Source organism: Prochlorococcus sp. MIT 1223 (assembly GCF_034092465.1).
In the GTDB taxonomy this organism is placed as follows: domain Bacteria; phylum Cyanobacteriota; class Cyanobacteriia; order PCC-6307; family Cyanobiaceae; genus AG-402-N21.
Window position 1 is genome coordinate 230,687 of the sequence record NZ_CP139303.1, and the last position, 115,343, is coordinate 346,029.

General features: G+C 33.2%; 110 protein-coding genes and 3 tRNA genes (2 of these 113 running past the window's edge). 52 read left to right on the plus strand and 61 right to left on the minus strand.

What is annotated here, in order from left to right; all coding sequences use genetic code 11:
• Positions 1-655, minus strand: partial view of a 1-(5-phosphoribosyl)-5-[(5-phosphoribosylamino)methylideneamino]imidazole-4-carboxamide isomerase gene (gene hisA, locus SOI85_RS01195; protein ID WP_320664409.1) — the 5' portion only. The gene continues 113 nt to the left of window position 1, outside the view; only the first 655 of its 768 coding nucleotides appear in the window; it begins with the start codon at positions 653-655; the stop codon falls past the left edge of the window.
• 99 nt (positions 656-754) lie between these two features.
• On the opposite strand from hisA, the gene SOI85_RS01200 reads away from it, so the two are divergent.
• Positions 755-1,675, plus strand: a complete 921-nt coding sequence (locus SOI85_RS01200; RefSeq protein ID WP_320664410.1) for an NAD-dependent epimerase/dehydratase family protein — start codon at positions 755-757, stop codon at positions 1,673-1,675.
• Here SOI85_RS01200 and SOI85_RS01205 read toward each other — a convergent pair.
• The gene (locus tag SOI85_RS01205) at positions 1,644-2,213 is read right to left on the minus strand and encodes a CDP-alcohol phosphatidyltransferase family protein (protein ID WP_320664411.1); all 570 of its coding nucleotides are present in this window, start codon (positions 2,211-2,213) and stop codon (positions 1,644-1,646) included. The two genes, SOI85_RS01200 and SOI85_RS01205, sit on opposite strands and share 32 nt — an antisense overlap.
• A 259-nt stretch (positions 2,214-2,472) precedes the next feature.
• Between SOI85_RS01205 and SOI85_RS01210 the strand changes: the two genes are divergently transcribed.
• Genes SOI85_RS01210 through SOI85_RS01220 form a run of 3 tightly spaced genes read left to right on the plus strand, consistent with a single transcriptional unit; the run spans position 2,473 to position 4,235 of the window.
• Complete coding sequence (locus SOI85_RS01210) at positions 2,473-3,084, plus strand: PCC domain-containing protein (RefSeq protein ID WP_320664412.1); 612 nt, start codon at positions 2,473-2,475, stop codon at positions 3,082-3,084.
• Positions 3,081-3,293 carry a DUF6737 family protein gene (locus SOI85_RS01215; RefSeq protein ID WP_320664413.1) on the plus strand — a complete coding sequence of 71 codons (213 nt, stop codon included), beginning with the start codon at positions 3,081-3,083 and terminating at the stop codon, positions 3,291-3,293. Before SOI85_RS01210 ends, SOI85_RS01215 begins: the two co-directional genes overlap by 4 nt.
• A 51-nt stretch (positions 3,294-3,344) precedes the next feature.
• Entirely contained in the window at positions 3,345-4,235 is an 891-nt protein-coding gene (locus SOI85_RS01220; protein ID WP_320664414.1) for a GNAT family N-acetyltransferase, read from the plus strand.
• 22 nt (positions 4,236-4,257) lie between these two features.
• Here the strand turns inward: SOI85_RS01220 and SOI85_RS01225 are convergent, their stop codons facing one another.
• From SOI85_RS01225 to nth, 3 genes are all read right to left on the minus strand, one after another.
• The gene (locus tag SOI85_RS01225; protein ID WP_320664415.1) at positions 4,258-4,440 is read right to left on the minus strand and encodes a hypothetical protein; all 183 of its coding nucleotides are present in this window, start codon (positions 4,438-4,440) and stop codon (positions 4,258-4,260) included.
• Positions 4,441-4,472: 32 nt separating this feature from the next.
• Positions 4,473-5,126: an SDR family oxidoreductase gene (locus tag SOI85_RS01230; RefSeq protein ID WP_320664416.1), complete on the minus strand. Its 654-nt coding sequence runs from the start codon at positions 5,124-5,126 to the stop codon at positions 4,473-4,475.
• 80 nt (positions 5,127-5,206) lie between these two features.
• Positions 5,207-5,860 (minus strand): endonuclease III, encoded by a 654-nt coding sequence (gene nth / locus SOI85_RS01235; RefSeq protein WP_320664417.1) that lies wholly within the window; start codon positions 5,858-5,860, stop codon positions 5,207-5,209.
• A gap of 174 nt (positions 5,861-6,034) precedes the next feature.
• Here nth and SOI85_RS01240 point away from each other — a divergent pair, with 174 nt between their 5' ends.
• Positions 6,035-7,093, plus strand: coding sequence for an ABC transporter ATP-binding protein (locus SOI85_RS01240; protein WP_320664418.1), 1,059 nt, complete (start codon positions 6,035-6,037; stop codon positions 7,091-7,093).
• 119 nt (positions 7,094-7,212) lie between these two features.
• The gene (locus SOI85_RS01245) at positions 7,213-7,767 is read left to right on the plus strand and encodes a ferritin (protein ID WP_320664419.1); all 555 of its coding nucleotides are present in this window, start codon (positions 7,213-7,215) and stop codon (positions 7,765-7,767) included.
• 17 nt (positions 7,768-7,784) lie between these two features.
• Here the strand turns inward: SOI85_RS01245 and SOI85_RS01250 are convergent, their stop codons facing one another.
• The 3 genes from SOI85_RS01250 to SOI85_RS01260 form a co-directional block, all read right to left on the minus strand.
• Positions 7,785-8,057 (minus strand): pilus assembly protein, encoded by a 273-nt coding sequence (locus SOI85_RS01250; RefSeq protein WP_320664420.1) that lies wholly within the window; start codon positions 8,055-8,057, stop codon positions 7,785-7,787.
• A gap of 5 nt (positions 8,058-8,062) precedes the next feature.
• Positions 8,063-8,656: a Crp/Fnr family transcriptional regulator gene (locus SOI85_RS01255; protein ID WP_320664421.1), complete on the minus strand. Its 594-nt coding sequence runs from the start codon at positions 8,654-8,656 to the stop codon at positions 8,063-8,065.
• 291 nt (positions 8,657-8,947) lie between these two features.
• Positions 8,948-10,006, minus strand: a complete 1,059-nt coding sequence (locus SOI85_RS01260) for a chlorophyll a/b binding light-harvesting protein (RefSeq protein ID WP_320664422.1) — start codon at positions 10,004-10,006, stop codon at positions 8,948-8,950.
• A 257-nt stretch (positions 10,007-10,263) separates the two neighbouring features.
• Between SOI85_RS01260 and SOI85_RS01265 the strand changes: the two genes are divergently transcribed.
• Positions 10,264-10,995 (plus strand): AhpC/TSA family protein, encoded by a 732-nt coding sequence (locus SOI85_RS01265; protein ID WP_320664423.1) that lies wholly within the window; start codon positions 10,264-10,266, stop codon positions 10,993-10,995.
• Between the two features lie 219 nt (positions 10,996-11,214).
• Here SOI85_RS01265 and SOI85_RS01270 read toward each other — a convergent pair whose 3' ends face one another.
• From SOI85_RS01270 to SOI85_RS01280, 3 genes are all read right to left on the minus strand, one after another.
• Entirely contained in the window at positions 11,215-12,012 is a 798-nt protein-coding gene (locus SOI85_RS01270) for an ABC transporter ATP-binding protein (protein WP_320664424.1), read from the minus strand.
• A 28-nt stretch (positions 12,013-12,040) separates the two neighbouring features.
• Positions 12,041-13,375, minus strand: a complete 1,335-nt coding sequence (locus SOI85_RS01275) for an aromatic ring-hydroxylating dioxygenase subunit alpha (RefSeq protein ID WP_320664425.1) — start codon at positions 13,373-13,375, stop codon at positions 12,041-12,043.
• A 223-nt stretch (positions 13,376-13,598) separates the two neighbouring features.
• Positions 13,599-13,778: a hypothetical protein gene (locus SOI85_RS01280; RefSeq protein WP_320664426.1), complete on the minus strand. Its 180-nt coding sequence runs from the start codon at positions 13,776-13,778 to the stop codon at positions 13,599-13,601.
• Positions 13,779-14,236: 458 nt separating this feature from the next.
• Between SOI85_RS01280 and SOI85_RS01285 the strand changes: the two genes are divergently transcribed.
• The 5 genes from SOI85_RS01285 to SOI85_RS01305 all read left to right on the plus strand — a co-directional run bounded on the left by SOI85_RS01285 (position 14,237) and on the right by SOI85_RS01305 (position 17,837).
• Positions 14,237-14,656: a MaoC/PaaZ C-terminal domain-containing protein gene (locus SOI85_RS01285; RefSeq protein WP_320664427.1), complete on the plus strand. Its 420-nt coding sequence runs from the start codon at positions 14,237-14,239 to the stop codon at positions 14,654-14,656.
• Positions 14,653-15,465: an AAC(3) family N-acetyltransferase gene (locus tag SOI85_RS01290; protein WP_320664428.1), complete on the plus strand. Its 813-nt coding sequence runs from the start codon at positions 14,653-14,655 to the stop codon at positions 15,463-15,465. Before SOI85_RS01285 ends, SOI85_RS01290 begins: the two co-directional genes overlap by 4 nt.
• A 2-nt stretch (positions 15,466-15,467) precedes the next feature.
• On the plus strand, positions 15,468-17,003 hold the full coding sequence (locus SOI85_RS01295) for an amino acid adenylation domain-containing protein (protein ID WP_320664429.1): 1,536 nt from the start codon (positions 15,468-15,470) through the stop codon (positions 17,001-17,003).
• Entirely contained in the window at positions 16,996-17,229 is a 234-nt protein-coding gene (locus SOI85_RS01300; RefSeq protein WP_320664430.1) for a phosphopantetheine-binding protein, read from the plus strand. The genes SOI85_RS01295 and SOI85_RS01300 overlap by 8 nt, the downstream gene beginning before the upstream one ends.
• A 119-nt stretch (positions 17,230-17,348) precedes the next feature.
• Positions 17,349-17,837: a class I SAM-dependent methyltransferase gene (locus SOI85_RS01305; protein ID WP_414477797.1), complete on the plus strand. Its 489-nt coding sequence runs from the start codon at positions 17,349-17,351 to the stop codon at positions 17,835-17,837.
• Positions 17,838-18,136: 299 nt separating this feature from the next.
• On the opposite strand, the gene SOI85_RS01310 is transcribed toward SOI85_RS01305, so the two are convergent.
• The 5 genes from SOI85_RS01310 to SOI85_RS01330 form a co-directional block, all read right to left on the minus strand.
• Positions 18,137-18,213, minus strand: a tRNA-Met gene (locus SOI85_RS01310).
• Between the two features lie 43 nt (positions 18,214-18,256).
• Positions 18,257-19,240, minus strand: coding sequence for an asparaginase (locus SOI85_RS01315; protein ID WP_320664432.1), 984 nt, complete (start codon positions 19,238-19,240; stop codon positions 18,257-18,259).
• Positions 19,241-19,245: 5 nt separating this feature from the next.
• Positions 19,246-19,752, minus strand: a complete 507-nt coding sequence (locus tag SOI85_RS01320; RefSeq protein WP_320664433.1) for a CGLD27 family protein — start codon at positions 19,750-19,752, stop codon at positions 19,246-19,248.
• Between the two features lie 3 nt (positions 19,753-19,755).
• On the minus strand, positions 19,756-20,106 hold the full coding sequence (gene rsfS / locus SOI85_RS01325; RefSeq protein ID WP_320664434.1) for a ribosome silencing factor: 351 nt from the start codon (positions 20,104-20,106) through the stop codon (positions 19,756-19,758).
• Positions 20,099-20,734 (minus strand): DUF3318 domain-containing protein, encoded by a 636-nt coding sequence (locus SOI85_RS01330; protein WP_320664435.1) that lies wholly within the window; start codon positions 20,732-20,734, stop codon positions 20,099-20,101. Before SOI85_RS01330 ends, rsfS begins: the two co-directional genes overlap by 8 nt.
• Positions 20,735-20,853: 119 nt before the next feature.
• On the opposite strand from SOI85_RS01330, the gene carB reads away from it, so the two are divergent.
• Positions 20,854-24,168 (plus strand): carbamoyl-phosphate synthase large subunit, encoded by a 3,315-nt coding sequence (gene carB, locus SOI85_RS01335; protein WP_320664436.1) that lies wholly within the window; start codon positions 20,854-20,856, stop codon positions 24,166-24,168.
• Positions 24,169-24,197: 29 nt separating this feature from the next.
• Here carB and SOI85_RS01340 read toward each other — a convergent pair whose 3' ends face one another.
• Positions 24,198-24,422: a DUF6447 family protein gene (locus SOI85_RS01340; protein WP_320664437.1), complete on the minus strand. Its 225-nt coding sequence runs from the start codon at positions 24,420-24,422 to the stop codon at positions 24,198-24,200.
• Between the two features lie 57 nt (positions 24,423-24,479).
• A complete protein-coding gene (locus tag SOI85_RS01345; RefSeq protein WP_320664438.1) occupies positions 24,480-26,213 on the minus strand; it encodes an ABC transporter ATP-binding protein in 1,734 nt (577 codons plus the stop codon).
• A gap of 18 nt (positions 26,214-26,231) precedes the next feature.
• Between SOI85_RS01345 and SOI85_RS01350 the strand changes: the two genes are divergently transcribed.
• From SOI85_RS01350 to folP, 3 genes are read left to right on the plus strand one after another with little or no spacing between them, the layout of a single operon-like run.
• Entirely contained in the window at positions 26,232-26,444 is a 213-nt protein-coding gene (locus SOI85_RS01350; protein ID WP_414477798.1) for an RNA-binding S4 domain-containing protein, read from the plus strand.
• Between the two features lie 38 nt (positions 26,445-26,482).
• Complete coding sequence (gene tpiA, locus SOI85_RS01355; RefSeq protein WP_320664439.1) at positions 26,483-27,214, plus strand: triose-phosphate isomerase; 732 nt, start codon at positions 26,483-26,485, stop codon at positions 27,212-27,214.
• A 1-nt stretch (position 27,215) separates the two neighbouring features.
• Positions 27,216-28,040, plus strand: coding sequence for a dihydropteroate synthase (gene folP, locus SOI85_RS01360; protein ID WP_320664440.1), 825 nt, complete (start codon positions 27,216-27,218; stop codon positions 28,038-28,040).
• A gap of 3 nt (positions 28,041-28,043) precedes the next feature.
• Here the strand turns inward: folP and SOI85_RS01365 are convergent, their stop codons facing one another.
• On the minus strand, positions 28,044-32,060 hold the full coding sequence (locus tag SOI85_RS01365; protein WP_320664441.1) for a magnesium chelatase subunit H: 4,017 nt from the start codon (positions 32,058-32,060) through the stop codon (positions 28,044-28,046).
• A 103-nt stretch (positions 32,061-32,163) separates the two neighbouring features.
• Here SOI85_RS01365 and dapB point away from each other — a divergent pair, with 103 nt between their 5' ends.
• The 9 genes from dapB to SOI85_RS01410 all read left to right on the plus strand — a co-directional run bounded on the left by dapB (position 32,164) and on the right by SOI85_RS01410 (position 38,396).
• Positions 32,164-33,015, plus strand: a complete 852-nt coding sequence (gene dapB, locus SOI85_RS01370; RefSeq protein ID WP_320665094.1) for a 4-hydroxy-tetrahydrodipicolinate reductase — start codon at positions 32,164-32,166, stop codon at positions 33,013-33,015.
• A 4-nt stretch (positions 33,016-33,019) separates the two neighbouring features.
• A complete protein-coding gene (locus tag SOI85_RS01375) occupies positions 33,020-33,670 on the plus strand; it encodes a hypothetical protein (RefSeq protein WP_320664442.1) in 651 nt (216 codons plus the stop codon).
• A gap of 55 nt (positions 33,671-33,725) precedes the next feature.
• Positions 33,726-34,865: an FAD-dependent monooxygenase gene (locus tag SOI85_RS01380; RefSeq protein WP_320664443.1), complete on the plus strand. Its 1,140-nt coding sequence runs from the start codon at positions 33,726-33,728 to the stop codon at positions 34,863-34,865.
• Between the two features lie 8 nt (positions 34,866-34,873).
• Positions 34,874-35,089: a DUF2949 domain-containing protein gene (locus SOI85_RS01385; RefSeq protein ID WP_320664444.1), complete on the plus strand. Its 216-nt coding sequence runs from the start codon at positions 34,874-34,876 to the stop codon at positions 35,087-35,089.
• 149 nt (positions 35,090-35,238) lie between these two features.
• Positions 35,239-35,808, plus strand: a complete 570-nt coding sequence (locus tag SOI85_RS01390; protein ID WP_320664445.1) for a DUF3038 domain-containing protein — start codon at positions 35,239-35,241, stop codon at positions 35,806-35,808.
• Positions 35,809-35,815: 7 nt separating this feature from the next.
• Positions 35,816-36,418, plus strand: a complete 603-nt coding sequence (locus SOI85_RS01395) for a DUF4335 domain-containing protein (RefSeq protein ID WP_320664446.1) — start codon at positions 35,816-35,818, stop codon at positions 36,416-36,418.
• Positions 36,419-36,637: 219 nt separating this feature from the next.
• Positions 36,638-36,928, plus strand: a complete 291-nt coding sequence (locus SOI85_RS01400) for a hypothetical protein (RefSeq protein WP_320664447.1) — start codon at positions 36,638-36,640, stop codon at positions 36,926-36,928.
• A 651-nt stretch (positions 36,929-37,579) separates the two neighbouring features.
• A complete protein-coding gene (locus SOI85_RS01405; protein ID WP_320664448.1) occupies positions 37,580-38,041 on the plus strand; it encodes a class I SAM-dependent methyltransferase in 462 nt (153 codons plus the stop codon).
• A gap of 49 nt (positions 38,042-38,090) precedes the next feature.
• Positions 38,091-38,396 (plus strand): thioredoxin family protein, encoded by a 306-nt coding sequence (locus SOI85_RS01410; protein ID WP_320664449.1) that lies wholly within the window; start codon positions 38,091-38,093, stop codon positions 38,394-38,396.
• A gap of 31 nt (positions 38,397-38,427) precedes the next feature.
• Here the strand turns inward: SOI85_RS01410 and mfd are convergent, their stop codons facing one another.
• Positions 38,428-41,925: a transcription-repair coupling factor gene (gene mfd / locus SOI85_RS01415; protein ID WP_320664450.1), complete on the minus strand. Its 3,498-nt coding sequence runs from the start codon at positions 41,923-41,925 to the stop codon at positions 38,428-38,430.
• A gap of 51 nt (positions 41,926-41,976) precedes the next feature.
• Positions 41,977-42,708 carry a hypothetical protein gene (locus tag SOI85_RS01420; RefSeq protein WP_320664451.1) on the minus strand — a complete coding sequence of 244 codons (732 nt, stop codon included), beginning with the start codon at positions 42,706-42,708 and terminating at the stop codon, positions 41,977-41,979.
• A 55-nt stretch (positions 42,709-42,763) separates the two neighbouring features.
• Between SOI85_RS01420 and SOI85_RS01425 the strand changes: the two genes are divergently transcribed.
• Positions 42,764-43,486: a TerC family protein gene (locus SOI85_RS01425; protein ID WP_320664452.1), complete on the plus strand. Its 723-nt coding sequence runs from the start codon at positions 42,764-42,766 to the stop codon at positions 43,484-43,486.
• Positions 43,487-43,493: 7 nt separating this feature from the next.
• On the opposite strand, the gene fmt is transcribed toward SOI85_RS01425, so the two are convergent.
• The 9 genes from fmt to SOI85_RS01470 all read right to left on the minus strand — a co-directional run bounded on the left by fmt (position 43,494) and on the right by SOI85_RS01470 (position 52,339).
• Positions 43,494-44,513, minus strand: coding sequence for a methionyl-tRNA formyltransferase (gene fmt, locus SOI85_RS01430; protein WP_320664453.1), 1,020 nt, complete (start codon positions 44,511-44,513; stop codon positions 43,494-43,496).
• The gene (locus SOI85_RS01435; RefSeq protein ID WP_320664454.1) at positions 44,510-45,883 is read right to left on the minus strand and encodes a TldD/PmbA family protein; all 1,374 of its coding nucleotides are present in this window, start codon (positions 45,881-45,883) and stop codon (positions 44,510-44,512) included. Before SOI85_RS01435 ends, fmt begins: the two co-directional genes overlap by 4 nt.
• Positions 45,884-47,287 (minus strand): TldD/PmbA family protein, encoded by a 1,404-nt coding sequence (locus SOI85_RS01440; protein ID WP_320664455.1) that lies wholly within the window; start codon positions 47,285-47,287, stop codon positions 45,884-45,886.
• Between the two features lie 282 nt (positions 47,288-47,569).
• Positions 47,570-48,034, minus strand: a complete 465-nt coding sequence (locus SOI85_RS01445; protein WP_320664456.1) for a DUF2996 domain-containing protein — start codon at positions 48,032-48,034, stop codon at positions 47,570-47,572.
• Between the two features lie 72 nt (positions 48,035-48,106).
• A complete protein-coding gene (locus SOI85_RS01450; protein ID WP_320664457.1) occupies positions 48,107-48,649 on the minus strand; it encodes a hypothetical protein in 543 nt (180 codons plus the stop codon).
• Positions 48,646-49,251: a flavin prenyltransferase UbiX gene (locus tag SOI85_RS01455; protein WP_320664458.1), complete on the minus strand. Its 606-nt coding sequence runs from the start codon at positions 49,249-49,251 to the stop codon at positions 48,646-48,648. The genes SOI85_RS01450 and SOI85_RS01455 overlap by 4 nt, the downstream gene beginning before the upstream one ends.
• Positions 49,251-51,569: an RNB domain-containing ribonuclease gene (locus tag SOI85_RS01460; RefSeq protein ID WP_320664459.1), complete on the minus strand. Its 2,319-nt coding sequence runs from the start codon at positions 51,567-51,569 to the stop codon at positions 49,251-49,253. Before SOI85_RS01460 ends, SOI85_RS01455 begins: the two co-directional genes overlap by 1 nt.
• 104 nt (positions 51,570-51,673) lie before the next feature.
• Positions 51,674-51,973, minus strand: coding sequence for a TMEM165/GDT1 family protein (locus tag SOI85_RS01465; RefSeq protein WP_320664460.1), 300 nt, complete (start codon positions 51,971-51,973; stop codon positions 51,674-51,676).
• A gap of 9 nt (positions 51,974-51,982) precedes the next feature.
• The gene (locus SOI85_RS01470; protein WP_320664461.1) at positions 51,983-52,339 is read right to left on the minus strand and encodes a TMEM165/GDT1 family protein; all 357 of its coding nucleotides are present in this window, start codon (positions 52,337-52,339) and stop codon (positions 51,983-51,985) included.
• A 365-nt stretch (positions 52,340-52,704) separates the two neighbouring features.
• Between SOI85_RS01470 and psb30 the strand changes: the two genes are divergently transcribed.
• On the plus strand, positions 52,705-52,782 hold the full coding sequence (gene psb30, locus SOI85_RS09725) for a photosystem II reaction center protein Ycf12/Psb30 (protein ID WP_414477802.1): 78 nt from the start codon (positions 52,705-52,707) through the stop codon (positions 52,780-52,782).
• A gap of 40 nt (positions 52,783-52,822) precedes the next feature.
• Here the strand turns inward: psb30 and recJ are convergent, their stop codons facing one another.
• A complete protein-coding gene (gene recJ, locus SOI85_RS01475; RefSeq protein WP_320664462.1) occupies positions 52,823-54,736 on the minus strand; it encodes a single-stranded-DNA-specific exonuclease RecJ in 1,914 nt (637 codons plus the stop codon).
• Between the two features lie 26 nt (positions 54,737-54,762).
• Here recJ and SOI85_RS01480 point away from each other — a divergent pair, with 26 nt between their 5' ends.
• Together SOI85_RS01480 and SOI85_RS09730 are read left to right on the plus strand one after the other, a co-directional pair.
• Positions 54,763-55,509: an HAD-IA family hydrolase gene (locus SOI85_RS01480; RefSeq protein WP_320664463.1), complete on the plus strand. Its 747-nt coding sequence runs from the start codon at positions 54,763-54,765 to the stop codon at positions 55,507-55,509.
• Between the two features lie 8 nt (positions 55,510-55,517).
• Positions 55,518-55,856, plus strand: coding sequence for a DUF565 domain-containing protein (locus tag SOI85_RS09730; protein WP_414477799.1), 339 nt, complete (start codon positions 55,518-55,520; stop codon positions 55,854-55,856).
• A gap of 36 nt (positions 55,857-55,892) precedes the next feature.
• On the opposite strand, the gene rpmF is transcribed toward SOI85_RS09730, so the two are convergent.
• Positions 55,893-56,069, minus strand: a complete 177-nt coding sequence (gene rpmF / locus SOI85_RS01485; protein WP_320664464.1) for a 50S ribosomal protein L32 — start codon at positions 56,067-56,069, stop codon at positions 55,893-55,895.
• A 177-nt stretch (positions 56,070-56,246) separates the two neighbouring features.
• On the opposite strand from rpmF, the gene SOI85_RS01490 reads away from it, so the two are divergent.
• Positions 56,247-57,965: an ATP-dependent metallopeptidase FtsH/Yme1/Tma family protein gene (locus SOI85_RS01490; protein ID WP_320664465.1), complete on the plus strand. Its 1,719-nt coding sequence runs from the start codon at positions 56,247-56,249 to the stop codon at positions 57,963-57,965.
• A gap of 802 nt (positions 57,966-58,767) precedes the next feature.
• On the opposite strand, the gene SOI85_RS01495 is transcribed toward SOI85_RS01490, so the two are convergent.
• From SOI85_RS01495 to SOI85_RS01515, 5 genes are all read right to left on the minus strand, one after another.
• A complete protein-coding gene (locus SOI85_RS01495) occupies positions 58,768-59,364 on the minus strand; it encodes a peroxiredoxin (protein WP_320664466.1) in 597 nt (198 codons plus the stop codon).
• A 384-nt stretch (positions 59,365-59,748) separates the two neighbouring features.
• Positions 59,749-59,822 (minus strand) — tRNA-Met (locus tag SOI85_RS01500).
• Between the two features lie 273 nt (positions 59,823-60,095).
• Positions 60,096-60,404 carry a hypothetical protein gene (locus SOI85_RS01505; protein WP_320664467.1) on the minus strand — a complete coding sequence of 103 codons (309 nt, stop codon included), beginning with the start codon at positions 60,402-60,404 and terminating at the stop codon, positions 60,096-60,098.
• Between the two features lie 1,541 nt (positions 60,405-61,945).
• Positions 61,946-62,437, minus strand: coding sequence for a tRNA (cytidine(34)-2'-O)-methyltransferase (locus SOI85_RS01510; protein ID WP_320664468.1), 492 nt, complete (start codon positions 62,435-62,437; stop codon positions 61,946-61,948).
• Positions 62,434-62,973, minus strand: coding sequence for a bifunctional adenosylcobinamide kinase/adenosylcobinamide-phosphate guanylyltransferase (locus SOI85_RS01515; RefSeq protein WP_320664469.1), 540 nt, complete (start codon positions 62,971-62,973; stop codon positions 62,434-62,436). Before SOI85_RS01515 ends, SOI85_RS01510 begins: the two co-directional genes overlap by 4 nt.
• A gap of 136 nt (positions 62,974-63,109) precedes the next feature.
• Here SOI85_RS01515 and SOI85_RS01520 point away from each other — a divergent pair, with 136 nt between their 5' ends.
• The gene (locus SOI85_RS01520) at positions 63,110-63,733 is read left to right on the plus strand and encodes a cofactor assembly of complex C subunit B (protein ID WP_320664470.1); all 624 of its coding nucleotides are present in this window, start codon (positions 63,110-63,112) and stop codon (positions 63,731-63,733) included.
• On the opposite strand, the gene lptC is transcribed toward SOI85_RS01520, so the two are convergent.
• From lptC to rpmG, 5 genes are read right to left on the minus strand one after another with little or no spacing between them, the layout of a single operon-like run.
• Positions 63,730-64,374, minus strand: coding sequence for an LPS export ABC transporter periplasmic protein LptC (lptC, locus tag SOI85_RS01525; protein ID WP_320664471.1), 645 nt, complete (start codon positions 64,372-64,374; stop codon positions 63,730-63,732). The genes SOI85_RS01520 and lptC overlap by 4 nt on opposite strands.
• Positions 64,371-65,918, minus strand: coding sequence for a methionine--tRNA ligase (metG, locus tag SOI85_RS01530; protein ID WP_320664472.1), 1,548 nt, complete (start codon positions 65,916-65,918; stop codon positions 64,371-64,373). Before metG ends, lptC begins: the two co-directional genes overlap by 4 nt.
• Positions 65,919-65,975: 57 nt before the next feature.
• Positions 65,976-67,325: a ribonuclease catalytic domain-containing protein gene (locus SOI85_RS01535; protein ID WP_320664473.1), complete on the minus strand. Its 1,350-nt coding sequence runs from the start codon at positions 67,323-67,325 to the stop codon at positions 65,976-65,978.
• Positions 67,326-67,345: 20 nt separating this feature from the next.
• A complete protein-coding gene (gene rpsR / locus SOI85_RS01540; protein WP_320664474.1) occupies positions 67,346-67,567 on the minus strand; it encodes a 30S ribosomal protein S18 in 222 nt (73 codons plus the stop codon).
• A gap of 24 nt (positions 67,568-67,591) precedes the next feature.
• The gene (gene rpmG / locus SOI85_RS01545) at positions 67,592-67,789 is read right to left on the minus strand and encodes a 50S ribosomal protein L33 (RefSeq protein WP_320664475.1); all 198 of its coding nucleotides are present in this window, start codon (positions 67,787-67,789) and stop codon (positions 67,592-67,594) included.
• A 116-nt stretch (positions 67,790-67,905) separates the two neighbouring features.
• Here rpmG and pheT point away from each other — a divergent pair, with 116 nt between their 5' ends.
• On the plus strand, positions 67,906-70,404 hold the full coding sequence (pheT, locus tag SOI85_RS01550; RefSeq protein ID WP_320664476.1) for a phenylalanine--tRNA ligase subunit beta: 2,499 nt from the start codon (positions 67,906-67,908) through the stop codon (positions 70,402-70,404).
• 567 nt (positions 70,405-70,971) lie between these two features.
• Here the strand turns inward: pheT and SOI85_RS01555 are convergent.
• A complete protein-coding gene (locus tag SOI85_RS01555) occupies positions 70,972-71,988 on the minus strand; it encodes a DnaJ domain-containing protein (RefSeq protein WP_320664477.1) in 1,017 nt (338 codons plus the stop codon).
• A 226-nt stretch (positions 71,989-72,214) separates the two neighbouring features.
• On the opposite strand from SOI85_RS01555, the gene SOI85_RS01560 reads away from it, so the two are divergent.
• Positions 72,215-72,400, plus strand: coding sequence for a hypothetical protein (locus tag SOI85_RS01560; protein WP_320664478.1), 186 nt, complete (start codon positions 72,215-72,217; stop codon positions 72,398-72,400).
• Positions 72,401-72,409: 9 nt separating this feature from the next.
• Here SOI85_RS01560 and SOI85_RS01565 read toward each other — a convergent pair whose 3' ends face one another.
• Complete coding sequence (locus SOI85_RS01565; RefSeq protein ID WP_320664479.1) at positions 72,410-73,258, minus strand: ATP adenylyltransferase; 849 nt, start codon at positions 73,256-73,258, stop codon at positions 72,410-72,412.
• Positions 73,259-73,847: 589 nt separating this feature from the next.
• Between SOI85_RS01565 and SOI85_RS01570 the strand changes: the two genes are divergently transcribed.
• Entirely contained in the window at positions 73,848-74,078 is a 231-nt protein-coding gene (locus tag SOI85_RS01570; protein WP_320664480.1) for a hypothetical protein, read from the plus strand.
• A 27-nt stretch (positions 74,079-74,105) separates the two neighbouring features.
• Here SOI85_RS01570 and metH read toward each other — a convergent pair whose 3' ends face one another.
• Positions 74,106-77,681 carry a methionine synthase gene (metH, locus tag SOI85_RS01575; protein WP_320664481.1) on the minus strand — a complete coding sequence of 1,192 codons (3,576 nt, stop codon included), beginning with the start codon at positions 77,679-77,681 and terminating at the stop codon, positions 74,106-74,108.
• 33 nt (positions 77,682-77,714) lie between these two features.
• A complete protein-coding gene (locus SOI85_RS01580) occupies positions 77,715-78,641 on the minus strand; it encodes a branched-chain amino acid transaminase (protein WP_320664482.1) in 927 nt (308 codons plus the stop codon).
• 77 nt (positions 78,642-78,718) lie between these two features.
• Between SOI85_RS01580 and cobN the strand changes: the two genes are divergently transcribed.
• Entirely contained in the window at positions 78,719-82,468 is a 3,750-nt protein-coding gene (cobN, locus tag SOI85_RS01585; RefSeq protein ID WP_320664483.1) for a cobaltochelatase subunit CobN, read from the plus strand.
• Between the two features lie 5 nt (positions 82,469-82,473).
• Here cobN and SOI85_RS01590 read toward each other — a convergent pair whose 3' ends face one another.
• The 3 genes from SOI85_RS01590 to SOI85_RS01600 form a co-directional block, all read right to left on the minus strand.
• Entirely contained in the window at positions 82,474-83,127 is a 654-nt protein-coding gene (locus SOI85_RS01590; RefSeq protein ID WP_320664484.1) for a PHP domain-containing protein, read from the minus strand.
• Positions 83,128-83,218: 91 nt separating this feature from the next.
• Positions 83,219-85,144 carry an excinuclease ABC subunit UvrC gene (uvrC, locus tag SOI85_RS01595; protein WP_320664485.1) on the minus strand — a complete coding sequence of 642 codons (1,926 nt, stop codon included), beginning with the start codon at positions 85,142-85,144 and terminating at the stop codon, positions 83,219-83,221.
• A 6-nt stretch (positions 85,145-85,150) separates the two neighbouring features.
• Entirely contained in the window at positions 85,151-85,633 is a 483-nt protein-coding gene (locus SOI85_RS01600; protein WP_320664486.1) for a flavin reductase family protein, read from the minus strand.
• 68 nt (positions 85,634-85,701) lie between these two features.
• Between SOI85_RS01600 and coaD the strand changes: the two genes are divergently transcribed.
• Positions 85,702-86,178: a pantetheine-phosphate adenylyltransferase gene (gene coaD / locus SOI85_RS01605; protein WP_320664487.1), complete on the plus strand. Its 477-nt coding sequence runs from the start codon at positions 85,702-85,704 to the stop codon at positions 86,176-86,178.
• A gap of 8 nt (positions 86,179-86,186) precedes the next feature.
• Here coaD and SOI85_RS01610 read toward each other — a convergent pair whose 3' ends face one another.
• From SOI85_RS01610 to dapF, 4 genes are read right to left on the minus strand one after another with little or no spacing between them, the layout of a single operon-like run.
• A complete protein-coding gene (locus SOI85_RS01610) occupies positions 86,187-87,437 on the minus strand; it encodes a D-alanyl-D-alanine carboxypeptidase (protein ID WP_320664488.1) in 1,251 nt (416 codons plus the stop codon).
• A gap of 7 nt (positions 87,438-87,444) precedes the next feature.
• Positions 87,445-88,080 carry a DUF1995 family protein gene (locus SOI85_RS01615; RefSeq protein WP_320664489.1) on the minus strand — a complete coding sequence of 212 codons (636 nt, stop codon included), beginning with the start codon at positions 88,078-88,080 and terminating at the stop codon, positions 87,445-87,447.
• 16 nt (positions 88,081-88,096) lie between these two features.
• Positions 88,097-89,278 carry a cysteine desulfurase family protein gene (locus SOI85_RS01620; protein WP_320664490.1) on the minus strand — a complete coding sequence of 394 codons (1,182 nt, stop codon included), beginning with the start codon at positions 89,276-89,278 and terminating at the stop codon, positions 88,097-88,099.
• Positions 89,279-89,280: 2 nt separating this feature from the next.
• A complete protein-coding gene (dapF, locus tag SOI85_RS01625) occupies positions 89,281-90,144 on the minus strand; it encodes a diaminopimelate epimerase (protein ID WP_320664491.1) in 864 nt (287 codons plus the stop codon).
• 124 nt (positions 90,145-90,268) lie between these two features.
• Here dapF and leuS point away from each other — a divergent pair, with 124 nt between their 5' ends.
• Complete coding sequence (gene leuS, locus SOI85_RS01630) at positions 90,269-92,893, plus strand: leucine--tRNA ligase (RefSeq protein ID WP_320664492.1); 2,625 nt, start codon at positions 90,269-90,271, stop codon at positions 92,891-92,893.
• 3 nt (positions 92,894-92,896) lie between these two features.
• On the opposite strand, the gene SOI85_RS01635 is transcribed toward leuS, so the two are convergent.
• On the minus strand, positions 92,897-94,495 hold the full coding sequence (locus tag SOI85_RS01635; RefSeq protein WP_320664493.1) for a glucose-6-phosphate isomerase: 1,599 nt from the start codon (positions 94,493-94,495) through the stop codon (positions 92,897-92,899).
• A 243-nt stretch (positions 94,496-94,738) separates the two neighbouring features.
• Between SOI85_RS01635 and purN the strand changes: the two genes are divergently transcribed.
• Positions 94,739-95,434: a phosphoribosylglycinamide formyltransferase gene (gene purN, locus SOI85_RS01640; protein WP_320664494.1), complete on the plus strand. Its 696-nt coding sequence runs from the start codon at positions 94,739-94,741 to the stop codon at positions 95,432-95,434.
• On the opposite strand, the gene argC is transcribed toward purN, so the two are convergent.
• On the minus strand, positions 95,415-96,494 hold the full coding sequence (gene argC, locus SOI85_RS01645; RefSeq protein ID WP_320664495.1) for an N-acetyl-gamma-glutamyl-phosphate reductase: 1,080 nt from the start codon (positions 96,492-96,494) through the stop codon (positions 95,415-95,417). The genes purN and argC overlap by 20 nt on opposite strands.
• A gap of 105 nt (positions 96,495-96,599) precedes the next feature.
• On the opposite strand from argC, the gene ribBA reads away from it, so the two are divergent.
• On the plus strand, positions 96,600-98,279 hold the full coding sequence (gene ribBA / locus SOI85_RS01650; protein ID WP_320664496.1) for a bifunctional 3,4-dihydroxy-2-butanone-4-phosphate synthase/GTP cyclohydrolase II: 1,680 nt from the start codon (positions 96,600-96,602) through the stop codon (positions 98,277-98,279).
• Positions 98,280-98,286: 7 nt separating this feature from the next.
• Here the strand turns inward: ribBA and SOI85_RS01655 are convergent, their stop codons facing one another.
• The 4 genes from SOI85_RS01655 to dnaK form a co-directional block, all read right to left on the minus strand.
• Positions 98,287-98,727, minus strand: coding sequence for a peptidylprolyl isomerase (locus SOI85_RS01655; RefSeq protein ID WP_320664497.1), 441 nt, complete (start codon positions 98,725-98,727; stop codon positions 98,287-98,289).
• 103 nt (positions 98,728-98,830) lie between these two features.
• A complete protein-coding gene (locus SOI85_RS01660) occupies positions 98,831-99,241 on the minus strand; it encodes a DUF3110 domain-containing protein (protein ID WP_320664498.1) in 411 nt (136 codons plus the stop codon).
• Positions 99,242-99,285: 44 nt separating this feature from the next.
• Entirely contained in the window at positions 99,286-100,206 is a 921-nt protein-coding gene (locus tag SOI85_RS01665) for a DnaJ domain-containing protein (protein WP_320664499.1), read from the minus strand.
• Positions 100,190-102,181 carry a molecular chaperone DnaK gene (gene dnaK, locus SOI85_RS01670; RefSeq protein ID WP_320664500.1) on the minus strand — a complete coding sequence of 664 codons (1,992 nt, stop codon included), beginning with the start codon at positions 102,179-102,181 and terminating at the stop codon, positions 100,190-100,192. The genes SOI85_RS01665 and dnaK overlap by 17 nt, the downstream gene beginning before the upstream one ends.
• A gap of 149 nt (positions 102,182-102,330) precedes the next feature.
• On the opposite strand from dnaK, the gene pstC reads away from it, so the two are divergent.
• Genes pstC through pstB form a run of 3 tightly spaced genes read left to right on the plus strand, consistent with a single transcriptional unit; the run spans position 102,331 to position 105,053 of the window.
• Complete coding sequence (pstC, locus tag SOI85_RS01675) at positions 102,331-103,281, plus strand: phosphate ABC transporter permease subunit PstC (protein WP_320664501.1); 951 nt, start codon at positions 102,331-102,333, stop codon at positions 103,279-103,281.
• A gap of 33 nt (positions 103,282-103,314) precedes the next feature.
• Positions 103,315-104,205 carry a phosphate ABC transporter permease PstA gene (gene pstA / locus SOI85_RS01680; RefSeq protein WP_320664502.1) on the plus strand — a complete coding sequence of 297 codons (891 nt, stop codon included), beginning with the start codon at positions 103,315-103,317 and terminating at the stop codon, positions 104,203-104,205.
• 38 nt (positions 104,206-104,243) lie between these two features.
• Positions 104,244-105,053, plus strand: a complete 810-nt coding sequence (gene pstB / locus SOI85_RS01685) for a phosphate ABC transporter ATP-binding protein PstB (protein ID WP_320664503.1) — start codon at positions 104,244-104,246, stop codon at positions 105,051-105,053.
• A 53-nt stretch (positions 105,054-105,106) separates the two neighbouring features.
• Here the strand turns inward: pstB and SOI85_RS01690 are convergent.
• Positions 105,107-105,193 (minus strand) — tRNA-Ser (locus SOI85_RS01690).
• Positions 105,194-105,531: 338 nt separating this feature from the next.
• On the opposite strand from SOI85_RS01690, the gene SOI85_RS01695 reads away from it, so the two are divergent.
• From SOI85_RS01695 to psaK, 8 genes are all read left to right on the plus strand, one after another.
• On the plus strand, positions 105,532-106,422 hold the full coding sequence (locus tag SOI85_RS01695) for an inositol monophosphatase family protein (RefSeq protein WP_320664504.1): 891 nt from the start codon (positions 105,532-105,534) through the stop codon (positions 106,420-106,422).
• A gap of 7 nt (positions 106,423-106,429) precedes the next feature.
• Positions 106,430-107,611, plus strand: coding sequence for an ATP phosphoribosyltransferase regulatory subunit (locus SOI85_RS01700; RefSeq protein ID WP_320664505.1), 1,182 nt, complete (start codon positions 106,430-106,432; stop codon positions 107,609-107,611).
• Between the two features lie 114 nt (positions 107,612-107,725).
• Positions 107,726-109,636 (plus strand): molecular chaperone HtpG, encoded by a 1,911-nt coding sequence (gene htpG / locus SOI85_RS01705; protein ID WP_320664506.1) that lies wholly within the window; start codon positions 107,726-107,728, stop codon positions 109,634-109,636.
• A gap of 54 nt (positions 109,637-109,690) precedes the next feature.
• Complete coding sequence (gene rpmB, locus SOI85_RS01710) at positions 109,691-109,927, plus strand: 50S ribosomal protein L28 (protein ID WP_320664507.1); 237 nt, start codon at positions 109,691-109,693, stop codon at positions 109,925-109,927.
• 25 nt (positions 109,928-109,952) lie between these two features.
• Positions 109,953-110,498 (plus strand): peroxiredoxin, encoded by a 546-nt coding sequence (locus SOI85_RS01715; protein WP_320664508.1) that lies wholly within the window; start codon positions 109,953-109,955, stop codon positions 110,496-110,498.
• Between the two features lie 2 nt (positions 110,499-110,500).
• Positions 110,501-110,803, plus strand: a complete 303-nt coding sequence (locus SOI85_RS01720; RefSeq protein WP_320664509.1) for a DUF2499 domain-containing protein — start codon at positions 110,501-110,503, stop codon at positions 110,801-110,803.
• Positions 110,804-110,808: 5 nt separating this feature from the next.
• Positions 110,809-111,135, plus strand: coding sequence for a DUF3593 domain-containing protein (locus tag SOI85_RS01725; RefSeq protein WP_320665095.1), 327 nt, complete (start codon positions 110,809-110,811; stop codon positions 111,133-111,135).
• A gap of 71 nt (positions 111,136-111,206) precedes the next feature.
• Positions 111,207-111,467, plus strand: coding sequence for a photosystem I reaction center subunit PsaK (psaK, locus tag SOI85_RS01730; RefSeq protein WP_320664510.1), 261 nt, complete (start codon positions 111,207-111,209; stop codon positions 111,465-111,467).
• 69 nt (positions 111,468-111,536) lie between these two features.
• Here the strand turns inward: psaK and dxs are convergent, their stop codons facing one another.
• Positions 111,537-113,465: a 1-deoxy-D-xylulose-5-phosphate synthase gene (gene dxs / locus SOI85_RS01735; RefSeq protein WP_320664511.1), complete on the minus strand. Its 1,929-nt coding sequence runs from the start codon at positions 113,463-113,465 to the stop codon at positions 111,537-111,539.
• A 116-nt stretch (positions 113,466-113,581) separates the two neighbouring features.
• Between dxs and ilvA the strand changes: the two genes are divergently transcribed.
• Both ilvA and scpB read left to right on the plus strand, forming a co-directional pair.
• The gene (gene ilvA / locus SOI85_RS01740; protein WP_320664512.1) at positions 113,582-115,123 is read left to right on the plus strand and encodes a threonine ammonia-lyase, biosynthetic; all 1,542 of its coding nucleotides are present in this window, start codon (positions 113,582-113,584) and stop codon (positions 115,121-115,123) included.
• A gap of 67 nt (positions 115,124-115,190) precedes the next feature.
• A protein-coding gene (gene scpB / locus SOI85_RS01745) for an SMC-Scp complex subunit ScpB (protein ID WP_320665096.1) crosses the window boundary here: on the plus strand, positions 115,191-115,343 show its 5' portion. It continues 354 nt past the right edge of the window; 153 of the gene's 507 nt are visible here — the first part of the coding sequence; it begins with the start codon at positions 115,191-115,193; its stop codon lies off the right edge, out of view.

A 115,343-nucleotide genomic window follows, 5' to 3' on the forward strand; every position in this document is an offset into this window, starting at 1 on the left:
CTCCTTTAACCCCTTGCTCTTCTAGGGGTATGAGAGATAGAAGGTCAGCTATAGATCCGATCCCACCTGATGCGATTACAGGCACTTTACTCACTTCAGCTATTGATCTAAGTGATTCAATGTTTGGTCCTTCAAGCGTTCCGTCAGTTGATATGTCAGTACTTATTATTGCCGCTATGTCTTGATTCGAAATTTCCCTAGCCAGATCTGTTGCATTTATTTCGCTTTGAGTTATCCAACCTCTAGTTGCAACTTTTCCATCCTTAGCATCTATCCCTATAATTATCCTGCCGGGATACATGTTGGTCAATTTGATTACCAGATCAGGTTGTTCAATAGCAATAGTTCCAAGAATTACTTTTTCAATTCCATAATTTAAAAGTTGTTTCGCTCTTTCAATGCTTCTTATCCCGCCTCCAATCTGAATTGGGATTTGCAATGATTTAGATATTTCTAAAATTGGTTCATCATTACTAATATTTCCGGTCTTGGCGCCATTAAGATCCACTAGATGTAATCTTTTAGCTCCATTCTTTTGCCAGTAAATGGCTTGAGACTTTGGGTTACTACTGAATTGAGTTACTTTGTGGTAATCGCCTTGATTTAGTCTCACACAATTCCCATCAAGAAGATCTATTGCAGGAATTACTTCCATTTTTATTAAAAGCAGTTACTTAATACATATTGCATCGCAACCATTTGTTTTGGCAGCTATTTACGCGCTTCAATAGAAGAGTTGTCATTTTGAAGACCCTTGAAAATTCTCATTATTGGTGGGACCAGGTTTATTGGAAAATCTCTTGTAAGGAAATTAGCAAGTAAAGGTTACGAAATAACCTTGTTTACAAGAGGCCTTAACCCTGTACCTGATTTTGTTGAGCATATAAAGGGAGATCGACATGTCCAGGATGATCTTCAATCTCTAGCTGGTAGGAATTTTGATGTAATTACAGATTCTTCTGGAAGAACCTTAGAAGACAGTAAAAGGATAATTGAGATAACAGGACATCCTAATTTGAGGTTTATTTATATAAGTTCGGCTGGTGTTTATCAAAAATCGGAAGTACTTCCTCTAAATGAGGAATGCTTAATAGATGAAAATAGTAGACATATCGGTAAGTACTTAACAGAAATTTGGTTGAAGGAGGAAAAGATTCCATATACAAGTTTCAGGCCTACATATATATATGGCCCAGGAAATTATAATCCAATTGAGAAATGGTTCTTTGATAGATTATTGAACAAAAGGCCTATACCTATTCCTGACAATGGTCATACGATAACTCAATTAGGCCATGTTGAGGATTTAACTAGTGCAATAGCAAAATCTCTTGAATCTGATAAAACGCTTAATCAAATATATAATTGTTCTAGCAAACAAGCCGTTACCTTCAAAGGCTTAGTTTATATAGCAGCAAAAGCGTGTGGTGTTATTAAATCTGATATAAATCTAACATCATTTAATTCTTCAATGCTAGATAGTAAATCTCGAAAGGCTTTCCCATTAAGGCTTGAGCATTTTTATACTGATATATCCAAGTTAGAAAAAGACATTGATTGGACGCCAGAATATGACATAAATCAAGGATTTATTGATAGTTATAATAATGATTATCTTCTTAATAGAAATAATGAAATAGATTTTACTTCTGATGAGAAATTGATTGACTCCTAATATATCCTAGGGCTGAAGTAAGAGCTAGTAGTAATGATGGCCAGAATATATACCAACCTATCAAATTTAACTTTAGTTTTATATATATACCTCCAAGTTCTGCTGGCCATAAAAGAAGGATAATGCTAAAAAACTGTAAGAAAGTTTTCACTTTAGCTCCAACAGAGGCTGGCCCACCACTTGGTATATCTGATCTCCATGTAGAAACAACTATTTCTCTAGTTAATAATATCCATACTGACCATAATGGAAGTAAATTAATTTTACATAGCCATATTATCGGAGCTAATAATAGTAATTTATCTGCGAGAGGATCAAGTTTAGAGCCGAAGGAACTTACTGTTCCTGAGAGTCTTGCAATCTTTCCATCTAATATATCTGTTAATCCTCCTATTAATATTAAAGCCCAAGCTAATAACAACTTATTGTAAGTTAGCAAAATAATAATTGGTAGGCCAATAAGACATCTAAATATGGTAAGGAAATTAGCTAATGCACGATACTTACGATTTCTTAATAATAAGTTATTTTCTTTCATATGGTTAATTGTTTAAATTTAGATGGTAATCTTCATAAGAAATAATATATATATATTTTACAGGAAGGCATATTTCCCCATAGGAAATGTGATAATAAAGAAATAAATCAATGAAGAATGACCTATTTTTTACTTTTTGTGCTCCTAGCGTCGTTGGTTAGTATGACCTATATTGTTGGTAGGTTAAATAGTAATTAAATTTATTGAAAATGCTCTTTATTGCTTAATTATATTGTAAAATTTAAAAAAAATATTTTCTATGAGATTAAAAAACATAAGACTTACTAAGTCAACAGATTTACTAATTAGTCTAGAAGAATTATCTAAGAAGGAAAAGTTAGAAGGTTATGTATTAAGTATTGTAGGTGACTTATCAACTGCAACTTTTAAGTGCCCTAACCACGAAGAAATAAAAAAATTATCAGGTCACTTTGAGATAATATCTTTAGGAGGAACAATATCTCCTCATAACACACATCTCCATTTGAGCGTATCAGATGATAAATGTCAGTTATTTGGCGGTCATTTAGAAAAAGGTTCACTAGTATTAAAGGCAGTTGATATATTGGTTGGCTTTTTAGATCTAGATAATGAACACCAAAACAGTCAGTTACCAATTAGTCTAATAAATAGAGTAGAAGTCTATATTTTAGAGGGATGTCCTTGGTCTAAGAGAGCAGTTCGGCTTTTAAAAATGTTAGATATTCCACATAACATTATTACTCTAAAAGATGACGACGAGTTTGAAAAATTAAACAAAAGATCCCATTCTACAACTTTTCCTCAGATCTTTATTGATGGATCTTTTGTTGGTGGATACGACGAACTAGTTAGGTTGAGTAACGAAGGACATTTATCTAATCTAAAATGAATCTAGATAGCTTTACAAAGTCATTTAACGATTATTGGAATAGTAAGCCATTCTGGTGTCAGCCTTGGTCGATAATCCTTTCAGGAATAACCTTAATTGGTTTTACTTGGTTTGTCTTTTCTAGTTATTTCTTCTCAATAATAATTACATTAATTGTCTTAACTTGGTGGATATTATTCTTAATCATAGCCCCTAAGGCTTCTACTTAATAGCGATAAAGTAAACTTATTTATTTTATCTAACCTCTTCTAATTAAATTGATGATAAATTCTTTTAGTATAAGAAATCTTCAATTTGAAGATATACCAATTATTACTAACTGGGCAAAAATAGAAGGATTTGCTCCTGGAGTAGGAGATGTTTTGATTTATAGAAATACAGATCAACAAGGCATCTGGACTGCTTGCCTTGAGGGTAAGCCTATAGGTTGTATTGCAGGGGTAAAGTATAATCCTAACTATGGATTTATAGGCTTATTTATAGTCTTAGAGCAATACCGTGGAAACGGTTTTGGAATTCAACTATGGAAACATGCTATAAATTATCTTAAAGATGTCCCCTTAATTGGTTTAGAGGCAGCTCCTAACAGAATCAACGATTATAAAAAATGGGGATTTGAAATATGTTCTACTACTACAAGGTGGCAATGTGAATGTATTGACGAGCTTGTGGGCCCGAATTTATATACTGATTACGAATTGGAAGGATTTGTTATTCAGCAAGCAAATGATCTTCCTTCAAGTGGGGTTCAAATTTATGATGCAAGTAGAGAAACAACTCCAAGACCTCATTTTTTGTCAGATTGGCTTGACCGTAAAGAAGGAAGCGTTTCAGTTCTATTAGACAAAAATCATATCTGCCATGGATTCGGGAGAATTAGACCTTGTTTGTTAAAGGCTGGAAAAGGTTGGAGAATAGGTCCCTTGCTAGCAGATACTCCTCCTCTTGCAGAAATGCTCCTTCGCAGGTTGATCTCAAGTCATTCTGGAACAATTCTGATTGATACACCGGGATTAAACCCTTATTCAAAATATTTATTAGAAAGCTTAGGCTTTAGTGAAGTTTCTCGTACTTTCAGAATGTACAAGGGTATTCATCCACCAGTATCTAATAACCAGGTATATGGATTGGCTTGCCTTGAACTTGGTTAGAACTTTGTTTTAATAAGTTGTATTAACGTATTTGCTTTTTTTGCTTCTTTAATTCTAACTCAAGTTGTTCTATTAAATTTGTTACTAATGACTGAAACTCTGGTTGGCATCCCCTAAAGGCAGCCTTATGTCTTACTGTTTCATTCCGTGTTCTTAGATCAGTAAGCATTAACTGCAGAGCATCTATTTTTGCATTGGTTTTCATATTTATATAAATTAATTTTTAAAATCATACATCTATATAGCCTTACCTAGAGCTAATTTCTTTTGTTGTGAACTACTTGTTATTTCAATGATCCTTCCAATAGATTTTTTTTCTTTTAAACAGTCTATACAACATCTTGCGACAAGACGTCTAGGAATTGAACCATCCTCTTGATTGTCTTTCTCTGAATAAATAATTCCTTCATTTTGTATATCCTCCTCTCTATCATTAAGTCCTCCTGGTCTTATTATAGTCCAGTTTATATTGCTATTCTCCAGGGCTTTCTCTCCTATCCTTTTCCAAACAAGTATTAATCCAAATAAATTTAAAGGGTGTAACCAACGTCCAGCACAAAGTGAACTAACAAGGATAATTCTTTTAACACCTACCCTTTTGCAACTTTCAACTTGATTAATAACAGCAATTGAATCAATCTTAGCTGGTCCTGTTAGGTCAATGGAAGGTCTAGCCCCAGTTGCAATAAATAATGCTTCAATATCATTTAATGAATCATCTAATTCTTGTTTATTGAATAATGATATATTTAAACGACGGCAACCTTCGAGTGATTTTGGTAAGATTGAGTTAGGTCTAACAATTAAAGTTACTTCATGACCTTTAGCTATAGCTTCTTCTGCAATTCTGTATCCAGTTTTGCCAGATGCCCCACTAATTGCTACCTTCATAATTTCTTAAATAGTATTCATTCTATACCTTGATCATTAAATTAGGCTAGTTAGGATGCAATTTTTTTTCTGGCTATTCTCTAAGCTTTTTTATGTAAAAAAGGTTTACTCCTATTGGGGTAAAGCTCTACACATAGATTACATAAAGTTCCGTCACATCCTTTGGCCGTACAGTATTCACGTCCATAAAATATTATCTGAAGATGTAATTTGTTCCATTTGTCTTTTGGAAAGATTCTCTTTAAATCTTTTTCTGTTTGTTTAACATTAATACCATTCGACATTCCCCATCTTTGTGCAAGTCTATGAATATGTGTGTCAATGGGAAATGTAGGTATACCGAATGATTGTGCCAGTACAACACTAGCTGTTTTATGACCTACGCCAGGTAGCGATTCTAAATCCTTAAAGTTATTAGGTACTTTACTATTAAAATCTTCCTTTAATTTATTAGATAAATTAAACACATTTTTTGCTTTTGTCTTGGACAAACCTAATTGTCGTATAAATTCGTAAATTTTCTTTTCTCCTATCTCAATCATTGCTTCTGGATCAGATGCAATTCTAAATAATGGTTTAGTTAATTCATTTACTTTTTTGTCTGTTGATTGTGCACTTAAGACAACAGCTATTAGTAATGTAAAACTATTCTTATGGTCAAGGGGTATTGGGACCGTCGGATATAGCTCTTCTAGTCTTTTCATAATAACTTCGCTACGTTCTTTTCTGTTCATAAATTAAAACTTGATTAAATATTCTATAGATCTACCTTCTAGTTTTAAAAAGCTTTGTTTGATTATATTAGTATAATTGGTTACACGGTTAATTCTTTTTATCTTGTATTTACACTTTTAAATCAATTTCGTGCCTTTAAAGATAAAATGCTATGACGAGGAGTTTTCAACAAGGTGAAAGAAATTCATTTAGAAATAATTGATTTATGGCATCGACATGTCTCTTCTGATTCAAAAAGTCCCACTTTAAAATCGATTAGTTTAAATATAAACAAAGGTGAACTTATTGGCCTTGTAGGTCCTTCTGGTTGCGGCAAAACTACTCTACTTAGATTAATTGCAGGCTTTGAATCACCTATTAAAGGCAGAATACTGCTTTCTGGGAAGGAAATTTCTAGTAATTCAAGATTAGTACCTCCAGAAAAAAGAGGAATAGGTATGGTTTTCCAAGACTATGCACTATTCCCTCATTTATCTGTATGGAAGAATGTATGTTTTGGCTTAAATAGGAGATCTGATTCAAAAAGAGCAAAATGGCTCCTTGACTTACTTGGCTTGTCAGAACTTATTGATCGCTATCCTCATCAGTTGTCTGGTGGTCAAAAGCAGAGATTGGCTTTGGCTAGAGCACTAGCTCCTGGTACCTCAATAGTTTTACTTGATGAGCCTTTCAATAGTCTTGATCTTCAGGTAAGAATAAGACTGAGAAACGAGTTATCAGATGTTTTGAAAACATGTTCTGCAACAGGTATTTTCGTCACTCATGATTCTCAAGAAGCCCTTGCTATTTGTGATCGAGTAGCAGTAATGAAAGATGGAGAGCTTCACCAATGTGATTCTTCTAAACAATTAAGAAATAATCCACGAACTTCATTTGTTGGAGAATTTGTTTTTCAAAAAAACACAATTCCTATTAAATTTAACGATAATAAATTTTCGACTCCTTTAGGAAAAGTCAGTTTAAATGAATCTAACATTACTAATCCAGATATCCTAATGTTTGATCCAGAAGCCTTGATAATTGATTCCTCTGAAAAGTCAAATTGTATAATTAAATCAATCGAATATTATAATACTTACTCTATAATCACAGTTAAACTATTAAATATCCTTCTGAGAGTTAAAAGTACAGATCTAAATGAATATTCTATTGGCCAGGAATGTTATATAAGGTTTAAGAACAAGCAGCCAGTATTACTTTATCCAGGATCTCATAAATCAGAAATAAATTAATTATATTTATTGAGATTCAATCTCAATCGATACATATTTAACTTTGGCTCGCATATTGATCGATGCCATGTATCATTTATTACAAGCTTCAATTGAATTGCTTCTAGCTTTTAAAATCGATGGATCAAATTACTCGGAAAGCAATTGAATTAAATAAAGGTCCTGCTGGAAGAGCAATTGCTCAACCTATGGAGGAATCCCTGATTCATGCTCTATACGAACACATAACGCTAGAAAGGTCGGCAAGCGCACAATATCTAGCATTATCACTATGGTTTGCTGAAAGAGAATTAAGAGGATTTGCAAAATTCTTTGAAAAAGAATCTCGTGAGGAGATGGAACACGCTTCTTCCTTCTGCAAATACGTTGTAGCTAGGGGACAAACTGTAGTGCTTGATCAATTAGAAAAGCCTAATCAAGATTATGTTTCTATCCAGGACATTATTAGTGAAACATTTCAAATGGAGGTAGACGTAACTACTTCCCTTCAGCAAATATATTCAATGGCTGAAAGATCTAATGATGCCAGAACTACAGTTTTCTTGGATCCAGTTATCGAAGATCAAATTAAGTCTGAGGATTATTTCGCATATTTGATAGGTAAGGTTAAATTCGCAAATGAAAATTCATCTTCTATTTTAATAATAGACAATGAACTAAGTAGTATTAATTAGAGCTACCGAATAAAAAATTAAATCTTGATTAAAGTTCTTCCTATTATTTCATTTAGCAAATCAATAGAAAGACTGTTTCTCATACATTGAGTTTCTAAGATAGTTGCCATTTCTTTAATTGAAACTTTCCTTTTGTTTAAATGAGATAGTTCGTTATTAAGACGTCTAATAAGAGATTGATTCTTGCAATACGTCAAAGAAATCATTATAGATTGTGATCTTAACTTTATATACTCAATCTCTCTACATAAGCCTGAAATTATAGAGTCTGAGTTTGTTATAGGTTTCATTGTATTTACGCTGTCAATGGAGAGGATTCTATAAAGGTTGGAGCCAGGCTTAGTGTTTGCTCACCAGCAGGAGCTATAAGTAAATTCGCAGATCTAAGTCTTGAAATTAATCGAGTCGAAGTTACTCGCGTTGAGCCTATTAACTCTCCTATTCGTTCATGTGTAAGTCTAAATGGAAGTTGACACCAGTTTCCGCATCTTCTGCCAAGCCTATTTACTAATAGGGCAAATAAAGCTTGCAGTCTTTGCTCCGCATTGCCTAAATGTCTTATTCGTAGTAACTGCAAAGTCCATTCGTTTACCGCGTCAAATCCACTAGTTTCATTGATCTCAGCATCACTCCTGAAGCAAAGGGAAGTTAGAGCTTCTACGCATACTCCTTCACTACATAATCTATCGGTTCTTAGTTGATCTCCAGCTTGAAGGAAAGCAAGAGTCATCCCTTCTGTCTCCTCACAGGGGCAATAAACTCTTGCTATGCCTTCAATAACCTCTAGACAAGCATTGCCTGATCGAGCAGAAGGGTCAATCAGTACCGATTGACCAGTTGCCATTCGTACAGCAGAGATTGATGTATCTGGCAGAAAGCGGAAGCTCATTTTTTTATCTACAGAGCCTGTTTACTCAAATCAATTTACACATCAAGCAGGCCTTTTTGCAACCGATTCTCAATAACAATAAGGTTGTTGAGAGTTTTAATCTGAAAAGCACATCGAGATGTAAAAAAAAGTACTTTATGAGGTCATATGCATAAGCTTTTCAAGACTTTATTGATCTGTTCCCTATGCTTTCAATGCTCTTTATGATATTAAAAAATTTAGTTAAGCAATAAAAAAAGCCCCACTAAAGTGGGGCTTTTTATTAGCTAAGAAGTAAATACCTTTAAGTATTTAGTTTCCAGTGATTTTTGCGTTTTCCATATTGTCAAACGCTTTACCAACACGCTTAAAGTCAAATCCCATAGCTCTTAAGGCATGCCAGAGGTGTCCCTGAATGAAGAAGAAGCCAAGATAGAAGTGAACGTTCGCTAGCCAAGCGCGTGCTGTATGAGCATCTGCAGCTAGTGAAGAATCAGTGTCAATAAAATAAGGAGCAAAATCGAACTGAAGCTTTAGAACGTCTCCAAAGAATTCAGTTGGATAAACAGTTGTGTTTGTTGAACTCCAGAAAGCAGCAACGATAGCCATATAGCCAACACCTGCAAGAGAGTAAGAAAGTACCGCTTCTGCAGAAAGTAGGCCTTTACCTTTGAATTCGGTGTACTCACCAAATTGCTTAGTAACTATGTGGAATACGCCACCAATGATTTGGAAAAATGCTAGGAAAGCGTGACCACCCATTACATCTTCCAAATTAGATATTTGAAGAAAATCTGCTTGGTGGTTCCAAACCATTCCTAAGTCTAGGTTGTACGAAACTGTACGAGTAGCTCCTAGAGCAGAATCCCAAATTCCATGATATTGAGCCCATTCAACGAATTGAATGTTTGCAAGACCAAGGAAAATAAGGTGATGACCAAGGATAAAGGTCAATCTGTCTGGATCGTCCCACTCAAAGTCGAATTTCTTAGGGCGACTTCCAGCTGGATAGTTACCTAGATCTCCGTCATATCTTGTGGAGTGAAGGATTCCACCGGCACCTAAGACGCCAGAGAAAATTAAGTGTAATACGGCAATAACTGTGCAGCCATAAGGCTCTGTAATTACACCGTTTTCAATTCCACCTATTCCTAATGTTGCGAGGTGAGGCAAGCAAATCAGGTTCTGATTCCCCATAGGGACAGAAGCGTCGTAACGAGCTAGCTCAAAAAGTGTGAACGCACCTGCCCAGAACATCATCAAGCCAGCATGGGCAGCATGCGCGGCGATAAATTTCCCTGAGCGGTTGGTCGTTCCTGAATTACCCGCGTACCAGTCATAGGTAACGTTGGGGTTCCCGTAGGTCTGCACGAGATAAGAACGTAAAAGGACCCAAAGAGCTTATTTCATAGTTGGTGAAGTGCGAGATACCTTCACATTGCTTATTAAATTTGTAGGTTTTGTACACATTTGAAGGAACATACGATACCTGTAAATCTGTAACAATCGAGACTCTTAAGGGTTTTTGCTGTTTTATGAAGTGTCTCTTGATTCTGAAGATCTCTTTTTTGGTAAATGCTTTGAATTTAATATTGACTAATATTTTTGGCTAAAACATAAAACTTACAATGGATTATTCAAGAATTATAAACAAATATTTACCAGATATAGAGCTTTTTCAAGCTAATAAACCGACGCTATTGATAATTCTTGGCTCTTTTGGAGATTTTGATAGTTTCGAGTATGGACAATTAATTTCTAGGAAACTTGAGGTTCTACAAGAGTTGAATATAAATTTAGTTGCGATTGGGATTGGTAGTCAAGAATCGAAAATCAAATTTTCTAATTTCACGAGATTGCCACATTCATTCCTGTTTAATGTAGAAAATAACTATCTTCACAATGATCTGGGCCTTGAAGATGGATATAAATATGACCTTGGCCCATTCTTTAACTTGATTTTAATGTGTACAGGGTTTAATTCTCCTGGAACTTTGAGAGAGGTACTTAGAGGCTATACAGGCGACAAGTCTTCTGAAGCAATTTTTTTAAAGGAAGAAACCATATCTTTACTACCATTCTTTTCTATAGAGACATCGTTGTTTAATAGATTAAGAAATAACAAATCTCTTCGTCCATTTGAACTAGCATCTCAGCGCCTAATAAATATGGTAGAAGTATTATCGAATTGGAATAAATATGTTCCCATCAATAAGTTTATAGTCCAAAGAGGAGCAACATTACTCTTTAATGAAACCGAGCAACTAGTTTATTCATATATGCCTAAGTCACTCCTCTGTTTTTCTGAGACTATGGATAAACCATTGGAATTTATAGATAGTAACCTTAGAAATAAATAATAAAATGAATTATAAGCAATGCAATTATTGTGCAAGTAAAAATATAAGAGCAGATAGAGCTCTTGGAGGACGTTTTGTTTGTATGGCCTGTGGTAAAATAATTAGTTCAAGATCTGTTAATTATAATTTGAGCACAAAATATTCTGGAAATAATCGAATTATAAAATTTGTTTTAATAGCTTTAGTTATTTTTATATTTATCATAGTGATTTAATAATTTTAATTCGGCATTGATCTCCAGTAACCATTATGTTTAAATAATTTGATATTGGTATCAAATAATTTATTTATTTTATCTGTTGTTAATATACTATTTGAATCACCTTGGTCAATAAGCCTACCTTGTTTAAATAACATAATTCTAGTTGTATCTTTTATTATAGTTTCTAAATTATTTGTAACGACAACTAAGGTTATTCCCTTTTTAATTAATTGTTCAACAATATTAAATAGTCTCAGAACTTCTTTAATATCTAGATTTATTGTAGGTTCGTCTAAAATAAGTATTTTAGGTTTATTGACAACTGCTCTAGCAAGCAAAACTACTCTTTTTTGTCCATCAGATAAATTACTATAATTAGCTGATATAAATTCCTCAGTAAACTCAAATATGTCTGATATATGCTTAATAGCTTTCTCCACGTTTTTGTTTCTATAATGATTTATATTAAATCCAATCGTCCCATAAAGAGCGGAGCATATAACTTCTTCTACTGACATATTGCGATTTATTCTTTTATCTAGTTCTATATTTAAGAAACTAATCTTGCTTCTTAACTCCCATATATTTATATTCTTTTTGCCAAATATTTCTATGGTCGAATAATCATTGAATACTGGATATATCTCTCGACTGATTAACTTTATAAATGTTGATTTCCCAGATCCATTAGGACCTAATATCGTAATAACTTCTTCTTCTTTGAGTTCAATATTTATTTTTGAAAGAATAAGTTTATTATCTTTTACTACGTCTATATTCTTTAGTTTTAGCCAAGTATTATTTGTTACTAGCATTTTATGCCCTCTGGGGATGGCTTTTTATTTAAATTAGCAGGATTATAAAACCAATAGGAATTAAGGCTCTAATCAGTGTATTCATTCTTATGGATCTCATATTTTTTATGGCTAATGATGGATTCTCTGGTGGATACAGCATCCCCATATCTTCATGTATTGAGTTTGTATTTTTAGTTGTTGGGTGAAGTTCCCATGGCTTATCTCTTATAAATGCATTTTGCAACCAGTCCCAGTAATATTGAACCATTTTATCTTCTCCTAATAACTTAACGTTATCTTTTTCTATATAACCCATTTGATGATTGAAGGTTTGTGTTCTTAATATTAGATAATCCTCTTTAAATACTTGGTAAAATAATTTATGTTGTAATTGTCTAAACATAATAATTCTATTCAATAATTTATTCTTTAAGAATTTCCTATAATGTCTAACAATTACCCTCGCTCTATTTTGTGCTAGTGGAATATGGTCTAGCACTTGAACATATCTGGAGGTTTCAGGCGCACCTTTATAAATCATTACCCTTCCAGGAGGTATGAATTTAATTGTTATAAACTCCCCTTTATCTTTATCTTTATGATTGTATTTACTTTGTATCTGGTATTTATCTCTAATTATTTCTTGATCAAAACTAGTTATAACATTTTTACTTACGTCTTTATCAGGTATTGTCTCTCCATGTACCCAGAATATGTGAAGTATATCTAGATGGTTTTCAATTATTCTTACCCAGTCCGCTTTAAAATCTACAGTGACTTCTTCATGTTCATATTCAGAAATATTAAAACCATACGTATCAGGTATAGTTTGTTCAAGCTTTGATTCTATATTGAATTCGTTTATATCTGTTTTAGCTTTACCAGTATAATATATATATATATAACCATCCCTTTCTATACATGGATATTGATATAGATGAATCTTCTTTGCATAGTTATCGTAGTTTGTATCTACAATATGATTACAAGTGATTCTATCAATATTGGTGCAATTACCTTTAGAGGAAAATCTAGCTCCATGATACGGGCAAACAAGCTCACCATCCTTTATTTCGCCTCCAATGAAAGATGAACCTCTATGTGGACATAGATCTTTAATACATTTTATATTTGAATCATTATCTCTATATATAATCAATGGTTCATTAAACATAGAAAAAGAATATAATTTATTTTCATTCAGTGAATAACTGCTTAAAACTGAATACCACCCAAGTAGTGATCCTTCCAGTTGGTTAGAAGGACGAGGTGATGCCTCTTTTTTAACCTTGACTTCGTTATTTTTTTTCAGTTCCGTATTTAAAGTAGCTTTATTAGCAAACTTAAGCTCTTTTATTTTTTTTAAGCCTTCATTGCTCATAGAAAAAGCTTGCTTTAGGAGCAAAGTGTTTTAGATTTGTCAGTCATTCAAACCAACTGGGTATAAATCATAATATTTCCTTCTCCTATAGCTATCTAGCATTACCTGGTTTTTTTATACAAGCCCTTTTATCACAACGTTACCAATGGTATTACAATATGTATTGAACTTGAAGTAATTATATTAAATAGGGGTGACACGGTGTAGAGAATTATTCTTCAAATTAATGCCTTTCTTTGCTTTTTACGTAGTTAGTAGCCTCGTCAATATCATTGCAGAATTTACAGGAGCCCATATAGCACCCAAGGTATCTAAGAAAATCACGTTTACCCCCAGATAAGCTGTACTTATGAATTGTTCCACCTTGTGGCGTAGAAAGAATCAGTTCAGGTAATGGGCTCATTTGGTTTCTTATTTTTCTTTAAAATGCATCTTGGGTTACATGAAGGCAATAGGTAGAATTACTATTTGCTCTATTGCTTTTATTCAATTTTGTTTTTATTCCTTAAGGACATAATTTTCATATGATTTTTAGCTGACGCTGAAGCTGCTTATCATGTTGAAAAATTGTAGGTATCTGCTCGTTGTGAATAGATGAACAAAGGTTAAGCAAATTCATTCTTTAGTGAAAGAAAATGATTGTTTTTTATTTTGAGTTCGATACTTAGGGCAATTTATTAAATAAAAGTAAATTGTCAAATCTTCCTTCAAAAAAACAAAGTAGTATATAAGTGTATAATTTTATTATTGTTTTTCACTTTATGCTTTCATTCTCTAATGTTGTAAGCCCTTCCTGTTTAACTTATACTATGTTTTAGTATATTATTAATTATTATTTTACTTTATCTAAAATTACTCTTAATGTTTTATATTAATGACTTTAATGTTGGCCACACACTTAAACACCATATTGAGATAACAGAAGAGCTTCATAATTCATTTGGTTTAATGTCCGGAGATAATAGTCCTATTCATAATGATTCTGATTTCTCAAAATCTTCTATTTATAAAAAGCCAATTGGTTATGCCTTTTTAATAACAGCTCTTTTATCAAGGATTTATGGCACTGTCTTCCCAGGTGGATCAGAGTTATGTCTTAGCCAGACTTGTAGTTTTAAAAAGGAATATTATGTTGGAGATACCCTAGAGTTTGTACTAAAGGTAATTCATAAGAATGACAGTATGAGAATAGCTACAATTGATAATTTAGTTTTGAATCAAGACCAAGAAATTATTTTTTCTGGTCAAGCCATAATGCAATTAATCCTAGGATGTAAATGAAAATTTTTCTTGATGATGATGATAAATATATTGATATCGATTCGTTCGTGTCATCTCTTCAGCGCTATATAAATCCAGGGGATTTTATATATGTAGAGATGGATCTTATGAGTTTTGGCAGACTATATAATCCTGAAATCTCTAGAGATGAGTTTTTGGAGGCATTTTTTCAAATATTCTATGAATTAATTGGTCCGAAAGGTCATATGAGCTTTCCTTCTTTTTCTTATAGCTGGGGTTGTGATAAAGATTCTAAGATTTTTGATAAGCTAAGTACCCCTGGGAAGGTTGGTGTTTTCCCAGAGTTTATAAGAAACAGATTAAACTCTTTTCGTACCAATGATCCAATGTTTTCTGTTGTTGTTCATGGACCAAAGGCTGAAGAAATTAGTTGTATAACTCCCTCATCATTTGGTCAAGGCTCGTTCTTTCATAAATTACATGGTTTCAACGCTAAGTTAATAAGTTTTGGACTTAATCAATATGATCCTACCTTTGTGCATTACGCAGAACAGTTTTTTGATGAGAATATACGTAAGATTAATTATCGTAAATCTATTAATTTTTCTGGAATCCTTATAGAGAATAATATTTCTAAAGAAGCTGAGCATGAAGCCTTTATGAGGGATCTAAATTCAGGACTAATGTTTAACGATAAAAATCTTAAAAGAGATCTTATGAGCAAAAATAAGTTAAATTCTTTAAAGATAGGTGTAGGTGATATATATATTTCAGATAGCAAGGATGTTTTTGATACTTGCATAGAAGGAATGACTATGGAACCTTATTATTTATGTAAATCAATTTAAAAATGTGGAACTATAACCTTGCTAGTCGGTTTGAATCTGTCGTTAGCGATTACTCTAAAAACAAAGCTATTGTTATTGATAGTATAGACTATACATATGAAGAATTAGATTTACTTAGTAATAAAATAGCAGGATATTTAACTTCTTTGGGAATCTCAAGAGGTAATGTAATTTGCCTTGGTGGAGAGAAGTCATTTAATTTATACTCTATTGTTATTGCTTGCTGGAAGACAGGCACTACCTATTTCTTTGTTGATACAGATTCTCCAATATCAAGAATTAAATTAATGATAGATAGGTGTAATCCAACCTTAATGATGGGTAATGATAACTTTATTAATTTGGTCAAAAATCATTATAAGGAAATAAGGTGCTTGTCTATAAAGAAAAATTATGACGAAATAATCAAATTCTCCAATAATTTTAAGGTGAAGAATATCCCTGGAGATACTATCTCTTATATTATGTTTACTTCTGGTTCGACAGGAGAACCTAATGGAGTAGCCGTCGCTCATAGTAGTATATTGCTTTTTTCAGATTGGGCTAAGAATGAATATTTAATATCTTCAAAAGATATTATCTCTGGTCTTAATCAACTATTTTTTGATAACTCAGTTTTTGACATTTATGTGGCACTACTTAATGGAGCAACGCTAATCCCCGTTAAAAAGTCTTTATTAAATAATCCAAATAAGGTGGTAAAGTTACTAAATGATAGTCGAATAACGATTTGGTTTTCAGTCCCATCATTGATTGTCTTCTATCTTAAATTTGGCTCTATAAAAAAAGACTCCCTTAAGAACCTCAGGTATATTATATTTGGAGGAGAAGGCTTTCCAAAGAGTAAACTATTAGAATTATTTAATATTATTGGTGACAGAGTAATTCTAAGTAATGTTTATGGACCTACAGAAGCAACATGTATCTGTTCAAGCTATTCAATAAATTCAAGTGATTTCGATGATATTGAAATGAATAGGTTGGCTCCTATTGGCACCATAAACTCAAATTTTCGTTATAATATATTAGATAAGGATAAAAATCAGGTACAGGTAGGTCAGGTTGGAGAACTTGTATTATCAGGCCCCCACCTTAGTAAGGGATACTTCAATAATACTTCTAAAACAAATCAACGATTTATACAGAATCCAAATAATAAAAATTATATAGAAATCATGTATTTTACAGGTGATTTAGTTAAATTAGATTCTAAGAATAAATTAATGTATTTTTGTGGAAGAATAGACAATCAAATTAAGTTTATGGGATACCGAATAGAATTAGGAGAAATTGAATCTTGTTTAAATAAAGAGGAAAATATAAATGAGTGTTGCGTTCTTTTTGGAAGAAAGAATAACTTAGAGCAAATTACTAGTTTTATATCTACTGATCTTTCCAGAAATGATGTGCTTCAAATACTTTTAGCTCAGCTTCCAACTTATATGATACCTAGAGATATCTTAACTTTCAAAAATCTGCCGAAAAATCAAAATGGTAAAATTGATAGAATTAAACTAGCAGAAGATTATTATGACTAAAGGCGAAATAAACGAAATCATTTGTTCGGTAGCTAGAATAGAAAAAATTGAGAATGATCAACCATTAATTTCTTCTAGTATACTTGATTCTTTCTCTATATTAATTTTGATATCCAAGTTGGAATTAAAATTTAATATCACAATAGCCTTAGAAGATATAGATATTAGCAATATAGATACAGTAGATAAAATATACGATTTATTAACCTCTATGAATACTGTATAATTATTTCACAATCTTTAAATATTAAAACTTTGAATTCAAAAGAATGGGAGGACAGTTATTCAAGTAACTCGTTTTCAAATAAGAATGAATATCCTTCTGAAGAAATTGTTTCATTTATTATGAGGAGATTTTCAGATGTAAAGGATTTTTCGAATATAGAATGTTTAGACTTGGGATGTGGTTGGGGCAATAATCTTAGGTTTCTGAAAGACAAAGGATTTTCTTATTCAGGTGTTGATTTTTCAAAAACGGCAATTAATCACTGCAAGCTAAATCATAAGAATGTATATTGCAATTCAGTTGAGGATATGCCGTTCCCTAATGAATCTTTTGATGTTGCGTTTGATCGTATGTGTATACAGCATAATGAATTAAGTAAAATACCAAAAATTTTTAGTGAGGTCCACAGAGTATTAAAAAGTTCTGGGGTCTTTTTTTCTATTTTAGTAGAGAAAGCAAATTATAACTATACTACAAGTTACTTAAGTCGAGATCAAATAGAAGAAATAAGCTCCATTTTTTCCTCTATTAATCTAGATTATATAGAGAGATCTTATGAAGGAGGGCATCATATTGTTAGGGCGAATATATTAACAGCCATTAAATAATAATCTCATTATTTAATTTTAGAAGTAAGAAATCAGTTTGCATAAAATAGACTTTATTTATATAAATATTTATGAGAGTGATTTTAATGGAATAGTCTTTTTAATTTGGATGTCGGGTTCTGAGTCCTAAATGAATTAGGGACCCAGGTTGCATCGCAAAAATAGATAGGACAATTAAATAAGAACAAATTCGATCAAGCTATAACTTGAATCATTAGGTTTTTGCTCTTTATATAATTTCCGCGTCTATCTACTAAGGTTCGCATTAAAAAAGCCTGTCATAGACAGGCTTTTTTAATTGGTGGCGGGGGGGAGATTTGAACTCCCGACCTTCGGGTTATGAGCCCGACGAGCTACCAGACTGCTCTACCCCGCGTCGATATAACAAGCATACATGTTAGAGAATCAATCTTGTTTTTTTAGAGAAAGTTTTCTTGAAATCTCAACTCACCATCAACTTCAATTTGAAATTGTTGATTTTGGGGCAAGACAATTTTCTCAACTTCTTCAATTCCTGTTGGAGTTATCCATTCAAGTTGTTTTAGTAAATGCAATGCTACGGCATGTTTAGCCCTTCTAGAGCCGTCTTCAACCTTGATGGCAAGTCCAATTCCCTCTCCTAGTCTTCCCAGGCATTGAATGCCTTCTGAACCTCCTTTGCTTATCACCTGTAAATGCGATCTTTTCATTAATTCATCATCAAATCCTCCTTCTCCAGAAATTAAATTGGTGTTCCTCATAATGGCTCTTGTTATTTGCTCAAATTCAGGTTGAGTTGAACCACACAAATTCGCATAAAGCATAGCCATTTGATTAATTCCTAAGAAGAGTGTTGGTGCTCCACAATTATCATTTGCGCTTATTAATTCATCTGGTGGAATCAATAACATTTCAGCAACTCTTCTTCTTATTTCTAATTGAATTGGGTGACTTTCATCTAGATAATTATCTTGTGGCCAATCCATTTTTTTGCATGTAGCAAGAAATGCTGCATGTTTACCTGAACAATTATGTTCAAGTCTGCTTCTCTTTTGAATAGGAATTGGACATTTTAAAGAGGATACTTTTATATCTGCGTTCCATAGGAGTTTAAAAGCTTCTCTTGCTTGTTCTGGTGTTCCTTTGTGAGATCCACAGGCTATTGCTATTCCTTTTTCACCAGTCTTAAGACTTTCGGATGTCCCGCTTGTAATGAATGGAATTACTTGAAAAGGTTTTAATGCAGACCTTATAAATGTTTCGTATTTGAAATCACCCGCGGACATTAATAGCCTTCCTTTAGAGTCGCATACAGCTGCATGTGCCTTGTGAAATGATTCCTTCATTCCTCCCCTTTTGAGTAAAACTTTAATTGCTGATTTTTTTGAACTAATTTTATTTAGTAGATTATTTTTATCCTTCATTTATATTAAATTTGATGAAAAGAAATTGTTAAGTTTAAGGCTAAACCTATAAAAAATATTGTAAAAATAACTAATAGAGATTGTTTTAAAATGAGTAGAATAGGTTTAATGTCATGTTGCGCTGTGAGAAGATCTTTCTCTCTCATCTCAATAGTCTTTTCCCATATTTGTCCATCATACCAACCAGACTCCTCATATTCTACTCTCTCAGATTTTAGCCTTTTATAAATATAACTCCAGCCAAGTATATGTCTTATTATGATGCCTATAGGTATAACCAATGACCAGACAAGACTAGAAAAAATCAACTTATCTATGTAAGGCCTTAATTGTACACTTCCAGTAGATATTATAAGCATCAGAGGTAATGCCATTAGCCAGCTATATATAATTTTTCTGTAAAAGTAAGTAGTACTAATTAATGGCCAATTGAAGAATAAAGATTCTGATAATTTTTGATATTCTTCAATAGGAATCTGCGCTTTCGGGACTGGGCACATAGAATATTTCATGAATCAAGTTTCCAAGCTAGAATATATTTCTCCATTGCTCCAGAAGCCTTCTAAATCATAGTAATTTCTCTCTTTAAGTTGAAAGACATTTACTATTAAGTCTCCATAGTCAAGCAAAGCCCATTTGGCTTCATTTATTCCTTCTTTTCTTATTGGCTCAATATCAGTTTCTTCTTTTACTCTTTTCTCTACTGAATTAATTATTGCTCTAACTTGTACATCTGATAAGCCATTTGTTATTAATATCCAGTCAGATAAGGTTGATACATTGTCAATTTTGATAAGACTTATGTTTTGAGCCTTCTTGTCTTCACAAGCGTTGGCTGCAATTCTGGCTAGTTCTTTACTATCCATATACATTTTCACTTGTTACAGATGATCTTGATCCTTCTTGCTCAGCCATTTCTGCTCTAGCCTTTTCTGCACTTTTTCTTAATGCTTCTAATCTGTCTTCGAAGAAAGTCCTTTTCTTCTTCTTACGCGATTTTTCAATTAAATCTTTAAGTGCACCACCTAGGCTTTTATACGCATTTGGAACGCTGTAACCAAATCTACATGCAAGATCAATAGCCCTTTCGTCTGCTGAAATGGCATCCTGAAGCCTTTTTTCAGAATTGTTCTTAAGGTACAACCGATATCCTGCAAAACCTGAGAGGCCCAAGGCCATTAAGAGTAATAGACCATCTTGTACCCATAGCTCTCCAATTGCTCCGCCGAGGCCAATAGCCAAAGCAGCCATTTCCCATCCATCTCTTGGAATTGTGTCGTTTTGTATACGACCAACTTCGTGCCAGAAGAGGAGATTTCTATGGTCTTGGGCAAGGAAATCCCATTGTTCTAGATCAACTTGAATTTCGACCTCGTCTCTACCGATCTCTTCAAGGGTTATTAATGGAGGGTCAAGAGCTGCAGCCGCCTCCACGAACACCCAGCTTTGGTTTTCTGGGGGCAGCAGCCCTTTTAGGCGCTGGAGTTCGCTCATAAGAATGATTTCTATACGACAAATCTAGCTAGTGTGTCATTGTAGGTGTTGAAACTATTAGCTGATGAAAATTAGCATCGCTTACAAACTTTATTTAATGGAATTAGGAAGTAAAGCTTATGCCGCGGCGTGAGGATATTAGAAGAATATTAATCTTAGGTTCTGGACCTATTGTCATCGGCCAGGCCTGTGAATTTGATTATTCTGGTACACAGGCCTGTAAGGCATTAAGAAAAGAGGGATATGAGGTTCTCCTGATTAACTCAAATCCTGCATCGATCATGACTGATCCTGATCTTGCAGATAGAACATATATTGAACCTCTTAATCCAGATTTTGTAAGATCAGTAATTGAAAAAGAACGTCCTCAGGCTTTATTGCCAACAATGGGAGGGCAAACCGCACTAAATATTGCGGTTTCATTAGCTGAGGATGGAACACTTTCTAAATATCAAGTTGAACTTATAGGGGCTGATCTGAAATCGATACGCAAAGCAGAGGATAGGAAACTGTTTAAGCAAGCGATGAATAAAATTAATATAAATGTTTGTCCTTCTGGTATAGCTTCTAATTTAAAAGAGGCTAAGCAAGTTGGTAATGAAATATCTAGTTTTCCAAGAATAATTAGACCTGCTTTTACACTTGGAGGAAGTGGAGGTGGAATTGCTTATAACGAAGAGGAATATCTATCTATCTGTAAAGAAGGAATAGAAGCTAGCCCGGTTTCTCAAATTCTCATAGAAAAGTCATTAATTGGCTGGAAAGAATATGAATTAGAAGTTATGCGTGATTTTGCCGATAATGTTGTGATTATCTGCAGTATTGAAAACTTTGACCCAATGGGGGTGCATACAGGAGATTCTATAACTGTCGCCCCAGCACAAACATTAACTGATAGAGAATATCAATTATTACGGGACTATTCAATAAATATAATTAGAGAGATAGGTGTTGCCACTGGTGGTAGCAATATTCAATTTGCCGTAAATCCTGTTGATGGGCAAATAGTAGTAATTGAGATGAACCCTAGAGTAAGTAGATCATCTGCATTGGCTAGCAAAGCGACAGGTTTTCCAATAGCAAAAATTGCCTCTTTATTAGCAGTTGGTTATAACCTTGACGAAATAGTTAATGATATAACTGGCAAAACCCCAGCATGTTTTGAACCGACGATAGATTATGTTGTTACTAAAATTCCTAGATTTGCATTTGAGAAATTCTCAGGTAGTTCTTCGGCTTTAACTACTTCAATGAAGTCTGTTGGTGAAGCTATGGCTATAGGAAGGTCTTTTGAGGAGTCATTTCAGAAAGCTGTTAGATCTTTAGAAATTGGTTATTCAGGATGGGGATGTGATGGAAAAGAACCTAAATTTAATGAAACGGAAATAGATAAACTTTTAAGGATTCCTTCCCCTGACAGAATAATTGCAATACGCTTAGCGATGAAAAATGGTAAAAGTGATAGTGAAATTCATCTTCTTTCTCAAATTGATCAATGGTTTCTCTCTAAGCTAAGAAATATTATAGATCTTGAAGAAAAGTTATTAGTTGGTAAGTCACTAAATGATCTTAACTATGATGATATATTTGAATTAAAGCAATATGGATTCTCCGATAGTCAGATTGCTTGGTGTACTAAGTCAGCAGAGAGTGAAGTTAGACAATATCGCAAGAAACTTAAGATAACTCCAGTCTATAAGACTGTAGATACTTGTGCTGCCGAGTTTCTTTCATCAACACCTTATCATTATTCTACCTATGAGAGGTGTATAAAAGTATTTAATTCTGACTCTTACGAAGATTTAACCTATTCCAACGAAAGAGATTCTATAAATACTAAGAAAGTAATGATATTAGGAGGAGGACCTAATCGGATTGGTCAAGGAATTGAATTTGATTATTGCTGCTGTCATGCCTCTTTTCAAGCACAAGATGAAGGGTACTCAACGATAATGGTTAATAGTAATCCTGAAACAGTATCGACAGATTACGACACTAGTGATGTTCTGTATTTTGAACCAGTTTTTCTAGAGGATATATTAAATATAATTGAGCTAGAAAAGCCAGCTGGGATAATTGTTCAGTTTGGAGGCCAGACTCCATTAAAATTATCGATGAAACTTTATAATTGGCTTAAAAGTGATGAAGGATTAAAAACTAAATCATCCATATGGGGTACTTCTCCAGTTTCTATAGATAGTGCGGAAGATAGGGAACAGTTTAATTATCTTTTAGATAAATTAATTATCCAACAACCTAAAAACGGTATCGCTCGTACTCCTGATGAGGCTATATTTGTAGCCTCTAATATTACGTACCCTCTTGTTGTTAGACCCTCTTATGTTTTAGGTGGTAGGGCTATGGAAATTGTTTATGATGAGAGAGAATTAAATACATATATAAACGAGGCAGTTAATGTTGAACCTGATCACCCAGTTTTGATTGATCAGTATTTAGAGAATGCTGTCGAAGTAGATGTTGATGCTTTATGTGACAGAAAAGGTCGTTTAGTTATAGGCGGTTTAATGGAACATATTGAGCCAGCAGGAATTCACTCTGGAGACTCAGCATGCTGCTTGCCTTCCGTTTCACTTAGCGATGATTCGCTGAAGATTATTCGCAAATGGACGCATCAAATTGCTAATTCATTAAATGTAATTGGCTTGATTAACATTCAATTTGCAGTACAAAAAGATGCTTCTGGAATAGAGAAAGTTTTCATTATTGAAGCTAACCCCAGAGCATCAAGAACAGTTCCTTTTGTCTCCAAGGCAACAGGTATACCCTTGGCCAGAATTGCCACGAGTCTTATGGCAGGCAAAACACTTGATCAGGTTGGCTTTTTGGAGGAACCCGTTCCTCCTTTGCAGGCAATTAAAGAAGCTGTCATGCCTTTTAGACGTTTCCCTGGTTCAGATACAGTTTTAGGTCCAGAGATGAGATCTACGGGAGAAGTTATGGGCACATCGTCAAGCTTTGGAATGGCTTACGCAAAAGCTGAGATAGCGGCTGGAGAAGCCTTGCCTGTTTCAGGAGTTGTTTTCCTGTCCACTCACGATCGAGATAAACCATCATTAATTCCTATAGCAAAACGTTTAGAGGGATTAGGGTTTGGTCTTATTGCTACGTCTGGTACAGCTAAATTCCTTTCAAAAGCTGGTGTCAATATAAAAGCGGTACTTAAAGTACATGAAGGTCGTCCAAATATTGAAGATCTAATTCGTTCACATAAAATTCAATTAGTAATTAACACTCCTATTGGAAGACAAGCCATACACGACGATAAGTATTTGAGAAGAGCAGCCTTAGATTATTCAGTACCGACTGTCACAACGCTTGCTGGAGCAAGAGCTGCTGTAGAAGGTATATCAACGTTGCAATCTCAGACAACTGAAGTCTATGCACTTCAAGATTTATTTAAGAGTACAAAGTAAATAAAACAAATAAATATTAATTTACTTCTTTAAATTGGCTTTATATCTTTTAATTTAATTTTTAGTTGTTCGGCTAGAGATTGTCTTCCGACAACAAGCACTTTAAGAGTATCTTCATGCATTCGTAATTGGGCATCTGCTACCTGCATACCTTTTACAAGCTCTTTGACTTCGTCAGGTAGTGTTTTTAAATCATAATTATGGTCTTCGAATGTTAAAATTGGATCACCTTGCGGTTTAATACTTTCATCCATTTCTATTAGAGTAGTTGATAATAATATAACTTAATTTATTGAATAATTTTTTCAAATTTACTTATTGATAAATTGTTTATTACATAATTCACTATATTTACCAGATAGTTTAATTAAGTCAGAATGTTTTCCAACTTCTAGGATTCTACCTTTATCTATAAATACTATTAAATCGGCTTCTTGAACAGTTGAGAGTCTATGCGCAATAATTATTACTGTCCTTGATTTCATAGCTTGTTTTAAAGCTAACTGGACTTCTTCTTCGGAATCAGCATCTAGAGCACTAGTAGCTTCATCAAGAAGAAGTATAGAAGGATCGCCAACTAATGCTCTTGCTATAGAAATACGCTGTAATTGTCCGCCAGAAAGATTCGTACCTCTTTCTTGTAATACTGTTTGATATCCGTCTTTCATATTTGTAATAAACTCATGAGCATTAGCTATTTTTGCTGAGTTTATAATTTGTTCTTCAGAACAAACTCTACCGAAACTAATAGCCTGATTAATTGATCCAGAAAAAACGGTAGAAACTTGGGGAACAAGGGCTATCTGTCTCCTCAAATGTTTAGTATTTAGTGTAGACATTTCTATGCCATCTATTTTTATAGATCCACTAGTAGGTTTGATAAAACCTAGTAGTAAGGAAAATAATGTGCTTTTCCCAGCGCCAGAAGGTCCTACAAAAGCAATCTTTTTTCCTCTCTCAATTGTTAGAGAAAGAGAATCTATTACTTTTTTATTTAATTTATAAGAAAAACTTACTTCATTAAAATCGATATTACCAATTCGACTAGATATTGATACTTTTGATTTATTATTTATGTTTTCTTCTGCTTCTAGATGTATCTCCTTAAGTCTCCGAAGAGAAGCTTGACCTTGCTGTAATTCATTAAAGTTAGTTGTCAAATGGCTAATTGGATCAATTAACATAAGTAGTGCTGCAAAATAACTACTAAACTGTTCACCATTTAATCCTCCTTGTTGTATTCTTGCGGCTCCTAGCGTTAGGATTGTAAGTATGCCAGCTGCTTCAAGAAAACCTATTACTGGGTGTTGTAAAGCAAGTAATTTAAGAGTTTTGAACCGAGCATTTTTGTGACTTTTCACTTGAGCGTCAAATCTTTCTTGCATCCAATCTTCGACAGCAAATGCTCTAATAAGAGGTAATCCTTGTATTGCTTCGCCAAGTAAACTAGCTAATTCACTAACTCTTTCTTGGCTTCTTTCTGCTGTTAGCATTACTTTTTGCCCAAACTTACTTATAAGTAAGGTCATTATTGGTGCTAGTAATAGCGTTGCCATAGATAACTTCCAATCGAGAAAAATCATATAAACTAGAACAGCAACTAGTTGTAAAAATGATGGTGTTGTATCTTGAATTGTTTTATAAATTACTTCTCCAATACGATCAGCATCTTCTGTTAACCTATAAGTTATATCTCCGCAAGATAATTTCTCTAATGAAACTAATTCTATTTTTTGTAATTTACTAAATAAGCTAGTTCTTAGATTTTGACTTATGGATAGCGCAGGTTTGGCAAAGAGTATGTCCTGTGAAAACTGAGATAATTTCTGAACTAAAAAAACAATTAATGCTAGAAAAATTACTTTAATTACTTGTTCTAGATTTCCTTCTCCGATAGCTGGTATAAGTTTTCCTGCAAGCCACGCAAGTAAGGGCCAGCATAAAACGTATACGAACATTGAAATCCCACCGAGGACTAGTTCATTTATATGAGGCCTCAGCAGTTCGAGGATATATTTGAAATTAAAAACTCTTTGATAAGCCATCCGAATTAGGTATTAATAATGAGAATAGCCTTTTATATTCAGATGAAATTGAATCAATTTCTGAAATTTCAAGGTTTGGTTTCTACTGGAGGAGAAGCTAAACAATTGATTAATTCTGGGTTAATAACTGTTAACGGTATTGTCGAGACTAGGCGTGGACGCAAGTTATGCCCAGGCGATCTCGTAAGTTTTGAAAACCAAGATTACATCCTTGCTCACTCGGACTTATAGAATCGTAGCTTGGTTGCTTGTGTTCACTAGGGGGAATTGTGCGTAAACCAGTAATCGCAGGAAATTGGAAGATGAATATGACATGTTCTCAATCAAGGAACTATCTATCCGACTTCCTTCCTTTAGTAAAAGATATTCCTGCTGACCGCAAAATTGTACTTGCACCACCTTTTACTGCAATTTCGACTGTGGCTAATTTGATTAATGGAAATACTGTTCAGTTATCGAGCCAAAATGTTCATTGGGAAGATAATGGTGCTTTTACTGCTGAAATATCACCCATGATGCTTATAGAACATAATGTCGAATACGCAATAGTTGGACACAGCGAACCTCGCAAGTATTTCAGTGAGAGCGACGAACAGATAAACAGAAGAGCTATCTCTGCTCAGTCTCATGGCTTGATTCCGATTGTATGTGTAGGCGAAAGCTTTGAGCAACGAGAAAGAGGTGAAGCTGAAAGAGTTATAAGAAGACAAGTCGAACAAGGACTTGAAGGTACAGATTTAGAGAGACTAATAGTTGCCTATGAACCTATTTGGGCTATAGGTACTGGAAAAACATGTCAGGCAAAAGAAGCTAACAGAATATGCGGTTTAATTAGAGAATGGGCTGCCTCTAGTCATTTGATAATTCAGTATGGTGGCTCAGTTAAACCTACCAATATTGATGAAATTATGTCTATGAGTGATATTGATGGTGTGCTTGTTGGTGGGGCATCTCTAGACCCAACAGGTTTCGCGAGAATAGCAAATTACAAAGTTGATTAGTATGAATTGGCCAATTTCTTGGCGGAAAAGTACATGCATTATGGGAGTGCTAAACATTACTCCCGATTCATTCAGTGATGGGGGTTTATTTAATGACCCTATAAAAGCAATTGAACGGGCAACTGAGTTAGTAAGTCAAGGAGCTGATGTATTAGATATAGGTGCTCAAAGTACAAGGCCTGGTTCTATAGAGGTCGGTGCAAATATTGAGTTAAGTAGATTAATTCCTGTTTTAATACCTATACGAGACAAATATCCAAATTTAATTATTTCAATTGATACCTTCCTTTCCAAAGTTGCAGATAAAGCTTTAGAAATTGGAGCGAATTGGATCAATGATATAAGTGGAGGAAGACATGATCCAGAAATACTTAACGTAGTTTCAAAATATCAATGCCCATATGTGTTGACTCATAGTAGAGGTAATAGCCAAACTATGAATAATCTAACTGACTATAACGATCTGATAAATGATATATATTCAGAGCTCGAGAATCTTACTTATATAGCCATTGAAAAAGGAATTACTAAAGAAAATATAATTTGGGATCCTGGCTTAGGATTCTCGAAAACAACTGATCAAAATATTCAAATTATTAGGTCTTTAAAAAAATTTTCTAAATCTGGATACCCACTATTAATAGGCCCTTCTAAAAAAAGATTTGTTGGGGAAGTCACAGGTGAATTACAACCAATTAACAGGACATTTGGTACTCTCGCTGTTATTTGCAAGTGTGTTCAAGACAATATCGAAATTGTAAGAGTACATGATGTCAAAAGTACTAAAAAGACAATATTAATGGCAAGTCAGATTTGGACAAAATAAAAGTTAATCGTCTGTCTTCACTCCTTCTATCCTATCCTCAGCTTCTTGATAAAGCTCTTTAAGTTGTTCTATATTCTCTTCAGAAGTTTCCCAATAACCTCTGCCATTAACTTCTAGCAAAGTACCAACTATTCTTCGGAAACTGTGAGGGTTCAATTTCATTAGACGATCCCTCATCTCAGGATCATTTATAAATGTTTCATTAGATTCCTCATAGACAAAGTTATCTACTTGACCGCTTGTAGCACTCCACCCAAGAGTATAATTAAGCCTATTTGAAACTTCTCTAACGCCTTCATAGCCGGATTTAAGCATTCCTTCATACCATTTTGGATTTAGGAGTTTTGTCCTTGAATCAAGTCTAATAGTTTCACTTAGTGAGCGAACCTGAGCATTTGCAGTCGTTGTATCAGCGATATAACTACTAGGAGCTTTTCCGTCATCTCTAAGGTTTTTTATTAAATTAGTAGGATCAGAGTCAAAATAATGACTTACATCAGTTAGAGATATTTCTGATGAGTCAAGATTTTGGAATGTTGCATCAGCTGTTTTCATTACTGATTCAAATACTTCTCTATTCTGATTCATTTCACCAGGATTATCAGCATTAAATGCATATGTCTTTCTTGAGAGATACATTTCTTGTAGTTCGTTTTCTTCTTCCCAGGTTGAGTTTTCTACTGCAAGATTTACATTCGAACTATAACTACCACTTGCATTAGAAAATACTCTGCAAGATGCATCTCTTAGACTGGTTCCTTGTTCCTTTGCTTGTTCAAGAGAATGTTTTCGTACAAAGTTCATATCTAATGGCTCATCAGCTTCAGCAGCAATTTTTACTGCTTGATCTATTAGTGCCATTTGATTTATAAAAAGATCTCTAAATACACCAGAACAATTAACTACTACATCAATCCTTGGGCGTTTTAGTTCATCTAAAGGTATTAATTCCAATTTATTTATTCTACCAACAGAATCTGGCTTAGGTCTTACACCTACAAACCATAGAATTTGTGCTAATGATTCACCATAAGTTTTTATATTATCTGTTCCCCAAAGTACACATGCAATAGTTTCTGGCCAAGTACCCTGCTCTTCTTTTTGTCTTTCTATAAGTTTATCAACAACAATCTTTGCTGCGGCAACAGCCGCTGTTGTAGGAATTGATTGAGGATCTAATGCATGAATATTTTTTCCGCTAGGTAACACTCCTGGATTCCTAATAGGATCTCCTCCTGGACCAGGAATTACATAATCACCATCTAGTGCCTTTAAAAGGCTTTCCATTTCTTGATCAGCACAAATTTGTTGTAAACAAAAGCGAAGATAATCAAAAAGTTTGTCGAGATTATTTGTATCTATTTTCTTAAAACCTTCTTTATTACAAACTCTTTGCCAAGGAGAAGGAAAATTGAATCCAAGTAATTTAAGAAAATCAAGGAACTTCTCAAGCATACTTTTCTGCATATTAACCCTGCCGTCTCTTCCTGTTAGAGAGAAGACCATTGCTCCCACTGCTTTTCTTGAGGTTTCGGTTATTAACTTATTTAGTTCGACATCTTTAAGATTACCTTTATTGTTACCTCTATAAACTTCCTCCATTTTTCTTCCCATTGATTCTGCTAATAGACTTGGTAATGATTTAATTCCTTCATCTTCTCTTTCTAGAGAGGCTATATTTACAAGAGTAGCTATTGCTTCTTCTGCTGTAGGAGGTTTGCCAATAGTATGCAATCCGCATGGTAGTAACCTACTTTCTATTTCCATTAACTGCTTATATACAGAGCCAACTATTTCGTCTCTTTCGTCTATATTTAATGAGGATATATCTTCATCTGGAAAAGTAATATCCTGATCAAGATTGCATTTGCGAGACGTCTCAATAATTGCATTAACTATTTGAACTCCACGTCCACTTTCTCTTAACTGTTGATAAGAACCTACTAACTCTCCTAGTTCTTTTAAACCTTTATATAACCCTGCATTTTCAGCTGGTGGGGTTAAATAACTAATAGTTGAGGCATATCCTCTACGTTTTGCGATTGTTGCCTCAGAAGGATTATTAGCAGCATAGTAGTAAAGGTTAGGAAGGCCTCCTATTAATGAGTCTGGATAACAGCTTTCACTCATTCCCATTTGCTTACCAGGCATGAATTCCAATGAACCATGAGTTCCAAAATGGAGAACGGCATCTGCTTTCCAAATTTTTTCTATATATGTGTAATAAGCTGCAAATCCATGGTGAGGACTTGCACTCCTAGAATATAGAAGTCTCATTGGATCACCTTCGTATCCAAAGGTAGGTTGAACTCCTACAAATACGTTCCCAAAATGTCTGCCGAAAATTAATAAGTTTTGACCATCACTATTTAGTGTTCCAGGAGGTTTACCCCAATTTTCTTCCAGACGGTGTGAATAGGTAGTGAATTTTTCGTATTCTTTTACACTCATTCTGTGAGCTATCGAAAGTTCTGGAGATCCTTGCAATGCTTCAGGGTCATTAATTAAACACTCCATTAATCCTTTTGGATCATTTGGCATATCGTTTATCACATAACCTTTTGTCTTCATTTCTTGTAGGACTCTATAAATTGAGCCAAAGACATCGAGGTATGCAGCCGTTCCAACATTTCCTTTGTCAGGAGGAAAACTAAATACTGTTATTGCTAATTTTTTCTCTGACCTCGGTTTTATTCTTAAAGATGACCATCGTATTGCTCTTTCAGCTATTGCATCCACTCGATCTTGCAAGGTATGGGCTTTGCCTGTTGCATCATCTCTACCAGAAAGAACAATAGGTTCAATAGCTCCATCAAGTTCTGGAATAGCTATCTGTAAAGCTACTTGAACAGGGTGTAGTCCTAGGTCACTGCCTTCCCATTCTTGAGTGGTTTGAAAGACAAGAGGAAGAGCGACCATATAAGGTCTATTTAACCTTTTTAGTGATTCGATAGCTTTTGGATGGTCTTGTCTTGCAGGACCACCTACTAATGCAAAACCTGTTAGAGAGACAACACCGTCAACAATTGGGGTATTGCTATCTATTTTTTCATAAAAGAAGGAATTAACTGGTCTGGAAAAATCAAGTCCACCACAAAATATTGGTATAACAGAAGCACCCCGATATTCCAATTCTTGTATTAAAGCTACGTAATGAGCATCATCTCCGGTAACTATGTGACTTCTTTGTAGAACAAGACCTATAACAGGACCTTCTTTAGCCTTTGGAGATAGGTCTTCTCTGCTAGATGTCCAGTCCAAATATTCTTTTATATCCTCGAACATGTTTGGTGCAATAGGATGCCAAATACCTAAATCGGGGAAAACTTCAGGATCTGCAATCTCAATATCCTTTACTTCCTGTGTTTTTAATGTTGGAAAAACATACTTGTCCCCAAGAAGTAATAGAAAATTACGTAAGTTATCAGGGGTGCCACCAAGCCAATATTGGAAGCTAAGCATGAAGCTTCTAGCGTCTTGAGCTTTATCTACGGGTAGGTATTTAAGTATTGCAGGAAGTGTATTTAGTAGCTTGAGCATTGAGTCTTGAAATCCAGCGCCGCCAGATTCCTTCCTCTTTTTCATAAAGTCGCCAATTATACTTTTACTTTGTCCTAATTGAGACATGGAAAAGCTGCCTAGCTTATTTAGTCTCATCACTTCTGGCATTGAAGGGAAGACAATAGATGCCTTTAGTTTTTCCTTGTGAGGCGAAACAGCATCTACAACTTTCTGCGCAAGATCCTCAATAAATATTAGTGAGGCAATAAAAACATCGGCTTCTGCTATGTCACTTTGAAAGTTTTGGTAATTAACGTCATCTCTGAGCTCTTCTATAAGATATCCATTAAGTTCAATACCAATTGGGCCATCTTGAGAATTTAATGATTTTGCTGCTTGTGTAAGAGCATTTTGGTACTGCGGTTCCAGAACCACATAAACAGCTTTCATTACTGCTTTATGCTTGTGATTCTCTACAGGTGAGACTCTGCGGTTGGCGGAGCGGACCTGTGTAAACATTTTCTTATCTGAGTATTTTGACCAAGCCTACTTTTATCTTGCCCATTACTGTGGATATGAACATATCCCTGTTACAAGAAAAACAAATAACTTCTCAATTTCAATGAATACTTTTACTGAAAATCCAATTCCCGTTATAGTTGCAGGAGCTCTAGGTCGTATGGGCGCTGAGGTTGTTAAAGCAGTATTAGATTCAAAAGATTGTGATTTAGTTGGTGCTATAGAATCTCTTCCGGGAAAAGAAGGTATTGATGTTGGAATATCATTGGGTCTAGGAGACACTGGCATTGCACTTACATCAGATTTTGAAGGTTGTTTGTGTGAAGCCAGTCAAAAAGTCCGAGATCTGGGTCAAGGTCAAGGAGTGGTTTTAGTTGATTTCACTCATCCCTCAGTGGCGTATGAACATACAAGAGCAGCTATTGCTTACGGAGTACATCCTGTTATTGGTACAACGGGTTTAAATCCAGATCAAATTAACGATTTGGATAAATTTTCTCAAAAAGCTTCGATAGGAGGAGCAATTATCCCCAATTTTTCAGTAGGGATGGTTCTCTTACAACAGGCAGCAGCAGCAGCTTGCTCTTTTTATGAAAATGCAGAATTAACGGAATTACATCACAATCAAAAAGCTGATGCTCCAAGTGGTACATGCATTAAAACGGCAGAATTAATGGAAGATTTAGGTAAGAAATTTAATGAATGCAATGTTACAGAAAATGAGTCCATACCAGGATGCAGAGGAGGTTTAAGGGAAAGTGGCCTACGAATGCATTCAATCAGATTGCCTGGTTTAGTTGCTCATCAAGAAGTTATTTTTGGGGCTCCTGGAGAAACTTTTTTATTGAGGCATGACACAATTCAAAGATCCGCCTATATGCCAGGAGTACTTCTAACTATAAAAAAGGTTAGGAAGGTTACAGGAATTGTTTATGGGCTCGAAAGGATTCTTTGAGAAAATGTTGATACCTTTGCGTCCAGGAGAACTACAAAAGCTTATTCCAGCTGTTGCAACTAGCAATCAATTTGGCTCAGCACTAGGAAATCCAAGAAAAATATTGCAGAAAATTATGATTTCATCAATTGGTGGAGTAATAACTTTATTAATAAGTCAGAGCCAGGTTACAAGTAGATTTTATTCCTTATGGCTTATTTTAGGAGTTGTTTTCATTCTATATATACTGTGGAGTCCAATTTACGAAGCCAGTAAAAGGAATTCTTCTTTACGTAGCTATACTACTGCAGCTATTTTTGAAGGTATAGTATCTGACGTTTATACAAAAGAATTGATTGAAGATCGTCATGAACAGGCAAACAAAAGAGGCCAATTGGAACTAGTTGAGAACCGCAGATTATGGATGATAATTGAATTAGAAGATGATGATGGATACCTTGGTGAATTAAAATTCCCAATAGAAAAACAACATCAGTTTATTAGAACCGGATTAATATTTAGATGCCTAGTCTTTAGTAATAATAGACAATTTGATTCTATTGCAGATATTAGTGATGGATGGCTTCCTGAAATTAAGCTATGGGTTGGAGAGTATCCTTTCTTGCTTAGACCAGCTTTCGAGGACCTATGTAATATGCGTTTAAATAGAGTATAATTAATTAAGTTATAGTTAATAAGGGTCCATTTATAGTAATAGAATAAAGAATGAGATGAAGAATTTAAGAATTAAAATCATAGGAGCTGGTCCAACTGGTTCTCTACTAGCTATATCTTTAGCAAAAATCGGTTGTAATGTAATGATTTTCGATAACAAAACATCAGAACAATTATCTAGTAGAACACATTCTTATGCTATTACACATTCATCTTATAATTTATTAGTCAAGTTAGATTTATGGAAATTACTGGAAACTAAAATAAATTCATTCAATAAGTTGTGTGTAATAGATGAAGGCATAAAAAAGAAATTAAACTTAAACCATATGGACCTAGGTATATCTCAAAGGGAATCAGGATCAATTGGATGGATAATAGATCATTCAGTATTAATGAAAACCCTAATATCAAAATTACAAACAACTAAGAACATTAATGTTAAATTTAATTATTCAGCAAATAGTAATTTAGAAAGTTACGACTATGTTATAGCAGCAGATGGAATAAATTCAAAATCAAGGGATTTTTATGGTATCAAGGGTTTTAAGTTCAAATATAAGCAATCTTGTCTAACTTCTAAGGTTTTAATAAGAAATAGCAATTCTACTACTGCTTATGAAATTCTTCGAGAAGAAGGACCATTTGCAATTTTGCCTATGGGGCGAAACATTTATCAATTAGTATGGAGTTCCTCAACTGGTAAATGTAATGATAGAATTATTTTATCTAAATCAAACTTGTTAGATCGTATATCAACTATATTGCCAACTGGATATGAACCTGATGTTATTTTAGAGGAACCAATTGTTTTCAATAACTATTTCTATTTAGCTAAATCATTCTTTAGCAAAAGGTTTATATTGGTAGGTGAGGCGGCTCATAGTTTTCATCCTGTAGGAGGACAAGGACTCAATTTATGTTGGAGGGATGTTTATAGTCTGTCTCAACTTATAAAGATATCTGCTAATAATAGATATCTTATAAGACACTTACCATTTATTTATTTCTTAATTAGATTGCCTGATGTTTTACTGGTAGCTTTCACCACTCATTCCTTAGTTGCTATTTTTTCTACAAGCTTTGCCCCACTTCTTATTATTAGAAGATTAACCTTTAAATTGTTATCATTATCCAAGAGTTTGCGTAAGGCATTACTGGCAATTATGACAAACAGTCTCCATAATATTAAGTAATTAATTAAATGGTTAATACGAATGAGACACAACCTCAACACTCAAGTGAATTTCTCCTATTCATAGAAAGGGATATTGGTCTAAGTAAAGAAGCCCTCGATCTTGGTATTCGTCAATCAAGGCTTGAAAACGCTCCTCTATCTGTAGTATTATGGAGCCTTGGATTAATTAGCCTTGAGCAATATCAAGAGATTATTAAATGGTTATATCAAAAGAATAATTAACAATGTTTTACTACTATTGTTCTTCTTATATGGTTTTATAGAAATTAATAGAAAAAGTTATATTGTTTCTTTTATATTAGTATAGCTTTATTTCACAACCTTACGACAATTTCACTAGCCTTAAGTAATTGATCAGTTATAATCGAATTATGAAATTAAACTCAACTAATACAATTTTAAATAATGAAGTCACAATATCAAATCTTTCAGGATCTAATTTCTGCAGAAGAGCTATTGAAAGACTTGATTTTCTATTATTATTAATTGAATCCTTAGAAATTAATGGATTAAATTCGATGCTCTCAAACAATAAATTATTAGAAAATACAATAGATATGCCTAGTCCCGTTGAGTTATGGAAAAAAAGAGCTCATAACCCTCTAAGAAAAGCATCACGTCGAGGCGCTTTAACTAGCGGCGAAGTTGAATCACTTATATTTCTAGTTTCAACAAGTGCAGACAGATTATATCCCTTGTTAAGACAATTGCTTTCTTCAAAAGAGCCAGATATAGTCACTTCTCAACGATGGAAAGCTTTAAATGATAGATTTTGCGAATTAGTAAATGAACGCATGAATTTGCGAAGAGTTGCGATTAAGAAGTTATTTATCGTTGATGAAAATTATAGTTTTCTTAGAGAATTGGTATTACTTCTAGCTTTTTCTACTGGCAGCGAAGGTATGGTTAGGTTAAAAAATAGTTTAAATGATATAAGTTAACCTATCAATGTTAAACCTTACATATTACTATGATCAAAATTCTAGTAGGCTAGAAGTTTCTGGACTACCAGATCTATCACTTGACGGTAATAATCAGTCTATAGGAATAATATCTTCCTGGAAATTAAATATAACAGGTAGTATTGAATTAGAAGGAAAGAAAGAACACCTGCTTGATTTGATGCGAACACTATACCCTTATTCTCAGTCATATTTACTAGGAGCTAGGCCTACTATTGGTAACTCTACATCCCCTGTTCAAATTGAACATACAGATACTGGCCATAAGTTAACATTAAGAAGCTCAAGAATCGAATATAAACCATTAGTTATTTATCTTGATGATGCGGAGCTTGTTGATTTAACTACTTGTTTAGATAAATTCAAAAGGGATTCTAGGGTTAAGTTTGATATTAAGGACTTTTCATATGAGCATTCTACTACTGATATATTTCGGAAATATGAGCTAAATCCTTCAAAGCTTCTACCTTCAATGCTTGGTATTACATCATTAATCTTGATCTCAGCATTATTTATGTTTGTCCCTGAAAAGGATACTGATCTTAGAATAATAGAAGACAATAAATTTGAAAATATAGAGAAAAGCTAGTCTTTAGTAAGTTTTTATACAAAGAATTCAATTCATCTTCTTCTTCTTGCTATATAGGTTTGTCATATATTCAAAGCAGGCTAGAATGATAAAAAAATGTGATTCACTATTTAGTGAGCTGTTAATTCACAAGAAGTTTTTATGAAGATTCTGAATACAGACTTATTAAATAATTCCTTTAATAAAACGAGTAAGCAGAGGAATATTTACAAAAAAACAATGTCTAACAGTAGGCTTTTAATAGAGAGTATTCTTATGTTTTTTATTGGAATAAATCTTGTTATATTCTTAAATTCAATACCTGAAAGATTCTCCTGGTCAGATTTCTTGAATGATATTTGGACCGATCTTTCTGAAGGTATTATCCAATTAATCCAATCATTAATTAAAATTGGAACTGTCACTTCTATTATTTTCTTACTTCTATTTTCTATATTCCTATTACTTGGAGGAATAATTAGGGCTTTTAAGCTGTTTTCAAGAGTAAAACATAGCTCAAGAAAGAGGTAATCTTTACTTCACTTAACTTCACTATGCATAAGTTGAATACGTCACTTTACCCTAGTTATTCTCATACGATTGCCACACTGGCTTTAATTTTTTCTTTTTATTCTATATTTGCATTATTTATTTCATCATCATTTGTATGGGTTATAATTGGCATTAGTTATACTTCATCATTTATTTGTTATATTAAGGGAGCTAACTTTGTTCATTCATTCCTTACCACGCATATTAATTCTAAAATATTGGTGAATTCTATCTTATCAGTTAATGCAATTATTCTTTTTATATCTTCTGTTGTAGGCTTAATAGATTTCTTGTACCTACTTAAATTTAGTAGCCGTACAAGCTTGTATATACCTATTAGTATATTTGTAATCCTTCTCTTTGCCTCATGTTTAGGTTTACATCAGCCAGTAAAGTCAAAATAGCTGTATATTAAATCAACTATTTTGATTTCATTTTATGAGTAAGGATCTGTTAAGTAATTATGATCGAAATAAGATAGACAGTACAGATGATATACTGTTTTATTCTCAACCAAGATTCGTATATCATTTGGATATTTTTTTCAGGAATAGATTAACTAAACTGTATAGTTCTCAACTTAATCCAAATTCTATTGTTCTAGATATGATGAGCAGTTGGGTTAGCCATTTGCCAAATTTAAAATTTAAAAAAGTGATAGGACACGGTATGAATATTCAGGAGCTTGAAGCTAACAAGCGCTTAGATTCATTTTGGAATCAGGATTTAAATAAGAATCAAATTCTTCCACTTGAAAACTCTTCTGTTGATTACTGTCTAATAGTTGCTGGCTGGCAGTATTTACAATTTCCAGAACTAGTCTCTTCAGAGATCTTACGCGTATTAAAACCCCATGGTAAATTTATAATATCTTTTTCAAATAGGGCTTTTTGGAATAAATCTCCAAATATTTGGGTAAATTCAGATGATCAAGGAAGGATAGATTATATATCTAGAGTTTTAAAATCAGTAGGATGGAAAATCGATTCTGTTATTGCAGAGTATTTAAAAGGTCAGAGTTTATTTAGTTTATTTAAATCTCAATCAGATCCATTCTTTAGTGTTATAGCTACTAAGCCTAGTGACTTATAGTTTATTTTAAATATTCAACTATAATAGTAACTATATTAAAATAAAAAACATGAAGCTTTCAGTTCTTAAATTCAGCTCTGAGGATTGTGGTACATGCCATCGAATGAGTCATTATGATGAAAAAGTTACAGTTGAGCTTGGTTGTGATTTTATTAACGTTAAGCTTCAAGATACTCAGGTATATCGTAAATATAGAAAGATTCTACTTTCACAGTATCCGAATAAAGAAGGAATGGGTTGGCCAACCTATTTATTAGTAAGCAATCCAGACGATGATTTTGCAATTATTGGGGAATTAAGAGGAGGAATGTCAAAAGGGGACTTCAGAACTAAATTAAAAGCTATTATCAACTAATTCAATATTAAGCATTAAATATTCATTTATATTATTCTGGCGTAATTTGTGATTCCATTAACTCAAACCAACTTATTAATTGATCTATTTGTTTATCTATTGATTGCAAAGCTATTCCCCTAGCTAATACTTCAGAGTTTCTATTATTTCTTTTGTAGATAAGTCTTCCATGTAGATGATTTGGTAATCCCTTCCTAAGTAGTTTGAATCCTGGTTCATCCATATTTGTTTCAAGAACTATATTTGGCTTTTCAGATCTTATTCGGGTAATACCACACTTTCTAGCAATAATCTTTAACTTCATTAATTCTAATAATGATTCTACGGCTTTTGGTATAGGTCCATATCTATCAGTCCAATTAGCTGCTAATTCGATTATCTCCTTCCTTGTATTACATTTAGAAGCAAAACGATACGCCGCAATTTTTTCGTCATTATCGATTATGTAATCTGCAGGAATAAAGGCTGTTAATGGTAAATCAATCTGCGTTTCGTCAACTTTTGGGATATTTTGTCCTTGTATATCAGATAAGGCTTCCTGAAGTAATTCCATGTAAAGGTCAAACCCTATTATCTCCATCTGGCCACTTTGTTCTACTCCAAGGAGGTTACCAACGCCTCTTATTTCCATGTCTCTCATAGATAATTGGTATCCACTACCTAAAGAGGTAAATTGTTGAATTGCTTTTAATCTTTGTCGAGAAGAATCGTTTAATTTGACCTTATCTGGATAAAATAGCCAAGCATATGCTTGGATACCACTTCTTCCAACTCTACCTCTTAATTGGTAAAGTTGAGCTAATCCAAACCTATGAGAATCTTCAATAATAATTGTATTTACACGAGGTATATCTAATCCACTTTCTATAATCGTTGTACATAGCATTAAATCAGCTTCACCTTCGTTAAATGCAATCATTGAATTTTCTAAATCACCTTCACTCATTTGTCCATGAGCTATAATTAACTTTATATTTGGTATCATATTTCTCAACTTTATTCCTATTTCTTCTATTCCATCAACTCTTGGTACAACATAGAATACTTGACCGCCTCTATCTAATTCCTGTTTAATTGCGCTTCTAATTGCTTCATCATCCATATGTGAAAGATTGGTCTTAATCGATCTTCTTAATGGCGGTGGAGTAGTTATTAAACTCATCTCTCTAACTCCTGATAAGCTCATATATAAAGTTCTGGGTATAGGAGTTGCGGATAGGGTTAAAACATCAACAGACTTTTTAAGCGATTTTATTTTCTCTTTTTGATTAACCCCAAATCGCTGTTCTTCGTCAATTACGAGTAATCCAAGCTTAGCAAATTTGGTTTTTTTATTTAATAATTGATGTGTTCCTACAACGGCATCAATAGTACCCTCATCTAGACCTTCTAAAATCTCATTCTTTTCCGATGTTGTTCTGAAGCGATTTAGTAAAGATACTTTTATAGGATAAGGTGCAAATCTTTCAGATAAGGTTCTCCAGTGTTGCTGAGCTAGTATGGTTGTTGGAGCTAATAATGCAATCTGCTTGCCAGAAGTAATAGCCTTAAATATTGCTCTAATAGCTACTTCAGTTTTGCCGAAGCCAACATCACCACAGACCAACCTATCCATAGGTTTTTCATTTTCCATATCTTTTTTAACATCTAAAACAGCAGAAACCTGGTCCTTTGTTGCTTCGTAGGGAAAGGAATCTTCTAATTCTTTTTGCCAAGGACCATCTTGGGGATAAGCAAATCCACTTTGCTTTTCTCTTTCTGCATACAACTTTACTAAGTCAAGTGCAACCTTCTTTAGTCCCTTACGAGCTCGTTCTTTTGTAGAAAACCAAGAAGTACCACCTAATTTATTAATCTTTGGTGCTTTGTCTGAGGAAGACCGATACCTGCCTAAGCTTCCTAATTGATCGGCGGCCACTCTAAGAGTTCCATCTAAATATTTAACAACTAAGTAATCTCTTATTTCACCTGCCATAGTTACTTTCTCTATCTTTTTGAAAATTCCTATACCATGACTACGGTGAACGACATAATCACCAGGATGCAATTTATAAGGATCAATTGACTTACTGTGAGCTTTCCTTCTCCTTCTTATATATGAACTATTTATTATACTTTGCTGTCCAAAAAATTCCTTGTCTGTAATAATAAGTATTTTGAATGTAGGTAAGTAGAATCCTTCTATTTTAGCCTCACTAGTACATTTAAGAGCTACAGGTATTTTCTGAGAATTAAGTAATTTAATCGTTTCATAATCAACAGGATTAACAACAAACTGAGAATGACAATCGTGTTCTTGTAACAAGGCAACAGCTCTACTTGGCTGTGCAGATAGGAGAAAGATAGAATTATTTTGTTTAATATAGTCTTTTATATCTGTTGCGAGTTTACCAAACTGATTAGGAAGGAACTGTAAGCTTTTTTCATTAATATCATGATTGTTTTTGCTAGTACTATTAATATTATTTGTTGAGGAAAGTTCGACTAGTTTATATTCATCTAGGCTAAGTAGAGTCTTCTCAACATTTGGCAATAAAGCTGTACAAGCTTCTTTATCATATATATCAAGAATTGATTTTGAAGTCTGGATATCTTTTTGTATCTGATTAACCCAATAATTTCCATGCGCTATACACTGATTCTTATCCTCTATAACAATAAGAGTTTCATCGTTTATATAATCAATAAGATTTGATGGCTTTTTCCATGCTACACCTAATAATTTTCTCGAAACTTTATCTGTTTCATTAAGATCTGAATATGGATTTATGGTATTTAGAGAGTCTAAATTAATATTTTGTCTTTCTTCTAATATTTTTTCGGATATAAGAGGTGTTATCCCTATAGGTGTTATACAAATTGTATTTATCCTATCTTGCGATCTTTGTGATATTGGATCAAACTCTTTTATTTTATCTATTGCATCTCCGAAAAACTCCACCCTAATAGGGAGCTCATTATTTACTGGATAAATATCTACAATGTCTCCTCTCCTAGACCAAGTACCTTCCTGATCTACAGTATTTCTTCTTTCATATCCTATTTTTGTTAGTTTATTTGAGAGATCTTCTAAATCAACATCCATATTATCTTTTAATTGGATAGATAATTTCTTAATGAATTCAGGTGGAGGTAGATGTGGCTGAAGGCATCTTTCAGTTGCTACAATACAATAATTTTGATTATTCTCTTCGCTTATTAATTCACTAAGTACTTGTAACTGTCCCCAAAGAATCTCTGTTGATGGTTCGTTATCATCAAAAGGTGAGACTTCACTGCTTGGATATATATTTGATTTATCCCAACCTAAAAGGCATAATATTGGATACCATTTAGCTGCCTCCTCAATAGTTGGAACAATAATTAGTAATGGACTATTATTAGTTTTAGCAAGGGAACTTAAGATTATTCCATTAGCCAATCTAGAAGTTCCATTAAGGTTAAGATTATCTTCCCTTTCAGTTCGAGAAAGCAAGTCACATATAAGGTTAGTATTACTAACTGTATTTACGATTGAACTTAGTTGCATATGATAAGTTATGTCTGTTTAATATATCAAATTATATTGAATTAGGATTGATTAAACAGAATAATTTGAGTTTAGATGATCTTCTAATATCATATTAAACTCTAAAAGTTGATTTTGGTTTAATTCATTACGGCTATTACAGTCAAAATGTAATTTTAATAGCTCTCTGCCTTTTGACATATCCCAATTTAACTTTTCAATTAGTTTAGTTGATTTCAATATGAGTTCTTCTAAATTGAAATCGATCTGGTTAGGAAAGGTACCAACTTCTAGAGAGTTTAGATTATATAGATATATTTTTAGTTTGGAGTAACTGGTTATTTTAGAGCGATCAGATAAACCCAATATCTTTAAGAGATATTGTTGCTCATCAGTTTTACTCCAACCTAATTTTTCCAACTGTAGATCTATTGAGGAAAGTTCTTTACTCCAGTCAACCGGAATATTAGGTAAATCTAGCTTAGTATGTTCTACTCTATTATTACTAATATTGGAGTTAGCTTTATAACTACGATTTTTATATTTATCTAGCTTATTTTCTTCGATCTGTTCCTCTTGCATAGGTAAGTTCTTATTTATACGTAAATCATCTTTATTTAATAATCTCTTGTATATTTTTTCAATTGCTTCATTTTCTGCTTCATTAATTGTTTTTCCTTCTGCTAAGGTGCTTCCTATAGTTTGCTCCTTATACCAACCCCTTACTTTTACTATAACTCTGCTATTGTCAACGTATGATAAGTATGACTCTGTTCTAATATTAGTTGAATTGCTTAATTCCATTATTTATTTATCTCGCTATTGATTTTTAAATATTTGTTTAATTATAATACCTTATATGGACTCAGCTGCTTTAACATCCCTAACCCCTCTACTAGACGGTATAGATCGATGGGTTGAGTTAGCACCATTATTACCAGTTATTATTTCCCTAGAATTAGTCTTGTCAGCAGACAATGCTGTTGCTCTAGCAACTATTACTAAGACACTAAAGCAAAAAGACCTTCAAAGCCTGGCATTAAATATTGGCATATCTATTTCATTGTTCCTTAGAATGCTTCTTATAATATTTTCTCAGTATTTATTAAATTATAAACTTATTAATCTATTCTGTGGAATATACTTAATTTTCTTATGTCTCAAAAATATAAATAGCATTAAAAAATCAAATACTACCATTACAAATTCCAATAAATATAACCAAAATAGATTTTCCTTACTCAGAGTAGTTTTGATGCTGTCCGTAACTGACTTAGCATTCTCCATTGACAGTATTACAGCAGCTGTTTCTATTAGTGATCAGCTTTTCCTTGTTATCACTGGCGCGTTAATAGGAGTATTGGCACTTAGGTTTACTTCGTCTCTATTTGTAAGATGGTTGGATGTCTTTTTAAGGTTAGAATTGGCAGGTTATATTGCTATTGGTTTAATAGGTCTTAAATTAATAGTTAAATTAGTTTATCCATTGGTATATATACCTGAATATCTTGTCTTTTTATCTATGACATTATTGTTTATGTGGGGCTTTTCCCTTAAAAATGAAAAATATATTAATGAGTAAATTATCTTTATTCAAATTTCAAACTTTCGATTGTGCCTAATTGTTGAACTAGTTTATTGCCAGATGTAGGCTTTTTACCTTCTATCTGAGCCTCTCTTATTATTATTGGGCTATCGCCTGTTAAAACAGTGATTCCATGTTGATGATGTCTATCTATTATTAAACCTGGCTCTAGATTATTAGAATTATAAGATATTGATTTTAATGAATTATAATGAACTTGGTCATTGTACCTTATACTTTCTAAGCTTTTTGTGCAAAGTACTTTGACTCTCTTTCCAGATATAGTAGTATAGGCATTCGGATAAAGTCCCCTAACCTTATTACTTATATCATAACTTTTTTGATTCCAGTTTATTAAATATTCTTTCTTATCGATGATTTTTGCATATGAGGAATTATCACTTACATTGGATTGCTTAGATAGATCTAATCTTTGCGTGTCAAAAACACCTAGCCTTTTATATTGTTCTTGGATAAGACTAATCGTATCTACCAACAACTCTGCAGAGATTTCACTAAGTCTTTTAGATAATTGAATAGAATTCTCTGTAATATTTATCTGTATTTTCTTTTCCAGCAATATTGGCCCAGTGTCTAAGCCTTCTTCCATATATATAATATTAACTCCAGTTTCTTTATCACCATTTATAATACTTCTCTGAATAGGAGCTGCTCCTCGCCATTTAGGTAAAAGAGAAGCATGCGCATTCCAACAACCAAGTTTAGGCCTATTTAATACCTCTATTGGAAGTATTTGTCCAAAAGCAACAACTATATAAATATCTGCCTCTAACTCTAATATCTTACTCCTTACCTCTGACTCATCTCTTATTCTTGTGGGTGTGAAAACTGGTATTGATAAATCTATACCTATTTTTTTTACTGGTGAGTAAGAAAATTTATTACCCCTAGTTCTTCTTTTATCAGGTTGTGTAACTATACCTATTACATTATATCCGTTATTAACAATTGCTTTAAGACTAGGTACAGAATATTCAGGAGTACCCCAGAAAACAACATTCATGCTTCACCAGTTATAGAAAGTTTATCAACCCATATGTGAGGAGAAACTCCATTATGAGTGGTATGTTGCTCTTCTTCAATCTGCAGAATTTGCAAAAGTAAGGCTTTAATATCCCCAGCTACTGTTGCTGCTTCAATGGAAGTCCTTGTCCCATTCTCCACTATCCAACCATCAAATGGCAAGGAGAAAGATCCCTGACTTGATTTAACGCCAGCATGTAATGCATTTAGATTATCTATTAAGACATACTTACATTTTGACTGTGTGTGACTTAAATCATTTCTTAAACATTTACTTTTGTTCGTTTTACTTATTACAAACCATTCTGGAGAAACTGATGCCTTGGCACCCATACTTGCATGACCAGTAGGACTCACATTAAATTTCCTAGCAGTTGCTTCAGAATGTATGAAATTAATTAATTTGCCGTCTCTAACTAAAATAATATTTCTTTTCGGTGTTCCTTCTCCATCAAATGAAAAACTTCCGATATTATCTTCATGTAATGGCTCGTCAGATATTGATATAAATGGAACAGATATATCAGTTCCTAATGATGAGATTGTCGATAGACTTTGGCCATCAATTATAGAACGAGCATTGAAAATATTACTAAAAGCTCCAATCAAATCAAGAAAAGCTTCTGGGCTAAAACATACCAGATACTTGTCTGTAATAATTGGCTTATAGTCAATATGGCTAATAGTCTTACTAATTGATTCATCTATGCATTCCTGAATGTGTAAATCATCAATTCCGTTTGCCACTTTTACAGAACCAGCACTTCTAGGTTTCCTTCCTTCTTTTTCTGCCTTTGCATAAAGGTAAATACTTGCCTGACTTACCTTCATATATCTATTTGCCCCAAGACTATTTAAGTAAAGTCTCTCTATTAGACTTTCTGAAAGTCCATTGTAAGGAACAGAGTTAATATACTGACAAGAATTAATTAACTCAAACTCTGCTTTCTTTAGTAAGTCAAGTAATTTATTAATTCCTGAGTTTTGATGAATGATATTCTTAACTTGTGCTAACGGACTCATAGCTAACTTTGAGAAATCAGGGGGCTCAATATCATTTCCATATTGACTGGCAATTGAAGCACCTTTGAATGCTTTCCTAATTCCATATTCTGATACATCATTTGTACTTGTAATACCAACAAGACACTGTTCATTCCATACTCTTATTGTCATTGAATAACGTTGAGAACCTTTTAATTGCTTAGACTCTCCTTTATCTACTTGTACTGAAATATCTGTACTGGATGATGCACCTATATCCCATTTATAGATACCTTGTTCTTCGGCTATAACTTCAATTTGTTTTTTTAGAACTTCTGGGTTTAAAATAGATTTGTTAGTTGTCATTTATCTTCCTCCAATTGTTATTGAATCAACCTTTATATGAGGTTGGCCAACAGTTACATTGACACTTCCACTAATTGAGCCACAAAATCCAGCTGCTAAATCTAAGTCATTTGCACACATAGAGATTCTGGGCATTATTTCCTTTGCTTCCCCAATTAATGTTGCTCCTTTTACTGGTTTAGTTAATTTTCCGTTCTCAATCAGATAACCCTCTTCTACAGAAAAATTAAACTGTCCTGTTGGTCCAACACTACCTCCACCCATAGACTTACAATAAAGACCATTTTCAACACTATTAATTAACTCTTGCGGATTATATTTACCTGCTGATATATATGTATTTCTCATTCTACTTGCAGCTGAAAATGAATAATTCTGTCTGCGACCACTTCCAGTTCTCCTATGACCAGTTCTTAAACTACCCGCTCTGTCACTTAAAAAGTTTTGTAAAACACCATCTTTAATAAGAACTGTTTTCTCAGCTTCCATTCCCTCATCATCTATCGATATTGAACCAAAAGCACCATCTATACCTCCTTCATCAATAGCCGTTACAGCTTTATTTGCTATTTGTTTGCCTATCTTATCTAAAAAAGGAGTTGTTCCTCGTTCAATTTGAGTAGTTTCTAAGAGATGCCCGCATGCCTCGTGGAATATCACTCCTCCAAATTTGTTAGCCAATACAACAGGCTTTTGTCCTGCCTGAACATATTCTGCATAAAGCATTTTGTTTGTGCTATTACAAATTTCCTGAGCAGAAGCATCAATATCCCAATCACTAAGATGCGTAGTTTTGCCCTCACTTCCATATCTTCTTCCAATGCTTGCTCTATTTTCTCTATCAGAAGCAATAACACTTAACCCATGTGACTGATGTAATCTGATATCTCTACAAAATGTTCCATCGGACGCTGCAATTATGACTTCCTGCAACGAGCGAGCATAGTTTCCTCTTCTTGATTGTAATTTTGATCCATGTTTCTCTAGTAACTGTGTCCCTTGAAGTAGGTGATTACAAGCATCATTTATTGAAGGAGTGTCCATTACAAAACTATCTTTACTGGCTCCATAGTCTTTCAGCTTATTAAGACCATTAAATATTTTAGTCTCACAATTAGATGAAGATAGAGCAAGCATTGCTAGTGCTTGATCGACAGCAAAAATCAATCCAGAAATTGATAGGTCATTGGTGCTAATAAAGCCGTCTCTCAATCCTCTAAAAATTCTGATACCGGCTCCTTTGCTAAATGAAGGATTTACAGATGTTATCTTGTCCTGTTCCGCTAAAACAGAGAAATTGTCTGAGCTCTCAAGAAATATTTCAACAAAATCAGCTCCTGCATTACATCCATACAAAATAATATCTTCTAGTTCTGATGGTGATGGAAAATCATTTAGTTGCAATTTTCTATCATGTTGATGAGTTTTCGTTATTGCAGGTACCAACTTTATAGTGTAATTGTCTTCTATTATGGCACCTTAAAATATGAATCGTGGAATGGAATATGAATTTATAATATAAGTAAATATAAATTAGCTTCTGTTATTTAATAATAATCTTAATAAGATATATGATTTTCTTAAATAGAGTAAAAAGTATTATATGAATATATAATATAGAAATAATATTGTATCTATATATAATATTATTTAGCCACTAACAAACTGTATATTTTTTATAAATTATTAATTAGATAACAACCATTTCTGACCATTTAACCTTTGCAAAATTCTAGACCTTAACAAGGGTAATGTTGTTTTCTTTTCATCAATCAAAAAAGACTCAAGAAGGCTTGGTTCACTGCCTGTCTCTGCAATTAAAAATGTCTTACTAGAACTTATTTTTTTTTCAGCAAAGCATAACCAAAATCTCCTTCCTTGATTAATTGTTCCTTCTAATATCCAACATTTACCCCCCACAACTGGTCGTTCTTTTTCTTCAAGAGTTATTTTAGTTTGTAGAATACCATTAGATTTAAATGATGTTATTAAATCTGGGATTAAGTGATCATTAATAAATTCTTCAAATGGCTTATCTTCTAGCTTCGGCGGTTTTTCAGGCTTTTTTGATCCTGATTTGGTATCAGGTAGTGACTGATCAGTCTTAGAAGTTGCTTGGTCTTCTGTTCCTGGCTTTTGTATCTCAGACAAGATAAGTAGTCTATTGAGTATAATTTAGCTTAGGTATGTCTTATATAGGGAAGATGTTTAATTATTAAAATATCACCAATTTTCAAGTTGTTCGTTAAGCCAATCATCAGTATTATTTTGGTCCTTAGAGCTATCAGTAGATTGTTTGGCAATGTTATCATTTCTGTAAATATATTCTGAATTTACAGCAGAAGAATCATCAGAAGTTCGAGGTCTTGCTTTTTGAACTATCTTGTATGGGATAGATACAGTTGGAGAAGGATCTCTTGGATCTCTTTCAATGTAATTAAAACTAGAAGAATCCGAGAAATTGTCAGCATAATTCGTCTGACCTAAAGGTTGCTCAATGTATGGCGTTTGATATTCCGGTTTTGAGATCACACGTCTTGATTGAAAGGTATTAGAATTAGTATCAGGTAAATTAACAATAATAAATGAAGATATAAATCCTAAAGTACTACCTATAGCTGTTAAGTAACCTAATTCTAGAGGGGGAATTGTCCAAACTAATACTTTTAAATTCGACTTCTTTTCTAAATTTAGTGTTGAAATTAATAATATAAGTGAAAATGGTAATATTGAAAGTGTAAACAAAAAAGTATTAATCGATCTCATTTCCTACCTTTCCATCTTTTTATTGGAGCTAGATCCTCTCCAATTGTATCAAAAAATCTAACAACTATAAATTCAATCATATCTTCTAATGTTTCTGGGTTTGTATACCAGGCAGGCATAGGTGGTATAATCTTTGCTCCAGATTCCTTTATGGCTATCATATTTCTTAAATGAATCAAGCTTAGTGGACTCTCCCTTGGTGCTATTAATAATTCTCTACCTTCCTTCAAATGTACATCAGCACATCGTTCAATTAAATCCAAAGAATAACCAGATGATATTCTCCCAAGTGTTCCCATAGAACATGGAATTATTGCCATCGCTTTGGTTTTAAAACTTCCACTAGCTATTGCTGCTGAATGGTCATTCCATTTATAACACTTAAGTTTTCCTGTATATATGTTTAATCTATTTCTCCAGAATGTTTCTTGCTTAACAGAGTCTATGGGTATTTTGATATTACGTTCAGACAAGAAGACTTCGTATGCTCCTTTACTTAAGATTAGATAAACTTCTTTTTGGTTCGCAAGTAAAAGTTCTAACGACTTCTCGCCTAGCTGTAATGCTGAAGAACCTGTAATAGCAAGAATAATTGGACTCATTAATTACTTATAGATACGGTTACAGGTGCTTGCTGTGTAACTTTAATATCTGCTTTAGTCATATCTTCTTGAGTATTAATCTCTAAATCAATCTGATTCCTTAATAAATCAACCTTTACAATTTTGACGGTTATTTTATCGCCTAACTGATAGGTTTTTTTGTATTTTCTGCCTATAAGAAGTGTTTGTCTTGATCTGTACTCGTACCAATCGTCATTTAACGTACTTACGTGAACAAGTCCTTCAATTTTAAGATGATCCAATTCAGCAAAGAAGCCATAACTTTGAACTCCTGTTATATAGGCTTCATGGTTCTTATTTATAACCTTTAGTGCCTCTCTTGATTTGCTCATTGAAATCAATCCATCATAGAATATATTCAACTTCTGTGTACTTTTAGTAATTGTATCTAGTGAGTTTTCATTTATCAAAGAATTAAATGTATTCAATGTTGATGGTGTAAATAAGTCATAGTCTATAGAATTCCATGAGTCCTTCCTTCCCACGAGTAATTTTTTCGCTTCTTTACTTTTCTTTTTTAACTTTGCTTCTTTTAGCAGAAGAACAATGGTTCGTTGATTTAAAAGATCTAAATAACTACTAGAAGGACAAATCCATGGAGATTGATTGCTATATTGTATGAATTGATCATTTAACAAATTACTATCATTTTTTTCCTTAATTTCTTGTAAAGATCTACAAATAACAAATCTTTTATGTTTTGTAGACTGTTTAAGTATTTTGTATAATATTCTCTTATTGGGGTTATCTTCTATTGTAGTTAATAGCTCTGATGGTTCTACATAGCCGTTCTCGTCAAGATCAATCTTTATATTTAAAGAAATTGCTGATTTAATTACTTCATTAATTGAATTTTGATCTATATTTTGCAAATAAGTGGAAATAGTTGGTATTCCATAAGCTCTAGAATGAAAATGCCAGATAGAGTTTGCAGTCTTAATGAACTCTCTTAAAACGCAATTCGGATCGGAATTATCAAATTTACTATCCGATCCAAAATAATCTCTAAGTGGATTATATATTCTTAATTCAGTTAACTTATCAATATTAGGTATTTCTAAATCTAATTCTATATTCTTAGTATTATGCCTATGTAATTGCGTACTACAGAAAATAATTGTTTGTATTTGAGTAATATGATCTTTAATTGGTTTGAGTATTTGCGGAATATTTCGTGCCTTTGGTTTTCTATTAGCAACTGCTTGAAGTTGATCCTTGTTTACTGATGCAACAGGTCTAATTCTACTCAAAAAGAATTCCCAGTCCTTAATTGATCCATTACTGTCTAAGTCTATTGCGAGAGTAATTGCCTCATTAATCTCGCCTACTTCAAATTTTGATGCTTTTATGAGTTCTTGGTTAAGAAGAGGTCTCCATTTATTGCCAAGACAAATAGATTCTCCTCTTTCCTTTATCCATTCATCTAACTTTCCTCCTTGATTAATTCTTTCAGCAATTGCGGTTGAGTGTATCCAAATTCTAGTACCTCCCTCTTGCTGTTGAGATGAAATTGCTGGAAGTATTGGAGAATTAACTGATTGCCAACTAGAAAGAAGGAGGCATGCTTGATCTGTAAGATCAACTCTATTTGTCGTTGATAAACTTTTAAGAATTGCTTTTGGACTTGGTGTATTTTCCTGTAAGTTAGACTTAGTTAGAAGAATATTTTCGTCTCCTTCATCACCTTTGTCTAAAGGTAAAGACCTAACAACTGTACCTTCAGCTGAGTATTGTGCTATAGGGTACTTATTAATCTTAACTTCAACTATATTATTTAATTCATCTTCTTTTAGAAATTTCTTATCTTTATCGCTTAATTCTATATCTTCCAATAATCTATCATCTAGAGGGTTGGCTATTAGTTTGCTTTCAGATTGCCTGATTGTTGATATTAAGGATGAAGTATTTCTTTCTAGAATGCATAGAACAGATCCTTCTGGTGACTTACGTCTATGACCTTCTTTATGTAATCTAACGAGTACACTATCTCCATGCCAAGCGTGATTCAATGAATGTTCTCTTATATAAATATCTTCATGGTCATCTTCTGTATAAGCGAAACAATAACCTTTACTGCTACATCTAATCTTTGCTTTTATATTATTAGTATTATCTGAAAGTTTTACATTATATAATTCATCAATATCAATAATATCTAGTTTAGCAAGGGCCTTTAATGCTATATCAAGTTTAATTTTTAGATCCTTTTTTGTTAATTTAAGAGCCTTTTCAAGCGTTTTTATTTCTATAGTCTCATCCTTACTCAAAAAGCTAAGAATATTCCGAATAGTAATCATTTTACAATGCTCCTTGATTTGATACAGGTTAAATAATGGATAAGTTCAATTGTAATTAAATGTCGATAACAAAAGGGAATTAATCATTTTATTCAAGTTGATAGTCATAAGGATTGTATCTCTTTTTGTTCCATTAATGCATTTCTCAAAAGGGTTATCCCAAGATATATAAAAATAACAGCGGCTAAGGCTTCAAGTAGTTCCTCTGGAAAGAGTGATGATATAGAACCACCAGCGAGAGCTCCTATAAGGCTAGTAATGATGAGAGCTAATGAAGAGCCTAAAAAAACTGCATAAGGTTTATTGGTTGATCCACTTAAAGCAAAAGTGGCTAGCTGGGTCTTATCTCCTAACTCAGCTAAGAATACAGTGGTGAAAATGGATAATAATAAAGTAAAGTCCATTTATTAAAATTAGTTAGAAGAAAAATAAGTTTGCAATGATTGAAAACCAAACCATAGGCCTAATGACATCATAATAAAAGAAGAGATAAAACTAATTCTTACTTGAGAAATCTTCTTAGAAAGCCAACTACCGAGTATTACGACAAAAAGTGTTGAGGATATTAATGCTAATGCAGCTCCAGCAAAAACCACAGCCGGTTTTCCAGATTTAGCTGATAATAGTAATGTTGCTATTTGTGTTTTGTCGCCTAACTCGGCTATAAAAACACTTATAAAAGTTGAGGTAAATATAGCAAAAAAACCGTCAGATAGTTTTTCTTTACTCGTTTCTGACAGATCGCTAGTATCTTCATTATTTTTAGTCATAAGAGAAAAAAAGTGTTATTTGCATTTCTCTTACCAAAATCTGATATGTTAATGATTTATTGTTTATTATATATTGCTATTGCTACAAGAGGTATAATATTTACTTTTTATTTTCTCAGTTTTGTATGTAATTTCTATTCCTAATCAAACACGCGGCTTTCGATCTAAGGCTCTATAGAAGAATCGTGCACAAGCCAAAGCACCAAAGTAAGAGGACGCTTCCAAAATATTAATCTGCTTAAACCGCTTAAGGAGACTGTTTTTCGAAAGATATATAAGGCTTTTTGACACTTTTAAAAATATCGTAACGATTTTCAAAAAAAGAGTACTTACCTTAGTAAGATATATGGAGTTAAAAAAATTAAATGGGTAACTTAATTCCTTTAGTAGCTGTTGTACTAGCAGGACCAGCAATAATTGCTTTGATTTTCTACAGAAGATAAAAAAGTCAAGAGCATAACGCACTTAACTAAAACAGTACTCCTATACTACTGCTCCAAGAGAAAGCTTGGCAGAGTTAAAGAGATATTCAATATATTCTTTAGATTCTCTTTTTTTACAAATATCACTCATATCAGAGCTAGAACTTAGTAACTTTCCAAGACTATTTCTGATAATAACATTCTTATTTTCATCTAAAAAACATGAATATGATCTATCTTTGATGTTTAATTTGCAAACTCTTTGATATTCTCTTACATTCTTTATAATCAGTTGCTTCCTTATATCATTCTTTACTTTGTAGAAATCTAGATAAAAAACAATATCAACCTTCTGATATAATTGATAATTAAAATTAGAGGACCAGTGAATAGCATTTAATTTTATACTATCATTTTTTAGAACCAACTTCGTATGATTATTCCCTATATTATATATACTTTTTATCTCACATTCTCTTGTCCAGAAGAGAGGTTTCGGGTTCCCAACACCAAATGGTTCTAATAAGTCCAATCCTTGTATAAGTTCCTCATTTAGATCTGAGAAAACAATATGTGATTCAGGTTCAACTTTCTTTTGGAAAATATCTAGTGGATATTCATTTGCTATTGAGTTGAGTTTAGTTTCTAGAAATTCTATCTTCTCTTCGCCGATAGTAAATCCTCCAGCAGCTGGATGTCCTCCATAAGATTCAAATAGGTCTCTACATTTTTCTAAAGCTGCTATTAGGTTAAAACCTTTTGGAGCTCTAGCAGATGCTCTGTAAATCCCAGGAGAAACTAAAGTCAAGATAGCTACAGGTTTATTATATCTATCCAGGATTCTTGAGGCGACTATACCTATAACACCAGAATGCCATGTATGGCTTTTCAAAATAATAAAATTTTGATTAGTACAGTTGTTATCTAATATATTATTTAAAGCTTCTAATGTTATTGATTCACATAATGCCCTTCTTTTAGAATTAATAGACTCTATCTCTATAAGAAGATCATTGATATTCTTTTCATCGTTCTCAGAAAAGAGATCTAAAATAATCTTTGGGTCAGCTATTCGTCCAATAGAATTAATTCTAGGAGCTAGCTTAAAAGATATATCTTCACTATTTATTCTATTATTTTTTATTTTAGAAGACTTTAGAAGTGCCTTAAGTCCTTTAGAACTTGTATTAATTAAGTTAGGTATTCCCCTTTTTAACAGAACTCTATTAGCTCCTTTTAGCTCTGTCATATCTGCAATTGTTCCTATACAGAAATAATCAAGGGTATTTTCTAAAAGAGGTTTGCCTGGATTAATACTTATAATTTCTTTGGCTATGATATAAGCAAGTCCAACACCAGCTAAATATCGATAAGGAGAATTAATAGGTGTATTATGTGGGTGAATTAAAGCGTAGCAATCAGTAAAGTCCTTTGGGATTTGGTGGTGATCACTTACAATTACATCAATATTTAATTCCTTCGCTTTCCTCAAAGCTTCCTTAGCTGAAATACCATTGTCTACGGTAATTATTAAGCTTACATTTTTATGATATAGATTACTCACCATTGCCTTGCTTAAACCATAGCCGTCTTTTTGTCTACTAGGAATTGATACTTCGCATTTACCATCAAGAAGACTGATAACCTCATTAAGCAAGGCAGAACTTGTCATACCATCGGCATCATAATCTCCACAAATTGCTATATTTTCCTTATTTATACAAGCGTTCTTTATCCTTAAGCTCGCTTTAGCTAATTCTTCAAAATGATTTGTAGCTTTTGGCAAATCGTTTTTAGTAGTGAGGTCTTTTACTTCAGAAGAACTACAAAAACCTCGTCTTAATAGAATTGCTTTTAAGTGAATGGGTAATTCCACTTCTGACAATTGATTACAATTAACGAATGTAGGTAAAATCCACTTCTCTCTGGATATACTAGAATTATTATGGTGGTTATGATTAATAGAATTAGTCATATAAAAACATTTAACATGATATATAAATGACTCAGTTAAAAGGAGTATTTTGGGACGTTGATGGTACCCTAGCTGATACTGAAATGCATGTGCACAGAAAGGCCTTTAACAAAGCATTTAGTTATTTTGGCTTAAAATGGTATTGGGGTGAAGATCTATATGAAAAACTATTAGATATAGCAGGAGGTTTGAATAGGATAGCTTTCTATATAAAGCAAAAGAACATAGATATTGATAAAAATAAAATAAAAGCTATACATAGTAAGAAGCAGTTATTTTACCAGCAAATTTTAAAAGATGAAATTATACCTCTAAGGCCTGGAGTTGGAAGACTGATAAAGGAATTAGCAGATCATAATATTAGTCAGTGGATAGTTACAACATCAGGAAGAAAGGCTATAGACGCATTATTTGTTTCTTCCTTAGCAAAATATTTATATTGCTTTAAGGGGTCTATTACCTATGAAGATGTACTTAATCATAAGCCAAAACCTGACGCATATTTAAAAGCTCTTTCAATGAGCAAACTTAGTAAAAATGAGTGTATCGTTATAGAAGATTCAGAGATCGGGTTAATGTCAGCTAAAGCAGCAAATTTAAAGTGCATAATCACTATCTCACCATGGAAGAAAGTTGATCGCACAAACTTCGAATCGGCTGATTGTGTTGTTAATAATTTGGGTGAAAGTTCCTCTAATTCTAAATTTATTATTGGTCCTGCAAGTAAAGAAGGTTTTATTAATTTCTCATATTTACAAAAAATTATTTCTTAAGAATAATAATGTCTATTCAAAAAACCAGAATAAATCTTTTTGTCAAATCGCTCTCAAGTGCCTTTCTTTACTCTGCAAAGGGACCATGGAAAAGTAGGTCAGTTGGAATTCTGTCTATTTTATTTGGTTATTATTTCTCAAGTAATCTTTTAACTTACCTTATTGATAGCAAGACACAGAAGGTTATTGTACTTATTCTTCTTCTTATATTTTTAGAAGTAATTGTAAGATTACGGACAAGAATATTAAAAATCTATAGCTTTTCGGTGTATTTCTACCTTTTAGATAACTTTCGTCTTGGTACTACATACTCAATAGTTCTCGAGGCTTTTAAGCTGGGTTCTTGAAAAATGATTAAAGAGTTGCTCAGCATTCTTTAAGAGCTATTCCTCTGATTCTTCGTTTTCAGTAATTGGATATACAAAGCCTTGCGCCCTTCCTGTTAAAACAGATTTTCCAATAGATAAGGCCTTTTGAGCCGCAACAGAAGCTTTTGCCTTCCATGTTGCATGTCTCTGGTTTCGCTTGCCTTTCGAGGTTTTCTTCTTAGGTACTGCCATTAAAATTTTACCAATTTAAGCATTTTCTCTCTTAATACGGCCATTCGTCAAATAACTATGGTTATTAGTGGAATTCAGGATATTATAATAATATAAGTCTTGCATCTTTAAATAGATTCCAAAAGAATTATTATGAGAATATCTATAATAACTTATAAATCAATAAACTAGATTAAAATGTATGATAGTTATAGTCAACTTCTAAAAGATATTAGTAGCAATAATATAGAATCTATAATTCTTATTCCAAAAAGAAGAGAAGTATTAGTAATTTATAAGAATGGAACTAAAAATATTGTTTCAATACTTAATAACGATCAAACAATTTTGCGAGAAACAAAATTAAACGCGGTACCACTTGTAGTGAATGATCTTAAGTCAGAACAAGCATACGCAAACTTTGTTTCAAGTACTGGTTCCATTCTAATCTTTCTAATTGGTTTTTTTCTCATAATTAATAGAACAGCAAAGTCACTAAGTAGTACATTTAGATTTTTTAATAAAATTAGAACCCCTATACCAGAAGAGAATCTGCAAACAAATTTTGACGATGTAGCAGGCCTAAAAGAAATTAAAAGTGAATTAACAGAGATTCTTGGATTTATTTCTAATCCAGAGAAATTATCAAAACTTGGGGCCAGAACACCTAAAGGGATTATGCTTATCGGCTCACCAGGTACAGGGAAAACTCATCTAGCCAGAGCTTTAGCTGGAGAGGCAAAGGTACCCTTTTTCAATATTTCAGCAGCTGAGTTTGTCGAAATGTTTGTAGGGATAGGAGCTTCAAGAATTAAAGAACTTTTTAAACAAGCTAAAACAAAATCACCATGCATTATCTTCATAGATGAAATTGATTCCATAGCAAGAAAAAGAGGATTTGGAACTGGTATCGGTAATGACGAACGAGAGCAAACTCTCAATCAATTATTAACGGAAATGGATGGTTTTAACGATAACTCAGGAGTTTTAGTGTTGGCCGCAACTAATCGGGCTGACACACTAGATCCAGCATTTACTCGGGCTGGCCGATTTGACAAAAAGTTATTCCTATCTTTACCAGATTCAAATGAGAGACTAGAAATCCTAATGCTACATTCATTGTCTTATCCAATTTCAGATGAGGTTAGCCTTGAAGACTGGCCCGCTAAAACAACAGGTTTCAGTGGTGCAGAAATCAGGAATCTATTAAATGAAGCAGCTATTATAGCGGCACAATCAAAAGATCTAGAGGTAAAGAATAACCATTTAGTACTTGCCCATCAAAAATTAACTACTGGTACTTCCAACAGTTATATTAATGATCGAAAAAAGCTCCTTATTAGTTATAGAAATGCATCGAAAGCTTTAGTTTCCTTCATACTTTCTCACCCAGATAAAATAAATAGAATTACTTTATTCTCGAGATCTGGTAACGGAGATGCAATCTTTGTCAATAAGTCAGACGATATGGATAAGGAGTTAATCTCTAAATCATATCTGCTATCCAAAGTAAAAATACTCTTAGCGCCTAGAGCCACAGAGTTAATTATATTCGGACCAAAAGAACTTACACAGATATCATCATTGGATTTATCTGAAGTATATATCTTGTTAAGGAACATCATAGAAAAGTTTGGACTTTCTAATCTAGGTAACTTATATATAGATAGACCGAAAGAAAAGAGTATATTACAATCACTTTCAAGAAATAAGACTTTTTACTCTCAATCACTTACTAAAAAGATTGATAATGAAATTCAATCATTAGCTAAGTCATTGTTAGAGGAGGTTAAAATGATTATTACTCTAAACAGAAAAACTCTTGATTTACTAGTAAATGAACTTTTAGATAAAGAAATTATTCCTTCTGAATTATTCTATGATTTAATGTCCAAAAACAATGTAGAAAACGTATGAGATTATCAATAAATAAGCTAAATATTAGTTTTAAACTACTATGTAATAATTTACTTGTACAAATTTTTATTTCCTTCTTATTGGCTAGAATTACTAATGAATGGTACTTACTATCTAGATTTGATAATCAAATAGCTACTTCATATGAGTTACTATGGAATTATTCAGGATATTTCCTTGCAACTTTAGTTGTACTATGGCTTTCGAGTTATAGTAAGTCTATAATAAACGATTTATCACTAATACCTTCATTAAAAGATAGTCGAAAAATAGATGGAAGTTACTATAGCTACACTTTATTATTTATTAATCTATTTATTACATTAATAATATTATTTTTCTTCTATATATTGTTAAATATACAAGATTTCCTAGCAACTCCGATTGATATTACAATTATATACTTTAAGAAAATGTTAGCAATTAGAAATTACAAGCTATTAATCATATCAATCTTTTTACTTATTAATCAAGCTAGAATAATTGTTTATTACGCTGTTAATATTACTTATATTATGATTTTAGGAAGGATGTGGTTTATCTACTCTAATACCTACAATGCAATTGATGGTAATTTAATTTCCAACATATCTATTACTGAGATTAGTCTAATCTCAGTAATAATAATTTTATATTGCGTAGTTATTAAATATTTAGCATTATGGTACTTTCATTCCACATACAACAATCTAAGTGAATGGTCAAGTTATAAAATATCTAGATTTACTAGAAGTCGACTTAATAATGCATATCTTATTCTTCCAGTAATATTATTCTTTTTTATTGGTATGTGATTCACCTATTAAAGAGCAGAGAAATATTCCTTGCTGCCCTTAGGATCCTCTAGCATTGTTTTGTCACCAGGTGTCCAATTCGCTGGGCAAACTTCGTCTGGATGGGCTGAAACATATTGATAACCCTGAAGAATCCTCAATGTCTCATCTACATTTCTACCGACAGGTGCTTTATTTATAGTGCAATGCATAATTACACCCTCTGGATTTATAAGAAATAGTCCCCTGTCAGCTTCTCCATCATCATTAAGGACATTATAGGCTGTACTAATTTCCCTTTTAAGATCTGAAATGAGAGGATAATTAATATCTCCAATACCTCCTTCATTACGTGGGGTTTGGATCCAGGCAAGATGACAATTCTTACTATCTACTGATACGCCTAAAATCTCTGTATCTTTTGACGAGAAATCTGAGTACCTATCGCTAAACGCTGTTATTTCAGTAGGGCAAACGAATGTAAAATCAAGTGGATAGAAAAATAAAACAACCCACTTACCCCTGTAATCAGTAAGACTTACTTCTTTGAACTCCTGATCAATAACAGCAGAAGCAGTAAAATTTGGTGCTTGTTGACCTACTCTAAGGCAATCATTTGTTGTCATGATTTTGATAAAAGCAATTTCTAAATTGAAGTCTTGATGGTCTTTTAGGTATTGACCAAACAATTCTTCTAAGAATTTAACATAGTATTTGGAACAATTAGAACTTTAATTTATCCTTAAGACAATGTATGATATAAAGAGCTATAGATAGGAAAGTGAAGTGGGATCAAGGTTTACTAAAAAAGTTTAGCGCTACCACACATTATAGGTTAATTAAGCAATTAAAAACTGAACTTAAAGCCTTTAACAAACAAAATCATTTCAAGAATAGTTTATCAAATGAAAAACTAAAAACTAGAAAGTCTACTAATCAAAGTTGAGAATATCTAACAAAAAATTATCTGCAATAGAAATAATAGTCAAAAAAACAGAAATAATAAATAGTACCTGGAGAGAGACTTGAACTCTCGACCTCGGGTTTATGAATCCCGTGCTCTAACCAGCTGAGCTACCCAGGCATGAATTTCTATTCTACTTCAAACTTGATCAGATTGTACACTGTGGATGAAATATTGTTTAATTAGTATTTAAGCCATATGTGGTTTAAATAACATACATTTAAAATAAACATATACTAATTAGTATTATCTATTAATGAAAATTAGAATGGTTTTTCGTTAATATAGTTTCTAAGATAAAGACTGACCTTTGAGGTTTGGCAACTCCTAACGGAAGACTTAATTTTAAATTAAAAGAGTCGTTAATAACTGATAAAAGAGCTATGAGAGAGTCTAGGGCAAAATATTTAGACTTGTTGTGGTCAATTTGTCCTGATTATCTGCAAGCCAATCATGCTCGTATGAGTTTTTATCTATGGTACTAGGTGCATCTACAACCATAAAGAAGTCTGTTGAATAACCTATTACTAGAGGCGAATTGCAGGGAAACCATCTATCACTCCATATCCAATAGGATTTCATCTCTTTTGTGCATTCAGCTATACCAAACCATCCTCCGTTCTTGCATTTGGAAAGCTTTCCTATAAGCCAAAGAAGTCTACGAGAAGTAGATTCCGCTTTAATATCAGATGTCTTATGCAAATTCTTAAAATTGTAAGATTGAGTCTCCCTTTATAGTATTAGTCAATATTTCCCATAATGTCATTAATTATAAACACTCATAATTAAGCTGAATATAATCATTCATGCATAAAAAACATGGAAATAATAAGATGTCATCGCTCTAGAGAATCCCATATAGGATATCTTCTCAATTAGAACCCTAGAATTTATTCTACTAAGATTGCCTTGATAGTAAATTTCCGTATTCAGATAGAGCCTTTAGAGTCTCGTCAGAAGCAAATGTTGATGAGGATATGCACCTTCCTCCTTCCATGATGATATTGAATTGGATAGTCATATCCTCCAGGTTATGATTAGGTTTTCTTTCTCTGAACCAGAATTTCATAAGTTAATAATTGCCTTCCTTTTAAATTTAACAATATTTTCAATATAACGTGAGGTTTACGAGAAATCAATTTAATTGATAATGCTACCTATTCAGAATAAATGGCAACTAAAAAGCTCTACTAAAGAGAGAGTTCTTAACTTTAATGTTAACCAGATAGATTAGAAATCGCAGAAAGCGACTATAGATTTATTCTCATCCTTCTAGAAGAGTATATGAAGAATAAGTAGTGGTCATAGTAGACTAGATATAGAAATAATATCACCAGTCCCAGAAAATCTCGTAAGGGAAAAGGTTAGTAAGTAGAAGGTTTTATTGCGAACAATTGTTGAGAGTAATCTCTTAAAGTGTAGGAAAGTAATATCGAACATAACTATTTCAGTATAAACCATTGTTTTAATATATGTAGGAAATGTATTGCTAGAAAAGTATCATGAGATTGCTTTAGAAGAAATACTTTTATATATATGTAAAATTTTTTTATAGGTATATCATCTAATATATGATAACTATAATATTAAGGTTATAATTTAGACTTTTAGTTAATAACCTTTGCTTATAAATAAAAGTAGAAGTTTATTATATTAAATAATAATTATAAGCAGAATAACTAAACTATCTAGTTACATAAATATAGGAAATCCGATTATATATAAGTTCTTTTGGGTAGGTAAAGTCTAATTATTATATTTAGAAGATTCAAGATTTGGATTAGTGCAAGCGTTTACAGCATTAGACAAATTCATTTTACTTGATCCCCATTTGTTATATACACATGAGTAAAATTCATGATTTGGATCAGTTAAAGTATCCTTATGATGGATAACATTTCTTAGGTACTTAGCCTTAGCCTCTAAATACTGTTTTCTCGATACCCAATAAACAGACTCAGCTATAACAAAAAAACTAGCTATAAAAATAGTTAGAATAAGGATTTCTTGTACGATCATCTCCTATGGACGGAATATCATTCTAGGAAGATATTAAATTGTTAGTTATAGTCACTAATACTCATCTTTGGGAATTTTTATAAAAAGCGTTAAAATTCAATTAGTTGAATCTGAGGCCTGCACATAGCCCAAAAAGGTAATAAAACTCTAATTATTTATATTCGTATTTAAATCACAACCTTAAATATATACTCTATATTTACTTTTTTGGAAAAGGTTTTTATCTAGTATTTTTGCTTCATTGCTTCATAAGCAACGATACCACAAGCAACAGATAAGTTAAGACTTCTAACTCCTTTGTCTCCTTGCTTATAAGCACCACATGGCATAGGAATAGAAAGAACTGTTGAACATTTGTCCCTTACAAAATTGGGTAAACCATTATCCTCTCTCCCAAAAATAAATACATCATCTTCAAGTAGCTTAAAACTTGCTATTGAAGTAGTACTCGACTTGCTTAAAGCCAGAAGTCGTGAGGAAGTTATAGATGAACAGAATTTGTCAAAATTTTCATGGACTCTAATATCCATATATTGCCAATAATCAAGACCTGCCCTTTTTAAGTATTTGTCCTCCAAGGTAAAACCAAGAGGCTTAATTAAATCAAGTTTTAGATTGAATGCCGCACAAGTTCTGGCTATGTTTCCAGTGTTTTGAGGAATTCTTGGCTCAAACAACGCAATCCTGAATTGACTTCGAGGTTTAATAGCTATCATATAGATACGGATATTTGGTTTAAATCAATAGCTCTACCTTGAACAACAAGCCAACTCTCACTGCTGATTGACTGCAGTTCTCTAGAAAGTTCACCTAGCCTATCTCTAAAAGTATTTCCTATTTTGGTAGGAGCGACAAGTCCCCAGCCAGTTTCTTCAATGACAATAATGATCAATTGTTTGGAAGCCTTAAGAGTTGAAATCAACTCTAATTTATGATCCTTCCACAAACAATATGAACTGTCTAGATAACAGCTAACAAATCCTCCTAAGGAGTCTATAAGAATAGAGTGTGATTGTTCTACCAAGGATATGGATTTACTTAAATCCTTAGGACACTCAATTAAGTCCCAATTATCTGGCCTCCTATTTCTATGTAATTGAATTCTATTCTGCCAATCATCATCTCCGGATACAGGTCCAGTGGCAATGTAGGTAATATGAGGTTGGTCAGAAATTAACTTTTCTGACCATTCACTTTTTCCAGCTTTTGTTGGACCACTAACTAATATTAATTTAGAGGTATCAATAGGCATTTCTTCTTTTAATGATATATCTAATATGAGTCTTATATTATCACTTACTAATTTGCTGGCAATCTAACAACAAGCTCAATAAAGATATTAGACATAAAAGAAATTATTAGTTAATATAGAAATATTAGATAAATATATGCTTAATTTCTCAGGGACATTTATATCTGCAGGATTGGTATTACTAATAATGTCTATTATAAATTTTTATTTTGGTACAGATTTGGCACAAAGCTATCAGAGGGCGGAAATTCTTGCTTGCATTTCTTCTATTGTACTTGTTGGTGTAGGCTTATCATTAAGAAAAATTGAACCCAACAAACCTGAGAAAGTTAAATTTGAGAATGACCAAGGTATTTATATAGATGACGAATTAGACATCAATATAAAGAATGAATTAGCATGGGGAAGCAAATTAATACTGACTGCAACACCAGCAGCATCAATGTTAATCTACTTTAATAATAAAATTATTCTACGAAGAGGTTACATAACGAAAGAAGAGTTTATTCCAGGTCGTATATGTAAGTCAGTATCAAAAAGACAAAAATTTATTTCCCTAGCAAATACAAAGAATTATCCAGATAGTTATGAATTTGACTCAATTACCCCAGGACTACCCTCCGTACTAGTATATCCATTATTCGATAATGGGTATATAATTATTGGGGGATTTAGCGTCAGATGCTTTAGCAAGTCAGACGAAATATGGATTTCTGGTTGGACAGAAAAAATAAATAATTTAATTGAGTTAAACTGCTAGTTAAGATTTAAATTAATTACACTCTTCACCTGATTCTTATCTGAAGTAAATTGAATTTTACCTGACAAATAATCTATAACTGCTTTGTCAGATTGAAAACTTATAATTAATTCATTGTCATCAGGTTCTGATTTATAAATATTATAATTGGATAGATCGTAGAATTCAATGATACCTTCTTTAAGAAAATAATTAGCACTATGTGCTTCTAACTCTGTTGAATTAAATTTCAGTTTTATATTACCATTAATTGAAATCGATGAGTTATCGATATCCCATGAAACCTTGTCAGCTTTAACATAGTTATCATTAATTTTATTATGAAGTAAGACATTATTTCTCAACTTAAGTTCATTTTTGGACCTATTTAAATAGAGCTTATCTGAACTTATCTTGGAAAATATTCTTTTATTTCCTAATAGTTCTATTTCAACACTCTCAGCATTAATATCGTTAGTGATAGGATCAATTGAAGCTTTTTGACTAAATAACTTAAACGTATTTTCCCCAAGTTGATTAATTTGATCAAGCTTAAAATTGCTTATTTGATAATTATTAGACTTTTCAACTAGTGTATTTGAAGAACAGCCACTAATGCTTACGATTAAGAAAAGATTTCTAATAACTCTTATGAGTTTCATAATTCCTCTTGTATTTCTATTCTTTCCATTACTGGTTTAGGCTCAGGGAGTGGCTTGCTTTCCTCCAGTTGTCCCCATTTCAAATTATCTGCCCAATTTTGTATAGATGGGTCAATTGATAATTGGCTAAGAATTCTTATACTTAAGTCCGGTGTTAAAGGTTCTATTAAAAAACCAATAATTCTACATGTTTCAAGTACATCATACAAAATATTCTCGACTGTTTGACGTTCATCTTCATTTTTGATTTTCTTCCAAGGTTCTTGCTCATTTAAATATAAATTAGCTAGTGAAGCGATTGTGATTATTTCAGATGCTGCTTTCTTAAAATCTAATTTTACAAATGATTTAATATAATTTTCAATAGCTTCTTCACAACATGATTTCATATAAATGTTATTTCTAAGCTTATCTGGTTTAGATGTTTTATTCTCAAACCACTTCCTAGACATAGAAGTACTTCTATTTAGTAAGTTCCCAATAGTGTTCGCTAGATCACTGTTTACAGTATCTATAAACCTCTTATTTTGAAAATCTCCATCTTTACCAAATTCGATATTTCGAAGAAGAAACCATCTAACAGAATCCATTCCATATGAATCAATAAGACTCTTGGGATCAAGAACATTTCCTAATGATTTTCCCATTTTTTTACCTTCTCTTGTCAAGAATCCATGCCCAAAAACCTTTTCTGGTAATGCTAGGTTGGCTGACATAAGCATTGCTGGCCAATAAACGGCATGAAACCTAAGTATGTCCTTTCCTATAACATGGACTGATGCAGGCCAACCATTTTTTGATAAAGAAGATAAAGACTTTGACTTACTAGGTAATAAACATCCACTTAAATAACCTAATAAGGCATCAAACCATACATAGAAAGTATGGCCTGGATAGCCAGGTACATTTATTCCCCAATTTACATCAATTCTTGAGATTGAAAAATCACGAAGACCAGAAGAGACAAAGCTTCTAACTTCATTTCTTCTTGATTCTGGCATAATAAAACTATCTTTCTTAACTAATTCCTCTATTTTTTCTTGATAGTTAGATAAGCAGAAAAATAGATTCTCCTCATCTCTCCATTCTAATTTTCTTAAGTGAATAGGGCATTCTGGCTCGTTATTTTTATCATTTGGTTCAATATCTTTATATTCTTCACAACCAACGCAATACCATCCTTTTTGTCTTCCAAGCCTTATATCTCCTGATGCTTCAACTCTCTTAAAGAACTCATGAACAAGGCTCTTGTGACTGTTGGAGGAAGTACGAATAAAGCGATCAAAGGTAATTTGTTGCGAGGTCCATAAATTCTTATATTGTTGTGCAATTTGATCGCAATGGTCTTGAGGTAAAAGATTATTAGATTGTGCGGTCCTTTCAATTTTTTGACCATGTTCATCTACTCCGGTTATAAAGATAACCTCCTGACTCTGTCTTCTATAAAATCTGGATAATGCATCACAAGCTATTGTCGTGTAGGTACTACCAAGATGTGGTTTATCATTAACGTAGTACAGGGGTGTTGTTAAGGTGAAACTCATTTATAAAATTTATTTACTTTAGGTTAAGTCATACAATTTTAAGAATAAAGCAAATTCTTACGTTCCTAGCATAAGTGCTTGTACGAATATTTTACTATGTTCTTCATCTTCTCCTGAGTTTAATATTTTCAATGTAATTTTATCCCCAAAGTTGATGTTGGAATTGGTATGTATGCAAAAGACAAATTCAAATGAATAATTGATTACAAAAACTAATGCGGAAGATCTTTTATAACTTAACCAACGAAGAAAATAACATTGTATTATTTCAGCTTTATTTATTAATAAATAATTAGCTAACCATTTAGTTTTATTATCTTTCATCTTTTCATTGACTTGAATCTGATTAGATTTAAAGCTACAAATAAGTTGATCCATTAATTCTCGTGAAATTAAATCCTTTTTAAGTATCTTATTAGTAATTTGATAGTGAGTGAGAAGATCTATATATCTTCTTATTGGCGATGTACACTGAACATAGCAACTAAGTCCCAAGCTAAAATGTATTGAAGGAATTTGAGATATATAACTCCTGCATAGCGATTTTCTAAGTAAGTTATTTCGCAATGAATAATGAAGATTGTAATCTAAAGTAGGAATCGTTGAACTATCCTGACATCTGAATGGTATGTTTATATTGTGATCTATAGAATACAAAGAAATTACATGTCCCATAAGCAGCATAGCCTCTTCAATTAAAACTCTTGAAGGAGTTTTTTCATAAAAAGATATAGATAATTTATTATTCAGGAGTTTAACCCTACCCTCAATTCCCTCGATGGATAGAGATCCATTATTCAATCTCCATCTTCTTCTCTTATCCAAAAGAATGTGTAATAAAGAAAGATCCTCTTCTTCTTTTGGGGCTAATTCTATTAATTCGTCGGCATCCTCATATGTCAATTTATAATTATTACAAATTTTAGATATATAAACCTCTGAACTTGCGATAGAGCCATCAATATTTAATTCTACACAGCAACTAAGACAGAAGTTACTTTTATTCGCTTTTATAGTTAACAATTCATCTATTATGTTAGAAGGAAACATTGTAACCGTCTCCTCACCAAGATATATAGTAGCTGCATTTCTTCTAGCAATTTGATCTAATGGATCATTTAATTCAATAAATAAAGAAGGAGATGAAATATGTACCCAAACTTTCAAACTATCTTCGTTTCTCTCAATAGAAATTGCATCATCAACTTCAATTGTGTCTATATCATCTATGGTATAAGTCTTAAGATGAGTTAAATCTCTATAAAATTGACATTCTTCTAATAAACCAATCTTATATGAAGTTACGCAAGTCTTTGTTATTTGCTTATTATCTACAGTTTGATAGATATCAAAATGTTTTAAATTACTAGAAGTTATAATACTATTATTTGAGTCATTAAATGACATTAAATAAAATTAATAAAAGACTATCCTTCTGGATTAACAAATGGCAATAAAGCTATGATTCTTGCTCTTTTCACAGCTATTGTGAGATCTCTTTGCTGTTGAGCAGTTAAGCCAGTCAAGCGTCTAGGTAATATTTTCCCTCTATCAGTTATAAATTTTTTTAGAAGTTCAACATCCTTATAATCAATTGGATCGCCAGGTTTAATAGGAGATAACTTCTTCTTAAAGAAAGAATTGTTCATAATAAGATTGAGTGAGTGTTTTTTCTATTTAATTTCTCTGTGTATAGTCATTTTATTAAGTTCAGGACAGAATTTCTTGAGTTCCAATCTTTCTGTGGTGTTCCTTCTGTTTTTTTCTGTCGTGTATCTTGAAACGCCAGGAAAACGTTTTTGTGAAGTTGGGACGGAACGCGATTCAGTACATTCTAAGGTGACAACAAGCCTGGTACCCTTTTTAGCCATAGGTAGATGCTCTCTTCTAGCGTAGCTTAAATACGATTATCTATTCTACAACGTGGCATGCTTAAGTTATAAACTTATTAGTATTCCATCAGATCTCATCATAAACAAGATTCTTTATGAAGGTCCCATATTCCTGGCTTAATGAGCTTGTCTGTATCCATGAAACAGTTTATGAGATTGAAGAATCTCTTTCTATGGCTGGCTTTGAGGTTGAATCAATCGAAGATCTATCAAAGCGAGTTGAGGGCGTAGTTGTTGGATACATTGAAGAAATAGAGAAACATCCAAATGCAGATAAACTAAGGGTTTGTACTGTAAATACGGGAGACGAGGTCAAAAGTCAAATAGTCTGTGGTGCCTCTAATGTAAGAAAAAATATCCATGTACTTGTTGCTGTACCAGGTGCGTATTTATCAGCTAAGGATATAGAAATAAAATCTTCGAAGTTAAGAGGTGTTAAAAGTGATGGGATGATCTGTTCGCTTTCTGAAATAGGTTTAACGGATAAATCTAATGGAATAGCAATTCTTGAGGAATTAGATATAAATATTCCAAATATTGGTGAAAATGTTTTATCCCTTTTTAATTTAAATGATTATATAATTGATATTGCAATTACGGCAAATAGACCCGATGGAATGTCAATAGTTGGTATTGCACGTGAATTATCAGCTTTGACAGAGAATGAACTGTCCATACCAACAATTAACTTTAGAAATAAGACAAGTTTATTCAAACCTATGTATAAGGATAATGATTCATTTGACAAGAATTCGTTATATTCACTAACAATACTAACTAAAATTGAAAGTGTTACCAAATCTCCTTATTATATAAAAGATAGGCTAAATAAATCAGGATTAAATAGTGTTAATACAATTGTAGACTTAACAAATTATATTATGCTTGAACAAGGACAACCATTACATGCTTTTGATCTCGATTCCCTAGAGAAAATAACAAACAGGCATGTAAGTCAAGAAAGCTTTGGCATTAGAAAAGCACTTAACTCTGAAAAAATAAATGCTCTAGATGGAAAGACATATAATTTATCAAATGATATTACAATTATTACATGTCACGATATACCTATTGCTGTTGCTGGAGTTATAGGTTCAATAGAATCATCTGTTCATGATGCCACAAAAAGTGTGGTTTTAGAAGGAGCATTGTTTTCGTCTAAATCTGTTCGATTATCTGCAAGGAAATTAGGCCTAAGAACAGAGTCAAGTAGTAGATATGAAAAAGGAATATCAGAACAAAATACAATATATTCAATTAATAGATTTCTAGAGTTACTACAGAGATCATTTACTTCTGATATATCTGAAACTTATATGTCAAACGATATAGAGATTATTCCTCACATTATCTTACTAAGAAAGGATCGTATAGATAAAGTTCTTGGCCCTCTACAAAACAATTTAGTTGAAACAGATAATATAACTCCTATGCATAGCCTAAGTCATAAAAATAGTAGTAAAAAGTACCTATCAGACTCTGATGTAGAAAAAAAATTAATTCTTTTAGGCTGCAAATGCATTCGAAAAGAAAAGTCTTGGCAAGTTACAGTTCCTTCCTATAGAAGCATAGATTTACGAAGAGAGATAGATTTAATTGAAGAAATAGCTAGATTAATTGGTTACGATAGATTTGAAGCAAAGCTTCCATATCCAATAAAACCAGGTGGTTTAACCCCCTCTCAGTCTATACAAAGAAAGATTAGATCATACTTATGTAGCTCTGGACTTCAAGAGATAACAACCTCTTCCCTTGTATCAGAAAGTAAGTTTAAGGAAAAAAGAATAGCAATAGCAAATCCTCTTTTAGCAGAAACAAGTCATTTAAGAACAAACCTATGGGAGGAACATTTAAACATATGCAATAGAAATATGTCGGCTGGACAAAAAGGATGTTGGATATTCGAAATAGGTTCTCTCTACAATTATAATAATAATAAGATGACAGAGGAAATAATTATAGGAGGAGCTATCACAGGTAAAAGGACATTAGAGCAATGGACTAATTATGGAAGAAAAAGCTCATTAGACTATAATGAGGCTAGAGGATTAATAGAATCTATTTTTAGAATATTAAAGCTAAATATTATAGATAAGACATTATCAGATGATAAACTACTACATCCAGGAAGAGCCTCTGAAATATATCTTGAATCAAAATGTATTGGTAAATTTGGTCAAGTTCATCCATATAAGTTGACTGAATATGACTTAGACAATGCTTCGTACTTATTCGAGCTGGAACTTAATCCAATTATAGAAGCAGCATCACGTAAAAATAAACTTTGTCCAAAATTCGCCCCTTATCCAATAGTTCCTACGATGGAAAGAGACCTAGCTTTGATTGTTGATAAAAAGTGCACCTCGCAAGAAATTACAGCAATTATTCAGAAAACAGGCAAACCTCTCTTGGAAAAGGTAGAACTAATAGACAGATATGAAGGAGAGAATTTACCTAAAGGAAAAATTAGTAAAGCTTTTAGAATCACATATAGGGATTCTAAAACCACACTTCAAGAAGCTGATATAAATCCAATACACGACAAGATAAGACAAATGCTTGTAGACAAATTAAAAGCCGAACCAAGGAGCTAGTCTCACTCCTATCATATTAGACTAATATAAAGTCTAAAAGGTAGACAATAGTGAGAACATTAATAACAGAATATTGGTCTCTGTCCCTTAGTGATGGTCGATGCATCGAGAAACTAAAGAGTACCTATTCAGGCATCTTATATAACACTAATTAAGAGTCTGGAGTAATTCTTATCCAAGACATATGAAAACGTATCAACTAAATGCTTCAAAAAAGAAGCGTAACTGTCATATAAACAGTTACGCGAGTTCTTGAAACCCTTCCCAGACTGGGTTTCTGCGCATGGTTATAACGTTGGACAATATATGGACGATAAAGATATCTCTAATTCATTTTTAAACTCTTTAGATATACATAGCTCATTATCAGAATGACTCAGAGTTCATTTAGGAAAATAAGAACATCGATTTTTTATATTTAACAATCTACTAATAGACTCATCCTGAGTCTATTAGTAGATCTTAAATGAGAATAATGAATTTATAAAAATAATATTTTTTCGCTAGTCTTGTATAAGACCTAGATCTGGACTAGTAGCCGGTCTAGAATGAGACTATGTAGATTAGTTATTTCTTTTTATATAGGTCCTTAAGAAGTTGATACGCTTCATTTAGCTTTCTCATTGTTTCTGTAGAGCCACCGGAATCAGGGTGACTCTCCATGGCTTTAGTTTTATAAGCTTCTCGTATCGATATGAGAGTCAATGAGGATCCTGCTTGAGTTGGCAGGCCTAAAAGCTTGAGTGCTCCATGTACTGTCATTGTCGATTCTATAGTTTGAAAAGATGTGCCGTTTTGCCTTCTTTTAAATCGATTTACAAACCTTCTGATAATTGTCGGAATTCTTGTTACTAAGTTATTTGATGAAAATGGATCTTCTAAAATACCGGCCGTAACAATTATCCGTTCAAAACTAGGGCTTTCTAAGGTCCAGTTAGAATAATATTCTCTCATTGATTTATTTGATGCCGACCACGTAAATGCTTTGTTTTCACTGCTATCTATGTGCGGCCATATATCTCTTGCTAGCCAGATCATAGCGGCTTCAACAACATTTTCTCCAGGGTGGCTTCCATATAGATATATCCAATGTTCTTTGGCTTTTTTGAGTGATAAATTAATGTCAGAATCTTTAACTGTATTTATATAGGAAACAAACTCAGATGTTTGAACCTTCTTAGAATTTAAGCTACGTTTAAGGTTCTTTGTTTTCGAGCTAACAAAGCCTGGCAAATCAATTATAGTTGGATTATTAACAGCTTCCTTAATCTCAATTTTCGATGTATTACTTTGTTCTAATTCTTTAGTTTCTACAAGTGCAATATCTGATTTACCAATAAGAACAATTGCTTTATCTTCATTATAATTAGTTACGTCATTAATATTATCTTCATCAGATAGTGAGTGAAGATCACTGCTAATTACATTGCCATTCTCAGTAAATAAACTTTCCAAAAGTCTTTCAAGAACAGCCCCTCTACTCCTTAATCCCCATTCTTTCTTCAATTCATCTACACCTTCTATCAGTTCCTGTGGAAGATTAGCGGAGATTCTTCTAGTTCCATTATTCTCACTACCTTGCACAATTTAAATTCGTCTATATCAATCGTAATCAATTTTGAGCCTAATACAAATAATTTTTGAATTTTAAATAATAAATCACATACTTTTATAATAATTATCTAGCTTATGTTCGATGAGACAAATTTGTCTCAAAACTCGATAGAAATTACTTATTTTGTTAACGCCTACTGAATAATCCACAGTTTATAGATATTTGAGTCATAATTAATTTATCTAATATAATCTTATGACATCAAAAGCATGTATAGATTTCGGAACGATAGAAGCTCGAAGACTCCGTATACATAAGAGAAAGATGGCAATGCTTACTTTTATAAGAGATGGGCTAGAGCGTCGAATTGCTTCAGTCAATGCGTCCATAGAAAAACTACAAGAACAGATTAAAAGAGATGAATCACTACCTACAGAATAACTAATTAATTTAAAGAGGAATAACAACTTCATTTAGTATCGATAATGGACTGTTTCTTCGGAGCCAGCTTAGATCAGAATTAAAGGTAATTAGAAAATAGCCAGCAAAGCCTAAAGCGTTAATATTAAAACCTTTATATGACTCCTTAGATCTTCTAATTAATGAAATCCAATCGCTAGTAATTATCAAATTATATGAGATAGAAGGCTTTGTATTTACAATGGTATTACCTATTTTCATCTCTTCACAGACTTGTTTATAAAGATCATCTAATTCATCAGCAGATGACTTATCTCTATAATAATATCTTCTTTTTACAGATACACTTCTTACCAAACTAGAATTTGAATGATTCTTATCCTGAAGATGATCTTCAAACCATCTTTGACGAGGAAATAGATATTTTGTTCCTTTTCGATATAGTAGTTGCAAATGTCTATGTGGTTGACTGGCGCCAGAATTCTCAGAATTATTAAAGAACCAAAATCCATCAATTTTAGATTCTACTGATGCTAATGCTTGCCAGTCTTTATATGTTAGCCATCCATTCTGGGGAGCCCAGTATTTTGTAATCAAGAGTAAATGGCCTAGCTCTACTGGGTACTTATTTAAAATTAATACATGATCATTGTTAACCTTTGCCACCTCTAATTCCCTTTCCCAAGGAAGGAAGGGATTCTTATTTGGTCCTATTTTACTATTCTGAGTTCTGGGTTTTCCAATTAAACTCCTTAATTCATATTCGTATCCTTCAAATAGATACCTTTCAAGTTTTGTTTTAAAGGGTCTAATAGCGTTCGACTGTAATGCTTTCTGATTAGTTCTTAAAACCCTATCCCATAAACTATTTTGATACACGTATCTCTATTCTTAAGGTATAAAGCTACCAATATATTAATCACTGTTATTGAAATAAGATATATATATGGATTTTAGTTAATATTTTTTAGATCCTCTTCCCTAGAAGCGCCTTTATTTTAGTCAAAATGACTCAGAGAGCTTTTAGCCTCATCAAACACTTTTATACTGCCTAAAAACCTTCTGAGGCGTTTCCAGCCCAGATTTGACTGCTCTTATGCTTTTCAATTTTAAATTGACTTTTGATACAAAGGAAGAGCATAAAAAATTTGTTGTTCAAAAACCATAGATAAACTGCTTAATAATGGTAATTGGCGAATATTAGAAATTTAAAAGCTTCGGAGGTCACCGATATTTCTAAATTAATGGATTGGAGGCAAATCAATATATTGAATGTTTTGTACCAAAAATTTTACGTGATTAAAATTAGGTCTCATATTCATAAAATCCTTGTATATTACTGGCTTTTCTGGAAACTAAACTAAGATTAAGATTATTTTGAATTGCTAATTAGTGACACATTCTGCACATATAAGGTTGACGTGACCGGGGGGGAAGGGTTTAAAGATCAAGCAGTAATACATCCTCAATGGATTGGGAGTTTCTCGAAGACGCTGCTTTCCTTGCTCTTTGCGACGCATTTCGCGAGAGCGGAGAGACCTCAGCAATGGAATTTTTAGCTAATGGAGAAGGAGCCTTCCATTTCCAGGAGCTAACTCAGAATGCAGCAGGAGAAGGTATTGACCTAAGTGATTCTGATGCTATGGATGAATTTCAACAGGAAGTAATTGAGTCTATGGAATCCTTATGTAATGGGTAAATATGTAACTAATTAAAAAGAGAAAAGCTAAGCACTAAAATACTTTGCTTGGCTATGTAAAGAAACAATTGCTGTTGTACTTTGCTCTGGATGTAATTGGTCGCTTGAATCAATTGTTAATCCAATTCTTTCAGTATTAAGCCATTCTAATTGTTTTCTCGAATCACTTACATTAGGGCATGCTGGGTATCCGAAGGAGTACCTGCAACCCCTATATTTCATTGAGAGAATATCTTTATTTGTTTTAGGTTCGAGGTTACCAAATCCACATTCCCTCCTAATAATTGAATGAACATATTCAGCTAGTGCTTCTGCTAATTGAACACTTAGGCCATGAAAGTATAAATAATCCGTATATTGATTATTATTAAACAGCATTTTTGAATATTCATTTGCTACAGAGCCCATTGTTACGGCTTGCATAGGCATTATATCTTGAGGCTTAGAATCCTCAATCCCAATATAATAATCAGATATGCAGAGTCTCTTGCCAGATTTCTGCCTTGGAAAATCAAAATGTCCAATTTTATTTATAGATTGAGGATCGAATAACTCGACAGAATTATTAATTGAACCACAAGGAAAATATCCATAAATTGCTGATGGGTTTACTAAACACTTCTCTTCGATAATATTAATCCATTTGCTTAATATTGGTTCTGCGGTAGTTGCTATGAAATTGTCATATTCATTCTTAGATTGACTGCGCATTCTTTTCATTTGCCATTGCCCAGAAAATAAAGCCTGTTTGTCTAGATAATGGATCAAGGAAGTCAAAGATATATCTTTAGCAATTAAGATTTTAGTACCAACAAAAGGTGGTTTTACACTAGGCTCAGGATTAATTATTTTTGACCTTTTAAAATCTAAGGTAACTTCTTTTTTAACTTTATTAAGACTATCATTTTTGTTGAGTTTGTCATTAGTTAATTCCGATGAAGAGTTAATTGGGACATAAACACCTTTTGGATTTCCGTCTATAAATCCTTCAATGTTGTCCCATTTACCGTTATTCTTGGCCTCCATATAAGATTCCATAAATCTTAAATCAGTAAAAGCATCCTTGCCGTATATCACCTTTCCTTTGTAGACATCATTACAATCTTTATTTACGAAACCTGGAGTTAAAGCTGCTCCTCCTAGTATTACAGGAACATTGATACCGGATTCATTAAATGCCTCTAAATTAGTCTTCATAAATGCTGTCGATTTAACTAATAAACCACTCATAGCTATGCAGTCAGCTCCATACTTTTGTTGAGCTGAAATAATAGACTTTATTTCCTGTTTAATACCTAAATTAATTACTTCATATCCATTATTACTTAATATTATGTCTACAAGATTTTTACCAATGTCGTGAACATCTCCTTTGACAGTAGCAATTAGAAATTTTCCCTTAGAAGTACTTTTCCCATCTATTTTCTCCATGAAGGGCTCTAAAAATGATACTGCATGTTTCATTGTCTCCGCTGATTGAAGAACAAAGGGGAGTTGCATTTGTCCTGAACCAAATAGTTCACCTACAACTTTCATACCTTCTAATAAATATTTATTTATTATGTCAAGAGGGCTATAGTTTTTAAGAGCAATATTTAGATTTTCTTCTAAACCTATTCTTTCTCCATCAACAATATGTTGCCTTAATCTATCAGTAATCTCCAAACTATTAAGTTTTTCAATAGAATTAGAATTAGAGTCTGGACTAACAGAATCAAACATAGATGTTAATTCTGTTAGAGGGTCATAGGTGCAGATTTTATTCTCAAATCTCCTTTTATCATATATAAGGTCTAAGCACACTTGTAGCTCATGTTCTTCAAATCTTGATAAGGGTAATATCTTATTAGGTGAAACTATTGCTGAATCCATACCTTCTTTTATAGCTTCATTTAAAAATACTGAGTTTAACTTAAGCCTAGCAAGTTTAGATAATCCAAAACTAATATTTGAAATTCCTAAAACAATATGTACTTGAGGTAGAGTTTTAACTATTTCTCTTATTGCTAATAAAGTTTCTTTAGCATTATTTCTATCTTCTTCTATACCTGTAGATATTGGCAAAGCAAGTGGATCATAAAAAATCTCATATGGTTTTATACCAAATTTAGTGGCATCATAATATGCTCGTTTGGCGATAGCTACTTTCTTCTCTGAGGTTCTTGCCATGCCTTCTTCATCTATAGTTCCAATAACAACACCCGACCCATAATTCCTCGCTAATTCAAGAACTTTATAGAATCTATCTGGGCCATCCTCATAATTAGTTGAGTTAAGTATACATTTACCTCCGCATTTCTTTAAACCACTCTCCATCTTTTCATAATCAGTTGAGTCAAGCATTAACGGTAAATTTATATTAGTAACCACTCTCTTTACGAGTTCACTCATATCTGAGACTCCATCTCTACCAACATAATCAACATTGACATCTAATATATGAGCATTTTCTTTTTGTTGACTTTTAGCTATTGAAATAAGTCCATCCCAGTCATCCTTAACCAATAATTCTCTTACCTTTTTTGATCCACTAGCATTTAACCTTTCACCTATTATAAGAAATGAGTTGTCCTGCTTATATGGGGTAATATCATAAATTGATGCTGCTGAAGGAATAAATACTTTATCAGGAAGAGAATGTATGTTATTACTTCTACTCTTATCATTGTTAATTGACTTTGCGTATTTAGCAAGCACAGCAATGTGCTCAGGTGTCGTTCCACAACATCCACCAATAAGTTGTACTCCTAAATCTTGTACAAAATGCATTAGCTGCATTTGTAATTCAATAGGTGTTAATTTGTAATGAGCCACACCTCCAACGTTTTCCGGGAGGCCTGCGTTTGGTATACAACTAATAGTGAATGGTGAATGTTCTGATAAATATTTAATATGATCCTTCATCTCAAATGGACCTGTAGCACAATTAAGTCCCAATATATCTATATCAAATGGTTGAAGAATTGATACAACAGCAGAAATATCTGTCCCAACTAGCATTCTGCCATTAGTTTCCATTGTTACGGAAACCATAATTGGTATTTTAGAATCTAATTCTAATTTTGCTTCATTTACAGCTTGAATAGCAGCTTTAATTTGCAAAACGTCTTGACAAGTTTCTATTAGTACTAAGTCAACACCTCCTTCAATAAGAGCTAATGATTGTTCTTTGTAGCTACTCTTTAACTCATCAAATGTTATATGTCCAAGAGTAACTAACTTCGTTGTTGGGCCAATTGATCCAGCAATAAATCTTGGTTTCTCATCACTTTGATATTCACTTATTACTGACTTGGCTATTTCAACTGCAACTTTATTAATCTCATATGTTTTATCTGATAGCCCATATTCTTCAAGGACAATTGATGTTGCTCCAAAAGTATTAGTTTCAATAATGTCACAACCAGCATCAAGAAACCCTCTATGTACTTTCTCAACTGACCTGGGACTTGAAATAACTAAATTCTCATTACATCCTTCATATTTTGTTCCACCAAAATCTTCAGCTGTTAAATCGAATGTTTGTAAGGAAGTACCCGTAGCACCATCAAAGACAAGAATCGGTCTAGCAGTTTTATTTAAATAGCTTTTAAAATCAATCACTTCAGATTAAATGCATTTAAGTTAAAACAATAATTAACTTTTATTATTATTTAATTCTATTCTTTTGATCCAATGCTCATAATTAGAATCTCTTCCTTCTGTAATATTAATCAATTTATTTTTTAGTTTATTCATTATTGGCCTTTTGGATGAAAATTCTGTACATTCAATACGTTTTATTGGTGTTATTTTAGCTGCAGTTCCTGTTAGGAACAATTCATCAGCTATAAATAATTCGGTTTTATCGACTGGTCTTTCAATGACCGTAATTCCTTCTTTCTTTGCTAACTCTATTACACTTGAACGTGTAATGCCTTCCAGGATATCTTGATCTACTCCTGGGGTAATCAATTCTCCATTTCTAACTATAAAGAGATTCATACCACTTGCCTCACTTACTTTTCCATGTCGATTCATGAGGAGGGCTTCATCAAATCCTGATTTCACTGCTTCTGTCTTGGCTAATGAACTTGTTATATAAGCTCCACTAATTTTCCCTCGTAAAGGTAGTGCACAATCCTCTTGTCTAGTCCAACTACTTATTCTGCATGTAACGCCGTCAGGTGATAGGTAATCTCCTAGTTCAATTGCATATATAAAAAAGTCTGTCTCAATATTGTGAAGTCTAGGGGCTATTCCAAGGTCACTTGTATAGACAAAAGGACGAATATATATAGGCATGTCGGGTTTATTGGCTTTAATGATTTCAGTCAGACTTTCCATAACATATTCTTCTGATAGATCAGTCAAAAGTAACTTTGCGCTTTGGCAAAGTCTTTTGATGTGCTTGTCAACTCGGAAAAGTAATATTCTTTCTCGCTTTAGTGGGTCTGGAATCGCTCTCATTCCTCCAAAAGCAGCTGTTCCATAATGTAGAGAATGAGTTGCTATCGAAACATTTGCCTCTTCGAAGGGTACACACTTACCTTGGAACCAAGCGTATTTAAGGAATCTATGCATCTATGAACTGACTTTTATCTAACAATATCTCATATCCCTCGTATTTATATATATTCTAAGTAAACAAAAAAATATATATGCATCGTTTAGCAAATCAGATCTGCGAGGATGGGCAACAAGAAGTTGTTTTAATTGAGCAGATCGGAGCACCAGTACTTTTTCTCACAAGTGCTTCTACAGATATTTCTTCATTAGATCAAGCTATTAATTTAAAAGCTAATAAAACGTGGAAAAATAAAATAAGGGCTTTACTTATTAATGAGTTAGAACATAATGCAAAAATAGATCACTATATAAATACTACAGCTAGTGAAAGTGAAATTATATTAATTAGACTATTAGGTGGAAAGAGTCATTGGTCATATGGTTTAGAGCAATTACAGCTATGGTCAAGAGAGAAGAAGGAAAGAGAGTTAATTGTAATATCAGGAACCCAGGAAAATCAAATAGCTCTACATGAACTAAGTACAATACCAATAGATATCGTTGATTTTGTAGCTTACTTATTAAGGGTTGGTGGAATAGAAAATATGACAACCTTCCTTGATATAATATATAAACTAAGAAATAATAAAGAACTTAATATTTTAGATTATAATGTTAAGTATCATGAAGATCCTTATAAGTGGGATTGGAGAAAGAATAACGATTGCAAGGTTGGAATTATACTCTATAACTCATTATTAAAGGCGAATGATATAATTTTTGCTAAGCAATTAAATAAATTATTAAGAGCTTCTGGGCTCGAACCAAGGTCTCTTTGGATATCATCATTAAAAGATCATAAAGTAGCGAATAAAGTCTTAAAGATTTTTCAATCTGAAAATATCGAGGCAATTATCACAACAACATCATTTTATTCAAACATTATCTCTGATAAAGGTAACGAATATAATTTATGGCAAGAACTAAATTTACCAGTATTTCAATTTCTTATAAGTAGTATGTCTAAAAAGTATTGGGATAATTCCTCTCTTGGTCTTAACTCAACTGACTTAACATTACAAATAGCGCTGCCTGAATTAGACGGTCGTATTACAACAAGACCAATAGCTTTCAAAGAAATACACAAATCTAATTCTTCTCTAGATACTTCAATTAAGAAGCTCTTACCTCTAAATAACTCAATTTCATGGTCTATTGATCTATTAAAAAATTGGTTAACTTTAAGAAAACTAAATAATAGCGATAAATATATTAGTATTATCCTTGCAAATTATCCCGTAAGAAATGGTAGATTAGCTAATGGAGTTGGACTAGATACCCCCGCTAGTTTATTAGAAATACTGAAATTATTACGACTTCAAGGATATGATTTAGGCCAAGAAAAGTTACCTGATTCAAGTATTGACTTAATGTCGTCAATATTATCAAGAAGAACTAATGATCCAGAGTCAAGTCACAGAGAACCTCTCGACTATTTATCTCTAGAGTCTTACATATCTAATTGGAAAAAGATTAATGAGGAATCTAAGCTCAAAATAATTAGTAGATGGAATACTCCAGACTTAGCAGAAGACTTAGAAGAGAAAGGCTTCGCAATACATGGCATAAGATATGGGAAAGTTTCAATTCTAATTCAACCAAGCAGGGGATATGATCCGTATTCTAAGAGTGATCTGCATTCGCCAGATCTACCTCCTCCTCATAGATACCTAGCTCAGTATATATGGATCGATAAAGTCCAGAAATCTAATGCAATGATCCATCTTGGTAAACATGGTAGTGTTGAATGGTTACCTGGTAAGGGTGTAGGTCTAAGTAACAAGTGTTTTCCTCATATAGTTTTACCACCACTACCAAATATCTATCCTTTTATAGTGAATGATCCAGGAGAAGGATCACAGGCGAAGAGGCGTACTCAGGCTGTAATAATTGATCATTTAACGCCTCCCCTTGGAAGATCTGAATTGTATGGGAGCTTAATGAGATTAGAGAGCATTATAGATGAATACTACGAATCAAAATTATTATCTTCAGAACGCACTGATGTTCTGCTCAAAATGATTAAAGAGGAAATTCAAAATGAGGAGTTTCCCTTTCTTAATAATAATAGTCTCTTAAGTGAGAATGATATTGATTTTGATTCAGTAATTAGTGAAGTAGAAGGCTACCTATGTGAAATAAAGGAATCGCAGATACGAACAGGTTTACATATATTCGGAACTTTACCAAAAAAAGAAAAACTCTCTGAGCTCGCACTTTCAATTGCAAGAGCACCGCAAAATAATTGTTTAGGCTTAACAGAAAAGGTTTCTAGATTACTTAAATTTGAAATTAATCCTTGGTTAGAAAATGAAGATGATCTAGCGATAAAGGAAGATATTGATTTATATAAACTAATAACAAATAAAACCATAAGAAAGAAAGGTGAAATAATCGCTTATATAGAAGAGCAATCACTTCTAGTAATCAAACATATCTTAAATACAAAGGTATCAGAAACTATAAATGAGTTTCCAAATGGAATAAATAAGCACATAATAAAATATCTCAAGGATAGAAAAGGATTAGAAGATATTTCAACTTTGATTGAACCTGTTATTAGGAAAATAAATCAATCATGCTCAGATGAGCTACTAAATCTCGGTAGATCTCTTAATGGCGAATACATCAATAGTGGACCATCTGGAGCGCCAACAAGGGGGAGAATTGATGTCTTACCAACCGGTAGAAATTTTTATAGTGTCGACATGAGAAATATTCCAACTGAGGCTTCCTGGAGACTAGGAAGTATGAGTGCACAGCAAATACTAGATCTTTATCTTATGGAAAATGGAGAGTATCTTACTCACCTAGCAATTTCAGTTTGGGGAACAGCCACTATGCGAAATGGAGGTGAAGATATTAGTCAAATATTAGCCTTAATGGGAGTAAGACCAGTCTGGGACTATGCCTCTAAAAGAATAATTGATTTAGAAGTAATACCTTTATCTATTTTGAATAGACCAAGGGTTGATATCTTAGTTAGAATTTCTGGATTCTTTAGAGACGCATTTCCACAGATTGTTGAACTAATAAATACAGCACAATTAAAACTTTCTCTCCTAAAGGAATCTCCTTCAATCAACCCTTATATAAACAATGACAATAGTGAATTCATTGGCAGGGTATTTGGTTCAGCTCCAGGTTCCTATGGAGCAGGACTACAAGAAATAATTTCTAGTTCAACCTGGGATGAGAAGAGTGAACTAGTTGATACGTATATTAATTGGAGTAAATGGAGATATACGGGAAAAGGTAATCCAGAAGATCGAAAGGATAATTTTAAAGAATATTTATCAAAAGTACAATTGGTTCTTCAGAATCAAGATAATAAAGAGCACGATATTTTAGACTCTGATGACTATTACCAATTCCACGGTGGTCTAACAGCCTCAGTAGAGAAACTAAGAGGCATCAAACCAACAACTTTAATTGCAGATCACTCAAGATCATCTAGGCCTAGAATCAATACTTTGCGAAAAGAAATCGATAAGGTTGTAAGGAGCAGATTATTAAATCCCAAATGGATTGAAGGTGTAAAAGAGCATGGATATAAAGGAGCTTTTGAAATAGGTGCAACTGTTGACTATCTATTTGGATATGATGCAACCACTAACGAAGTCAAAGATTGGTGTTATCTAAATATATATAAAACATTTTTAAAAGATGATCAAAATAGATCCTTTCTGGAGATAAACAACCCATGGGTTATGAGAGATATAGCAGAAAGATTATTAGAGGCTTCAAATAGAGAACTTTGGAAGATTGAAGACGAAAGTATAATAAGTTCTATTCAAGAGTTGGCTCTTAAAGCTGATTCTATAATTGAACAACTAGATTAACTAGGTTATCTTCTAAGCAATGAAATTCCATGAGTATCAGTACCACAGGAGGATAGCATTTTATATCTATCTACTTGTATTTTAATTTTGCCACATACAAAATTTGAGGGTGACCAAATATTATTACGTTCATAATCGTACCAAACTTCAACTCCATCAAACCCTATCAGATAAGCAAATTCTATTATTTTCTCATAATGAATTTTATACCTTGCAGGATGGGCTAATATTGATAATCCATTTGCAAGACTAATAGACTTCAAAATATTTTCTGCTTTTAGGTCCTCTCCCTTAGGTGCATCTCCCCTTGAATATTTTTCGAGAATCGGATTGTAGGGATCAAATCCTAAAGCTAAAATATGTACCATAACTCCGTTTAAAAGCCCTGTAATTTCAATTCCAGACCATATTTTCGTTTTAAAAAAAGACTTATTAGTAATTTCCTTTAAGTAGTTATTTATATCTTTGTAAGCCTCAAAGTTATGATGATCAGTAATAGCTAGATGTTTTAGCCCATTTTTATTTGCCTTTTCATACAATTCTATTGGATCAAGACTTCCATCACTATATTTAGTATGTGTATGAAAATTAAGTTTATATGGACAACTATCTATGCTTACACCCTTCAGAATAGGAATTAAAGGATGATTATTATCCAATATAAGTCAATAAGAATTTTATTAAGAATACATTACATGAGTGTAGATAACAATTACTAGCAAAGAAACTTTTAGAAATAATAAAAACACTTTATTCTTTATTAAAATAATCCCATATACTACAAGCTACCGAATCTCCTAATCCAGGTACACTATTTAAGTCCTTAATTTTGGCCATTTGAATAGCCTCTACGGACTTAAAATAAGCAAGTAATTGTTTTATCCTCTTAGGGCCTACTCCAGGAATATTATTTAATTCAGACCTGGTCATTCTCTTACTTCTTTGTTGTTTGTGAAATGTCACAGCAAATCTATGTGCTTCATTTCGTAATCTTCTTAATACTAATAAGGCAGGAGTATCTTTTGAAGTATTAACAGGACTTTTCCTATATGGAATAAACACCTCTTCTCTTTTCTTTGCTAAAGAGCAAATATTTATATCTTCATGTAGATTTAACTCAGTCAAAGCATCAATGGCAGCAGAAAGTTGTCCTTTTCCACCATCTATCATTACCAAGTCAGGCCAATCACCTGCAGAAGGTGAATCTAATACAGAAGCCTTCATTCCAACAATATCTTGTATATTAAAACCATCAGCCTTAAACTTTGACCATCTTCTAAATCGGCGCCTAATTAATTCCCTTATAGACTCATAATCATTACTATTTCCAATACTAACAAAATCACTTTGAATCTTATACTTTCTATAATGTTGTTTAGCTGGTAATCCATCTATAAAAACAACTTGTGATCCAACAGGATCACTTCCTTGAATATGACTTATGTCATATCCCTCTATCCTTCTTGGTACTAAGGATAGTTCTAATAATTCTGCGAGATCCTCAAGGGAGGTTAAATGTTTTTCTCGCCCTCTTTGAATACGCTCTAATTCATATCTTGCATTTTTATATACCAAGTCAATAATTTTAGCCTTATTACTTCTTTTAGGGTTTCTAATTTTAACCTTTCTACCCTTCAATGTAGAAAGCCACTCAGATAGTAATTTTTCTTGCGGTATTTCGTATTGAGTTAAGATTTCTAATGGTATTTCAACTGCATCAGTTTGACTATAATGCTCTTCAATTGTTTTCTGTAAGATAGTCTCACTACTTTCATTTGTGTTCTTCGAAATATACCCTAACCTTCCCACTAATTTTCCTGAACGCATTTGAAAGAACTGAATACTATTATTTTCTGAGTCAGAAGCAATTGAAATAACATCTCTACTTATAGAAGAATCGGGAAGTGTCATTTTTTGAGTTTCACCAATATTTTTTATTGATTTCAATTGATCTCTTATTAACAAGGCTGACTCATATTCCAGTCTTCTTGAAAATTCATTCATTTTACTAATTAGAATTTGCTCTAATTCTGTAGAGCGTCCCTGAAGGATCATTTCTACCTTCTTAAGTGTTAAATTATATTCTTCCGGCATTATCTTCCCTTGACATACTCCTGGACATCTCTTGATTGAATAATTTAAGCATGTCCTGTCTTTGTACATAGGCAAAGGTCTTTGTCGTAAAGGAAAAATATTTTTAATTAATGCTAATGTATTTCTCAATAGTGTTACGTCAACGAATGGCCCATAATATTTATCTCCAATATTACGATTCCTTCGTTTCCTAGTTATATAAATTCTTGGATAGATTTCGCTCCATGTAATACAAACATATGGATATTTCTTATCATCCTTAAGTAATACATTAAAGTATGGCTTATTTGACTTGATGAGATTCGACTCTAGAGTAAGTGCCTCTGTTTCATTATCAGTAACAATAAATTGTATGTCATATATTTGTTTAACCATTAATAATATTCTTGGTGTATGGTCATTTAATCTATTAAAGTAACTTTTAACTCTTTTTATTAGATGTTTAGATTTTCCAACATATAGGATTCTTTCATCATTATCGAGCATCAAATAACAACCTGGTTGATTTGGTATGTTACTTATACAAACATCTAGTCTTTTCTTATCTAAGATAAGAGGTTGTAAATCATCCTTTATATCCACATGAAATTAACCTCCATAATTCCAACCAGTAGAAGAAAGTATTAAAGGATCAGTATCTTTTATTAATTTTGCAGACTTAACTTCAGCAACGATAACAGTATGATCTCCCTTCTTAACGTCACCAACAATTTCACATTCAATAGCTCCAATACATTCATCTAGAATGGGAAGCCCCATTTCACCAAAACTATATTTCGTTGAATCAAAACGCCCTCCTAATCCCTTTTGCGGTTTAAAGAAAACAGCAGCAAGATCCTTTTGATCTGCTCGAAGAACATTTAGCGAAAAAATCCTTGTTCTTTGAATAATTTCATGGCTAGATCCGTCTGACCTAACTCCCATTACAACCAATGGTGGATCAAAAGAACCTTGAGTTACCCAACTGGCCGTGAATCCATTGATTTCATCTCCATCTCTAATACCGCAAATAAACAAACCATGAGGGATTTTTCTTAATAAGACCTTTTTGGCTTCCAAATTGAGGGACATACGCTTTTATATGTTTATTCAACTTTAAACATCTAATCGAATAAAACTATCAAATTCACCTAATTATTATGAAAGCTCTGTATCCAGGAAGTTTCGACCCTTTTACTAATGGACATTTAGACCTCGTCAAAAGAAGCTGTGATCTTTTTGGCAATGTTTTAATAGCTGTTTTAAAAAATCCCTCTAAGCTTCCTACCTTTAACCTAGAGAGGCGTATAGAACATATTTCCGAGGCAACAAAAGAGCTGAAACATGTTCAAATCATCAGCTTCGAAGGACTTACTGTGGATTGTGCAAAAGATAATTCAGTTGATTTAATAATTAGGGGTCTAAGAGCTATGAGCGATTTCGAGTATGAACTGCAAATAGCACATACAAATAGATCATTAAATTCCGACTATGAAACAGTTTTTCTTGCGACAGAAACACACTATAGTTTTCTAAGTAGTTCAGTTGTTAAAGAAGTAGCAAGATTCGGAGGCGACACTACACAAATGGTTCCGAGGATTGTTTCTGAAGATCTTAAGAAAACCTTCGAAAGATAGATATAAAACTAGTAATTGCATTTATTATTACTAGCTATAATTGTTAATAGAGAAGAGATTATACCTTGATCATAGTTTATACCATTAAAGATAATGCTTATATAAACTGGTTCTTCACTTATATCAATGATTCCACTTATTGCTTTTACATTATCTAACGTTCCACTTTTCCCAAGAAAGTGTCCAGACAAATACTTATCGTAATTTAGGTTCTGTAATGTACCTCTAACACCATACAATGAAAATGAAGATGAATAATATTTAGAGTAACTACTATTGTTCATTTTCCATAACAATTGGACAATACCATTGGTTGTAACTCTATTTAGCCTTGACAATCCGCTAGCATCATAACTACTGAATCCAGTAACATCGACATCAAGAAATCTTAACCAATTTATCAAATGATTTGTATTTCTTAAGTGCCATTTATTTAAAGCATTACGTAAAAGGATTTCTGATGTAAAATTATGACTTTCAGAGTTTGCCAGAGCTAGTAAAGCATACAGAGGTGATGATTCAACATAGTCTATTGTTCTATACTTAAGCCTATAGTTAGATACAGAAGAGTGAGAAATATCAACATTTGCTGGAACATTTAGATTACTGAGCTGGTCAACTAGAACATATTTAAAATTACTTATTGGCTTTTCACTGTTAAAAGTGTCTGAATTACTTTTCAAGGCTAGCTTAGTTATAGGTGCTCCGTATGCTTCTGCTTTATCATTACTGGTCCAACCTAAAGGCCACCAACTTAAATCTTTAGTTTCGTGGAGTATTATATTAATAGAATTCAATTTATTCTTGGTATAATAATCATATATAGAAGAAGCAAATTTTTTTATATGTATTATATCTAAATCTGGATCTCCATTGCCAATAATATGCAATGATCCCCTATCTGATTCCTTTATAAGAGTCCTTATTTTATAATTTGGACCTAATCTGTATAAACTATAAGCCGTAGATATAAGTTTCTGATTGGATGCTGGTATCATTGGAACCTGTCCATTTACAACTGAGATTAATTCTCCATTAGAATTTAATACACTAAGGCTTATATTCTTTTTTATATCATCAGTAGCTTTATCTAAATCGCTTTGTAACTCAACACAAATATTCTTTTTCTTAGTACTATTAAATATTTTGTTATATGATTTAGTAAATTGGTAGTTTGTAATTAAATAGAACTTTATTTTTTTGCTTATAACGATACACAATAAAGATAACGAAATAATTGCTACTAACTTCTTATACATTTAGTAATTAATTCGTTTGAATAGATTCTAAAATAGTTTCCTCGTCAGGCTTATTTTCAAATGAATTATTATACCTATATCCATCTTCATCAAGTGCAAAGAGCTCCCATTTAGCCCCATATAATTTCATAATTGCCCCGTTGCTAAGAGGTTGCAGCCAGAAGATTTTTTCCCATGAAAATATAAAGTCCTTTCTTCGCTCTCTACCAACATTACCTATACCTACAGCTGTGTCTTCTAATTTTCCATTAAACATAATTATTTTTCCTTCGAAAGACTCACATATTTTTTTAAATTGTTCGAAATCATAGGGTTGAGGACTAACAGCTATAACAACATTTTTATTAGTTAAGGTAGGAAGATCTTTCTCAAATCTATTATAAGAAAAGATAGATTCTACTAGATTGGGAAAATCTCTTTTAGCTAAGGCAGTTGATCCTTCATCAGCATAAAGGATATATGCTTCAATATTTCTATTCTTAAGGTATTCAAATAATCTATAAATAATTGGATTTAGTCTAAGGTTTTGGAATAAAAGGTTAACTGAAAAATATTTATGTGAATTATTAGTTATGGATTGAATAATTGAATGATGTAGCAAATTTTCTGCTTCAAACAAACATTCAGGAAGAAGTCTTTTCATCTTGTTTATGTTTATGCTAGAAATTGTAGAGTGTTTTTTCAAATTTATATAGAATTTGTTGAATATCATCTAATTGGATCCAATTACCCAAACTTAATCTTATTATCGAATTTATATATTTTTGATCAAGACCTGTTGCAAGTAATGCTTGACTCGCCTTAGAAGACCCGTTACTACATGCTGTTCCAGAACTGATGCTTACACCATTATCTGACATCTTTCTTACAAAATCTCTAGAGGAGATAGGATTACCATTTTTATTTTCAAGTATTAGTGAGATATGGTTAGGTAATCGGTTGAAGGAGTGATCATTACCAAAAAGCTTGACTCCATTTATATTACATAAAGTTCTTGTGAGATTTCGTGTAATTTGAGAGACTTTGGATGATTTAAAAAATGTCTTTTGGTCTGAATAGTAAATATTATTCTCAAGTTTTTCAATGGCTACTTTCATTCCTGCTATCAGAGATATCGCTTCTGTTCCAGATCGTAAGCCAGATTCTTGACCACCTCCATAATGCTGAGAACAAATTTGGCTTATTAAATTCGATTTAACTAGCAGGAGGCCTATACCCTTTGGCCCTCTAAACTTATGGCCAGAAATACTTACCATATCTACAGGTAAATCTCTAAAGTTAATTAATGAATTGGGTAGTATTTGAGTTGCATCAGCATGAAATATTATATTTCTTTCTTTGCAAAGTTTTCCTACGGTATTTATAGGCTCAACAGTTCCAATTTCGCTTTGTCCCCAAATTAAAGAAACTAATGATGTAGGAGGTCTTAAAAGCTTATCCAAATACTCAATTTTAAAATTACCGTTTATGTCAACTGGTAAATAATCAATATCCCAGCCTAATTTTCGAAGACTATTAACCGCTAATTCAACTGCAGGATGTTCTACTCTACTTGTAATAATTCTTCCCGTTTTCATATTTTCTGTTATACCCTTAATAGCTAAGTTAATTGATTCGGTAGCTCCTGATGTAAATATAATCTCTTCTATTCTTGAGTTTAGAATAGTCGATATAGACATTCGTGAAGACTCAAGAATAGTAGATGCCTCAACTCCATTAGTGTGAATGCTCGAAGGATTACCAAAATAATTTAAGTTTATATTATTAATTTCATCAATGACATCTTTACTCATAGGAGTTGTCGAACATGCGTCTAAATATAGATTATTTTTTATATTCATTGTTATAAAATATCTTCTAAATTTAACCAAGCTTTATAAACATGTTTAGCTGGTCCAGTCATGTAAACACTAGAATTTGAGCCATTCCAACTTATATCTAACACGCCTCCTAAAAGATTTACTCGAACCTTGTCATCGCAATAACCTAGCAGATTTGAAGCCACTGCACAGGCACAAGCTCCGGTTCCGCAAGCAAAAGTAATTCCACATCCACGCTCCCATGTATACATATTAAAACTTTTAGCACTATTTACCTTAACAAAATGAACATTAGTCTTCTGCGGAAAATATTTATTCTTCTCTAATATTTCTCCATATTTATTTATATCTATATCACCTTCTTGTTCAATATAAGTAATTAAATGTGGATTACCCATACCAACAGAATATATTTTAAATCTATTCTCTTGATCTATAAATTCGCCACATGGTATACCAATATTATTAAGTGGCAAAGTTGTTGGAATTTTATAAGGCTCAAGATATGGTCTCCCCATATTAACTGTAATAAGATCATTAGATTTATATTCCGCTTCTATTACTCCAGCAATAGTTTCTATTTTATAGCTATAATTTTTATTAGAAGTAGTGTCACTATCTAGAATATATTTTACGAGACACCTGATACCATTCCCACACATTTCTGGTTCAGATCCATCAGAATTTATAATTCTCATTCTAAAATCACAGCTATTTGAATTCATTGCAATAATCAAACCATCGGCTCCTAAGCCAAACTTTCTATCACATATTCTTTGGACTACTGTCGAATCAAGTAAGGCTTCAAAATCGGGATTATTTCTTCCGTCAAATAATAGAAAGTCATTACCTATTCCTTGATATTTAGATAATTCAAGCTGATTCATCTTATTAAAATGAGCATAAGGCTATTAATTTACTAATTAGCTTGGCCAATCATAGTCATATATAAACTTATGCTCACGATAGGCAACTATATATGGGAATATTTAACTGAATGCCTTTATTTCTGTGAAGGATACAAAATCCAATTCGTCGCCTTCTGATCATAACTCAGATCGATATAACCATCAAAAGATAGAAGCTCATTGGCAGAGTCAATGGGAGAAAGATGAACTATATGAAACATTAGATCCTTTACCTAATCAAAAATGCTTTTACGCCCTTTCAATGTTTCCTTATCCATCAGGGACATTGCATATGGGACATGTTCGCAATTATGTCATTACTGATGTAATAGCAAGGTACCAAAGAATGTCTGGAGCAGCAGTACTTCACCCCATGGGCTGGGATTCATTTGGCCTACCAGCGGAAAACGCAGCTATTGAAAGAGGAGTGGATACAGCGGAATGGACAGAAAGAAATATAAAACAAATGAAAAGTCAATTAAATCGTCTAGGTCTATCAATAGATTGGAATAAAGAAATCACAACATGTGACCCTAACTATTATAAATGGACACAATATATCTTCTTAAAACTACACAAAAGTGGATTAGCATATCAGAAGAAAGCAAATGTTAATTGGGATCCAATAGATCAAACTGTATTAGCTAATGAACAGGTTGATTCAGAAGGAAAATCCTGGAGATCTGGAGCTGTTGTAGAACAAAGAGAATTAAATCAATGGTTTTTAGGTATAACAAAATACGGAGATCAGTTACTAGAAGGATTATCTGATTTGAAGGGTTGGCCAGATAGAGTTAAATTAATGCAATCAAATTGGATAGGGCAATCAAAAGGTCTTCAAATTGAATTTACCTTGGCATCCAAAACTCATAGCAAGATTAATGTATTTACTACTAGACCTGATACATTATTTGGCGTAACTTATCTTGTCCTATCTCCTAATTACCAAAATATTAAAGACTTTACATCTGATGATAAATTAGAAGAGTTAAAAGAGTTTATATTAAAGTCTAATAAACTTAGTGAAATAGATAGAAATTCAGAAAATAGAGTTAAGAATGGAATGTTCCTAGGACATAAAGTAGTAAACCCTGTAAATGGCGAAATTATTGAACTTTGGACTGGAGACTATGTTTTGTCTGGTTATGGAACAGGAGCTGTTATGGGTGTACCAGCTCATGACCAAAGAGATTATTTATTTGCGACAAAGTATAATCTTCCGATAAAGTATGTTGTTAAGAATAATACTGTAGAATTAGATACAAATAAACCATATTTAGAAGAAGGTATTCTTATAAATTCAAATGAGTTTACTGGTAAGAAATCACTAGAAGCAAAAAAATTAATTAGAGACTATGGAATAAGGAATGGATGGGCCAACGAAAAAATAGAATATAAGTTAAGAGATTGGTTAATTTCTAGGCAAAGATATTGGGGATGTCCAATTCCAATTATTAATTGTACTAAGTGTGGGCAAGTAAGAGTACCAGACGCCGATTTACCTGTATTATTACCCAAAAACATAAAATTAACTGGTAAAGGTCATTCTGCTTTAAATGACAATGAAGAATGGATAAACGTTAAATGTCCTAAATGCTCAAATCAAGCAAAAAGAGAGACTGACACTATGGATACATTTATGTGCTCGTCGTGGTATTTTCTGAGATATGTAGACTCTCTAAATAAGAATAGTCCATTCGACAAAGAGAAAGTTAATAAATGGCTTCCTGTCAACCAATACGTTGGAGGTATTGAACATGCCATATTACATCTTTTGTATTCCAGGTTTATAACAAAAGCACTTAAAAGCGCTGGCATAGTTGATATTAATGAACCATTTGATAATTTACTGACACAAGGAATGGTACAAAGTATAACGTATAAAAATAGAATTAATAACAAGTATATTCCTATAAAAGACATAAAGGATATAAACAACCCAATCGATCCAAATACTGGTGAAAAGCTAGATGTTATGTACGAGAAAATGTCAAAATCTAAATATAACGGTATTGATCCTGCAGAAGTTATTGATAAATATGGAGCTGACACAGCTAGAATGTTTATATTGTTCAAAGCTCCATGTGAAAAAGACTTAGAGTGGGAAGATTCAGATGTTGAAGGCCAGTTTAGGTTTATTCAAAGAATTTATTCACTAATTAAAGAGTATTCAATGTCTAATGAATTAGATTTCTCTAACACCTCAGATATATTTACAAATAAATACCTAGATAATATTAGTGATATAGATAAAGAGATGAGAAGTTATGTTCATACTGCTATTTCAAATATTACTAACAATCTAGAAGATCTAAAACTTAATACAGCGATTTCACAATTGATGATATTAAGTAATAAATTAAAAGAGTTAAATGAATCTATTAGCAGACCTATAGCCAAAGAAGGTATAGAAGTCCTTTTAAAACTACTTTCACCTTTTGCTCCTCATCTATCTGAGCAAATATGGAAAGAATATCGAGGTGAGGGAAGTATTCATTTACAAAATTGGCCTAAAGTTGATCAAAAAGCTCTTCAAAAAGACACATATGAATTAGTAATACAGATAAATGGAAAAGTAAGAGCAAAGCAGCATGTATCCAAAAAACTTAATGAAATTGAGTTAGAAGAATTATCATTAAGATCTGATCATGTAAAGAAATGGTTAGAAGGTAAATCCATTAAAAGAACTATTGTAGTCCCAGGTAAACTTGTAAATATTGTTATTTAGAAATTAACTATATTTAAATATTAGACTTTTAGGATTATTCCAATCACCAGAAACACTATAACGATGATTATTCTTGCTTAAATGTCTCAAGATCATAAATATTGATTCATAATTAACACTATTAGATAAAGTAGCAATTCCTTCTATATTTCGTGCAATGCCATCAGAGAGTATATTTTCTATTTTAGATTGTAGAAAAATAACATCAGAAGCTGCCTTCTTTCCTGCTTCAACGCCTGGTTGATGGTAAGCATTTATATTAACAATTTCTGCATATATTCCAACAGCTCTTTCAAATAAGGCGACAAGAGCTCCTAAGGATTTTTCATTATAGTTGGTTAAAGTAATTGTAAGATTCTGCCTATTGCTATCACTTAAAGCTGATCTAGTACCTTGTAAAAATCCTGATAGGTAATCTCCTGGATTACGGCCATTTATGGGTTTTATATTATTATTATCAGTTAGGACCTCTATAAAATTAACAAAGAAGTTATCTATTCCATCTCTGAGTTGTTGGACATATGCATGTTGGTCTGTTGACCCCTTGTTGCCATAAACTGATATGCCCTGAAACACGATATTTCCTTCTCTATCTTCTCTTTTCCCTAAGGATTCCATAATTAACTGTTGAAGATATTTACTAAACACTTGAAGGCTATCTTTATACGGAAGAATAACCATATCTCTTAGCCCTTTCCCTTCTCCAGCAACAAGCCATGCCAAAGCAAGTAATGCAGCTGGATTCTCTAAGAGAGTTCTATTTCTAGTTATTGAGTCCATAATCTTTGAACCCTCTAAAAATTTATTAACATCCCTATTAATAAGGGCAATTGGTAGCAAACCAACTGCACCAGTAATACTTGTCCGCCCTCCAACCCAATCTGGCAAATCAAATGTTTTTAACCAATTATCCTCAGTTGCCAATTTATCCAGATTGCTATCTTGCATAGTTATAGCAACAGATTGAGAAGGCCAATTACCACCTTTCTCTGATAGATACTTCTTAACTTGATCCATCGCTAGATTAGGCTCTGGGGTCCCCCCTGACTTACTAACAACAACGATAAGTGCTTCTTTTATTGCATCTCCAAGATTATTAAGCTTACGATTTATACCGTCAGTATCTATATTATCTATAAAATGAAAATTTATACCCTGATTCAGTTCTTGTAAGGACTCAACAATTAATAATGGTCCTAAACCACTTCCACCAATTCCAATCCACAAAACATGTCTAAACTTTTGATCATTTTGATTTGTTATTGTTCCATCTAATATATCCTTACCAAATTTTGAAATAGAACAAATCTCGGAGGATATACGCTTTCCTACTACTTCATCGGGAGCTATTAAGGGATCTCTAAGCCAATAATGACCAACTTGTCTATTCTCATCTTTATTAGCAATTGAACCATTCTCTAATTCTTCTAAGGCAATAAAAGACTTGGAAAAAGATTGCTTATATTTCTCATAATCTTTAGAATTTATATTCATTTTACTAATATCCAACCACATTCCCAACTGGTCACTAAACCAAAGCTGGTCACAAAAGTCACCCCAGTGGTTTTTCTGTTCAGTCGTATCTAATTCTGGAATAGTCATTCAGCATCGAAACTCGAGAAAAAGCAAGAACCACCATTTATAGGAATCTTTCTGATTGCCTTCCTTAGTGGTAAAAAACTTACTCAATTACTTTAATGCTTAGTCAAATCATTACTAGTAGATATGTTTAGCTATTAACAAATTTTTTTAAATCAATATTGCAACATAAAAGAAATTCTTAAATCTATAATTAAAAAAAATTTTTGTCTTATATTCTAAAAGTTAATGAGACTATAAATCAAAATGGTTGAAAATGGGTATCAAGAAGAACCAATTAAAAAATCTAATTTAATCAATTCTATCACATCTACTCATAATATTTCTTATGAAAAGTTTGCACCCCCTTTAAGGTTAGCTGTACTTGCCTCCGGGAAAGGTTCCAATCTAGAAGCAATAATCAAAGCAATTAGACAACGGAAATTATATGCAGAAGTAGTCATTCTTATAGTAAATAATGAGAATTGCAATGCAAGGGTTATTGCAAGCGAACATGGCATTAAATGTATATATACTGATCATAGAAACTTTACAGACCGTATAAGTTATGATCAAAATTTAGTGGATATTTTAAAAAGAACTGATATCGATGGAATAGTTATGGCAGGTTGGATGCGTATTGTTTCGCCTTTATTTATAGAAGCATTTCCTAATAGGTTAATAAATGTTCACCCATCTTTATTACCAAGCTTTAAAGGGAGTAATGCTATAAAAAAGGCCTTATTATCTAAAGCCAAAATAACTGGTTGTACAATTCATAAGGTGATTGATGAAGTGGACTCAGGAGAAATTATTGCTCAAGCAGCTGTTTTAATTTCAGAAGATGATGATGAAAATTCCTTAAAAGAAAAAATACAATTTCAAGAACACAAATTACTACCAATAGCTATATCTATAATTGGAAATGAATGGAGAAAAGAAACTACGGTTGAAAAGAAGTAACTGGTAAGGATATATACTCCTCTAGATTTGCCATTATATTTAAGTTCTGTATAGCTTGACCAGCTTGTCCTTTTATTAAGTTATCAATTACGCTCATTATTACTAAACGACCAGAGCGTTTATCAACTTGAACTGATATAAGAACTTTATTTGTTTGCTTTACCCATTTAGTAGATGGATATATTCCTACAGGAAGAATTTCAACAAATGGTTCTTTCCTATAAAAGGTATCGAGCAGAGTTGCACAGTCTTCGGCTCTGAGTCCAGGATCCCTTAGACGGGCATAAATAGTCGACAAAATCCCTCTTACCATAGGAACTAAATGAGGTGTAAATTGTAATTCAATTGGATGCCCAGTAATACTTCCAGCAATATTTTCAATTTCAGATGTATGTCTATGGCCAATAACTCCATAGGGAGAAATCGATTCTGAACATTCAGAAAACAAAAGGTGTTCCTTAGGAATTCGACCACCACCTGACGTACCTGTCTTTGCATCTATAATTATTCCTTCATAGTCAATTAAACCTTGCTTTAAAAAAGGGAATAAACCCAAAAGAGACGCTGTTGGAAAGCATCCAGGACATGCAACAAGGTTGCTCTTAGCTATTTCCTTTCTATTCAATTCTGGCAAGCCATAAATAGCCTTATGGCACAAATCATAGTCTTCACGTTCATACTTTATAGATTCTGAAGAATACGCTGATTTCCAATCATCTAAGGAGGTATAACGATAGTCTGCAGACAAATCTAATACTCTTAGTCCTTGACTAATTAAGTCAGGGACAATACTCGACGCTAATCCATTAGGAAGACTTAGCAAAACATAATCAGACTTTTTAACTATTCTTTCTATATTTATATTTTCAATTTCAAGATTGTTTTTTAGATTTATATAAGGGAATAGTTCATTCCAGCTTCTTCCTGCATTTCTATCACCGCCAAGAAATGTAATCTCAAATGATGGATGCTCGCTTAGTAACCGAACAAGTTGTATTCCTCCATATCCAGTTGCACCTAAAATTGCAACTCTTTTTTTCTCTGTCTTAGCAAACTCCATATCTAGATACTATCAGTTTTGTATATTGAGACGAATAGGGAATAGAATATATTATTGACAATAGTTCGTTGAATAACTTATTTCATTAATTAAGTGGGGAAAAAATTGAATTCATCAGAAAAAACCAATGATATCCGTTTTGACGAGATAGTTGAGGCTCTTGAAGCAATAAGGAATGGTGAGTGTGTTGTAGTTGTAGATGATGAAAGAAGAGAAAATGAAGGTGATTTAATTTGTGCTGCACAATTTGCGACACCCCAGCAAATTAATTTCATGGCGACTGAGGGAAGAGGTCTTATATGTCTGGCTATGCAAGGTGAACGATTGGATTTATTAGATTTACCACTAATGGTAGATAGGAACACAGATTCAAACCAAACGGCATTTACGGTAAGTATCGACGCGGGTCCCGAATCAGGAGTTTCAACTGGGATTTCAGCTGAAGATAGAGCTAAAACTATACAAGTGGCTATTAATACATCAACCCAACCAAATGACCTTCGAAGGCCTGGCCATATTTTCCCTTTACGGGCTAAGAAAGGAGGAGTTTTAAAAAGAGCTGGTCACACTGAAGCCGCAGTAGACATTTCGATGCTTGCAGGATTAAATCCTGCTGGTGTTATTTGCGAAATTCAGAACTCCGATGGATCAATGGCAAGACTGCCTGAATTAAAAGAATTTGCACAAAATTGGAACTTAAAACTTATTAGTATTGCCGATTTAATTAGGTATAGATTAGAAAATGAAAGATTCGTATATAGGCAGGCCAAAGCAAATCTTCCTAGTCTATTTGGAGAGTTTGAAGCAATAGGATATAAAAACATCCTTGATGGTTCAGAACATATAGCAATAGTTAAAGGAGACCTCCAAAAAATGAAGCCGCCAGTCCTAGTGAGGATGCATTCAGAATGTCTGACTGGAGATGCCTTTGGATCTTTAAGATGCGACTGTCGTCCTCAACTAGAAGCTGCATTATCAAGAATTTCACAAGAAGGAGAAGGAGTCGTTGTTTATTTAAGACAAGAGGGAAGGGGGATCGGTTTAATAAACAAACTAAAGGCCTACAGTCTTCAAGATACTGGCTTTGACACCGTAGAAGCCAATGAGAAACTTGGATTCCCAGCAGATCTAAGGAACTACGGAGTTGGGGCACAAATATTAACTGATTTGGGAATAAATAGACTTAGGTTACTAACAAATAATCCTAGAAAAATCGCAGGTTTAGGAGGATATGGACTTAAGGTTGAGAGTCGAATTCCATTAGTAATCTGTCCAGGTGACCATAATGCAGCTTACTTAAAAGTAAAAAGGGAAAAACTTGGCCATATGTTTGGTGATGAACAATCATTTAAAAATAATCGTTATATTATTATATTTTGGGATGGAGAAATTGAATCAAATGATATAAGTAATTTCAAAGAAAATATCAACAAGTTAGCTTCAACTAATCTATTAAGATTATCTCCAGAAAATTATACACGTCTTCTAGCTTTATGGGAAAGTCCTACATTTGTCTGGAAGGTCAATCCAGTTCTAGAAACGACAGATACTAGTACTAAAAGTATCAATACTAAGGCAGTAGAATTACTCCTAAGGGGTATAAGTAAATTAACTGGGACAAAACGTATTGGACTTTTATCTACTTCTAATATTGAACAAACATTACATCCATCTCAAAACATTCAATGTGTTATTAAGTCATTAAAAACTCTTGAAGATCTTCAGATTTCTATAGAAGAATCGATTATAAATAAAAGCGAGCCAAGTATGTTTATTTGGAAATAGTTAATTTTTATTTTATTATTTCAACTTTATTAATTTTAGATCCATTCTTCAGTGAATAAACTATATCCATGTTTTTGGTTTCACCAAATACTGTATGAACTCCATCTAAATGGGGCTGAGGTTCATGAACAATAAAAAACTGACTTCCTCCTGTATTCTTTCCAGCATGAGCCATAGAAAGTGAACCTTTGATGTGCTTTCTATTATTAATCTCGCAATCTATAGAATAACCTGGGCCTCCAGTACCAGCCATTGCCTTAGATCCATCTCGAGAGTTAGGGCAGCCACCCTGTGCCATAAAACCATTTATTACACGATGGAAAGCAAGTCCATCGTAAAAGCCTTCTTCTACTAATTTTACAAAATTAGAAACTGTGTTTGGCGCATCATTATCAAACAAATCAAGTTCAATGATTCCACATTCTGTTTCCATTCGTGCTTTAATCATTCTTATTAGAAAATTTAAATATAGTATAAAGCGAAAGACATATAATAGATAAAATTCAATACAGTATATCAATTAATTAATTAATTAATTTAATTTGATACTGTCAAAGCAAATCCTCAAGAGATCTTTTAAGATTATCAAGATGACTAATATCCGTTTCTGTTTCATTTTCAAGATCATCACTAGAATAATCTAAATTTTCATCCCATCCGCTAACGTCTAGGTTTGTATGAGGTGGAGATATTAATAGTCTTTCTTCTTGGTTGTTTGGAATAAAACCTTTCTCAACAAATCGACTTTCATATCCTGATTGCTTGCAGAAAATCTCTATTTCTGAACGATCAACAATTTCTACAGTTGGGCTTGGAAAGTCCTGCGCTTCTAATAGACCGCAGTATCTTTCTGCATCATCCTTTTCTTCAAACATTAGAACTACGGTTTTTTCCTTTATTTCTAATGAATGAATACCTTCGCTATCTTCCCCAGCCTGAAATAACAAAACATGAACGTTCATGTATAAACAGATAATATCTAAGATTTACTATATAGGAGTTAAAGTTATTCAGTTTGATTTGATATTTCATGTAGTCTTCTATAAAGAGCCAATTCTGAGTCTGTAAGTTCATTAGGCATAATTATTACTATCTCGACATACTGATCACCAGTAATATCCTCGTAATTGAGCCCCCTTCCTCTCAATCTAAGAAGTCTTCCACTTGATGATCTAGGAGGAACTTGTAATGTCACGTATCCATTTAAGGTTGGAACTTCTACAGCACAACCAAGCAAAGCCTCTGGCGGTAGCAATTCAAGACGATAATTAACACGAAGACCATCTATACGAAGGCCTTCAGATGTCTGCACTCTTAGTTGAATAAAGTGATCTTTACCACTAAAAGCAATACCTGCTAAACGTAATCTCCAGCCATCTCCAGCAAACTTAGGTGTTCTTATTTCAACAATTGTGCCATCATCTAACTCAACTTCAACCTGAGAACCATTTAAAGCTTCATCAACAGTTAACTCAACAATAGATTCAAGATCTTCAACTAATTTAACTGGAGGTGGAGGCACTTCTGACGGTGTAGGCCAATATTCATTGGAACTTACATATGATTCATCATCAACTTGTTGTTCATAGCTAATATTATCTATTTGGTCAATTTCAGTATCATTTTCAATTCCAAGTACCAAAGAAATATATTCTTCATAAGAAGGAAATCCTTCTGCAAATAGATCATCATCACTTCTCTTAAAATCTGAATTAGATTCCCAAGCAACTCGCTTTTTCGGGTCACTTAATACAGCATATGCTTCATTAATTAATTTAAAACGTTCTTCAGCGCTTGAGTCATCTTTATTTAAATCTGGATGCCATTTCCTGGCCTCTTTCCTAAAAGCACTCTTAAGTTGTTGTAAATCACTGTCTTGGTCTAGCCCTAAAATAGACCAATAATCAGGCTTAGCGGTAGATGTCATTATCCCAGTTATCTAGATTTCGTCTGTCATTACTACTCCTATTATTTCTATTTTGATATTCCCAAGGATCATCATCATCCCAATAATCATCAGAGAACAATTCATCTTTTAATGAGCCAAAAGTATTTTTAATGCCTTGCAAGGGATTTGAATCAGTGTTTCTCTCAGCAGAGAGTCGTCTATTTAATCCAAATAATGCTTCTTGTAATGAGCCAAGTGCTAATTCTAGTTGGCTTAAATCATTTGATTCAAGTAAATCTTGAACATCTCTCATACAGATTTCTACTGCTCGTTGTTGTCTTTCCGCACCATAAGGCCCAAGCTCAAGTGCAGCATCGCGAAGTCTTCTTTCTGCTTGGGCAACAAGGGTCAAAGCACTATTATGCCTATCTATAGAAACTCTTTTTTTTCTATCTTCTGCTGCTTTTGTTTTGGCTTCTTCTAAGAGACGATTTATTTCATCTTGATTGAGATTAGAGCCACCATTAACGTTGACTGTTTGCTTCCTTCCAGTTGTTTTGTCAGTTGCACTTACTTCTAATAAGCCATTGGAATCAATATCAAATGCGACTTGAACCTGAGGAACTCCTCTGGGAGCAGGGGGAATACCGGATAATTTAAATTTTCCTAAGGATTTATTGTCAGTAGCAATTTGTCTTTCTCCTTGCCAAACATGTACTTCAACTGAAGATTGATTCGCCTCAGAGGTACTAAAAACATCTGACTGTCTAACAGGGATTGGAGTATTTCTTGGAATAAGTACTTTCATCAACCCTCCATAGGTTTCCAAACCTAGTGATAAGGGAGTTACGTCATTCAATAATAAATCCCTGAGTTCTCCTGAAAGAATTCCTGCTTGAACTGCAGCTCCCACTGCAACTACCTCATCAGGATTGACTGACTGACATGGCGGATTAGGAATTAATGTCCTAACCAGTTGTTGGACCATTGGCATACGAGTGCTTCCACCTACAAGTACAACCTCATCTATGTCTTCCGGCAACCAACCAGAATCACTAATAACTGTTCGAACAGGATCCAATAATCGATCTAATAAGTCAGTGCAAAGATCTTCTAAAACTTTTCTAGTTAAATTTGCTTCGATGTGAAGAGGACCATCTTTACCTGTAGAGATAAAAGGTAAAGAGATATGAGTTGATTGAACACCTGAAAGTTCTTGCTTAGCTTTTTCAGCAGCTTCGGTAAGACGCTGCAAAGATTGACGATCTCTTCTTAAATCAATTCCATTAGTGGTTAGGAAGCTTGAGGCAAGCCAATCAACAATTCTTTGATCAAAATCATTACCGCCTAATTGAGTATCACCGGAGGTCGCCTTCACATCAAATACACCATTTGCAATTCTCATAAGAGAAACATCAAAAGTACCTCCTCCAAGATCGAAAACTAGAGCCTTTTGAGCAGAATTTTTGTCAAATCCATAAGCCAAAGCAGCTGCTGTTGGTTCATTCAATATTCTCTCTACCTTTATTCCTGCTAGTAAAGCTGCATTTCTTGTAGCTTGACGTTGCGAATCATTGAAATATGCAGGCACTGTAATCACAGCTGAATCAACTGTTTCACTAAGGTAGGTTTCTGCATCATCTATTAACTTTCTAATAATGCTTCCAATTAGTTCTTCAGGGGCATACTCTCTTTCCGTTATCGGACAAGTGATTCGAACATTACTGTCTTCGTTTGATCTAACCGTATAAGGAACAGAAAGACTATTTTCGTCAAGCTCTTCCCAAGATCTACCAACGAATCTTTTCAAATTGGAAAAGGTATTTTTAGGATTTAGGACTAATTGTCTTCTTGCTAATTGACCAACAAGCAATTCTGCATCCTTGCTATAGCCCACTACAGAAGGAGTTGTTCGAGTTCCTTCGACATTAGAAACTACAACAGGTCTACCTGCTTCTAAAACCGCAAGCACGGAATTAGTGGTCCCTAGATCAATTCCAACGATTCTCCCCATGTGGATAATTATTGAGACTTAATCATAGGTTTATTAAAACTATTAAATACTTTTTTTGGAAGTGATGCTGACCGAAGGAAAGATACTTAATGCTCTTTTAGTGAAAAATAACCCAATAAGGAATAGATTTATGTATGAGTCTTTTTTAAATGAACCTTGTGTCAAATGAAAAATTCCAACTTAGACGAAGGCAATTAACTGAAAAGTTAATTGATATTGGCTTTAAAAATCTAGCAATTGCAATGGCTTGGATGGTAGCAGTAATACTTTTTGCGATTCTGGTCGTGGTGTTTTATGAATCGACAGAATCTATGGGTAAATATGGCTTGAAATTTTTAACCACATCTGATTGGAATCCAGTAACAGATGAATATGGAGCATTTACAGCAATTTACGGAACAATTGTTACTTCTTTGTCTGCGCTTATAATTGCTGTACCTTTAGGAGTAGGGACTGCAATATTTATCACCGAAAATATTGTCCCTATTCATATTAGAAATATTGTTGGGCTACTTGTTGAACTACTAGCAGCTATTCCATCAGTTGTTCTTGGATTATGGGCTGTTTTTGTAATGGAGCCTTTTATAAGACCTTTTCTCAAAATAATTTATGAGTTATTTGGATGGATACCCTTTTTTAGTACTGAACCTATTGGCCCAGGAATGGCACCAGCAATAATTATTTTAGTAATTATGATTTTACCAATCATTACATCAATATCTCGAGATTCACTAAATCAAGTTCCATCTCAACTCAGACAAGCTGCATATGGAATAGGAGCAACTCGTTGGTCGACAATATTCAATGTAATACTGCCAGCTGCAATATCTGGCATAACTGGGGGGATTTTACTAGCACTAGGTAGAGCAATGGGAGAGACTATGGCCGTAACAATGATAATAGGAAACTCTAATAACTTTAGCTGGTCAATTATGTCTCCAGGATATACAATTTCTGCAATGCTAGCCAATCAATTTGGTGAAGCTGATGGTAGTCAAGTTTCATCACTTATGTATGCTGCTTTTGTTCTTATGTTACTTACTTTACTTGTAAACATATTAGCTCAGTGGGTTGTCCAAAAATTAAAACTTAAGTACTGATAATTAATCAATTAAACAAAAGATATTATAATGATGAATTCAGATCTTTTACTCAAACCTAATTCCAGGAGAAATATTAAAGAGAAGTTATTAACTTCAATTGCTGTAATGTTTGCGATAATAGCTGTTTTACCATTAATTTTAGTAATTATCTATGTTCTAATAAAAGGCGGGTCACAGATCAATTGGGAAATCTTATTTTTAGAACCTCAACCTCCTGGAGATGACCTAGGTTCTGCAGGTGGAATTGGAAATGCGATAGTTGGAACACTTGTAATAACTACTATTTCTTCTATAATTTCAATACCTATTGGAGTTGGAGGCGGAATATATTTAGCTGAATATTCTAAGGGAGGTACATTCTCTAGATTTATTAGGTTTGGGACAAATGTTTTATCAGGTGTACCATCAATAATCGCTGGTGTATTTATCTACACCGTAATTGTAGTTACAAAGATATTATGGGGAAGTATGTTTAGTGGATTAGCTGGGGGGATGGCATTATCAATACTAATGTTGCCAACAGTTATTAAAACTACTGACGAAGGATTAAAGCTAGTTTCTGATGATTTACGTAAAGGAGCCTTAGGAGTAGGTGCTTCGATGTTCACGACAATAATACAAATAACATTACCCAAAGCCATTAGAACAATTGCGACAGGAATTATTCTTGGACTAGCAAGGGCATCAGGTGAAACAGCACCCTTAATTTTTACTGCATTATTTTCTTACTATCATATCACTGGTTTTGGTGATTTGTTATACGAGATGAGTTCATTATCGGTTCTTATTTATAACTTTGCGCTTGAACCATACGCTGCACAGAATGAATTAGCCTGGGCCGCATCATTTATACTAATTATATTTTTATTAGGTATCAACATCTTTTCAAGATTAATAAGTAAATTTGCCGAGAATGACTAATAACTATTAGAATAATAGAATATATAGCTTTAAAAAGGTTGGAACAAATAAACGATAATGAAACTGAAGAAATTGCTATATCTCTTCAGAATGTAACAATAAGCTATGGAAGCTTTGATGCGGTTAGGAATGTCTATTGCGATATACCCAAGGGTAAAGTTACGGCTCTTATCGGACCATCAGGCTGTGGAAAATCAACAGTCCTAAGATCACTAAATAGAATGAACGATTTAATAGATGGTTGCAAGCTTCAAGGCAGAGTTCTTTTTGAAGGTATTGATTTATATAGTAAAAATATTGACCCAGTAGAAGTTAGGAGAAGGATTGGTATGGTTTTCCAACAACCTAATCCTTTTCCAAAAAGCATTTATGAAAACATCGCTTTTGGAGCAAGAATAAACGGTTTTAAAGGAGACATGAATGAACTTGTAGAGAAATCGCTTCGAAAAGCAGCAGTTTGGGATGAGTGTAAAGACAAATTAAACAAAAGCGGATGCTCATTATCTGGAGGACAACAACAGAGACTTTGTATTGCTAGGACAATTGCAATCGAACCGGAAGTAATTTTAATGGATGAGCCATGTTCAGCTTTGGATCCAATCTCCACCTTAAAAATAGAAGAAACAATCCACGAGCTTAAGAAGAGCTACACCATCATTATCGTTACTCATAATATGCAACAAGCCCTGAGATTAAGTGACATGACAGCTTTTTATAATGCCGAGGCTCAAGCTGGTGCTGATGGAGGCAAAGTAGGTTATTTAGTCGAATTTGATAAAACAGATAAAATCTTTAGTTCTCCCTCTGAAAAATCAACTCAAGACTATATCTCTGGCAAATTTGGTTAAAATAATTAATCTTATCTCTTAAAGTCGATATCAAAGTTTTAAACCATAGTGAACGGAGAGAGAGGGATTCGAACCCTCGATAAGGTTGCCCCTATACAGCATTTCCAGTGCTGCGCCTTCAACCACTCGGCCACCTCTCCAAATTCCTTAGAGACTTAATCAGAAATTTTGGAATACTTGATAATCCTAATGATTCCAAGCAGAAATTCATAGGTCAATATAGAAACCAACGCAAAAATGAAATTTATTTAATTTAAACACTATTTCTTATGCCTAGAAGAAACACATTCATTCACGAGGAACTTTAATAGAACACAAACAGTAAATTTGCAAAGCTTAGACAAATCTGAAATTATATATTAATGAATACCGAACAACATATATATACATTTGAGAATCTAATTTAGGAAATTAAACTCCATATGAAGTAATGTAAGAAATTAAAATAATACATAAAAAGACATTTAAAGGACTTCTAATGGTTAATGACTCTATTTGCAAATCAGCTCTTAAAGCTTCCGGATTAAATACATCTCAGATCTCTAATCTATTAGAAGTTGCTAAATCAGCATCTAAAAAGGGGGGTGACATCCTTCATAAAAATTATGGACAACTAACAAAAATAGAAAACAAAGGAAGAGTTGGCGATCTCGTTACATCAGCAGATTTAGAGGCAGAAAAGGTTGTAATTAATTATTTAAAGAGTGAAACACCAGACATAGCAATATTAGCTGAGGAAAGTGGCAGCATAGGATCTGAAACAAATTTAATGTGGTTTATTGATCCACTTGATGGAACCACTAACTATGCCCACGGATATCCATTCTTCGCTACATCCGTTGGATTATGTTGGAATAACAGACCATTATTAGGAGCAATAACTATTCCTTTTCTAAAAGAAACATACTTTGCCGCACCTGGGGTTGGATCATTTTGCAATAGCGAACAAATTCAAGTATCAAAAACCAAGAAACTTATAGATAGCTTATTAGTAACTGGGTTTGCCTATGATAGACACACTGTAGATGAAAATAATTATGCTGAATTTTGTTGGTTAACCCACAACACAAGAGGGGTGAGAAGAGGAGGTGCTGCAGCTGTTGACCTAGCTTTTATTGCTTCAGGAAGACTAGACGGCTACTGGGAAAGAGGACTTGCAAAATGGGATTTGGCAGCTGGAGTACCTTTAGTAGAATTAGCAGGCGGAGTCGTTTGTAATTATCCAGATGGAAACTTCGATTTAAATTCTGGAAGGATACTGGCTTGTAATACGTCTCTAGAAAAAGAACTTAAAAAAGAACTTAAAAATGTCAAAAGAATTAATCCAGAGACACTTACTGCTTTAGCAAGCAATAACAATTTAAAATAAAATAAAAATGTCTACAAGATTGCAACCAGCTAAAGGAACTAGAGATTTAAACCCTCAAGAAGTGGAAATAAGCCATTTACTAACAAGTAAGTTGTCTAATGTCTTTAAATTATGGGGTTATGAAGAAGTCTCACCACCAATTATTGAAAGATTGGAAACATTAAAAGCGGGAGATGCAATTCAAAGTAAAGACATAATCAAACTTGTAGCAGATGAACAATTAGGATTAATTCCTGAAATGACTGCATCAATATCAAGAGTAGCTTCTACTAGATTTATAAATAGAAGTAGACCATTAAGACTATGGGCAAAAGGTAATGTTTATAAAACCAAGGACCTTAAAGAAGGAGGAGTCCAAATAGAGGAGGAGCAGCAAGCAGGAGTAGAGTTATTTGGACTTAAGTCAATAAATGCAGAGATAGAGTTACTCTCTCTATTACTAGAGTCATTAAAAACACTTGATCTTAAAAATAAGTTTCAACCGACTTTATTAATTGGTCATACAGATTTAATGGAACTAATTCTTGATGATTTCGAAGATGACCTAAGAGAATATATAAAAAGTCTTTTAATAAATATTGATATAGTATCAATTCAGAAACTGAAAATATCAGAGAAACAAAGAATAAAGCTGATGGAAATTCTTAAATGTAGAGGTAATCCATCCTACGTATTAAATATAATTAAAAAAACATATGGGAACGTTCCAATAATTAAGAAATTCAATAGTCTTTTTTCAATTATTGAGCCAATATCAAAGAACTATAATGTAAAAATACAATTTGACCCAACCTTTCACCCACACTTTGAACTTTATAATGGCTTCATGTTTAATCTTGTATGCAAAAGTATAACCAATCAAGTTGTAATTGCTAGGGGTGGTAGGTATGACAAAATTGTAAAACGTTTTTCTGACAATAGCGATCAAGCAGCTGGTGTTGGCTTCAGTATTTCTATAGATAAAATAAGAGAACTACTTAATGAGAGAGATATTAAAAACCAAATAAAGGAAAAGATTCTTATAGCCTACGATTCAACTAATAGAATTGAAAAAGCGCTCAATGTTCAAAAATCACTTCATAACAAAGGGAAAATAGCAATAATAGAATTTGCAGAATGTTCAAATAAACAAGCAGCAATAGAACTACTACAAAAGAGAGATTGCTCTGAACTTAACTGGATAGAATGATCGAAAGCTTAGATATAATATCACTATAAGAAAACAATAGTGCGGACAACACAACAATGAAAAATTCAAAAAAAATATAAGCTGTTAATATAGAAAAAATTTTTTTAATAGATCATGACGGTTTTAGAAGAAGGTCAGATTCAAATACATACTGAGAATATATTCCCAATAATTAAGAAAGCCGTTTACTCAGATCACGAAATTTTTCTAAGGGAACTTGTTAGCAACGGTGTTGATGCAATTAACAAAAGAAGAATGGTTTCTATGGCTGGAGATTGTATAGAAGGAGATATTGGCAAAATAAATATACGTATAGACCGGGAAAATAAAACACTTACATTTAGCGATAATGGAATAGGTATGTCTGCAGACGAAATTAAAAAATATATAAACCAAGTTGCATTTTCAAGTGCAGAAGAATTTCTTGAAAAGTATAAAAATGATCAGGATACTTTTATTGGTCACTTTGGATTGGGATTTTACTCATCATTTATGGTTGCAAAAAATGTGGAGATAATAAGTAAATCTGCTATAGAGGAAAATAACTCAATTAAATGGTCGTGCGATGGCTCACCTAATTTCACATTAGAAGAAGGGAATAGACAAGAAATAGGAACAGATATCATCCTACACTTAATGGACGAAGAACTTGAATATATAGAACCTACAAGAATTAAAACATTAATTACCAAGTATTGCGACTTCATGCCTATAGAAGTTGCTTTAGAAGGAGAAGTTATCAATAAAATGAATCCAGCATGGAGGAAGAATCAAAAAGAATTGGAGGATAAAGACTATATAGAACTGTATAAATACCTTTATCCATTTCAAGGAGAACCTCTTCTCTGGGTTCATTTAAATACAGATTACCCTTACAATTTACAAGGTATACTATTTTTCCCAAAAATAACAGGTAGAGCCGATTGGGAAAATGGAGAGATTAAACTTTACTGTAATCAAGTATTTGTTAGTGATTCTATTAAGGAAGTCGTACCTAAGTATCTTCTACCTTTAAGAGGGGTTTTAGATTCGGCTGATATACCACTTAATGTAAGCAGAAGTGCTCTTCAATCAGATAGAAGAGTCAAATCAATAGGAAATTTTGTTGCAAAAAAAGTTGCAGATAGATTAAAAGCTTTATATAAGGAAAACAATGAAAAGTATGCTGAGATATGGGATTCAATATCTCCATTCCTGAAGATAGGAGCAATGGAAGATGAAAAGTTTGCGGACTTAATTGAAAATATTATGCTTTATACCACTACATTAACAATTGATGAAGATACATCAGAAAAGAAGAAAGAAATAATTTCTGTAAAAGATAAGTGTTATACAACAATTAAGAATTATATTGACAGATTAGAAGAAGGTTCTGAGAAAAGAGTAATATATTCAACTGATGATTTGTCTCAACAAAATGCACTTAACCTATGGGTTGCTCAAGGAGTTGAAGTACTAAAAACAGACTCTGTTATCGATTCTCAATTTATTCCTTGGCTAGAAAACAGAAATAATGAAATAAAGTTTCAAAGAGTAGACTCTGAACTGGATAACAATTTGCAAGAAGACCTTCCAGAGTTGGTAGATAAGGATGGCGAGAATGACTCTGACAAAATTCAATTACTTGTGAAGTCTGCAATTAAAAAGGAGAATGTAACCATTCAAGTAAAAGCTTTAAAAGGAGAGAGTGCACCAGCTTCGATGATACTTTTACCCGAACAAATGCGCAGAATAAATGATATTGGAGCTCTAATGGAGCAAAGGTTGCCTGGATTACCAGACCACCATATTCTCCTAATTAATCAGAAACATTCATTGGTTCAAGGTCTACTAAAATTAGACTCTGCAGCTATAGTTTTAGACTCAAATGACGAATCCCCGTCGAGAAAGCTCAGTCTAGAATTGGCCAATCACTTATACGACATGGCCAAACTTTCAGTAGGAGGACTTGAGCCAAATGAATTGGCAGGCTTTTATTCTCGGAACGCTGATTTAATGGGAAAATTAGTTTCAAGTTATTCCTAACCCTAAACCCCTAGCTTTTGGTAAAATAAAAACACTACTTAAAAAGAAGAGGTTATGTCTAGAGTTTGCCAACTCACAGGTACAAAAGCTAATAATGGAATGTCAGTGAGTCATTCGCATATTCGTACGAAGAAATTACAACAAGCAAATTTACAAAAGAGAAGACTATGGTGGGCAGAAGGAAATAAATGGGTAAATTTAAGAATTACGACTAGAGCACTGAAAACAATACAAAAAAAAGGTTTAGGAAATTATGCCAAATCTCTTGGTATAGATTTAAAAAGTATTTAATCTGAGTAAAATTAAAGGGACATTAATGAATAGAAGAACTTTCATTCATATATTCACTATTTTTGTAACTTGTCTAATATCTCCTATTAAGTCCTCTGCAGGAAACGAGAGTATAATTTCTAGTAAAATCAAGGCTCCTGCTTTTAATTTATATGGTTTTGATTATAAGTCAAATAAAATAAAACAATATTCCTATGAAGAATTTAGAAATAGTTGGCTCGTAATATACTTCTACCCAGAAGATTTTACTGAAGGTTGCACTATTGAGGCTAATGGTTTCAGTAAATTAAAAAACGAATTCTCTAATAAAAATGCAAATATCTTAGGTATTAGCTCAGATAATATAGATAAGCATTCTAATTTTTGTGGCAAAAATCAACTTACATTTCCACTCTTAAGTGATCCTCAAGGAACAATAAGCAAGCAATATCATTCTTGGTCAGGCAGTAATTCTTCCAGGAATACATTCCTCATCAACCCAAGCGGCTATATTGAATCTAAATGGATATCAGTCAGCCCTATTCATCATGCTGAGGAAGTTTTGAATACGTTAATATCATTAACAACATAATCATGCATTCTCTATCTCTTCCAACATGGTTTATTCATATAGCAACAGTGCTTGAATGGACTTTAGCAATAATTTTAATCTCAATAATATCGTTTATTAATAAGAATAGGCCATTAAATTGGCTTGCATTATCTATGCTACCTAATCTGGCAAGTGCTATGGCAGCTGTTACTTGGCATATATTTGATAATACTATAGAATTGAAAGGGCTTGTTGTAATTCAAGCAGCACTAACTGTTATTGGAAATTCTGCTATGGCGTTGGCCGCATATAATTTATACAAAAAAGAAACTATTAGCTTATGAATACTATGCTTTCGAAAATACTTTTACTTTTAAATTCAACAGACCCCTCAGCTTTCTTTATCTTATCATTATTTCCCTATATCATTTTTTTGTATTGGGCACAAAAATGTTTATCAATTCCTAGGACTTCTCTAATAGGGTTTAGATTAACTCTCCTTTTTGTACTAATGACAATTATCTTTGCAATAATTTCACTTATTTACTTTGGCGATGAACTAACGAATATTGACCCTCTCCATGGAGCGGCAGAAGCATTCTTAACTCTTAGTGATGCCTTTATTGCATGGGGTTTCATACAGATGCTGAAACCAGAAGAAGTAAAAAACTCTTAAGCAAGAATCAAATAGATAAAAAAAGGGGTAATTTTATTAGAGAATACAAATAGCTTAATTAGGACTCATTAATGCTTACGACTATCTTTGCTGTTGCAGATCCTGTCACTTTTCAATGGTCTCCAAAGTGCGCAGTAGTAATGATCATATGCAATCTGCTCGCTTATGCGATTGCCAGAGCAAATATCGAGAAGCCTAATGAAGGATTTCCAATGCCAAACCCACAATATTATGGAGGACTAAGTCATGGCTCCTTTGTAGCAGCTAACTGCCTAGGTCATGTTTTAGGTATAGGTTCAATTCTGGGGCTAGCAGCAAGGGGAGTCCTTTAAATTATAAACAAATTAAAAATTGAAGATATAAATAGTAGGTAAAAGAGAAGAAAAGCTTCTTATTGCCTACTATATTTTACTGTTTTTATTATTTATAATTACTGCTTCATCCTTGGTCCATCCAAACTTTTGTTTAATTCTTTTAGACATCTGAACAGGAGTTAAGGACAAGGTTTCTTTACTTTGTTGAGGGCTGGCATGATCAACAAGTCTGTCTGGTATACCAATTCTCAAAGTCGACGCTTGAATATCACTGTCAGATAAAGATTCAACTACTGCAGAGCCAAATCCACCAAGTAGTGTTCCTTCTTCCATCGTGACGACTTTTCCAATTCTGAGCGCAAGAGGATGTATAAGCTCTTCATCTAAAGGTCTCAAAAATCTTGCATTTATAACTGTTGAAATTATTCCTGATTCTCTTAACAGCTCAGCTGTGATAACAGCTTGAGAAACCATTGCTCCATAAGCCACAATCAATAGATCGTCTCCTTCTAAAAGTATTTCACCATTACCAACTTTTATTAGCTCCCAACCTTCCTCCATCAAAATCACACCCTCTCCTGGACCTCTTGGAATTCTTAAAGCTGTAGGTCCATTGTGGTTTAAACAAGTAACTAACATTCTTTGCAATTCTCCTTCATCTTTTGGCGCCATCACAGTAAAATTAGGAACAGACCTTAAATAACTAATGTCATATTGACCTTGGTGAGTGGGACCATCTGCACCCACTATTCCAGCACGGTCTAAAACAAAAGTTACTGGAAGGTTTTGTATCCCAACATCATGAATGAGCTGATCATAAGCACGTTGTAAAAAAGTACTATAAATAGCAACAACAGGCTTCATTCCCTCGCAAGCCATTCCAGCAGCGAGAGTTACGGCATGTTGTTCTGCTATACCTACATCAATATATTGATCAGGTATAGACTTCTGAAGAAGATTTAGTGCGGTACCTTCCGCCATAGCTGCTGTAATACCAACAACCCTACTATTTTGCTCACAAAGTTTTACTAACGTTTGTCCAAAAACCTTGCTATAGCTAGGAGGCTTAGGCTTACTAGAAGGTAGTGATTTTCCAGTTGTAAGATCAAAAGAAGATTGCGCATGATATCCAACTTGATCTTCTTCGGCAAATGGATAGCCCTTTCCTTTCGTTGTTAAAACATGAACTAATACAGGCCCTCCGATATCATGTGCAGTCTCAAAAGTACGAATCATCTGTGAAATATTATGTCCATCTATTGGTCCTATGTATGTAAAGCCTAATTCTTCAAATACTGCGCCTACTTTTGGTACAGCCAAACGTCTAACGCTACCAGTAATAGATTTCAGTTCTTCAGATATTTCGTCCCCCATAAAAGGAAGGTTCTTCACACTTTCTTGGACACTGTCAGAGACAAACTTTACTGGTGGACTTAGCCTCATTCTATTCAAATAAGTGGATAAAGCCCCAACAGGAGGAGATATAGACATGTCGTTATCATTCAGAACAACTAATAGAGGAGTTTTAGGTAAATGTCCTGCATGATTAATAGCTTCTAAGGCCATGCCTCCTGTTAAGGCTCCATCGCCAATTACAGCAACACATTTAAACGACTCGCCTTTTTGATCCCTACCAAGGGCCATTCCCAAAGCAGCTGATATAGATGTACTTGCATGCCCTGCTCCAAAATGATCAAACTTACTTTCAGATCTCTTTAAGTATCCTGCAACTCCCTTCTCTTGGCGAAGAGTATCAAATTGATTAAATCTACCAGTAAGTAATTTATGAGGATAAGCTTGATGGCCTACATCCCAAACAACCTTGTCAATATCTAAATCAAGGGTTTGATAAAGAGCAAGAGTAAGTTCTACTACTCCCAATCCAGGACCTAAATGACCTCCACTAGTAGATACAACCTGAAGATGCCTCTCCCGAATTTGACAAGCAATATCTTCAAGCTCTGCTACCGACAAGCCGTGGAGCTGATTTGGATGGCTTAATTCGCTTAGACGCATTTTGCCACTTTTCAATGTTCTTAATCTACGGGTTCCAATGCACTTTTCGTGAATTAATGAAAAATAAAAATGCAATGTTGAAATCAAAGGTCTAATAAAATTGCCAGAATGAACTAATGGACGACTATCTTCAAAAAATTCTTAGAGCTCGAGTTTATGACGTTGCTCTTGAAACCCCTTTAGAAAAGGCAAGAAATCTTAGTAATAAATTCCAGAATAATATTTTCTTTAAAAGAGAAGACCTACAAGAAGTCTTTTCATTCAAAATTCGCGGAGCATATAACCGTATGAATCAATTAACTAAAAAAGAACTCATTAAAGGTGTTGTTGCTTCTAGTGCTGGCAATCATGCACAGGGGGTTGCACTAAGTGCTACTCAATTGAAATGTAGGGCTGTGATTGTAATGCCTTTAACTACTCCACTTGTAAAGGTAATGGCTGTAAAAGCTCTAAAAGCTGAAGTTATTCTTTATGGAGATACTTATGACGATGCATGCACAGAAGCTTTAAAAATCTCATTAAATCAAGGCCTAACTTTTATTCATCCATTTGACGATCCAGAGGTTATTGCAGGTCAAGGAACAATAGGGATGGAGATAATAAGACAATGTGAAAGGCCTCCATCCGCAATTTACGTTGCAGTTGGCGGAGGTGGTTTAATAAGTGGAATCGCAGCTTATGTAAAAAGCCTTTGGCCACAAGTAGAAATAATTGGAGTAGAGCCAAAAGATTCTTGCGCAATGACAACATCATTAAAAGCCGGAAAGATTATTGAACTTGATGAAATTGGACTTTTTGCTGATGGAGTTGCAGTTAGAAAAGTAGGAATAAATACATTTGCTTTAGCTCAAAAGTATGTAGATTCAATGATAACTGTCAGCACAGATGAAATTTGCGCTGCCATCAAGGATGTCTTTGAAGATACAAGGTCTATTTTAGAACCAGCTGGAGCATTAGCAATAGCAGGGATGAAAGCTGATATCACGAAAAGAAACTTAAAGGATAAAGATCTAATAGCTATTGCTTGCGGAGCAAATATGAACTTTGAAAGGCTTCGTTTTGTAGCAGAGCGTGCTGAACTTGGTGAACAAAAAGAATCAATGTTAGCTATAGAGATACCAGAAAAGGCAGGAAGTTTAAGAGAAATATGTAAGCTTTTAGGACGGAAAAACCTTACGGAATTCAGCTATAGAATGTCCGGTTCTAATAACGCATTCATTTTCCTTGGAGTAGAGATTAAAGAACCAAAAGAAATAGAAGAGCTGATAAATAAATTTCAATCAGCCGGATTCAATTGCTTAGATCTTACAAAAGACGAATTATCAAAATTACACCTCCGACATATGGTTGGAGGAAGGCTTCCAAAAACAAAGAAACAAAACCACGGTGACTGTTTCAAAGAACTTTTATACAGGTTTGAATTTCCCGAAAGGCCTGGTGCTCTGATGAATTTTCTTACTTGCATGAAACCAGATTGGAGTATCAGTATTTTCCATTACAGAAATCATGGGGCTGACATAGGAAGAATTGTTATTGGAGTACTAGTAAAAGATTCTGAACTTGAAGCTTGGAAAACATTCGTAAATCAAATTGGTTATAAGAGCTTTGATGAAACTAAAAATCCTGCTTACAAATTATTCCTAGGTGCACAAACCTAATAATCAAGTTATTTTTGGATAACAATTATATTTCCTACAAATTACTAACTCTGGTAAAACTGATTCCATTAAGGAAGCCCTTCAAATCTCACTACCAGCAAGACTGGAAGCAATCCTTTATTTAAAAGGAAGGCCAATGAGATTGCAGGAAATACTCGAAATAGTAAATGAAGAAAAAGATCTTGTTGAGCAAGCCTTATTCGCTCTAACAGCTTCATAT

What these genes read in the sequence shown, in the direction of transcription:
- SOI85_RS01205 (WP_320664411.1), bottom strand. Translation starts at nt 2,213, where the DNA reads ATGAAAGAAAATAACTTATTATTAAGAAATCGTAAGTATCGTGCATTA.
- SOI85_RS01210 (WP_320664412.1), top strand. Translation starts at nt 2,473, where the DNA reads ATGAGATTAAAAAACATAAGACTTACTAAGTCAACAGATTTACTAATT.
- SOI85_RS01215 (WP_320664413.1), top strand. Translation starts at nt 3,081, where the DNA reads ATGAATCTAGATAGCTTTACAAAGTCATTTAACGATTATTGGAATAGT.
- SOI85_RS01220 (WP_320664414.1), top strand. Translation starts at nt 3,345, where the DNA reads ATGATAAATTCTTTTAGTATAAGAAATCTTCAATTTGAAGATATACCA.
- SOI85_RS01225 (WP_320664415.1), bottom strand. Translation starts at nt 4,440, where the DNA reads ATGAAAACCAATGCAAAAATAGATGCTCTGCAGTTAATGCTTACTGAT.
- SOI85_RS01230 (WP_320664416.1), bottom strand. Translation starts at nt 5,126, where the DNA reads ATGAAGGTAGCAATTAGTGGGGCATCTGGCAAAACTGGATACAGAATT.
- nth (WP_320664417.1), bottom strand. Translation starts at nt 5,860, where the DNA reads ATGAACAGAAAAGAACGTAGCGAAGTTATTATGAAAAGACTAGAAGAG.
- SOI85_RS01245 (WP_320664419.1), top strand. Translation starts at nt 7,213, where the DNA reads ATGGATCAAATTACTCGGAAAGCAATTGAATTAAATAAAGGTCCTGCT.
- SOI85_RS01250 (WP_320664420.1), bottom strand. Translation starts at nt 8,057, where the DNA reads ATGAAACCTATAACAAACTCAGACTCTATAATTTCAGGCTTATGTAGA.
- SOI85_RS01255 (WP_320664421.1), bottom strand. Translation starts at nt 8,656, where the DNA reads ATGAGCTTCCGCTTTCTGCCAGATACATCAATCTCTGCTGTACGAATG.
- SOI85_RS01265 (WP_320664423.1), top strand. Translation starts at nt 10,264, where the DNA reads ATGGATTATTCAAGAATTATAAACAAATATTTACCAGATATAGAGCTT.
- SOI85_RS01270 (WP_320664424.1), bottom strand. Translation starts at nt 12,012, where the DNA reads ATGCTAGTAACAAATAATACTTGGCTAAAACTAAAGAATATAGACGTA.
- SOI85_RS01275 (WP_320664425.1), bottom strand. Translation starts at nt 13,375, where the DNA reads ATGAGCAATGAAGGCTTAAAAAAAATAAAAGAGCTTAAGTTTGCTAAT.
- SOI85_RS01280 (WP_320664426.1), bottom strand. Translation starts at nt 13,778, where the DNA reads ATGAGCCCATTACCTGAACTGATTCTTTCTACGCCACAAGGTGGAACA.
- SOI85_RS01285 (WP_320664427.1), top strand. Translation starts at nt 14,237, where the DNA reads ATGTTTTATATTAATGACTTTAATGTTGGCCACACACTTAAACACCAT.
- SOI85_RS01290 (WP_320664428.1), top strand. Translation starts at nt 14,653, where the DNA reads ATGAAAATTTTTCTTGATGATGATGATAAATATATTGATATCGATTCG.
- SOI85_RS01295 (WP_320664429.1), top strand. Translation starts at nt 15,468, where the DNA reads ATGTGGAACTATAACCTTGCTAGTCGGTTTGAATCTGTCGTTAGCGAT.
- SOI85_RS01300 (WP_320664430.1), top strand. Translation starts at nt 16,996, where the DNA reads ATGACTAAAGGCGAAATAAACGAAATCATTTGTTCGGTAGCTAGAATA.
- SOI85_RS01305 (WP_414477797.1), top strand. Translation starts at nt 17,349, where the DNA reads ATGAGGAGATTTTCAGATGTAAAGGATTTTTCGAATATAGAATGTTTA.
- SOI85_RS01315 (WP_320664432.1), bottom strand. Translation starts at nt 19,240, where the DNA reads ATGAAGGATAAAAATAATCTACTAAATAAAATTAGTTCAAAAAAATCA.
- SOI85_RS01320 (WP_320664433.1), bottom strand. Translation starts at nt 19,752, where the DNA reads ATGAAATATTCTATGTGCCCAGTCCCGAAAGCGCAGATTCCTATTGAA.
- rsfS (WP_320664434.1), bottom strand. Translation starts at nt 20,106, where the DNA reads ATGGATAGTAAAGAACTAGCCAGAATTGCAGCCAACGCTTGTGAAGAC.
- SOI85_RS01330 (WP_320664435.1), bottom strand. Translation starts at nt 20,734, where the DNA reads ATGAGCGAACTCCAGCGCCTAAAAGGGCTGCTGCCCCCAGAAAACCAA.
- carB (WP_320664436.1), top strand. Translation starts at nt 20,854, where the DNA reads ATGCCGCGGCGTGAGGATATTAGAAGAATATTAATCTTAGGTTCTGGA.
- SOI85_RS01340 (WP_320664437.1), bottom strand. Translation starts at nt 24,422, where the DNA reads ATGGATGAAAGTATTAAACCGCAAGGTGATCCAATTTTAACATTCGAA.
- SOI85_RS01345 (WP_320664438.1), bottom strand. Translation starts at nt 26,213, where the DNA reads ATGGCTTATCAAAGAGTTTTTAATTTCAAATATATCCTCGAACTGCTG.
- SOI85_RS01350 (WP_414477798.1), top strand. Translation starts at nt 26,232, where the DNA reads ATGAGAATAGCCTTTTATATTCAGATGAAATTGAATCAATTTCTGAAA.
- folP (WP_320664440.1), top strand. Translation starts at nt 27,216, where the DNA reads ATGAATTGGCCAATTTCTTGGCGGAAAAGTACATGCATTATGGGAGTG.
- SOI85_RS01365 (WP_320664441.1), bottom strand. Translation starts at nt 32,060, where the DNA reads ATGTTTACACAGGTCCGCTCCGCCAACCGCAGAGTCTCACCTGTAGAG.
- dapB (WP_320665094.1), top strand. Translation starts at nt 32,164, where the DNA reads ATGAATACTTTTACTGAAAATCCAATTCCCGTTATAGTTGCAGGAGCT.
- SOI85_RS01375 (WP_320664442.1), top strand. Translation starts at nt 33,020, where the DNA reads ATGTTGATACCTTTGCGTCCAGGAGAACTACAAAAGCTTATTCCAGCT.
- SOI85_RS01380 (WP_320664443.1), top strand. Translation starts at nt 33,726, where the DNA reads ATGAAGAATTTAAGAATTAAAATCATAGGAGCTGGTCCAACTGGTTCT.
- SOI85_RS01385 (WP_320664444.1), top strand. Translation starts at nt 34,874, where the DNA reads ATGGTTAATACGAATGAGACACAACCTCAACACTCAAGTGAATTTCTC.
- SOI85_RS01390 (WP_320664445.1), top strand. Translation starts at nt 35,239, where the DNA reads ATGAAATTAAACTCAACTAATACAATTTTAAATAATGAAGTCACAATA.
- SOI85_RS01395 (WP_320664446.1), top strand. Translation starts at nt 35,816, where the DNA reads ATGTTAAACCTTACATATTACTATGATCAAAATTCTAGTAGGCTAGAA.
- SOI85_RS01400 (WP_320664447.1), top strand. Translation starts at nt 36,638, where the DNA reads ATGTCTAACAGTAGGCTTTTAATAGAGAGTATTCTTATGTTTTTTATT.
- SOI85_RS01410 (WP_320664449.1), top strand. Translation starts at nt 38,091, where the DNA reads ATGAAGCTTTCAGTTCTTAAATTCAGCTCTGAGGATTGTGGTACATGC.
- mfd (WP_320664450.1), bottom strand. Translation starts at nt 41,925, where the DNA reads ATGCAACTAAGTTCAATCGTAAATACAGTTAGTAATACTAACCTTATA.
- SOI85_RS01420 (WP_320664451.1), bottom strand. Translation starts at nt 42,708, where the DNA reads ATGGAATTAAGCAATTCAACTAATATTAGAACAGAGTCATACTTATCA.
- SOI85_RS01425 (WP_320664452.1), top strand. Translation starts at nt 42,764, where the DNA reads ATGGACTCAGCTGCTTTAACATCCCTAACCCCTCTACTAGACGGTATA.
- fmt (WP_320664453.1), bottom strand. Translation starts at nt 44,513, where the DNA reads ATGAATGTTGTTTTCTGGGGTACTCCTGAATATTCTGTACCTAGTCTT.
- SOI85_RS01435 (WP_320664454.1), bottom strand. Translation starts at nt 45,883, where the DNA reads ATGACAACTAACAAATCTATTTTAAACCCAGAAGTTCTAAAAAAACAA.
- SOI85_RS01450 (WP_320664457.1), bottom strand. Translation starts at nt 48,649, where the DNA reads ATGAGATCGATTAATACTTTTTTGTTTACACTTTCAATATTACCATTT.
- SOI85_RS01455 (WP_320664458.1), bottom strand. Translation starts at nt 49,251, where the DNA reads ATGAGTCCAATTATTCTTGCTATTACAGGTTCTTCAGCATTACAGCTA.
- SOI85_RS01460 (WP_320664459.1), bottom strand. Translation starts at nt 51,569, where the DNA reads ATGATTACTATTCGGAATATTCTTAGCTTTTTGAGTAAGGATGAGACT.
- SOI85_RS01465 (WP_320664460.1), bottom strand. Translation starts at nt 51,973, where the DNA reads ATGGACTTTACTTTATTATTATCCATTTTCACCACTGTATTCTTAGCT.
- SOI85_RS01470 (WP_320664461.1), bottom strand. Translation starts at nt 52,339, where the DNA reads ATGACTAAAAATAATGAAGATACTAGCGATCTGTCAGAAACGAGTAAA.
- psb30 (WP_414477802.1), top strand. Translation starts at nt 52,705, where the DNA reads ATGGGTAACTTAATTCCTTTAGTAGCTGTTGTACTAGCAGGACCAGCA.
- recJ (WP_320664462.1), bottom strand. Translation starts at nt 54,736, where the DNA reads ATGACTAATTCTATTAATCATAACCACCATAATAATTCTAGTATATCC.
- SOI85_RS01480 (WP_320664463.1), top strand. Translation starts at nt 54,763, where the DNA reads ATGACTCAGTTAAAAGGAGTATTTTGGGACGTTGATGGTACCCTAGCT.
- SOI85_RS09730 (WP_414477799.1), top strand. Translation starts at nt 55,518, where the DNA reads ATGTCTATTCAAAAAACCAGAATAAATCTTTTTGTCAAATCGCTCTCA.
- rpmF (WP_320664464.1), bottom strand. Translation starts at nt 56,069, where the DNA reads ATGGCAGTACCTAAGAAGAAAACCTCGAAAGGCAAGCGAAACCAGAGA.
- SOI85_RS01490 (WP_320664465.1), top strand. Translation starts at nt 56,247, where the DNA reads ATGTATGATAGTTATAGTCAACTTCTAAAAGATATTAGTAGCAATAAT.
- SOI85_RS01495 (WP_320664466.1), bottom strand. Translation starts at nt 59,364, where the DNA reads ATGACAACAAATGATTGCCTTAGAGTAGGTCAACAAGCACCAAATTTT.
- SOI85_RS01510 (WP_320664468.1), bottom strand. Translation starts at nt 62,437, where the DNA reads ATGATAGCTATTAAACCTCGAAGTCAATTCAGGATTGCGTTGTTTGAG.
- SOI85_RS01515 (WP_320664469.1), bottom strand. Translation starts at nt 62,973, where the DNA reads ATGCCTATTGATACCTCTAAATTAATATTAGTTAGTGGTCCAACAAAA.
- SOI85_RS01520 (WP_320664470.1), top strand. Translation starts at nt 63,110, where the DNA reads ATGCTTAATTTCTCAGGGACATTTATATCTGCAGGATTGGTATTACTA.
- lptC (WP_320664471.1), bottom strand. Translation starts at nt 64,374, where the DNA reads ATGAAACTCATAAGAGTTATTAGAAATCTTTTCTTAATCGTAAGCATT.
- metG (WP_320664472.1), bottom strand. Translation starts at nt 65,918, where the DNA reads ATGAGTTTCACCTTAACAACACCCCTGTACTACGTTAATGATAAACCA.
- SOI85_RS01535 (WP_320664473.1), bottom strand. Translation starts at nt 67,325, where the DNA reads ATGTCATTTAATGACTCAAATAATAGTATTATAACTTCTAGTAATTTA.
- rpsR (WP_320664474.1), bottom strand. Translation starts at nt 67,567, where the DNA reads ATGAACAATTCTTTCTTTAAGAAGAAGTTATCTCCTATTAAACCTGGC.
- rpmG (WP_320664475.1), bottom strand. Translation starts at nt 67,789, where the DNA reads ATGGCTAAAAAGGGTACCAGGCTTGTTGTCACCTTAGAATGTACTGAA.
- pheT (WP_320664476.1), top strand. Translation starts at nt 67,906, where the DNA reads ATGAAGGTCCCATATTCCTGGCTTAATGAGCTTGTCTGTATCCATGAA.
- SOI85_RS01560 (WP_320664478.1), top strand. Translation starts at nt 72,215, where the DNA reads ATGACATCAAAAGCATGTATAGATTTCGGAACGATAGAAGCTCGAAGA.
- SOI85_RS01570 (WP_320664480.1), top strand. Translation starts at nt 73,848, where the DNA reads ATGGATTGGGAGTTTCTCGAAGACGCTGCTTTCCTTGCTCTTTGCGAC.
- SOI85_RS01580 (WP_320664482.1), bottom strand. Translation starts at nt 78,641, where the DNA reads ATGCATAGATTCCTTAAATACGCTTGGTTCCAAGGTAAGTGTGTACCC.
- cobN (WP_320664483.1), top strand. Translation starts at nt 78,719, where the DNA reads ATGCATCGTTTAGCAAATCAGATCTGCGAGGATGGGCAACAAGAAGTT.
- SOI85_RS01600 (WP_320664486.1), bottom strand. Translation starts at nt 85,633, where the DNA reads ATGTCCCTCAATTTGGAAGCCAAAAAGGTCTTATTAAGAAAAATCCCT.
- coaD (WP_320664487.1), top strand. Translation starts at nt 85,702, where the DNA reads ATGAAAGCTCTGTATCCAGGAAGTTTCGACCCTTTTACTAATGGACAT.
- SOI85_RS01610 (WP_320664488.1), bottom strand. Translation starts at nt 87,437, where the DNA reads ATGTATAAGAAGTTAGTAGCAATTATTTCGTTATCTTTATTGTGTATC.
- SOI85_RS01615 (WP_320664489.1), bottom strand. Translation starts at nt 88,080, where the DNA reads ATGAAAAGACTTCTTCCTGAATGTTTGTTTGAAGCAGAAAATTTGCTA.
- SOI85_RS01620 (WP_320664490.1), bottom strand. Translation starts at nt 89,278, where the DNA reads ATGAATATAAAAAATAATCTATATTTAGACGCATGTTCGACAACTCCT.
- dapF (WP_320664491.1), bottom strand. Translation starts at nt 90,144, where the DNA reads ATGAATCAGCTTGAATTATCTAAATATCAAGGAATAGGTAATGACTTT.
- SOI85_RS01635 (WP_320664493.1), bottom strand. Translation starts at nt 94,495, where the DNA reads ATGACTATTCCAGAATTAGATACGACTGAACAGAAAAACCACTGGGGT.
- purN (WP_320664494.1), top strand. Translation starts at nt 94,739, where the DNA reads ATGGTTGAAAATGGGTATCAAGAAGAACCAATTAAAAAATCTAATTTA.
- argC (WP_320664495.1), bottom strand. Translation starts at nt 96,494, where the DNA reads ATGGAGTTTGCTAAGACAGAGAAAAAAAGAGTTGCAATTTTAGGTGCA.
- SOI85_RS01655 (WP_320664497.1), bottom strand. Translation starts at nt 98,727, where the DNA reads ATGATTAAAGCACGAATGGAAACAGAATGTGGAATCATTGAACTTGAT.
- SOI85_RS01660 (WP_320664498.1), bottom strand. Translation starts at nt 99,241, where the DNA reads ATGAACGTTCATGTTTTGTTATTTCAGGCTGGGGAAGATAGCGAAGGT.
- SOI85_RS01665 (WP_320664499.1), bottom strand. Translation starts at nt 100,206, where the DNA reads ATGACATCTACCGCTAAGCCTGATTATTGGTCTATTTTAGGGCTAGAC.
- dnaK (WP_320664500.1), bottom strand. Translation starts at nt 102,181, where the DNA reads ATGGGGAGAATCGTTGGAATTGATCTAGGGACCACTAATTCCGTGCTT.
- pstC (WP_320664501.1), top strand. Translation starts at nt 102,331, where the DNA reads ATGAACCTTGTGTCAAATGAAAAATTCCAACTTAGACGAAGGCAATTA.
- pstA (WP_320664502.1), top strand. Translation starts at nt 103,315, where the DNA reads ATGAATTCAGATCTTTTACTCAAACCTAATTCCAGGAGAAATATTAAA.
- SOI85_RS01695 (WP_320664504.1), top strand. Translation starts at nt 105,532, where the DNA reads ATGGTTAATGACTCTATTTGCAAATCAGCTCTTAAAGCTTCCGGATTA.
- SOI85_RS01700 (WP_320664505.1), top strand. Translation starts at nt 106,430, where the DNA reads ATGTCTACAAGATTGCAACCAGCTAAAGGAACTAGAGATTTAAACCCT.
- htpG (WP_320664506.1), top strand. Translation starts at nt 107,726, where the DNA reads ATGACGGTTTTAGAAGAAGGTCAGATTCAAATACATACTGAGAATATA.
- rpmB (WP_320664507.1), top strand. Translation starts at nt 109,691, where the DNA reads ATGTCTAGAGTTTGCCAACTCACAGGTACAAAAGCTAATAATGGAATG.
- SOI85_RS01715 (WP_320664508.1), top strand. Translation starts at nt 109,953, where the DNA reads ATGAATAGAAGAACTTTCATTCATATATTCACTATTTTTGTAACTTGT.
- SOI85_RS01720 (WP_320664509.1), top strand. Translation starts at nt 110,501, where the DNA reads ATGCATTCTCTATCTCTTCCAACATGGTTTATTCATATAGCAACAGTG.
- SOI85_RS01725 (WP_320665095.1), top strand. Translation starts at nt 110,809, where the DNA reads ATGCTTTCGAAAATACTTTTACTTTTAAATTCAACAGACCCCTCAGCT.
- psaK (WP_320664510.1), top strand. Translation starts at nt 111,207, where the DNA reads ATGCTTACGACTATCTTTGCTGTTGCAGATCCTGTCACTTTTCAATGG.
- dxs (WP_320664511.1), bottom strand. Translation starts at nt 113,465, where the DNA reads ATGCGTCTAAGCGAATTAAGCCATCCAAATCAGCTCCACGGCTTGTCG.
- ilvA (WP_320664512.1), top strand. Translation starts at nt 113,582, where the DNA reads ATGGACGACTATCTTCAAAAAATTCTTAGAGCTCGAGTTTATGACGTT.